At 38.6% G+C, this 112,998-nt stretch carries 113 protein-coding genes, 1 tRNA gene, 1 pseudogene and 2 other annotated features (1 of these 117 cut by a window edge); of the genes and pseudogenes, 39 read left to right on the top strand and 76 right to left on the bottom strand.

Going from position 1 to position 112,998, the window contains the following annotated elements:
* A partial coding sequence (locus tag ACO1D1_RS12570) for an acyltransferase family protein (RefSeq protein WP_423336099.1) occupies positions 1 to 207 on the bottom strand: 207 nt, incomplete at its 3' end.
* Positions 208 to 480: 273 nt separating this feature from the next.
* Positions 481 to 1,731: a DHH family phosphoesterase gene (locus ACO1D1_RS12565; RefSeq protein ID WP_149870566.1), complete on the bottom strand. Its 1,251-nt coding sequence runs from the start codon at positions 1,729 to 1,731 to the stop codon at positions 481 to 483.
* A 251-nt stretch (positions 1,732 to 1,982) separates the two neighbouring features.
* Between ACO1D1_RS12565 and ACO1D1_RS12560 the strand changes: the two genes are divergently transcribed.
* On the top strand, positions 1,983 to 2,987 hold the full coding sequence (locus ACO1D1_RS12560; RefSeq protein ID WP_423336098.1) for an NAD(P)H-dependent flavin oxidoreductase: 1,005 nt from the start codon (positions 1,983 to 1,985) through the stop codon (positions 2,985 to 2,987).
* Between the two features lie 42 nt (positions 2,988 to 3,029).
* Here ACO1D1_RS12560 and ACO1D1_RS12555 read toward each other — a convergent pair whose 3' ends face one another.
* From ACO1D1_RS12555 to ACO1D1_RS12545, 3 genes are all read right to left on the bottom strand, one after another.
* The gene (locus ACO1D1_RS12555; protein ID WP_190284658.1) at positions 3,030 to 3,428 is read right to left on the bottom strand and encodes a hypothetical protein; all 399 of its coding nucleotides are present in this window, start codon (positions 3,426 to 3,428) and stop codon (positions 3,030 to 3,032) included.
* Positions 3,429 to 3,494: 66 nt separating this feature from the next.
* Entirely contained in the window at positions 3,495 to 4,880 is a 1,386-nt protein-coding gene (locus ACO1D1_RS12550) for a HAMP domain-containing sensor histidine kinase (RefSeq protein ID WP_317845664.1), read from the bottom strand.
* Between the two features lie 2 nt (positions 4,881 to 4,882).
* Positions 4,883 to 5,554, bottom strand: coding sequence for a response regulator transcription factor (locus ACO1D1_RS12545; RefSeq protein ID WP_149870568.1), 672 nt, complete (start codon positions 5,552 to 5,554; stop codon positions 4,883 to 4,885).
* A gap of 165 nt (positions 5,555 to 5,719) precedes the next feature.
* Between ACO1D1_RS12545 and ACO1D1_RS12540 the strand changes: the two genes are divergently transcribed.
* Positions 5,720 to 6,844 carry an ABC transporter ATP-binding protein gene (locus tag ACO1D1_RS12540; protein ID WP_149870569.1) on the top strand — a complete coding sequence of 375 codons (1,125 nt, stop codon included), beginning with the start codon at positions 5,720 to 5,722 and terminating at the stop codon, positions 6,842 to 6,844.
* Entirely contained in the window at positions 6,844 to 8,400 is a 1,557-nt protein-coding gene (locus ACO1D1_RS12535; RefSeq protein ID WP_149870570.1) for a glycine betaine ABC transporter substrate-binding protein, read from the top strand. Before ACO1D1_RS12540 ends, ACO1D1_RS12535 begins: the two co-directional genes overlap by 1 nt.
* Before the next feature lie 42 nt (positions 8,401 to 8,442).
* Here the strand turns inward: ACO1D1_RS12535 and ACO1D1_RS12530 are convergent, their stop codons facing one another.
* Positions 8,443 to 9,060: a GntR family transcriptional regulator gene (locus ACO1D1_RS12530; RefSeq protein WP_149870571.1), complete on the bottom strand. Its 618-nt coding sequence runs from the start codon at positions 9,058 to 9,060 to the stop codon at positions 8,443 to 8,445.
* A gap of 151 nt (positions 9,061 to 9,211) precedes the next feature.
* Between ACO1D1_RS12530 and ACO1D1_RS12525 the strand changes: the two genes are divergently transcribed.
* Both ACO1D1_RS12525 and ACO1D1_RS12520 read left to right on the top strand, forming a co-directional pair.
* Complete coding sequence (locus ACO1D1_RS12525) at positions 9,212 to 9,778, top strand: membrane-spanning protein (protein ID WP_423336097.1); 567 nt, start codon at positions 9,212 to 9,214, stop codon at positions 9,776 to 9,778.
* 14 nt (positions 9,779 to 9,792) lie between these two features.
* Positions 9,793 to 10,371: a hypothetical protein gene (locus ACO1D1_RS12520; RefSeq protein ID WP_423336096.1), complete on the top strand. Its 579-nt coding sequence runs from the start codon at positions 9,793 to 9,795 to the stop codon at positions 10,369 to 10,371.
* A gap of 115 nt (positions 10,372 to 10,486) precedes the next feature.
* On the opposite strand, the gene ACO1D1_RS12515 is transcribed toward ACO1D1_RS12520, so the two are convergent.
* The 9 genes from ACO1D1_RS12515 to ACO1D1_RS12475 all read right to left on the bottom strand — a co-directional run bounded on the left by ACO1D1_RS12515 (position 10,487) and on the right by ACO1D1_RS12475 (position 19,486).
* Positions 10,487 to 11,848, bottom strand: a complete 1,362-nt coding sequence (locus tag ACO1D1_RS12515) for an aspartate kinase (RefSeq protein WP_423336095.1) — start codon at positions 11,846 to 11,848, stop codon at positions 10,487 to 10,489.
* A gap of 142 nt (positions 11,849 to 11,990) precedes the next feature.
* The gene (locus tag ACO1D1_RS12510; protein WP_149870575.1) at positions 11,991 to 12,605 is read right to left on the bottom strand and encodes an NUDIX hydrolase; all 615 of its coding nucleotides are present in this window, start codon (positions 12,603 to 12,605) and stop codon (positions 11,991 to 11,993) included.
* Positions 12,606 to 12,717: 112 nt separating this feature from the next.
* The gene (locus tag ACO1D1_RS12505; RefSeq protein ID WP_423336103.1) at positions 12,718 to 13,881 is read right to left on the bottom strand and encodes a homogentisate 1,2-dioxygenase; all 1,164 of its coding nucleotides are present in this window, start codon (positions 13,879 to 13,881) and stop codon (positions 12,718 to 12,720) included.
* On the bottom strand, positions 13,881 to 14,816 hold the full coding sequence (locus ACO1D1_RS12500) for a fumarylacetoacetate hydrolase family protein (protein ID WP_149870577.1): 936 nt from the start codon (positions 14,814 to 14,816) through the stop codon (positions 13,881 to 13,883). The genes ACO1D1_RS12505 and ACO1D1_RS12500 overlap by 1 nt, the downstream gene beginning before the upstream one ends.
* 52 nt (positions 14,817 to 14,868) lie before the next feature.
* Entirely contained in the window at positions 14,869 to 15,984 is a 1,116-nt protein-coding gene (hppD, locus tag ACO1D1_RS12495; RefSeq protein ID WP_149870578.1) for a 4-hydroxyphenylpyruvate dioxygenase, read from the bottom strand.
* Positions 15,985 to 16,222: 238 nt separating this feature from the next.
* The gene (locus ACO1D1_RS12490; RefSeq protein ID WP_423336094.1) at positions 16,223 to 17,020 is read right to left on the bottom strand and encodes an ABC transporter ATP-binding protein; all 798 of its coding nucleotides are present in this window, start codon (positions 17,018 to 17,020) and stop codon (positions 16,223 to 16,225) included.
* On the bottom strand, positions 16,995 to 18,026 hold the full coding sequence (locus ACO1D1_RS12485) for an ABC transporter permease (protein WP_149872727.1): 1,032 nt from the start codon (positions 18,024 to 18,026) through the stop codon (positions 16,995 to 16,997). The genes ACO1D1_RS12490 and ACO1D1_RS12485 overlap by 26 nt, the downstream gene beginning before the upstream one ends.
* 124 nt (positions 18,027 to 18,150) lie before the next feature.
* The gene (locus ACO1D1_RS12480; protein ID WP_149870580.1) at positions 18,151 to 19,149 is read right to left on the bottom strand and encodes an ABC transporter substrate-binding protein; all 999 of its coding nucleotides are present in this window, start codon (positions 19,147 to 19,149) and stop codon (positions 18,151 to 18,153) included.
* Between the two features lie 208 nt (positions 19,150 to 19,357).
* Positions 19,358 to 19,486: a hypothetical protein gene (locus tag ACO1D1_RS12475; RefSeq protein WP_263315200.1), complete on the bottom strand. Its 129-nt coding sequence runs from the start codon at positions 19,484 to 19,486 to the stop codon at positions 19,358 to 19,360.
* Between the two features lie 213 nt (positions 19,487 to 19,699).
* Here ACO1D1_RS12475 and ACO1D1_RS12470 point away from each other — a divergent pair, with 213 nt between their 5' ends.
* Complete coding sequence (locus ACO1D1_RS12470) at positions 19,700 to 20,236, top strand: cytochrome c oxidase subunit II (protein ID WP_149870581.1); 537 nt, start codon at positions 19,700 to 19,702, stop codon at positions 20,234 to 20,236.
* 1 nt (position 20,237) lies between these two features.
* Positions 20,238 to 21,704 carry a cbb3-type cytochrome c oxidase subunit I gene (locus tag ACO1D1_RS12465; RefSeq protein WP_149870582.1) on the top strand — a complete coding sequence of 489 codons (1,467 nt, stop codon included), beginning with the start codon at positions 20,238 to 20,240 and terminating at the stop codon, positions 21,702 to 21,704.
* Between the two features lie 47 nt (positions 21,705 to 21,751).
* Here ACO1D1_RS12465 and ACO1D1_RS12460 read toward each other — a convergent pair whose 3' ends face one another.
* Together ACO1D1_RS12460 and ACO1D1_RS12455 are read right to left on the bottom strand one after the other, a co-directional pair.
* Positions 21,752 to 22,912 (bottom strand): cation:proton antiporter, encoded by a 1,161-nt coding sequence (locus ACO1D1_RS12460; RefSeq protein WP_149870583.1) that lies wholly within the window; start codon positions 22,910 to 22,912, stop codon positions 21,752 to 21,754.
* Positions 22,913 to 23,145: 233 nt separating this feature from the next.
* Positions 23,146 to 26,553: a hypothetical protein gene (locus ACO1D1_RS12455; protein ID WP_423336093.1), complete on the bottom strand. Its 3,408-nt coding sequence runs from the start codon at positions 26,551 to 26,553 to the stop codon at positions 23,146 to 23,148.
* Positions 26,554 to 26,750: 197 nt separating this feature from the next.
* Between ACO1D1_RS12455 and ACO1D1_RS12450 the strand changes: the two genes are divergently transcribed.
* The gene (locus ACO1D1_RS12450; RefSeq protein WP_423336092.1) at positions 26,751 to 27,227 is read left to right on the top strand and encodes a hypothetical protein; all 477 of its coding nucleotides are present in this window, start codon (positions 26,751 to 26,753) and stop codon (positions 27,225 to 27,227) included.
* A gap of 36 nt (positions 27,228 to 27,263) precedes the next feature.
* Here ACO1D1_RS12450 and ACO1D1_RS12445 read toward each other — a convergent pair whose 3' ends face one another.
* Both ACO1D1_RS12445 and ACO1D1_RS12440 read right to left on the bottom strand, forming a co-directional pair.
* Positions 27,264 to 27,779: an HD domain-containing protein gene (locus tag ACO1D1_RS12445; protein ID WP_149870585.1), complete on the bottom strand. Its 516-nt coding sequence runs from the start codon at positions 27,777 to 27,779 to the stop codon at positions 27,264 to 27,266.
* Positions 27,780 to 27,901: 122 nt separating this feature from the next.
* Positions 27,902 to 29,857, bottom strand: a complete 1,956-nt coding sequence (locus ACO1D1_RS12440; protein WP_423336091.1) for an LTA synthase family protein — start codon at positions 29,855 to 29,857, stop codon at positions 27,902 to 27,904.
* Between the two features lie 393 nt (positions 29,858 to 30,250).
* Here ACO1D1_RS12440 and ACO1D1_RS12435 point away from each other — a divergent pair, with 393 nt between their 5' ends.
* Positions 30,251 to 30,439 (top strand): hypothetical protein, encoded by a 189-nt coding sequence (locus tag ACO1D1_RS12435; RefSeq protein WP_423336090.1) that lies wholly within the window; start codon positions 30,251 to 30,253, stop codon positions 30,437 to 30,439.
* Between the two features lie 118 nt (positions 30,440 to 30,557).
* A complete protein-coding gene (locus ACO1D1_RS12430; RefSeq protein ID WP_149870588.1) occupies positions 30,558 to 30,737 on the top strand; it encodes an H-type small acid-soluble spore protein in 180 nt (59 codons plus the stop codon).
* Between the two features lie 59 nt (positions 30,738 to 30,796).
* Here the strand turns inward: ACO1D1_RS12430 and ACO1D1_RS12425 are convergent, their stop codons facing one another.
* Complete coding sequence (locus ACO1D1_RS12425; RefSeq protein WP_149870589.1) at positions 30,797 to 32,098, bottom strand: NarK family nitrate/nitrite MFS transporter; 1,302 nt, start codon at positions 32,096 to 32,098, stop codon at positions 30,797 to 30,799.
* A gap of 219 nt (positions 32,099 to 32,317) precedes the next feature.
* Positions 32,318 to 33,823, bottom strand: a complete 1,506-nt coding sequence (locus tag ACO1D1_RS12420; RefSeq protein WP_149870590.1) for a NarK/NasA family nitrate transporter — start codon at positions 33,821 to 33,823, stop codon at positions 32,318 to 32,320.
* A 271-nt stretch (positions 33,824 to 34,094) separates the two neighbouring features.
* On the opposite strand from ACO1D1_RS12420, the gene ACO1D1_RS12415 reads away from it, so the two are divergent.
* Positions 34,095 to 35,432, top strand: coding sequence for a TrkH family potassium uptake protein (locus tag ACO1D1_RS12415; protein WP_149870591.1), 1,338 nt, complete (start codon positions 34,095 to 34,097; stop codon positions 35,430 to 35,432).
* Between the two features lie 28 nt (positions 35,433 to 35,460).
* Positions 35,461 to 36,114 (top strand): potassium channel family protein, encoded by a 654-nt coding sequence (locus tag ACO1D1_RS12410; protein WP_149870592.1) that lies wholly within the window; start codon positions 35,461 to 35,463, stop codon positions 36,112 to 36,114.
* A 52-nt stretch (positions 36,115 to 36,166) separates the two neighbouring features.
* On the opposite strand, the gene ACO1D1_RS12405 is transcribed toward ACO1D1_RS12410, so the two are convergent.
* The 3 genes from ACO1D1_RS12405 to ACO1D1_RS12395 all read right to left on the bottom strand — a co-directional run bounded on the left by ACO1D1_RS12405 (position 36,167) and on the right by ACO1D1_RS12395 (position 41,557).
* Positions 36,167 to 36,988, bottom strand: coding sequence for a LysM peptidoglycan-binding and 3D domain-containing protein (locus tag ACO1D1_RS12405; RefSeq protein ID WP_149870593.1), 822 nt, complete (start codon positions 36,986 to 36,988; stop codon positions 36,167 to 36,169).
* A 218-nt stretch (positions 36,989 to 37,206) separates the two neighbouring features.
* The gene (gene fdhF / locus ACO1D1_RS12400) at positions 37,207 to 39,264 is read right to left on the bottom strand and encodes a formate dehydrogenase subunit alpha (protein WP_223820788.1); all 2,058 of its coding nucleotides are present in this window, start codon (positions 39,262 to 39,264) and stop codon (positions 37,207 to 37,209) included.
* A gap of 142 nt (positions 39,265 to 39,406) precedes the next feature.
* Positions 39,407 to 41,557: a PAS domain S-box protein gene (locus ACO1D1_RS12395; protein WP_149870596.1), complete on the bottom strand. Its 2,151-nt coding sequence runs from the start codon at positions 41,555 to 41,557 to the stop codon at positions 39,407 to 39,409.
* A gap of 245 nt (positions 41,558 to 41,802) precedes the next feature.
* Between ACO1D1_RS12395 and yhfH the strand changes: the two genes are divergently transcribed.
* Together yhfH and ACO1D1_RS12385 are read left to right on the top strand one after the other, a co-directional pair.
* Entirely contained in the window at positions 41,803 to 41,937 is a 135-nt protein-coding gene (gene yhfH / locus ACO1D1_RS12390; protein WP_149870597.1) for a protein YhfH, read from the top strand.
* 86 nt (positions 41,938 to 42,023) lie between these two features.
* Positions 42,024 to 42,209, top strand: coding sequence for a hypothetical protein (locus ACO1D1_RS12385; RefSeq protein WP_149870598.1), 186 nt, complete (start codon positions 42,024 to 42,026; stop codon positions 42,207 to 42,209).
* Positions 42,210 to 42,281: 72 nt separating this feature from the next.
* Here ACO1D1_RS12385 and ACO1D1_RS12380 read toward each other — a convergent pair whose 3' ends face one another.
* Positions 42,282 to 42,434, bottom strand: coding sequence for a cold-shock protein (locus ACO1D1_RS12380; RefSeq protein ID WP_263315362.1), 153 nt, complete (start codon positions 42,432 to 42,434; stop codon positions 42,282 to 42,284).
* A gap of 122 nt (positions 42,435 to 42,556) precedes the next feature.
* Between ACO1D1_RS12380 and ACO1D1_RS12375 the strand changes: the two genes are divergently transcribed.
* Positions 42,557 to 42,691, top strand: a complete 135-nt coding sequence (locus tag ACO1D1_RS12375; RefSeq protein ID WP_263315368.1) for a hypothetical protein — start codon at positions 42,557 to 42,559, stop codon at positions 42,689 to 42,691.
* Between the two features lie 34 nt (positions 42,692 to 42,725).
* Here the strand turns inward: ACO1D1_RS12375 and narI are convergent, their stop codons facing one another.
* The 4 genes from narI to ACO1D1_RS12355 are packed head-to-tail and all read right to left on the bottom strand — an operon-like array spanning position 42,726 to position 49,196.
* Entirely contained in the window at positions 42,726 to 43,454 is a 729-nt protein-coding gene (gene narI / locus ACO1D1_RS12370) for a respiratory nitrate reductase subunit gamma (protein WP_423336089.1), read from the bottom strand.
* Between the two features lie 13 nt (positions 43,455 to 43,467).
* On the bottom strand, positions 43,468 to 43,998 hold the full coding sequence (gene narJ, locus ACO1D1_RS12365) for a nitrate reductase molybdenum cofactor assembly chaperone (protein WP_149870601.1): 531 nt from the start codon (positions 43,996 to 43,998) through the stop codon (positions 43,468 to 43,470).
* On the bottom strand, positions 43,991 to 45,517 hold the full coding sequence (gene narH, locus ACO1D1_RS12360) for a nitrate reductase subunit beta (protein ID WP_149870602.1): 1,527 nt from the start codon (positions 45,515 to 45,517) through the stop codon (positions 43,991 to 43,993). Before narH ends, narJ begins: the two co-directional genes overlap by 8 nt.
* A complete protein-coding gene (locus ACO1D1_RS12355; RefSeq protein WP_423336088.1) occupies positions 45,507 to 49,196 on the bottom strand; it encodes a nitrate reductase subunit alpha in 3,690 nt (1,229 codons plus the stop codon). The genes narH and ACO1D1_RS12355 overlap by 11 nt, the downstream gene beginning before the upstream one ends.
* A gap of 143 nt (positions 49,197 to 49,339) precedes the next feature.
* On the opposite strand from ACO1D1_RS12355, the gene ACO1D1_RS12350 reads away from it, so the two are divergent.
* Positions 49,340 to 49,759 carry a hemerythrin domain-containing protein gene (locus ACO1D1_RS12350; RefSeq protein WP_423336087.1) on the top strand — a complete coding sequence of 140 codons (420 nt, stop codon included), beginning with the start codon at positions 49,340 to 49,342 and terminating at the stop codon, positions 49,757 to 49,759.
* 49 nt (positions 49,760 to 49,808) lie between these two features.
* Here the strand turns inward: ACO1D1_RS12350 and ACO1D1_RS12345 are convergent, their stop codons facing one another.
* The 3 genes from ACO1D1_RS12345 to ACO1D1_RS12335 all read right to left on the bottom strand — a co-directional run bounded on the left by ACO1D1_RS12345 (position 49,809) and on the right by ACO1D1_RS12335 (position 53,163).
* Positions 49,809 to 51,734, bottom strand: coding sequence for an endonuclease MutS2 (locus ACO1D1_RS12345; RefSeq protein WP_423336086.1), 1,926 nt, complete (start codon positions 51,732 to 51,734; stop codon positions 49,809 to 49,811).
* 372 nt (positions 51,735 to 52,106) lie between these two features.
* A complete protein-coding gene (locus ACO1D1_RS12340; protein ID WP_149870606.1) occupies positions 52,107 to 52,784 on the bottom strand; it encodes an LrgB family protein in 678 nt (225 codons plus the stop codon).
* Positions 52,768 to 53,163 carry a CidA/LrgA family protein gene (locus tag ACO1D1_RS12335; protein WP_423336085.1) on the bottom strand — a complete coding sequence of 132 codons (396 nt, stop codon included), beginning with the start codon at positions 53,161 to 53,163 and terminating at the stop codon, positions 52,768 to 52,770. The genes ACO1D1_RS12340 and ACO1D1_RS12335 overlap by 17 nt, the downstream gene beginning before the upstream one ends.
* A gap of 162 nt (positions 53,164 to 53,325) precedes the next feature.
* Here ACO1D1_RS12335 and ACO1D1_RS12330 point away from each other — a divergent pair, with 162 nt between their 5' ends.
* Positions 53,326 to 53,928, top strand: a complete 603-nt coding sequence (locus tag ACO1D1_RS12330) for an SCO family protein (RefSeq protein WP_149870608.1) — start codon at positions 53,326 to 53,328, stop codon at positions 53,926 to 53,928.
* A 56-nt stretch (positions 53,929 to 53,984) separates the two neighbouring features.
* Here the strand turns inward: ACO1D1_RS12330 and ACO1D1_RS12325 are convergent, their stop codons facing one another.
* Positions 53,985 to 54,119 (bottom strand): hypothetical protein, encoded by a 135-nt coding sequence (locus ACO1D1_RS12325; protein ID WP_263315201.1) that lies wholly within the window; start codon positions 54,117 to 54,119, stop codon positions 53,985 to 53,987.
* A gap of 185 nt (positions 54,120 to 54,304) precedes the next feature.
* On the opposite strand from ACO1D1_RS12325, the gene ACO1D1_RS12320 reads away from it, so the two are divergent.
* Positions 54,305 to 55,924: an ABC-F family ATP-binding cassette domain-containing protein gene (locus tag ACO1D1_RS12320; protein ID WP_149870609.1), complete on the top strand. Its 1,620-nt coding sequence runs from the start codon at positions 54,305 to 54,307 to the stop codon at positions 55,922 to 55,924.
* A 59-nt stretch (positions 55,925 to 55,983) separates the two neighbouring features.
* Here ACO1D1_RS12320 and ACO1D1_RS12315 read toward each other — a convergent pair whose 3' ends face one another.
* Positions 55,984 to 56,124: a YuzL family protein gene (locus tag ACO1D1_RS12315; RefSeq protein ID WP_149870610.1), complete on the bottom strand. Its 141-nt coding sequence runs from the start codon at positions 56,122 to 56,124 to the stop codon at positions 55,984 to 55,986.
* Between the two features lie 101 nt (positions 56,125 to 56,225).
* Here ACO1D1_RS12315 and ACO1D1_RS12310 point away from each other — a divergent pair, with 101 nt between their 5' ends.
* A complete protein-coding gene (locus ACO1D1_RS12310) occupies positions 56,226 to 56,468 on the top strand; it encodes a YkuS family protein (RefSeq protein WP_149870611.1) in 243 nt (80 codons plus the stop codon).
* A gap of 38 nt (positions 56,469 to 56,506) precedes the next feature.
* Here ACO1D1_RS12310 and ACO1D1_RS12305 read toward each other — a convergent pair whose 3' ends face one another.
* Both ACO1D1_RS12305 and ACO1D1_RS12300 read right to left on the bottom strand, forming a co-directional pair.
* A complete protein-coding gene (locus ACO1D1_RS12305) occupies positions 56,507 to 56,914 on the bottom strand; it encodes a hypothetical protein (RefSeq protein ID WP_149870612.1) in 408 nt (135 codons plus the stop codon).
* A 123-nt stretch (positions 56,915 to 57,037) separates the two neighbouring features.
* Positions 57,038 to 57,526, bottom strand: coding sequence for an Hsp20/alpha crystallin family protein (locus tag ACO1D1_RS12300; RefSeq protein ID WP_149870613.1), 489 nt, complete (start codon positions 57,524 to 57,526; stop codon positions 57,038 to 57,040).
* A 173-nt stretch (positions 57,527 to 57,699) separates the two neighbouring features.
* Here ACO1D1_RS12300 and ACO1D1_RS12295 point away from each other — a divergent pair, with 173 nt between their 5' ends.
* A complete protein-coding gene (locus ACO1D1_RS12295) occupies positions 57,700 to 57,954 on the top strand; it encodes a hypothetical protein (protein ID WP_149870614.1) in 255 nt (84 codons plus the stop codon).
* A gap of 55 nt (positions 57,955 to 58,009) precedes the next feature.
* Here the strand turns inward: ACO1D1_RS12295 and ACO1D1_RS12290 are convergent, their stop codons facing one another.
* A complete protein-coding gene (locus tag ACO1D1_RS12290; protein ID WP_423336084.1) occupies positions 58,010 to 59,182 on the bottom strand; it encodes a D-alanyl-D-alanine carboxypeptidase family protein in 1,173 nt (390 codons plus the stop codon).
* 114 nt (positions 59,183 to 59,296) lie between these two features.
* The gene (mprF, locus tag ACO1D1_RS12285) at positions 59,297 to 61,825 is read right to left on the bottom strand and encodes a bifunctional lysylphosphatidylglycerol flippase/synthetase MprF (protein WP_423336083.1); all 2,529 of its coding nucleotides are present in this window, start codon (positions 61,823 to 61,825) and stop codon (positions 59,297 to 59,299) included.
* 264 nt (positions 61,826 to 62,089) lie between these two features.
* Between mprF and ACO1D1_RS12280 the strand changes: the two genes are divergently transcribed.
* From ACO1D1_RS12280 to yidC, 5 genes are all read left to right on the top strand, one after another.
* Positions 62,090 to 62,542: a cupredoxin domain-containing protein gene (locus ACO1D1_RS12280; protein WP_149870617.1), complete on the top strand. Its 453-nt coding sequence runs from the start codon at positions 62,090 to 62,092 to the stop codon at positions 62,540 to 62,542.
* A gap of 336 nt (positions 62,543 to 62,878) precedes the next feature.
* Positions 62,879 to 65,104 (top strand): formate C-acetyltransferase, encoded by a 2,226-nt coding sequence (gene pflB / locus ACO1D1_RS12275; RefSeq protein ID WP_423336082.1) that lies wholly within the window; start codon positions 62,879 to 62,881, stop codon positions 65,102 to 65,104.
* A 67-nt stretch (positions 65,105 to 65,171) separates the two neighbouring features.
* Positions 65,172 to 65,918 (top strand): pyruvate formate-lyase-activating protein, encoded by a 747-nt coding sequence (gene pflA / locus ACO1D1_RS12270; RefSeq protein WP_149870619.1) that lies wholly within the window; start codon positions 65,172 to 65,174, stop codon positions 65,916 to 65,918.
* 158 nt (positions 65,919 to 66,076) lie between these two features.
* Entirely contained in the window at positions 66,077 to 66,367 is a 291-nt protein-coding gene (locus ACO1D1_RS12265; RefSeq protein ID WP_149870620.1) for a hypothetical protein, read from the top strand.
* A gap of 29 nt (positions 66,368 to 66,396) precedes the next feature.
* On the top strand, positions 66,397 to 67,191 hold the full coding sequence (yidC, locus tag ACO1D1_RS12260) for a membrane protein insertase YidC (RefSeq protein WP_149870621.1): 795 nt from the start codon (positions 66,397 to 66,399) through the stop codon (positions 67,189 to 67,191).
* 42 nt (positions 67,192 to 67,233) lie between these two features.
* Here yidC and ACO1D1_RS12255 read toward each other — a convergent pair whose 3' ends face one another.
* Together ACO1D1_RS12255 and crcB are read right to left on the bottom strand one after the other, a co-directional pair.
* Positions 67,234 to 67,596 (bottom strand): fluoride efflux transporter FluC, encoded by a 363-nt coding sequence (locus ACO1D1_RS12255; protein WP_149870622.1) that lies wholly within the window; start codon positions 67,594 to 67,596, stop codon positions 67,234 to 67,236.
* Positions 67,597 to 67,600: 4 nt separating this feature from the next.
* Complete coding sequence (crcB, locus tag ACO1D1_RS12250) at positions 67,601 to 67,987, bottom strand: fluoride efflux transporter CrcB (RefSeq protein WP_423336081.1); 387 nt, start codon at positions 67,985 to 67,987, stop codon at positions 67,601 to 67,603.
* A gap of 143 nt (positions 67,988 to 68,130) precedes the next feature.
* Between crcB and ACO1D1_RS12245 the strand changes: the two genes are divergently transcribed.
* A complete protein-coding gene (locus ACO1D1_RS12245; RefSeq protein ID WP_149870624.1) occupies positions 68,131 to 68,724 on the top strand; it encodes a YhcN/YlaJ family sporulation lipoprotein in 594 nt (197 codons plus the stop codon).
* Between the two features lie 58 nt (positions 68,725 to 68,782).
* On the opposite strand, the gene ACO1D1_RS12240 is transcribed toward ACO1D1_RS12245, so the two are convergent.
* Together ACO1D1_RS12240 and ACO1D1_RS12235 are read right to left on the bottom strand one after the other, a co-directional pair.
* Complete coding sequence (locus ACO1D1_RS12240; protein WP_149872728.1) at positions 68,783 to 68,986, bottom strand: DUF6501 family protein; 204 nt, start codon at positions 68,984 to 68,986, stop codon at positions 68,783 to 68,785.
* A 96-nt stretch (positions 68,987 to 69,082) separates the two neighbouring features.
* The gene (locus ACO1D1_RS12235) at positions 69,083 to 70,720 is read right to left on the bottom strand and encodes an AMP-binding protein (protein WP_423336102.1); all 1,638 of its coding nucleotides are present in this window, start codon (positions 70,718 to 70,720) and stop codon (positions 69,083 to 69,085) included.
* 239 nt (positions 70,721 to 70,959) lie between these two features.
* On the opposite strand from ACO1D1_RS12235, the gene sda reads away from it, so the two are divergent.
* The gene (sda, locus tag ACO1D1_RS12230; protein ID WP_411675496.1) at positions 70,960 to 71,088 is read left to right on the top strand and encodes a sporulation histidine kinase inhibitor Sda; all 129 of its coding nucleotides are present in this window, start codon (positions 70,960 to 70,962) and stop codon (positions 71,086 to 71,088) included.
* A gap of 62 nt (positions 71,089 to 71,150) precedes the next feature.
* On the opposite strand, the gene odhB is transcribed toward sda, so the two are convergent.
* The 10 genes and pseudogenes from odhB to trpE form a co-directional block, all read right to left on the bottom strand.
* On the bottom strand, positions 71,151 to 72,401 hold the full coding sequence (odhB, locus tag ACO1D1_RS12225; RefSeq protein WP_423336080.1) for a 2-oxoglutarate dehydrogenase complex dihydrolipoyllysine-residue succinyltransferase: 1,251 nt from the start codon (positions 72,399 to 72,401) through the stop codon (positions 71,151 to 71,153).
* A complete protein-coding gene (locus tag ACO1D1_RS12220) occupies positions 72,401 to 75,241 on the bottom strand; it encodes a 2-oxoglutarate dehydrogenase E1 component (protein ID WP_423336079.1) in 2,841 nt (946 codons plus the stop codon). Before ACO1D1_RS12220 ends, odhB begins: the two co-directional genes overlap by 1 nt.
* Positions 75,242 to 75,397: 156 nt before the next feature.
* Complete coding sequence (mnmH, locus tag ACO1D1_RS12215; RefSeq protein ID WP_149870629.1) at positions 75,398 to 76,468, bottom strand: tRNA 2-selenouridine(34) synthase MnmH; 1,071 nt, start codon at positions 76,466 to 76,468, stop codon at positions 75,398 to 75,400.
* Positions 76,469 to 76,784: 316 nt separating this feature from the next.
* A pseudogene (trpA, locus tag ACO1D1_RS12210) lies at positions 76,785 to 77,572 on the bottom strand (tryptophan synthase subunit alpha).
* Position 77,573: 1 nt separating this feature from the next.
* A complete protein-coding gene (trpB, locus tag ACO1D1_RS12205) occupies positions 77,574 to 78,773 on the bottom strand; it encodes a tryptophan synthase subunit beta (protein WP_149870631.1) in 1,200 nt (399 codons plus the stop codon).
* Complete coding sequence (locus tag ACO1D1_RS12200) at positions 78,748 to 79,389, bottom strand: phosphoribosylanthranilate isomerase (RefSeq protein ID WP_149870632.1); 642 nt, start codon at positions 79,387 to 79,389, stop codon at positions 78,748 to 78,750. The genes trpB and ACO1D1_RS12200 overlap by 26 nt, the downstream gene beginning before the upstream one ends.
* Positions 79,386 to 80,177: an indole-3-glycerol phosphate synthase TrpC gene (gene trpC / locus ACO1D1_RS12195; protein ID WP_149870633.1), complete on the bottom strand. Its 792-nt coding sequence runs from the start codon at positions 80,175 to 80,177 to the stop codon at positions 79,386 to 79,388. The genes ACO1D1_RS12200 and trpC overlap by 4 nt, the downstream gene beginning before the upstream one ends.
* Positions 80,178 to 81,203, bottom strand: coding sequence for an anthranilate phosphoribosyltransferase (trpD, locus tag ACO1D1_RS12190; RefSeq protein WP_149870634.1), 1,026 nt, complete (start codon positions 81,201 to 81,203; stop codon positions 80,178 to 80,180). It lies immediately after the preceding gene.
* The gene (locus ACO1D1_RS12185; protein ID WP_149870635.1) at positions 81,175 to 81,786 is read right to left on the bottom strand and encodes an anthranilate synthase component II; all 612 of its coding nucleotides are present in this window, start codon (positions 81,784 to 81,786) and stop codon (positions 81,175 to 81,177) included. Before ACO1D1_RS12185 ends, trpD begins: the two co-directional genes overlap by 29 nt.
* Positions 81,783 to 83,171 (bottom strand): anthranilate synthase component I, encoded by a 1,389-nt coding sequence (trpE, locus tag ACO1D1_RS12180; RefSeq protein WP_423336078.1) that lies wholly within the window; start codon positions 83,169 to 83,171, stop codon positions 81,783 to 81,785. Before trpE ends, ACO1D1_RS12185 begins: the two co-directional genes overlap by 4 nt.
* Before the next feature lie 62 nt (positions 83,172 to 83,233).
* Positions 83,234 to 83,487 (bottom strand) — a binding site (T-box leader).
* 38 nt (positions 83,488 to 83,525) lie between these two features.
* Positions 83,526 to 83,778: a binding site (T-box leader), on the bottom strand.
* 243 nt (positions 83,779 to 84,021) lie between these two features.
* On the opposite strand from trpE, the gene ACO1D1_RS12175 reads away from it, so the two are divergent.
* Positions 84,022 to 85,299, top strand: coding sequence for an MFS transporter (locus tag ACO1D1_RS12175; protein ID WP_149870637.1), 1,278 nt, complete (start codon positions 84,022 to 84,024; stop codon positions 85,297 to 85,299).
* Positions 85,300 to 85,342: 43 nt separating this feature from the next.
* On the opposite strand, the gene ACO1D1_RS12170 is transcribed toward ACO1D1_RS12175, so the two are convergent.
* The 3 genes from ACO1D1_RS12170 to ACO1D1_RS12160 are packed head-to-tail and all read right to left on the bottom strand — an operon-like array spanning position 85,343 to position 88,957.
* On the bottom strand, positions 85,343 to 87,214 hold the full coding sequence (locus ACO1D1_RS12170) for a PTS fructose transporter subunit IIABC (protein ID WP_149870638.1): 1,872 nt from the start codon (positions 87,212 to 87,214) through the stop codon (positions 85,343 to 85,345).
* Between the two features lie 13 nt (positions 87,215 to 87,227).
* Positions 87,228 to 88,142 carry a 1-phosphofructokinase gene (pfkB, locus tag ACO1D1_RS12165; protein WP_423336077.1) on the bottom strand — a complete coding sequence of 305 codons (915 nt, stop codon included), beginning with the start codon at positions 88,140 to 88,142 and terminating at the stop codon, positions 87,228 to 87,230.
* The gene (locus tag ACO1D1_RS12160; RefSeq protein ID WP_190284662.1) at positions 88,139 to 88,957 is read right to left on the bottom strand and encodes a DeoR/GlpR family DNA-binding transcription regulator; all 819 of its coding nucleotides are present in this window, start codon (positions 88,955 to 88,957) and stop codon (positions 88,139 to 88,141) included. Before ACO1D1_RS12160 ends, pfkB begins: the two co-directional genes overlap by 4 nt.
* A 117-nt stretch (positions 88,958 to 89,074) precedes the next feature.
* On the opposite strand from ACO1D1_RS12160, the gene ACO1D1_RS12155 reads away from it, so the two are divergent.
* A tRNA-Ser gene (locus ACO1D1_RS12155) sits at positions 89,075 to 89,166 on the top strand.
* A 104-nt stretch (positions 89,167 to 89,270) separates the two neighbouring features.
* Here the strand turns inward: ACO1D1_RS12155 and ACO1D1_RS12150 are convergent.
* From ACO1D1_RS12150 to ACO1D1_RS12140, 3 genes are read right to left on the bottom strand one after another with little or no spacing between them, the layout of a single operon-like run.
* On the bottom strand, positions 89,271 to 89,849 hold the full coding sequence (locus ACO1D1_RS12150) for a DMSO/selenate family reductase complex B subunit (protein WP_149870641.1): 579 nt from the start codon (positions 89,847 to 89,849) through the stop codon (positions 89,271 to 89,273).
* Positions 89,850 to 89,862: 13 nt separating this feature from the next.
* Positions 89,863 to 90,219: a molybdopterin dinucleotide binding domain-containing protein gene (locus ACO1D1_RS12145; RefSeq protein ID WP_423336076.1), complete on the bottom strand. Its 357-nt coding sequence runs from the start codon at positions 90,217 to 90,219 to the stop codon at positions 89,863 to 89,865.
* Positions 90,212 to 92,257, bottom strand: a complete 2,046-nt coding sequence (locus ACO1D1_RS12140) for a DMSO/selenate family reductase complex A subunit (protein ID WP_423336075.1) — start codon at positions 92,255 to 92,257, stop codon at positions 90,212 to 90,214. The genes ACO1D1_RS12145 and ACO1D1_RS12140 overlap by 8 nt, the downstream gene beginning before the upstream one ends.
* A gap of 259 nt (positions 92,258 to 92,516) precedes the next feature.
* Between ACO1D1_RS12140 and ACO1D1_RS12135 the strand changes: the two genes are divergently transcribed.
* Entirely contained in the window at positions 92,517 to 92,804 is a 288-nt protein-coding gene (locus ACO1D1_RS12135) for a DUF6509 family protein (protein WP_149870642.1), read from the top strand.
* A gap of 39 nt (positions 92,805 to 92,843) precedes the next feature.
* Here ACO1D1_RS12135 and ACO1D1_RS12130 read toward each other — a convergent pair whose 3' ends face one another.
* The 4 genes from ACO1D1_RS12130 to ACO1D1_RS12115 form a co-directional block, all read right to left on the bottom strand.
* Positions 92,844 to 93,047 (bottom strand): cold-shock protein, encoded by a 204-nt coding sequence (locus ACO1D1_RS12130; RefSeq protein WP_190284663.1) that lies wholly within the window; start codon positions 93,045 to 93,047, stop codon positions 92,844 to 92,846.
* Between the two features lie 138 nt (positions 93,048 to 93,185).
* The gene (locus ACO1D1_RS12125) at positions 93,186 to 93,386 is read right to left on the bottom strand and encodes a cold-shock protein (RefSeq protein WP_149870643.1); all 201 of its coding nucleotides are present in this window, start codon (positions 93,384 to 93,386) and stop codon (positions 93,186 to 93,188) included.
* 246 nt (positions 93,387 to 93,632) lie between these two features.
* On the bottom strand, positions 93,633 to 94,583 hold the full coding sequence (locus tag ACO1D1_RS12120) for a nucleoside hydrolase (protein ID WP_423336074.1): 951 nt from the start codon (positions 94,581 to 94,583) through the stop codon (positions 93,633 to 93,635).
* A 113-nt stretch (positions 94,584 to 94,696) separates the two neighbouring features.
* The gene (locus ACO1D1_RS12115) at positions 94,697 to 95,527 is read right to left on the bottom strand and encodes a Ku protein (protein WP_423336073.1); all 831 of its coding nucleotides are present in this window, start codon (positions 95,525 to 95,527) and stop codon (positions 94,697 to 94,699) included.
* Between the two features lie 128 nt (positions 95,528 to 95,655).
* On the opposite strand from ACO1D1_RS12115, the gene ACO1D1_RS12110 reads away from it, so the two are divergent.
* Positions 95,656 to 97,485 carry a DNA ligase D gene (locus ACO1D1_RS12110; protein WP_149870646.1) on the top strand — a complete coding sequence of 610 codons (1,830 nt, stop codon included), beginning with the start codon at positions 95,656 to 95,658 and terminating at the stop codon, positions 97,483 to 97,485.
* Between the two features lie 16 nt (positions 97,486 to 97,501).
* Here the strand turns inward: ACO1D1_RS12110 and dapF are convergent, their stop codons facing one another.
* From dapF to ACO1D1_RS12080, 6 genes are all read right to left on the bottom strand, one after another.
* Complete coding sequence (gene dapF, locus ACO1D1_RS12105) at positions 97,502 to 98,479, bottom strand: diaminopimelate epimerase (protein WP_423336072.1); 978 nt, start codon at positions 98,477 to 98,479, stop codon at positions 97,502 to 97,504.
* A gap of 72 nt (positions 98,480 to 98,551) precedes the next feature.
* Entirely contained in the window at positions 98,552 to 99,337 is a 786-nt protein-coding gene (locus ACO1D1_RS12100; protein WP_423336071.1) for a hypothetical protein, read from the bottom strand.
* A gap of 95 nt (positions 99,338 to 99,432) precedes the next feature.
* Positions 99,433 to 100,212 (bottom strand): ABC transporter permease, encoded by a 780-nt coding sequence (locus ACO1D1_RS12095; protein WP_423336070.1) that lies wholly within the window; start codon positions 100,210 to 100,212, stop codon positions 99,433 to 99,435.
* Positions 100,209 to 101,117 carry an ABC transporter ATP-binding protein gene (locus tag ACO1D1_RS12090; protein ID WP_149870650.1) on the bottom strand — a complete coding sequence of 303 codons (909 nt, stop codon included), beginning with the start codon at positions 101,115 to 101,117 and terminating at the stop codon, positions 100,209 to 100,211. Before ACO1D1_RS12090 ends, ACO1D1_RS12095 begins: the two co-directional genes overlap by 4 nt.
* Positions 101,117 to 101,314: a PLD nuclease N-terminal domain-containing protein gene (locus tag ACO1D1_RS12085; RefSeq protein WP_149870651.1), complete on the bottom strand. Its 198-nt coding sequence runs from the start codon at positions 101,312 to 101,314 to the stop codon at positions 101,117 to 101,119. Before ACO1D1_RS12085 ends, ACO1D1_RS12090 begins: the two co-directional genes overlap by 1 nt.
* A 104-nt stretch (positions 101,315 to 101,418) precedes the next feature.
* Positions 101,419 to 101,742 carry a DUF4870 domain-containing protein gene (locus ACO1D1_RS12080; RefSeq protein ID WP_149870652.1) on the bottom strand — a complete coding sequence of 108 codons (324 nt, stop codon included), beginning with the start codon at positions 101,740 to 101,742 and terminating at the stop codon, positions 101,419 to 101,421.
* A 187-nt stretch (positions 101,743 to 101,929) separates the two neighbouring features.
* Here ACO1D1_RS12080 and ACO1D1_RS12075 point away from each other — a divergent pair, with 187 nt between their 5' ends.
* Entirely contained in the window at positions 101,930 to 103,057 is a 1,128-nt protein-coding gene (locus ACO1D1_RS12075) for an amidohydrolase (protein WP_149870653.1), read from the top strand.
* A gap of 308 nt (positions 103,058 to 103,365) precedes the next feature.
* Positions 103,366 to 103,926, top strand: a complete 561-nt coding sequence (locus ACO1D1_RS12070; RefSeq protein ID WP_423336069.1) for a GNAT family N-acetyltransferase — start codon at positions 103,366 to 103,368, stop codon at positions 103,924 to 103,926.
* 55 nt (positions 103,927 to 103,981) lie between these two features.
* Here the strand turns inward: ACO1D1_RS12070 and ACO1D1_RS12065 are convergent, their stop codons facing one another.
* Together ACO1D1_RS12065 and ACO1D1_RS12060 are read right to left on the bottom strand one after the other, a co-directional pair.
* The gene (locus tag ACO1D1_RS12065; RefSeq protein ID WP_190284664.1) at positions 103,982 to 104,140 is read right to left on the bottom strand and encodes a hypothetical protein; all 159 of its coding nucleotides are present in this window, start codon (positions 104,138 to 104,140) and stop codon (positions 103,982 to 103,984) included.
* A gap of 121 nt (positions 104,141 to 104,261) precedes the next feature.
* Entirely contained in the window at positions 104,262 to 105,035 is a 774-nt protein-coding gene (locus ACO1D1_RS12060; protein WP_149870655.1) for an SDR family oxidoreductase, read from the bottom strand.
* 184 nt (positions 105,036 to 105,219) lie between these two features.
* On the opposite strand from ACO1D1_RS12060, the gene ACO1D1_RS12055 reads away from it, so the two are divergent.
* The 5 genes from ACO1D1_RS12055 to ACO1D1_RS12035 all read left to right on the top strand — a co-directional run bounded on the left by ACO1D1_RS12055 (position 105,220) and on the right by ACO1D1_RS12035 (position 107,167).
* The gene (locus ACO1D1_RS12055; RefSeq protein ID WP_149870656.1) at positions 105,220 to 105,462 is read left to right on the top strand and encodes a spore germination protein; all 243 of its coding nucleotides are present in this window, start codon (positions 105,220 to 105,222) and stop codon (positions 105,460 to 105,462) included.
* Positions 105,463 to 105,475: 13 nt separating this feature from the next.
* Entirely contained in the window at positions 105,476 to 105,718 is a 243-nt protein-coding gene (locus ACO1D1_RS12050) for a spore germination protein (protein ID WP_149870657.1), read from the top strand.
* 21 nt (positions 105,719 to 105,739) lie between these two features.
* Positions 105,740 to 106,213 carry an Hsp20/alpha crystallin family protein gene (locus ACO1D1_RS12045; RefSeq protein WP_149870658.1) on the top strand — a complete coding sequence of 158 codons (474 nt, stop codon included), beginning with the start codon at positions 105,740 to 105,742 and terminating at the stop codon, positions 106,211 to 106,213.
* 75 nt (positions 106,214 to 106,288) lie between these two features.
* Positions 106,289 to 106,765 (top strand): Hsp20/alpha crystallin family protein, encoded by a 477-nt coding sequence (locus ACO1D1_RS12040; RefSeq protein WP_149870659.1) that lies wholly within the window; start codon positions 106,289 to 106,291, stop codon positions 106,763 to 106,765.
* A gap of 9 nt (positions 106,766 to 106,774) precedes the next feature.
* Positions 106,775 to 107,167: a hypothetical protein gene (locus ACO1D1_RS12035; RefSeq protein WP_149870660.1), complete on the top strand. Its 393-nt coding sequence runs from the start codon at positions 106,775 to 106,777 to the stop codon at positions 107,165 to 107,167.
* A 39-nt stretch (positions 107,168 to 107,206) separates the two neighbouring features.
* Here ACO1D1_RS12035 and ACO1D1_RS12030 read toward each other — a convergent pair whose 3' ends face one another.
* Together ACO1D1_RS12030 and ACO1D1_RS12025 are read right to left on the bottom strand one after the other, a co-directional pair.
* Entirely contained in the window at positions 107,207 to 107,683 is a 477-nt protein-coding gene (locus ACO1D1_RS12030; RefSeq protein WP_149870661.1) for a FixH family protein, read from the bottom strand.
* Between the two features lie 11 nt (positions 107,684 to 107,694).
* Entirely contained in the window at positions 107,695 to 107,973 is a 279-nt protein-coding gene (locus ACO1D1_RS12025) for a hypothetical protein (RefSeq protein ID WP_223820790.1), read from the bottom strand.
* 96 nt (positions 107,974 to 108,069) lie between these two features.
* Between ACO1D1_RS12025 and ACO1D1_RS12020 the strand changes: the two genes are divergently transcribed.
* Entirely contained in the window at positions 108,070 to 108,312 is a 243-nt protein-coding gene (locus ACO1D1_RS12020) for a DNA alkylation repair protein (protein WP_149870662.1), read from the top strand.
* A gap of 55 nt (positions 108,313 to 108,367) precedes the next feature.
* Here the strand turns inward: ACO1D1_RS12020 and ACO1D1_RS12015 are convergent, their stop codons facing one another.
* The 4 genes from ACO1D1_RS12015 to ACO1D1_RS12000 all read right to left on the bottom strand — a co-directional run.
* Complete coding sequence (locus ACO1D1_RS12015; RefSeq protein ID WP_149870663.1) at positions 108,368 to 109,189, bottom strand: hypothetical protein; 822 nt, start codon at positions 109,187 to 109,189, stop codon at positions 108,368 to 108,370.
* 85 nt (positions 109,190 to 109,274) lie between these two features.
* Positions 109,275 to 110,177 (bottom strand): CobW family GTP-binding protein, encoded by a 903-nt coding sequence (locus ACO1D1_RS12010; protein ID WP_149870664.1) that lies wholly within the window; start codon positions 110,175 to 110,177, stop codon positions 109,275 to 109,277.
* A 66-nt stretch (positions 110,178 to 110,243) separates the two neighbouring features.
* Positions 110,244 to 111,755: a S41 family peptidase gene (locus ACO1D1_RS12005; RefSeq protein ID WP_149870665.1), complete on the bottom strand. Its 1,512-nt coding sequence runs from the start codon at positions 111,753 to 111,755 to the stop codon at positions 110,244 to 110,246.
* A 244-nt stretch (positions 111,756 to 111,999) separates the two neighbouring features.
* Positions 112,000 to 112,998, bottom strand: the end of a protein-coding gene (locus ACO1D1_RS12000) for a heavy metal translocating P-type ATPase (RefSeq protein WP_423336068.1). 1,230 nt of this gene lie beyond the right edge of the window; the window shows 999 of its 2,229 coding nt (coding positions 1,231–2,229); its start codon lies off the right edge, out of view — the gene reads right to left on this strand; its stop codon occupies positions 112,000 to 112,002.

Genomic DNA, 112,998 nt, shown 5'->3' with positions numbered 1-112,998 from the left:
ATACCCTTTCTTTCTAAACCCTTTCGCAAAATATCCAGAGATGAAGATAAAGGCAGGCATATGGAATAAAAAAATTACCGTATATAATGTGAAAAGTATTCGATCCCGTTCTTTTAACGGACTTATTAAATGCCCGAACACAACGAGAAAAATCAAAATGAATTTTGCATTATCGAAATATTTACTCCTTTTTGAAGTAACAGCCATTCTATCACCCCGCTGATTATTTTTCTTAAAAAGATATTTAAATATATTTTTAAGACTAACAATAATTGATGAGATAAATATCTGTATTATTATTTTAACCTAAAAACATTACATCCTTATGTATTTAAAATTACTTTCTATTGCATTAAAATTACAATTCCACAATAGCAATACCATTTACCTATGAAAAATTTACCACCCCAAATTTTTGGAATGAATGGTCTTGTTGAAGAAAATAAATAAAGAGCCTGGAATCCTCCAAGCCCTTATTGTTTATATTGTCACTATATCAACGAAGTGATTACTAATGATTTCATCATAATTTTCCTTCAATTCCTCTAGTGAAATCTTTAATCCAACTGAAATCTTTTGTAAAAATTCCTGATCCTGCCGTAGCCAAGAACCATAATTTCTTTTTAGGAAACGTTCTGCTTCTGAGTAGGAAGGAAATCGTTGTTCAAATCTTTCCCCATTATGGATAAGATCATATCCGCCATTTCCTGCAGGCAGTACGAACGAACTTTCTCCCATATGGTTTTGATAGCTTGTACCAAATGCCATTTCTTTCACATTAAATTCATTCCGGTCTGTATCCGGTTTAAGCGGATTCAGTTCAAAAACATCGGCAATAAAGGTGTCAAACGCCTCTTTTGACATATCCGCGCCAGATGCTTTAGGATGCCCCCCGCCCCCATACCTTTGCGCAAATTCCGCTACATTCACTTCATCATGAATCGTACGAAAACCCATTTTCTTTCCACTTACATTCAATAGAACAATCATATCCAGATGGGGATAAATATTATTTAGTGCGTTGCCAAGTTCAGATAAATACTGTTCAGCGTGGACAACCCCAACGCAATAATGATCCACAAAAGTTTGTACTGTCTGTCTGCTTTTTGAATGGATATAGCGGTTAATTTTTTGATCTTCAATATCAAGAATCATATTTTCTGTTTCCGTTAATTGAAACGAATCCGGATTTTCCGTCAACCTTTTCAGCATTTCTTCTTCGAATTGTTCTCTATTCATTATGTAAAATAAATCGTTTAATCGCTTGGCTGTTACATTATTATTTTCATCCCATTCCCATGTATCATATTGACGGACTAAATCAATAAATTCCTCAAGCGCTATATTTCGCTCCATTTTACCTTGCTCAATGAGAAAATCATAAAATAATGAAGTTGCACATGTTTTTTTACCATTTGGGTACTCCGGTGTTACCCTGCCCCATTGATAATCATTAAAATGCATTGCCGTTACATGATGATCAATCATCTGAATATGTTTCCCCTGCTTAAACCGATCCTGCAGTTTTTTTTCAACTAATTCATTTACTGCTAGGTCGGTAATATAGACTTCTTCTTTATTATTCGCCGGATTTTTAATATACGATTCAACCCTTTGATTTAAATTTCGATAAGAACAATAGAAGACATTGGCCTTTTCCCCGAAGGCCATTTTTGCAATCAAACCGCATCCAAGACCATCTAAATCCATGTCTGTAAAAAGTTTTACCATACCTCACACCATCCAATCATATTCCTAACGTATAGTTTGGTTTTGAATAATATTCTTATACAGTGTATAAAGAAGACTAAGTAACCCGTTAGTATCTATTCACTAAATATATATTATATGAAAGATTAAATCGACTTTTTCGACTAGAAATTATACAAGTTGCTAAAACCTGCCATTATGACCTGGTAACAAAAATCACATACAGATGATTAACTATATGGTAAGATTCATGAGAAGTTTCTAGAATTCAATTGAAAAGAGGTTATATTTTGAACTTTCCACAATTAAAAATTGGCCATATGATCCCAAAAGTTCCAATTATGCAAGGCGGGATGGGCGTTGGCATCTCATTAAGTAAACTTGCTTCAGCAGTAGCAAACGCCGGGGGAATCGGGATTATTTCTGGAACGGGTATTTCAGTTGAAGATATGCGATTTCATATTAGACAGGCAAAGGCTCGAATCAAAAACGCAGGATATATTGGTGTAAATGTTTTATTTGCGATGAATGATTTTGCTGAAAAAATGAAGGCTGCCATCGAAGAAAAGGTTGATTTCATCATATCTGGTGCCGGAATCTCAAGAGATATGTACTCATGGGGGAAACAAGCTGGAATTCCCGTCATCTCTATCGTTTCGTCTGCTAAATTAGCAAGGATTTCCGAACGGCTTGGTGCTGCAGCAGTTGTAGTGGAAGGCTTTGAAGCCGGCGGGCATCTTGGTACAGACCGGCCGATGTTCGCAATTCTTCCAGAAGTTGTCGAGGCGGTTTCGATTCCTGTTATTGCAGCCGGAGGAATATTGACAGGAGACGATATTGCTAAAGCCATTGCGATGGGGGCATCCGGAGTTCAAATGGGGACACGTTTTGTTGCTAGTGAGGAGTGTGATGCACCATTCGCATTTAAACAAAAATACGTTGATGCCCAAAAAGAAGATTTAGTACTGGTTAAAACGACCGTTGGCTTAAATGGGAGGGCGATTAAGAATAACTTTACTAGGTTAATTAGCGGCCCCGATAAATTGAAAATTGCTAAATGCCATGATTGCTTAAAAAATTGTTCTTACCGTTTTTGTACCCTTGACTCACTGGTAACCTCAGTTAATGGAGATGTTGAAAATGGGCTGGTTTTCGCTGGTGCCAGAGTCGGTGAAATAAAAGAAATACTCCCTGTAAAACAAATAATTAACAATCTTACTTTGGAATATCATGAAGCGATGAAGGACCATTCATTAAAGCAGCCACTTTCTCTATAATAAATTGAATAGATAAGCCAACCGGAAGGGCGGTTGGCTTATCTATTCATCTTTTTTCCCTTGGATAAATGTTAATAGGCAGAAAAAAACAAAGCTTAGTAGAAGAATCGCCCCTCCGCCTATGTAAAATGGGGTCTCAACTGATTCTGGAAGAAAATCTGGTTTTAAGTTATATAACGCCATTCCCCCGGTCAAACCAATAGAACCAATGATGGCCGAATAAACATGAAGCCCCGCCAAAATTCGACTTTTCGGTTGAAAAACCCGATAATAAACGGCCCATGCAAATAATGTCAGCCAGCCGACAACTAAAATATGTGCATGAATTGGGCGGAGTGTATAGGAACCGGAACCGGCCATATGTCCTCCAAGTCCTGCTCCAATTAAGCCGAAGATTGCTGCTGTTTTTAATAATACATTACTATATTTAACCACTGACATACATCCTCCTTGTTTCATTTCGTAAATAGAATACGCTGCGAATATGAACGGAAGATGAACAGCACTTTACGTTTTAGGGAGATTTACGATAATAGTAGTACCTTTTCCTTTTTGACTTGTTAAATTAATTTCCCCATGATGCATATCAATAATTGATTTGACAATAGATAACCCAAGCCCTGTGCCTTCAACTGAACGCGCCCTTGAAGAATCCGCTCGGTAAAAACGGTCAAAGATTCTTTCCTTTTCGTTTTCAGTTAATCCAATCCCAGTATCCTTTATTATTACCTCTACTTGTGATTCAGTATCAAATACTTCAATATCAATCGTTCCATTTTCACTATTATATTTAATTGCATTCGTCAACAGGTTTTCCCAAACAGAATAGAGCAAAGAGGCATCCCCTTTAACCGAAGCATCTGGAAGAGAATAACTCATCATAATTCCTTTATCTATGACCCTCCATTGGTATTGGTGGATTACACTTTTTAATTGCCCTGCTACATCTATAGTGCTCACTTCCATTAAATCCTTTTTACTTTCTATGGAGGAGAGCAGCAACAACTGTTTCGTCATATTGGATAAGCGATTAACCTCAGCGTGTACAACATCAATATACTGCTGCTTTTCCTGATCACTTTTTCCATTGCTTTCAAGCAAATTTAAATACCCTTTAATATTGGTTAGCGGTGATTGAATATCGTGGGTAATATTGGAGATTAATTCTTTGCGCAGTATATCGACTTTCGCTAATTTTTGTGCCATCGTCATAAAGTTGGCCGCTAAATGACCGAGTTCATCATTCCGATCAATATCCAGCATAATTGAAAAATTACCATCTGCAATTTCCTTGGTTGCCAGGTTCAACTCTCTAATTGGCTGTACCAAGTATTTTGTACCGATTAGAACCAAGAGAATACTTAACAAAATAGAAATAATAAGCAGCCAGCCGAAAAGAACATGCATCTCATTAAACATAAGCTTAATATCGGGTCTGATGAATAAGGCGTAGTTTTTATCCTGATAGGATAAGGGAACCCCGACAGAGTTTTTTAATTCATTAGCAAAAAAGCCGGTAACAAATGTTTTATGCGGAAACTGCCTGACACCGTGGTACACTTCACCATGCAAAACATTATTGGAAATGATTATGGGCAAATCTTTTACCCTGAAGGAAGAGCCAAAATACTGCTTGTCCCCTTCTTGGCTGATCAATAGAATTTGATAACCAATTGCACCTATATGATCAAGATAGTCCTCTAAGCTTATTAGGGGATGTTTACTGGCAAAGTCGGCGATTTCAAAAGCAAAATTAGTTATTTTCTCATCATTTTGCTCTTTTAATTTCACCTGATAATAAGAGTTAGAGAGAATAAATGAAATAAGACCGCTAAAGACCATAATCATAATAGTTATGAAAGCGAATTTGCTGTATAGAGATTTCATTTTCATTATTAAATAACCTCCAAGGAATAGCCCACTCCTCTAATTGTTTTAATCGTGAAATCCTCTGCAATACTTGCAAACCGTTCGCGCAACCGTTTAATATGAACATCCACCGTCCGTTCATCCCCTTCAAAATCATGGCCCCAGATTTTTTCAATAAGATGTCCGCGGCTGAATACTTGGTTAGGATGTGCTGCCAGAAAAGATAAAAGTTCAAATTCTTTTAAAGGCAGCATAAAGGTTTTGCTGTTTATTTTCACCTCGTAGCCTTTTTTGTTTATGTACAGCGACCCTAAATTGATATTGGCACCGCCAGCGTTTCCATATCTTCTTAACAGAGCATTTACGCGAAAAATTAATTCCTTAGGCTCGAAAGGTTTGATTAAATAATCATCCGTCCCTGATTCAAACCCCTTTTCTTTATCTTCAATCTGGCTTTTAGCCGTTAATAAAATAATTGGCAGATCGTACAATTTACGAATTTCAGCTGTTAACTGATAGCCGTCCATAAAAGGCATCATAATATCCACGATTGCTAAATCACATAACTCCGTTTGTAACATATCAAGAGCTTCTTTCCCGTGTTCCGCAGCAGTAACCCTATAGCCTTCCTTCATTAATAAACCTTTCACAAGACTGCGAATATATTCATCATCATCCACAATTAAGATCGTTTTCACACCAACACCCTCTTACATTTTTCTCACCTTATTTTACTTAAAGTATTAAAGTTTGGAAAGTTTTGTACAGCGGCGATTTTCTAAATAAATTCGACAAACCAACAACTTATATGTTACCATAAAGTTGTTACTAACAAGATTAAACTTTAGTCAGGGGGAATGACATTGATAGAATTTAAAGACATTGTTAAAAAATATCGAACAAAGGCCATCATAAATCCGTTCTCGTTAAATATAGATGCTGGTCAGTTAGTTGTTTTTATCGGGCCTAGCGGCTGCGGAAAAACAACTTTGCTTAAGATGATTAATAAACTAATACAACCAACATCGGGAAAAATATTTGTCGATGGAACAGATATCTCCACTATGAACCCGATTGAGCTGCGGAGAAATATTGGCTACGTGATTCAAAACACTGGATTGTTTCCACATATGTCAATTAAAGAAAACTTAGAATTAATTCCAAAACTTAAGGGAGAAGAACCAGCACTAATTGAGAAAAAGACAAAAGAATTGCTTGAATTGGTTGGGTTAGACCCTAAAGAATATTTACACCGATTTCCAAAAGAATTAAGCGGCGGACAGCAGCAGCGAGTGGGTGTTGCAAGAGCTTTTTCCACGGACTCCGATATTATCTTAATGGATGAACCCTTCAGTGCACTAGACCCTGTAACAAGAAGTTCACTTCAAGATGAGTTATTCCAAATGCAAAAGGAATTAAATAAGACGATTATTTTTGTCACTCATGACATGGACGAAGCTATTAAAATAGCAGACAAGATTTGTATTTTAAAAGATGGTGATATTCTCCAATATGACACACCTGAAAATATACTCAAAAATCCGGCGAATGATTTTGTCGAAGGCTTTATAGGGAAAAGAAGGGTTTGGAACAACCCTGAATTATTACTGGCTGAGGATATCATGATTCCGAATCCCGTAAAGATTACGGCAATGCGGAATGTCTTGCAGGCAATTGAGATCATGAAGGATCATAAGGTTGACAGTTTGATGGTTACGGATAAACAGAATGTCCTTAAAGGGCTGGTCACGTTAAAAAGCATTCAATTGCTGAATCGGAATACTTCTATCGAAATGATCATGGAACAAAATGTTTTATCTGTTCCACAGGATGCCAATTTAATCTCCGTGTTAGCCATGATGAATGAGCATAAAATTGGTTATCTTCCTGTTGTCAATAATGCAAAGCAGTTGACAGGACTTATTACACGAAGCAGTATTTTATCGGCATTAAGCAGCCAACTAATTGACTTGGAGGTGGCGTTTTAATGGGTGCTTTTTGGAACTATCTCACAGCAAATTACCAGCAAATCGTAAATTTATTAGGTGAACATCTTTATTTAAGTATCGTTTCTGTATTGATTGCGATTGTCATCGGGATTCCGCTTGGCATCTTGATTTCAAATGAACCAAAGCTGTCAAAACCGATTATCGGAACAACGAACGTTATTCAGGCGGTACCAAGCTTGGCTTTACTTGGATTCCTCATTCCATTCATTGGAATTGGCAGTTCACCTGCAATTGTTATGGTCGTCCTTTATTCCCTGCTTCCTATCGTGAAGAATACCTATACTGGCTTGACAAATATTGATGGAGACATTCTGGAAGCCGCCAAAGGCATCGGTCTAACTAAGAGTCAAACGATGAGAAAGGTTCAGCTCCCATTAGCCTTTCCGATGATTATGGCGGGTATCAGAATTTCAGCGGTTACCGCTGTTGGTTTAATGACCATTGCTGCTTTCGTCGGTGCAGGCGGACTTGGATACCTCGTATTCTCAGGTGTACAAACGGTCGATAACCATATGATTTTGGCAGGGGCGATTCCAGCTTGTATTTTAGCTCTATTAATTGACTTTGTGGTTGGCAAACTTGAAACTTCCCTTTCCTATACAAGCAAGCGAAAAACTCCCTCGAAATCAGGAAAAAAAGTAAAACGATGGATGATTGCCTTTGCTTCAATCATTATCATTGCCGCAGGAAGTTTAAAGATGTATTCAATCGCCAATGCCGAAGATAAAATTGTCATTGGTTCAAAGAATTTTAGTGAATCGATGATTTTAGGAAACATGCTTGCCGATTTAATAGAAAACAAAACGGATCTTCAAGTAGAAAGAAAACTCAACCTTGGTGGTACCCAAGTCGCTTTTAGCGCTATAAATAACGGCGACATTGACCTCTATGTAGAATATACCGGAACAGGGTTGGTTAATATCTTAAAGCAGCCTCCCGAAAGTGACCCAGATAAGGTTTATGATTATGTGCAAAAGGAATTTAAGCAAAAATATGGGATTGAATTATTAAAACCAATTGGATTTAATAACACCTATGCTCTCGCTATACGTCAGGATACAGCAAAAGAATATGGGTTGAGTACCGTCTCAGATCTAGCTAAAGTGAGTGGAAATTTAATAGTGGGGCCGACAATTGAATTCTCCAACCGAGAAGATGGTTTAAGCGGACTTGAAAAAACTTATAACATGGCTTTTAAGGATGTGAAAGCGGTGGATGGCGGCTTGCGCTATACTGCACTTAAAAATCATAAAAGTGATGTCATCGATGCCTTTTCTACAGATGGTTTGCTGGAAGCTTTTCAATTAAAGGTGTTAAAGGATGATCAAAATTTCTTCCCGCCATACTATGCCGTTCCTATTATTAAAGAAGAAACTTTACAAGCTCATCCTGAATTGGAAAAAGCAATAAATTCCCTGGCTGGTAAGCTCAGCGATGAAAAAATGCGCCAGCTTAACTATAAAGTTGACAGCCTGAAGCAGTCCCCTGCAAAGGTTGCAAAAGAATTTTTAAAAAAAGAAGGATTATTAGATTAAATGGGAAGAAGCCGGATTTGTTAAAGCCGGCTTCTTTGTGTTTTACTCTTCTAAAAAATGGAGAACCCTGTCATTGGTTTTATCATCACCAATAATCAATAAAACATCGCCTTCTAATATTAAGGCGTATGGGCCCGGTGAAATAATTAATTCACCTTTCCTCTTCATACCGATCACTGTCCCTCCGGTATTTTGCCAGAACTTCGTTTCCGAGATGGTTTTGCCAATATGTATACAGCCAGGAAATATTTCAACTTCAATAGGCGCTAATGGATTTGTGTGACGCAGCTTCCCTGAGTAGTCCATGATTTTTCTAACCGTATCAAAAAGCTGTTCGTCAAGCTTGTCCCGCTCGGAAATGAGTGTATTTATCTGCTTCTCTAATTCCTTTATACTTGCCAAATTTGAAAAACGATGAATATATTTATAGGCATTTTCACGGGAAGAGATGACAATCCCGCTGCCTTTTGTTGAATGAACAATCTCGACATCTTCCAAAATCTTGATCGCACGTCGAACAGTTTCAGGGGATACTTTGTATTCACTTGCCAAAGTAGATCTTCCATGAATCTTTTCTCCAATTTTAAACTTCCCATCGTAAATTCTATTTGCCAAATCGATGGCAATTCGCTCGTAAGTTGGTATTTGTGCCTTTTGCATTGGAACCCTCCACTAAACTTAAAAATGGATGCCTATACTATTCACTATACCGCTTTTAGCACAAGTTTGCGAGCTCAAGGTGTGACACCATTATATTTGGACAGTTTTGGACATAATTGTAATTGAGTCCGTTGAAATGAGGTGAAAAGTAATGAAACGAAAAGTAATCATTATATTAAGCGGAATTTTTATATTGTTTATGGCCGTTTTAGTCATTTATTATCTAATTAAAGGGGATGCTTCCCGATGGCAGGTAGCGTTGGGTGGTATCCTTGCAAGTGGTTTACCACTTGTCCTGCTCCGGATGAAACAGAATCCATTTAACATTCCCATTATTTTAGGGTATTATCTTTTTTTATTCTGTTCGTTATATTTAGGTTCCATCGCAAGCTTTTATTTGCACCACAAGTGGTGGGACTCTACCCTTCACTTTTATAAAGGAATATTCATCGGAATTGTCGGTATAAGCCTTTATAAACAAATGATCCCTTTAAAAGTACGCCGCAATGTCTCAGCTTGGATTCTTTTCCTATTCACTCTCTCACTCGCCGTCTTGGCTAGTGTATTATGGGAAATATATGAATTTGTCGGGGATCTAACTTTTACCCGTACGATGCAAAGAGGAGGAAATACCGATACCATGTATGATTTACTATGTGGTGTTGCCGGCGGGCTTATTATCGCAGTTTATTCCCTAATTCGAAAACAGAAGGTATAAGGGAGGTGAAAGGTATGAATCGTAAGCTTGTAATCCTATTTAGTGCATTATATGTCATCTTCATGGCAATTTTAGCAGCCTATTACTTTAAAAATGGTGTTTCCTTTAAAGCAACAGTGGCTCTTGGTGGGATCGTATGTGGTGCCATCCCGCTTCTGTTGGCACTTTTTACGAAGCTGCAATTTAATTTGCCCATTGTCATTTCATATTTAATTTTTTTAGTCGGTTCACAGTATCTCGGTTCGATACGAGGCTGGTATGGGCTTGGCTGGTGGGATACCTTTATGCATCTCGTCAGCGGGGCCATTCTTGCCTTTTCAGGAATTGCTTTATATGAAAGGTTGATTCATAGAAATGCCGGAGATGCGATTTCGCCATGGTTTGTTTTCTGGTTCACCCTTTCGTTCACAGCACTTGGAGGCGTTCTTTGGGAGGTCTATGAATTCAGCTGTGACCAATTTTTGGGCATGACCTTACAAGGCGGAGGGAATACAGACACTATGACAGATTTAGTTGCTGATACCGTCGGGGGTCTTGTGATTGCTGTTTGGTCAGGAATTCGCACGAAGATAAAATTAAATAAGGGGAAATAAGGGAAGGTACGCCATAGTTGACGTACCTTTTTAAGAATATATAAATAAATAAGTTTCGACTTTGAGAAATGTCCAGCTCCAGCGCCCTAGCAGCAGTGTACTTCGCTTTTCTTAGTTAAACTGTTACTGCTGCAAAAAACTCATCGTAGATTGCTTGAACCGCTCTTTTTTCGTCCACTTCTTTTACGCCGAACATCATACTGACCTCGGAGGATCCTTGGTTGATCATTTCGATATTCACACGAGCCTTTGCCAATGCCTTTGATGCTCTAGCCATTGTACCAACATTATGACGCATGCCTTCTCCGACCACCATAATAAGGGCCAAACTTTGTTCGATTTTCACCTCATCAGCATGCAATTCTGTCTTAATCCGCTGAGTAATTTCTGCCTCTATTTTCTCATCAAGCTGATTTTCTCTTAATATCACCGACACATCATCAATTCCTGATGGGGTATGTTCATAAGAGAGGCCAAAATCTTCTAAGATCCCTAACAGCTTGCGTCCAAAGCCGATTTCCCTATTCATGAGGTACTTGCTGACGTATATACTGCAAAATCCTTCATCGCTGGCTATCCCAATTACTGGGCCATTGGTATTGTCCCGCTCGTACACAATCCTTGTCCCTGGAGCAGCAGGGTTGTTAGTATTCTTAATTTGGACAGGAATTCCCGCCCTAAATGCCGGTACAAGCGCTTCGTCATGTAACACGCTAAATCCCGCATACGAAAGCTCCCGCATTTCACGGTAGGTTAATTCCTTAATTTCCTTTGGCTTTTTCACAATAGAAGGATTGACGGAATATACTGCATCCACATCCGTAAAATTTTCATAAAGATTCACCCTAAGTGCATTAGCAAGTATGGAACCGGTTATATCGGAACCGCTTCGTGAAAATGTGTACACCTCGCCCTCTTCGCTATAGCCAAAAAATCCCGGGAATATTATAATCCCTGAGCGCTCGCGCAATGAAAATAGACGGTCATATGCTTCCGGTAATGCTTGAGCATTTCCCGGCTCAGCACTGACGAGTAGTCCAGCCTCTTTAGGATCAACATATGTTGCTTCGACCCCCCGCTCGCGGAAATACGCAGCGACTAATTTTGCGTTATTATCTTCACCGCTTGCCTTAAGTAAATCAATAAATCGATCCGGTTTACTTTTATCACTTGCCAATCTTCCTGCTAAATCATTATAAATTTCCTCTATCACTCCATCCGGAAGATGACATTCCTCTGCAATTGCTGCATATCTTTCCAAGACAGCCTCAAGCGTTTCTTTAGGATCTTGATTTTGCAAACATTGTTCAGCACATTCAATCAATAAATCTGTTACCTTGATATCTTCTTGAAACCTCTTCCCCGGAGCTGATACGACGACAACTTTTCTTTCAGGATCAGATACAACGATCTGAAATACCTTCTCAAGCTGTTTTCCGGATGCTAAAGAGGATCCGCCAAATTTTGCGACCTTCATCCCTACATCCCCTACTCTTTTAAAAATATAACCCTAATTTTATTACAATTTCGAAAATATTCAAGAGTTTTTTTCCATCCTGTATGTACATTTGTTTTTTTTACGAGGACATTTAGTGGTATAGGGTATTATTTTGAAAACATTAACGAATGATTTCAATAAAATGCGCTAGAATCCTTGCTGTCAACCCCCAAATGGATCGGTTGTCGTAGCGGTAAAAATATTCCTCCACACCTCTAGCCCGCCAATTGTAGTTTTCACCACCGGGGATTAAATCAAACGGAAACCCCCTCTCCGGCTCTGCTTTAAAGTGAACACGATAGATCTCAGGATCATGGTTTATGAAAAAAGACAATGGAACTGTAAAAACCTCTCCCACTTCCGTAGGATTTGGCTGTATTTCTTCTGCTTTGTCAATGTATCCCACATATGGATAAAGAATCATTCCAAAGGGGGAAATCATATAATCTAAAGGATAAACATTTGTAACTTGGTCTTTGTTTATTCCTAATTCCTCTGCCGTCTCACGGATGGCTGTATCCATCTCATCCAAATCCTGTGGATCCATTCTTCCTCCTGGAAAACAAATCTCTCCCGGCTGCCTTCTTAATTCAAGGGAACGAACCTCAAACAAGATATGAATCCCATCCTCCTTTTGCAGCAAAGGCACCATCACTGCATACTTTGAAAACTTTTCACTACCCAGAATTGTTGGTGTATGACTTTTAACTTTTATCAGCACCTGTTCCAGCTCCATGTGTACACCCCATTCCGTTTCTTACTATTTCTACTTTTACAATACCACTTTTTATGTCTTAGTTGAAAAAAAACAACCCAACGATGTCGTTGGATTGTTCTTTTACATTTTATCATTCCTTCTTCTCAAACCAAGAATACATATAGGCGGGATCTTCAAAATCCTGCGAAGATTTTACTATTTTCAAAGGGTGAAAGGTGTCAATCATCACGGCCAGTTCAAGTGTTTCTTTTTTCCCAATACTTGCTTCTGTTTTTCCTGGATGCGGCCCGTGTGGTATTCCGCCCGGATGAAGTGTAATTGAGCCCTTCCGCACCCCTTTACGGCTCATAAAATTACCTGCCACATAATATAGCAGTTCATCACTATTTACGTTGCTGTGATAGTAAGGCGCAGGGATGGACTCTGGATGATAATCATATAATCTTGGAACAAAGGAGCAAACAACGAAATGATTTCCTTCGAAGGTTTGATGGACTGGCGGCGGCTGATGCACCCTTCCGGTAATCGGTTCGAAATCCTCGATGTTAAAGGCCCACGGATACAAATATCCATCCCAGCCAACCACATCAAACGGATGGTGACCAAGAATATGTGAGGAAATCTTGCCTCTTGATTTCGTCAATACCTCAAATTCTCCTTTAACGTCGAACGTCACCAGGGTTTCTGGTCCGCGAATATCACGCTCACAAAATGGACTGTGCTCTAAGAGCTGCCCATATTCGTTACGGTAGCGCCTTGGGGTCGTAATTTGGCTAAAGGATTCAACAAAAAGCATTTTCGTCGTTTCATTTTCATTCGGAAGCACCCGAAATATGGTTCCAATCGGGATAATCAAGTAATCACCCGGACGGTAGGAAATCGTGCCAAACATGGTCTCAAGCTGCCCCGTTCCATGATGAATAAAAAGCATTTCATCCCCATCGCCATTCCGGTAAAAGCTTTCCATTGGTGCCGTCACATATGCTGTTCCAATGAGTAAATCCTGATTTCCAACTAAATAAGTTCGAGCCTTCAGCGCGTTACCTTGCTTTACCACTTTACTGGTTAAAAAATGCCGGTGCTTTAACGACTGTTCCACTTCGTATTCAGGCAAATAATTGCCTGCCCCTTCCGATTTCACAACCTCTGTTGGCATATAATGATGATACAAGATGGATTGTGTTCCGGAAAACCCGCGCGTTCCCATTACCTGCTCCCGAAAAAGGCTGCCATCGTCTTTTTTAAACATCGTATGTCGCTTATGTGGAACCTCACCCATTTGGCGGTAATACATCACTTCACCTCTATTCCATCAATAATGGTATTCTTCAATCTGCCTAAATGATCGATCTCCAATTCTACCTGATCTCCCGGTTCAAGCCAGCGATGAACGTGCTCACCCAGCTCAAGAATGCATCCCGTGCCGACAGTTCCAGAACCGATGATTTCACCCGGATAAAGTGTAACGCTTTTTGATGCCCTTGCAATCATTTCTCCAAATGAAAAATATATGTCCTTTAGATTCCCTTCTGATAGCAGTTTCCCATTCACCCAGGCTTTCATGGATAGATCAAAGCCATTTCCTTCTTTTAATGATTCTAGTTCATCTTTTGTTACTATCCACGGCCCAATGGAGGTTGAAAAATCCTTTCCCTTAGCAGGCCCTAGACCCACCTTCATTTCTTCCTTTTGTAGGTCTCTTGCGCTCCAGTCGTTTAATATGCAAAAGCCAAATATATAGTCATCTGCCGCTTCCTCAGGGATATCCCGGCCTTCTTTCCCAATAACGCAGGCAATTTCCAACTCATAATCAAGCCACAGACACTCTTTTGGTTTAACAATAGCTTCACCGGGCCCCTTTATGGCCAGGTGATTCGAAAAATAAAAAACAGGGATTTCATACCACTCCGGAATCATTTCGAGTCCGCGGTTTTCCCTTGCCGTTTTCACATGTTGCTCGAAGGCATAAAAATCACGGAAGCTTCTAGGTACGGGGAGCGGTGCTTTTAATTGAATTTCACTTAAACGGTAAATTCCTCTTTGCCCGCTTGTTAATGGAAAAAGACTAGCAGCTTTCTGTCTATTTTCTTCAGACTTTTCGAGAAAATCTAGTAGGTTATTAGGGAGGCTCCCATCAGATGCATCGTGCATATCCACTACATGCTCATCATCTACTAACCATCCTGCACTGATTGATCCATCTTTTTTCTCAAAGGTAACAAATTTCAACAACCTCACCCTTTTTCCGTATTGTGAGCCCCTTTAATTATTTGTTTATATTCTATAGGTTTCCGCGTCTTTCCTGCTCTCGTTCTATAGATTCAAATAATGCCTTAAAGTTCCCTTCACCAAACCCACGGGCACCTTTACGCTGAATGATCTCGATAAATAATGTTGGACGGTCAACGATTGGTTTTGTGAAAATTTGCAATAAATATCCTTCATCATCACGGTCTACCAAAATATCCAATTCGCGCAGCTTTTCAATTTCTTCATCTATTTTACCGATCCGTTCACCTAATGACTCATAGTAAGTACCTGGCGTTTTAAGAAACTCCACCCCATTCTTCTTCAAAGTGGCTACAGTAGACACAATGTCCTCTGTTAAAATCGCTAAATGCTGTACACCAGGGCCATTGTAAAATTCCAGATATTCTTGGATTTGTGACTTCCGCTTACCTTCAGCGGGTTCATTGATTGGGAACTTAATCCGGCCGCCATTATGCATCACCTTTGACATAAGAGCAGAATATTCAGTCGTGATATCTTTATCAGAGAAATGTTTCATTTCCTTAAATCCCATGACCTTAGAGTAATATTCAACCCACTCCTCCATCCGCTCGACATTGCCAACGACGTGGTCAATTCCAATTAGTCCTGCATCCTCAAAAGGCAATGTTGATGTATAGGATTCATATCCGGGCAAAAACGCTCCTTGATAATTTTTCCGTTCAATTAACGTATGGATGGTATCGCCGTATGTACCAAGAACGGCTTTCTTGACAACACCGTTATCATCCTCCATGTCAAATGGAGCTGTAAGGGCAATTGCTCCCCTGTTTACCGCTTCTTCAAAAGCTTTCTCCACATCATCAACCAAGAGGGCAACGTCTTTGACACCATCACCGTGTTTTTTAACAAACTGAGCAACCCTGCCGTCTTCTGTATATGAACCAGTTAGAACCAGACGGATATTTCGTTGCTGCAAGCAATAGGAAGCGGTTTCGCGATTACCAGTTTCGAGGCCCGAGTAGGCGACAGGTTGAAACCCATAAGCCGTACAAAAGAAGTGACATGCCTGCTTGGCATTGCCTGTGTAAATCTCAATATAATCTACATCCCGCACCGGAAAAAAGTCATCTGCAAGCTGCTCTGCTCTTACCCTATTTTCTTTCATCTAGAAACCCCCATTAAAGTAAAAGTAATAATATTCAGAATTAATTCTAGATGAGAAGGTGTTGTCTTCTCAAGGGCGGGATGTAAAGCAATAACGCTTTTTGGTGTTAAAGATTGTCTTGGATTGCCTGAAGAAAAAAAGAGAAACATGCCTATACGATGCATGTTTCCACTAATTATATGTTATTAAAGTTTTTATTGATTACGAACAATGTCTTATTTTGTAAAAAAATTTTTTCCTACTGCGAAAGAATGGCTCGGTCGCTCGCCATTTGAACACCACGAATTCTTTTAAATTCACTCAACAGGCTTTCAATTGTGAGGTTTCTCTTTTCATTCTCATTCACCTCGAAAATTATTTGCCCTTTATCCATCATGATTAATCGATTTCCAAGGTCAATAGCTTGCTGCATATTATGGGTAACCATTAATGTCGTAAGATTGTATTTATCCACTATTTCCTTTGTTAGGTTTGTAATTAACTCAGCCCGGGAAGGATCAAGTGCTGCCGTATGTTCATCAAGAAGCAGGATGGATGGTTCCGTGAAAGTAGCCATTAACAATGAAAGGGCTTGACGCTCCCCACCCGAGAGCAAGCCGACTTTTGCACTTAAGCGGTTTTCTAAACCCAAGTGCAGCGATTCCAATACCTCCCTGAAATATTCCCGCCTCTTTTTCGTCACTCCCCTTCTTAATGTTCTCGTTTTATTTCTTGAGTAGGCCATCGCTAGATTTTCTTCAATCGTCATACTAGGAGCCGTTCCAGCCATTGGATCTTGAAAGACACGTCCAATCATTTTTGAACGGTTAAACTCCGTCATATTGGTAATGTTCTTTCCCCCGATTTGAACTTCCCCTACATCAGGAATTAATACACCGGAAATGATATTCATTAAGGTTGATTTCCCCGCACCGTTACTTCCAATTACTGTAACAAAATCCCCTGGCTTAAGCGACAGGTTCACATGATTGATAGCGATTTTTTCATCCGGCGTTCCCTCATTAAAAATCTTATGAATCTGATTTAATTGCAGCATGCTGATCCCCCTTCGCCCCAGCGGAAGCATTGATGATATTCATTCTTTCAGATTTTCTGCGCGCCTTCCGCTTTTTCTCTCTAGAACTGTCAATTATCTTAGGAGCTGTAAGTGCGATAATAACAATTAGAGCAGTAATAAGTTTCATGTCACCTGGGTCCAAGAAATCAACACGCAGTGCTAAAGTAATAACAATTCTGTATATTATCGCACCACCAACAACTGCAAGTGTCGTTCTGGCAATCGTTTTAGTGCCAAATAAAGCTTCACCAATAATGACAGAAGCTAACCCAATGACAATCATTCCAATTCCCATGCCAACATCGGCAAATCCGCCTTGTTGAGCAATCAGTGCACCTGAGAAAGCTACCAACGCATTGGATAAACCAAGGCCAAGGACGACTAGAAGGTTGGTATTGGCAGATAGGCTGCGAATCATTCGCTTATTATCACCTGTTGCTCTTACAGCAAGACCAAGTTCTGTTTGTAAAAACCAATCAGTAAGAAATTTAATCATAAAGGTAACAATAATCATAAAAATAAGAATGCCCCATGTTTCCGGCAGGCTGTCGCCTAGACCAACCACCGCCAGAAAGTTATTGAAAAATGAGTCAATTCCCGTTTTTTCAAAGAAATCACTAATTTTTGTAAAGGCTGTATCTGTATTTAATAAAGGAATATTTGCGCGTCCCATGATTCTTAGATTAATTGAATAAAGCGCAATCATCATTAAAATTCCTGAAAGTAAGTTATTAATTTTTCCAAAAGTATGCAAAAGCCCTGTGATACATCCCGCTGCAAAGCCGGCAAATAAAGCTGCAATCGTAGCGATAAATGGGTTAACACCATTCACAATCAATACCGCAGAAAGAGCAGCTCCAGTTACAAAACTCCCATCCACCGTTAAATCTGGGAAATCCAGAATACGAAAGGAGAGATAGACGCCCAGTGCCATAATCGCATAGATGATGCCTGCCTCAAAAGATCCAAATATGGCTGTAAACATTGAGTTCATCCTTTCTCTAATTCTTTAGACCTAAGAAAAACATGCACTTAGCCCTAATATATTCATATGAACGAATCAAGGAGTTAACCTTCGAAAAGGCTTCCTCCTTGAGAAATTTCAACTATTATTTTCCATCATAAAACTCACCGAGTTTACTCCATTCCTCTTTCACTTGAAGGCCTTGTGCTTCAGCAGCCGCTTTATTTATTACTAGTTTCAGACTGCTTGGAAGCTCAACTGGAATCTCAGAAGGCTTTTTCTTTCCTGTTAAAATGTCAACTGCCATTAAGCCAGATTGGTAGCCAAGGTCGTAATAACTGAAGCCGCTAGCCGCCACTGCGCCTTTTTTCATGGAATCAAGCTCGCCTACAAAAAGAGGAATTTTTTTGCTGTTGGCTACTGCAATCACGGAATCTAGTGCAGTTACCACCGTGTTATCTGTCGGAATGTAGATGGCATCGACACGGCCGACTAAGGATTCAGCAGCCTGTTTCACTTCAGAAGTATTGGCAACAGAAACCTCGACGAGTTTTGCGCCCTTCTCTTCAACTAACTTCTTTACTTCTTTTACTTGTACTTCTGAATTCGGTTCACCGGAGTTATAAATCACTCCGATATTTTTTGCTTTTACTTCATCGGTAATAAAATGGATGGTTGTTTTCGTTGCTTCTGGATGATTGTCAGTTGTTCCAGTTATATTTTTCCCCGGCTTATCTAAAGCTTCAACCAATTCAGCTACCACAGGGTCTGTAACAGATGTAAAGACAATTGGAATATCCTTTGTCGCATTTAGCGCAGCTGTTGCACTTGGTGTAGCATTAGCGAAAATCAAATCTACCTTATCACCGACAAAATTCTTAGCGATGGTTTGAACATTGTTCTGGTCTGCCTGAGCATTTTGCTCATCGAATGAAACCTTAACCCCTTTATCCTTTAAAGCCTTTTTAAATCCTTCTGTTGCAGCGTCTAAAGAAGGATGAGGCGCAAACTGACTAATACCTATCTTGAACTCCTTATCCGCTTCCCCTTTTTCCGGGTCTCCAGCAGATTCTTTACTGCCGCAGCCGGCTAGCAACAGCATTCCCGCCAATGCAATGGACAGTGCCTTAACTTTTTTCCTCATTCGTTTACATCCCCCTAAATATTTTCTAAAAATTTAATATATTAGAAATTATTCTAGTATTTTTTTCGACCAAAAGCAATAGAAATCGCAAAAATATTTTTTTGCTTTAAAGCGACATAATATGTCAAAAAAAAATGCCATCTACTTTGAGTAGAAGGCATTTAGGGCTGTATGTAAACTTAGGAATGAAGGTATAACGTGATCTGCATCACCAATCCCGGGTTTTCTCTAGTAATTGATCAATTTCAACAAGGTTCATTTTATGACTGTTTTTCTCAGATGTTAGCTCTGAGGTACTTTCGAGTAATTTGTCAATATCAATTAATATGGTTCCCATCGTCTAACCTCCATAGAATTTTTGTTTGGTTACAAAATGATTCGAACTTCCCTTACAAATCATGGGGGTCTTTTTCTTTTTTAACAGATTACTAGCAAAAGTATGATATAATTCACTATTTTTTCACAAAAAGCAGTTTACAATGAGAAATGAAATCAGATAAGTGGTTGGGGGACCGCTTGTGCTGAGATTCATATAATGGGAGGGGAAAATATGTACCAATCTATCGCGTGGTACGCTACCTTGTTTTTCGTTTTCCTCATTGCACTTGCTTTTTCATTCGTGTATGGGGAATCACGGAAATTAAGAGAGTATGGACCGATTCAAGAAAAGGGTTACAAAATTCGCAAGTTTTATTTCCTTGGCTTACTTGCTATCATGGGGTTTGCTTCAGCCATTTCATTAAGTAAACTTCCATATCATAACCAGCATGCACTTGCTAAAGAGGATGGCAAAATTGTTGATGTTACGGGAATTCAGTTTTCTTGGCAATTAAGTAATGAAAACTTTACGGTTGGGGAGCCGGTTCAGTTTCGCGTCACAAGTAAAGATGTAACCCATGGATTTGGTCTTTATGACACTAAAATGGAGCTCATCGCTCAGACACAGGCAATGCCCGATTATACAAACACAGTTACGATCACATTTGACAAACCAGGCACATATAAAATTCTTTGTTTGGAATATTGCAGCGCTGGTCACCATGTGATGATCAAAGACATTGTTGTTAAACCAAAAGGAGGTAAATAATATGGAAAGTAAAGCTCGGAACTCGATCAAAAAAGGCGTTGCTTTATCATTAATGGTTACCTCCGTTGTTTTGGTATTAATGATGATTTTCGGGGTAATTATGCTTTTGAATCAAGGGAATATCGTTAAAATTCCTGCACAGATGTTTTATAAGGTGATGACGATTCATGGAACCGGAATGATTGGGATTGCAGCTCTCGGTGGAAGTGCCATCATGTGGTACTACCTATCAAAGTATATCCATTTGAATCATAAGATTTTTTTTACTAACCTTGCATTGTCCTTGATTGGTGTAGTAATGATTTTAACTGCCATTTTTGGCTTTAATTTTTCGGACGGCTGGACATTCCTGTACCCGCTGCCATCGTTCTCAGCAAAAATTTATGGTACAACTGGTGCATTATTGTTTTTATTTGGCCTGCTCATTTTAGGTGTTGGTTATCTTGTTATGTATTTTTACATAGCTGCCCGACTGATTAAAGAATATGGCGGGTTAGGAAAATCACTTGGCTGGGATTATATTTTTAGAGGTAAAAAAGGATATGGGCCTCCTGCCGCAGTGGTTGCAACCACAATGGTCATCATCGCCAATTCAACTGGTGTTCTTGCTGGTGCAACTGCATTGGTTCAATCGATTTTAAATATTATGAATCCTAATCTTACTTTTGATCCAATGCTGGCAAAACATTTAACCTATGCTTTTGGCCATATTTTTGCAAACTGTACGATTTATATGGCCGTAATTGCCGTCTATGAAATATTATCTGAGTATACAGGGCGTCCATGGAAATCAAATAAAGCCTTTTTGATTGCCTGGAACTTTTCAACCCTTTTTACATTGATGATTTATACACACCATTTACTCATGGATTTTGCCGTGCCTAGATGGATGTTGATTATCGGACAAGTTTTTTCCTACGCAAACGGACTCCCGGTAATGGTGGTTACCGCATATGGTGCGTTAATGATTGTCTTCCGCTCAGCTGTAAAGTGGGATTTCGCTTCCAGTATGATGTTTTTAGCGATGTTCGGCTGGGTAGCAGGTGCGGTCCCGGCCATTATAGATGCGACCATTGTCGTGAACCACGTGATGCACAATACGAAATGGGTACCAGGACATTTCCATACCTATATGGGAATGGGTGTGGTCGCAATGATTTTTGGTTTTATGTATTATTTCAATAAAAAAGAAGGCACCCAAAAGCAAACTGGACTTGATAAAATTGCCATTTCCATCTATTTCTTTTTCTTCGCCGGTATTGCTGGTTCGTTTTTATACGCCGGGAAGATAAGTGCTCCACGGCGGTGGGCTGAACATTTACCCGAATGGACAGGTTCTGACCAAGTGGGAGCGATTTGCGGGATTTTTGTTATTGCTGCCTCGATTATTTTTACTACTAGATTTTTCATTGGTTTAAAAAATGTTGGAAAGCAGCCTGAACAAAAATCGCTAAAATCTGTATCATAATACGGAAACAATCCAGTCCTTTGAAGGGCTGGATTGTTTCGTTTTTATTATGCAGTAATTTTCATTTGTTTTTGTTTATCGCTTTGTTTAAAAAAGACTTTCATCATTGGGGGTGTCACAATGGTAGTAACTAGAACGACAATGACTAAAATAGAAAATAGCTCTTGGCTGATTAATTTCGTTTCTAAGCCGATGGTAGCAATAATTAATGCTACCTCACCCCTGGATACCATTGCCGCCCCAATTCCCAATGAGCTTCCCCATGAAAAACTCGCTAATTTAGCACCGGCTGCGGCACCAATTAATTTTGTTAAGATGGCAATGATACTAAGTCCAATAATCATTCCAAAATGTTGTGCAATCCCATCGAAACTTGCCTTCACACCAATTGACGTAAAGAAAACAGGTACGAATATGGAGTAGCCGATTGTTTCTACCTTTTCAAATATTTCATGCTTAAATTTCGTTTGACTTATTGCAACCCCAGCAATGTATGCTCCAATAATGGCCGCTACGCCAGTTAATTCTGCCACATATGCAAACATAAAGCAGATGATTAATGCTGCCGAAAGAAGCGATTCTGTGACTTTTAATCCAGCAAACTTATTTAACACCCAAGGAACGACCTTCCATGCTGCTAAAATCGCTCCACCGAAAAAGAGGACCTTTTTCACAATCACCATGGTTAAATTGACATCCCCACCGGCCATACTCATTAAAAACGCTAAGGCAATGATGACAACGACATCGTCAATAACAGCTGCACCTAAAATCGTTGTACCTTCTTTTGTCTGCATTTTATTCAGCTCTTTTAGGGCTTGAACCGAGATACTGACACTTGTTGCTGACAGCAATAACCCTAAAAAAATGGCCTCAAATGTGGTCATATTCATGATAATTCCCGCAAGGTAACCAACAAACAACGGTACAATTATCCCGCTGAATCCTACAAATGTAGAAGCCTTCCCTGACCGTTTAAATTCATCTAAATCCGTTTCCATTCCGGCAATAAACATTAACAAGATGACACCAATTTGACTTAATTCTTCCAATGTTTTCGTTTCTACAATAATACCTAAAATAGCCGGCCCTAAAAGGATTCCAACTAGCAATTTCCCCAAAACGGAGGGCTGACCGAGTTTTACACTTATGTCTCCCGCAATTTTGGAGGCAAGTAAAATAACTGCTAATTCAAAAATTAATTCCATCCAATCACCCTTCTTTTTGAAAATTAAAAAGAGTCTGCTTTTTACCAACAGACTCTTTTCGAGAGAAAACAAAAGAGCCTATCAACCAATGGACATAGCAATCCCTTGGTGACAGGCTCCTCCAATTACATAAATTATTTAATTAATATTATTATAACAGACTTTATATTAGTAATCAAGAAAAAGATGACCAGATAGATCTGTTATACACAATCCGGTTTTTTCTTTTCAGTTTAATCCCATCTTTTCATTTCATTAATGACCTTTTCTTTAAACAAACTAATAAAGGTTAATTCTCCCTTTTGCATTTTTTGCTTATGCCATTCATTAAAGCTTGCAACAGTAATTAGGATAAGCCCAGCAATTAATAAATAGACCCACCACGGCATGACCCCCCAATATGGTCTTGTTTGGAGGAAAACATTTAAAAGTAAAATCCCTGTACCTACAAAAAAGTAAGATTTTATATGCAGGAACATCCCCGCTATCATCGAAAACAGCGAGAGTGACCCTAATATAATCGCATCGTAAATTGTATTACTCGCCAAACCATCCTGGATTAAGATAAGCGACACAATTATGAGTACTCCCCATTGAATAGCCTTTGTAATCTCTGCATATTGTCCCCTTAAACATTGGCGTATGAAAATTACGAGCACAACATACGGAAGAACGAGCACCTCCCTCTCCCATAAGGACGGTATATTTAACTGTTTGATTACTGTATAGTATGGTTCTAATAAATACACTCCTGCAAGGATCGGCATAAAGGCTGAGATATTTGCAGGGACCCTTTTTCTTTGGAACAAGAGTACGGCAGCAATTAAGATACCTGGCAGTGCCTGGCTCCATAAATGCTGTTCTGCAAAAAAGTACATTAACCATAAATATAAGAACGAAACTAATGTAAATCCGTCTATTTTTGTTTCCTGAAGCTTTTTTCCAGCTTCAAACAGCTTCTGGTACATTTTTTGGCCAATGATTGCCATTAGAATCCCCAAGGTGCCGGACAGCAGCAGTTTCTCCAAACTAGTCATTTCACTTAAGAATGCAAATTCAACCGTTGCGATAAACAGGAAAAATAATGGAACAATGTTAATTACATCCCACTTGATCTTATGCAAATAGAACAAGATTCCGAAGGAATAAGCACCGGTCACTAGGTAAGCAATTATACTGTACGGATAGGTAAGAAGCATGCACCCCATCCCAATAATTGAAAATGGTACAAAATAATAGGTTGTTCGTTTTTGAAATTCTCCTTTGACGAGAAGTGCAAAAATTAAGATTAGACCACTGGAGATTGGAAATTCGTAACGTCCAATAGTTTGAACAGGGATTTTATCTATTCCGGTTAAAATGATTATAAACAATACTGTAAAACAGCCATAAAGAAACACTTTGATTTTCCATTCCTTTACAGCTAGTCTAGTGCTGACAAAATAGATAAGCAGGGCAAGGACGAAGCTGTAAAATGCGTCTGAATGAAAAGCAAACCAAGTAAGGACAAGTGCGATGGGATAGATGATGTGACCTGTCCAGGAAAAGGCATTCGATATCATTGAATCCCTTTTTCGGAAAAGGAAGGCAATCAAAAGCAAAATAACCGCACTTGTAGAGGCAATTAACGAATTTAGTATGAAACTAAATGTGTATACACGTGTAATTGAATGAATAATTGAAAGATAAGACAGCAATAAAGCGATACTAATTGGATATGGCACCCACTTCTCTCCTATCTTTTTATACAAGCTGGAATACATCCCAATGCCGCCTATCAATACAAGCGGCTGAACCCACAGTTGAATAATTGGGCTAATCAATGAAAGAATCATAGAAATTGTGTATAATGCTTGTGAAACATACATAGAGATTTGGGCTAATTTTTTTTCGCCGGTTTTTATCCAGCCAAGACTTGAAAATAAAACGAGCCCCGCTGCGAATGCAAAATTAACGGCAATGCCATACTCACGTTGATAGACAGGAAAATTAACATTTACTTCCTCACCAAAGGCAACAAAGGAAAGACCAAGTGATACCGGCAATAACCAAATGGCTATATCCTTAAGTAACTCTCTTTCCTCAAACTGGCGGAGTAAAAAAGCAGCGATTGAAAAAAGGATGAACATGACACCCAGTTCCCACCACAAAAGAAATCCAAAAGCTGTAATCCCGGACAACGCCATAATCGCTAATCCCAGATCCCTTGATGCTGTTCGAATTATTTTTACGTATTTTGCATGATGAACAATCCCAAAAACACTAAATAAGATAAACCCTGTTATGGATAACGTCAGGGAAAAATCCATCATATTAAAAGGTTGATCAAGTAAGACAATTGCTTCGTATATGCCTGACGCTAGAAACACCGCACTTAAATAAGGAAATAGCCATCTTGGATTGGTATGTGTTAAATAAATGAAATTGGCTGAAATAATAAAATAGGCAATCATTAGCACAAGGGAAGGACTCCCTGCACGAAGCAAGATCCCCTCTAAACTAATATAGATAAAGGCAAACCCCGAAATAATCGCACTCGTATATTGAAATACTTTACTTAATGAAAATTTATCATCTAACAACTTCGGGACAAATACGATTCCAAAGCCTATTAAGGCGTAAACGATCTCCCCAAAATAATCAAGGAAACTATGCTCAGTCAATTGATAGGCTCCGTATACGACCATGACAGTAAAAATAAAGTGGTATTCTTTTTTCCCGCTGACGTACATCATTGATAAATAAATGATGGCAGTCAAAAGAAGGTTTACACTATATATAACCTCATTCTCAAACAAAAAAAGCATAAAAAGAGTGGATAGGACAAGGCTAACTTGTGCATATAGCACAAATTCTTTGGTAAACAATTTCATCGAGTCTCGCAACTTAGCTTTATGATAGATAAATATTAGAATGGCATTAAATGCCATCATTCCAAGATAAAAAAAATCAACCTGTAGTTTACAAGCTGCCAATAAAAAGGCCACTCCAGAAGTCAGTGAAATATAACTAAACCAAACAAATAGTCTTGAATGCAGGTTCTTAGCAAATAATAGATAGACAATTAGAGATAAAAAGCTTCCCAGCATACCAAGAAGATATCGACCCTCACCAAATATCGATAAATACGATCCTAATAAACCAAACCATCCTAACGAAAGAATAAAGATGGGCAGAAATAAACTTCCCAAGACAGTAAATGCAAATGCTGTTTTATCGATATGCAAAACCTTTTTCGTTAATAAAGCGATTCCATAAAAAAGTAGCGATACAATGGCAATAGAACCACTTTTCATAAAGCTTGTCATTGATTCCCAGTTACTTGTTGCTACAAACAAACCGCCAATTAATAAAAAAATGACGCCGATATTTAATAACCAAGTAATATTCCTTTCACGAATCTCTTCAGGAGTAAGTGTCTTTTTCACCTTTTGCGGTTTTGGGGAAGCTGGTTCGGTTTTTGCCACTTTCACTACAGCCGGATCTGGAATGGTCGCTGTTTTTAATAAATTCAGGTGGTATTGATGATGCGCTTTTGCTACGGTATCAACAATCGCATCGGATAAATACCCTTCTTCTCTTAAAGTGAAAAGTTCTTGCCTAAAATTCCGTCTTTTCTCTTCTCTGATATTTAAATCCATAAAAGTCACACCCCTTTATACATAACCTTTCTTATAAAGGCTTCATGATTTTTTGATGTCTGCAATATATCCCTTTGGTGTAATTTTACACTATATTTGATATTTTTCAATACTTTTTCTATTGCAAAATTTGAATTATTTTAACTTAGGTTAAAATAACTGTATGATATTAATGACTTAAACAAATGGAGGAATTTATGATTACATTTAATGAAAAACTTGCAATTATCGAATCTTTTAGCGAATTGGAAAGAAAAAACGTTTCTTTAGGACGTGTCAATTTCCAGTTTCCAAACAGTATTTCCGATAAGAAAAATATTGTTTATCATTTACATCCAAATGGTAATGGCTTTGTTTATGCTGGCCATTTGGAGAATTACGAAACAGACGAAAAGGGAATGGTCAATATACGTGATTTTAGCGCGGAAAAGCTGGAACAATTGCTAAAGGAATCCATCCACGCACTTTCACCTATTGTGAAAACAGCATCAGAGGAAGCGATTACAGGAGATTCAGATGGGGAACGTTGGGTGGATGACGAAAAGCATCATCTCATTGTGGTCAATGAAAATGATGCATGGAATATATATTTTGGATTAAACCTGGATGCAAGCTTTGATACTTATGAAGAAGCAGTGGAGTTTTTACGTGAAGAAGGATTTACACGGAGTTAAAGTGAAAGACTGTGCCCACTTGAGCACAGTCTTTTTTTAATTATCGTAGGTAATGTCAATTAATTGATCTAGGCGGATTATACTTTGCCTCGCCCGGTCATAGTCAATGGTTCGATAGTGATGCATCCCGCCCACTTCCTCATCATTTTCATCAGCCCATTTTACAATTTGCTGTAACGGAGTCCTTACAATATCATTTGAAGGTAAAAAGGAATCTGTATGGAATAGAATAGCAAGTGCAATTGTTTTAGCTTTAATTGGATTCTCTCCAAGACGAATCAACAGCTTGTGTGCTCTTTCTGCCCCTTTGATTGGATGGATATCATTTTGCTTATACAAGTCATAATCCCATTTTCCGTTTTTATACCACGTATAGTGACCCATATCATGTAGAAGTCCAGCTTTAGCGGCAATATCAATATCAACATGATGTTCTTTTCCAAGATGAAAGGCATGATAGGCAACTGCAATCGCATGGGAAAGTCCAGACCGGTTCAAATATTTTTGGGCAATATGATGTTCAAATATATTTAATAAGGTGACATCTCTCATGCGAATTCTCTCCTGACTTTTTCAATATATGTATTTCATTTATTATATGCCAACCTGTCCAATATGGCTAATCCAGTTTTAAAAATATAAAAAAGAGAGAAGAAAATTCCCTTCTCTCTTGATTAATGATTTTCAGATGTTTTTGTCGCTCTTCCTTTAGGACCCAAATATTCATAATCATTTGGATTAATTGGGGTATAGCCGTCAGGTTTATAGAAACGTAGTAGATCTTTATAGACAATTTCATCGGACATCTGAAGTTCAGTATTAACTTTTTCTGAAGTATCCTTACATGCTTCAGGATCCTCCATTAATTCTCCATTAGCATCTGAGTAGCACTTATCCTTTACTTGAATAACATCTGACGACACAAAGTCACCATTTCTAAATAAGGCCCAATTACGATGCTGCGGTGATAATAAATCAGAGCCAAACTCCATGTAATCCTTTGTATCAATTCCTAATAAGTGAAGGACTGTTGGCCGAACATCTACTTCCCCGCCAACTTGATGCTGCACGCCGCCTTTAACGCCGGGTACATGGATAAACAACGGCACACGCTGCAACTTAGCATTAATAGCTGGAGTTATTTCATCAACTCCTAAAACTTTAGCCATTGCTTCATTATGGTTTTCCGAAATACCATAATGATCACCATACATAACAATCACTGTATTATCATACATACCATTTGCTTTTAGGTCATTAAAGAACTGTTCAAAAGCCTGATCCATATAGTGTGCAGATTGAAAATATTGGTTAACAACCGTGTCGCCATAATCACCTGCAGGGAAATCCGTATCCTCTGTATCCATCTCAAATGGGAAATGGTTTGACAATGAAATAAACTTTGTATAGAACGGCTGCTTTAGGCTTTCAAGCAAAGGAATGGATTCCTTAAAGAATGGTTTATCCTTCATGCCATAGTTTTTCGTATTTTCATCAGTCATGTTATAGTATTCTGCATCAAAAAATTGATCATATCCAAATGCTTTATAAATAACATTTCGATTCCAAAACGTTTTATAGTTCCCATGTAATACAGCCGAGGTGTATCCCTGACCTTTTAAAATGGAAGGCATGGCTTGATACGTATTTTGTGCTTTATTAACAAATACAGCACCTTGTGCCATTGGATACAATGAATTTTCCATTAAAAATTCAGCATCTGATGTTTTACCCTGACCTGTTTGATGATAGAAATTATCAAAATAAAAGGTGCTGCCATCGTGTGCCAAAGAATTTAAGAATGGTGTTACTTCTTGCCCATCTGGCATTTTATAATCAATCATAAAGGTTTGGAATGATTCCATTGAGATATAAACGACATTCATTCCTTTTGCTTTACCAAAATAAACAGGGTTTGGGGAAGCATAATTTGCCTTCCGGTAGTTCTTGACATCAGTAATATCACTACTATCAGCTAATGCACGCTGACTTGATGATTTTACGTTTTGAATGACATCATAAATCGTAAAGTTATAAGCACCTAAATACTTTACTAAATAATTTCTGTCAAAAGAACGAGAAAGCAGCTGCGGACGATCTTTTTCCGCTAAGCCTAAGTTAAATAAAAAAGTAGTTATAGCAAACAACAGAACAATTTTAAATGACTTTCTGTTCGTTACCGTAACATTCTTGAAAACTGTTAATGCAAGTGCGATTAAGATAAACATATCTGTAAAATATAAAATATCAAATGGTGACATTAAAGAAAGTGCACTATCACCTAACTGCCCTGCATTTGTCTTTGTCTGCATTAAAACAGGAACGGTAATAAAGTCATTAAAAAACCGATAATAGGCAATATTAGCGTATAATAAAAAAGATAGTAGGAAATTTGTGATAATCATGACAAGCTTTGTACGCTTCTTAAAAAGCAATGCTATTCCAAAGAAGAACAGCGCTGAACTCAGTGGGTTGATCAATAACAAAAATTCCTGCAGATTATTATCAATTCCAAGGTTAAATTCAATTTGATATGCCGCATACGTTTTAATCCAAAATAAGACAACGGCAATTGCGAAAAATGTAATATGACTATTGTTTATTTTTTTAGGAAGTCTAAATGTACTCATTTCAAAATTCTCCTCTCACTTACCAATTAAGCTCCGGTAAACGAACCTGCAATTACTATATCACATTTTCTTTCAAAATAAAAATATAAAAACAGTTACATTCCCTTTAATGTTATGTACCCCATTTGTGGGACATGACTGTTTTCATTCCTCATTTATATAAGACGGATTAGCAGAAAAATAGTTTCATATTTTTTATTTACCATAACAGTATTTAACTTCCAGCAAAACCCAAATCAAAAATACATTTCTACATATCATAAACTTGAAACATCCGGTATGCAATATGAAATTTGACTTATCTTTTTACAGCATAAAATTTGAATAATTTTATACTGATTGGAAAGCATAACCGCGAGCGACAAAAGTAAAGATGGAAAAGAGGAATCCCCTATGCCCAGAATTAGGCCTGATTTTACCAAAAGTCCTTATTTTGTTGATGAACCCGGAAATTGGCATTTAAAGCCGGGTGCTCCAAAAGAACTGGAAGTGGAGTTAGCAAATTACCTGTCCAGCCTTGAACATATAGACGAACCTGGTACATTAAATGGTGTCCAAATTCAATATCCTTATGATCATTAAAAAAGAACCTATATAATAGAAGAAAGCGGTTACAAAAACCCTTGACAGTAGAAAAATTTGTATGAAAATGAAGTTCATGACAAACTCTATAATGACTATTTTCTTAGGAGTGAAAAAAATGAATGTTAATCGAGTGAAGCAGATATTGTCTTCTTCAGCAGATATTGAAGTAAAATATAATGGGACTTCTGTATGGATTGACCAATTAAATGAAGATGGAAAAACAGCAACCGTTCATTTACGAGGTCCACTTGAAGAACGAACGATCGTTGAAATTGGTGAACTAATCGAAGATTAAGTACTAAAATGCCCACGTCATTTCATAATGGAAATGACGTGGGCATTGTTTTGCGTATTTTACCCAACCTGCTTGGCTAAAGATTTGGCAACGGTCGCTTTTCTTTGATAGAAGAACCAGTTAAGTCCAAAGGAAATGACATAGAATCCTATAAAGAAGTAGAAAGCAGTCACTGGTGTTCCGGTCGCATTAACAGACCATCCGAATAGCTTTGGAATAAAGAATGAACCATATGCTGCGAAAGCTGCGGAAAAGCCGATAACAGGTGCTGCTTCTTTTGGAATAAAGATAGCTGGGATCATCTGGAATGTTGAACCAGAACCAATACCCGATGCTAAGAATAGCACTAAGAAAGAGATTAAAAATCCTGCAAATTGCTTACCATTTAAAAAATAAATAACTCCTGCTGCACCAATTCCCATGATGACCAAAACATAGGCAGTCACTTTTGCGCCCCCTAGTTTGTCAGCCATCCAGCCGCCGACTGGTCTGGCTGCTGCAGCTACTAAGGCACCAAGGAAAGCAAGGGAGATATACTCCGGAAACTGAGATCTTAACAATAGCGGGAATGCCGCAGAATAGCCGATAAAGGAACCAAATGTTGCTACATAAAGAGCAGTCATGATCCAAGTATGTTTCCTTTTTACAATTACAAATTGATCTGCAACTGATTGTTTTGCCCCAGGTACATTATCCATTTTAAAGAAAGCAAGTAATGTCATAATTACAATTGGGATTACCCAGATAAATGCTGCGTTTTGTAGCCATACTTCCTGTCCGTTTGCTAAAACCTGTTTATTGCCAACAAGTGCAAAAGTTCCAGATGTAATAATTAATGGTGTGACGAATTGTACAACTGAGACACCCATGTTACCTAAACCGCCATTGATGCCAAGCGCCGTACCCTTTTCTTTTTTTGGAAAGAAGAAGCTAATATTTGCTGATGATGATGAAAAGTTTCCGCCGCCAAGACCGCAAAGTGCTGCAAGCAAAAGCATGATGGAGAATGGAGTATCGGGATTTTGAACTGCAAATCCAATACCGATCGCTGGGATGGCTAGAACAGCTGTTGAAATTACTGTCCAGTTCTTCCCTCCAATAGAACCAACCGCAAACGTATAAACAAAGCGGAGCGTTGCACCGACAAGACCTGGAATAGCAGCAAGTGTAAATAATTGTTCTTCCGTAAATTGGAAGCCTATATCGTTAAGACGAACAGCAACTACTGACCAAATTTGCCAAACAATAAAGGCGAGCATCAAAGATGGAACGGATATCCACAGGTTCCTTTTTGCATGTTTTTTTCCTTCTGCCTGCCAAAACTTTTCGTCTTCCGGATTCCAATAATTAATTCGAGCCATAATCATTTCCCCCTATATGGTTTTCTAATTTTTAATTGATTTAGTTGTTGTTGTTGATGAATTTAATATAAACCACATGGTAACATGATTTTTGTGACGTACGTCACAAAAATAGTGAAGGAAATGTGAACTCAAGCAGTTAGACAAAAAGTTGTAATAATTATCACTTTTTAAGGCAAAAAAAAAAGACCTTTGAAGTAAAAGGCCTCTTACTGGGATTTAGATTTCCTTAGAATTTTCTTTTTTCTCATTAAACATGCCTACATAATTTTTTGTTTCTCCTGCATCGTCTTTAATTGCTGTAATGGTTAACCACTCTTTATAAATCTCATTATTTTTACGTTTGTTCCAAATATAACCTTCCCATATTCCGTTTGTTTTTAAACTATCCCACATTTTTTTATAAAATTCATTATCATGTTCCCCAGATTGCAGGACACTTGGTGTTTTTCCAACAACTTCTTCCTGACTAAAACCAGTAATTTTTGAAAATGCCGGGTTAACGCTTTGAATAATTCCGTTAACATCCGTTACGCAAATTCCATCTAGTGCGTGATTGACTATCTTAGATGAAATATCAAGTTTATCTTGATAGTAAAGCCAAACAACAATGACTAAACTTGCTAAGGAGAATTCGGAAAGTGACATAAAACCAATTGCGTAATGTCCAGTCCAATTAAAGAGAATTGTTAAAATAATGGGTGGGAAAAAGCCGCCAAGACCACCCATTGCAGCAACAATTCCGTTGACTATCCCTGCTTGTTTGGAAAAATATAATGGGACTAACTTAAAGATTGCCCCATTTCCAATCCCTGCGAAGAAAGCCACTAATAAACAGCCAAACGAATAGATTGGCAGTGATGGCGTAAATGACAAAAGAAACCCTGCAAAGGTAAGGCTGAAAAATACGGCCATAAGGATTAGAAATGGATTTATTTTATCTCCAAGCCAGCCGCCTACAGGCCTAAAAAACGTGGCTAGTGCAATAAAACCGGCGGTTCGTAACCCTGCATCCACCTTATCCAATTCAAAGTGATTCACCAAAAAGGAAGGTAAATATATGGTGAATGCGACAAAAGATCCAAAGGTAATAAAATAAAATAAACTTAAAAACCACAGTTTAGGATTTTTATAAACTTCTTTAATTTGATCAGATAAGGAATTGTCGACCTTCCGTTCCTTTCTGTCGCCAAAAAGGAAATTTAGTAAAGCAAATATCAACATGATCACAAGGAATATTTTAACGGTATTTCTCCATCCATACGCATTTGCAAGTACAGGTGCAGAAAAAGAGGTAATTGCCGTACCAATATTACCAGCGCCATAAATACCGTTGATAAAACCATGCTTTGCTTTTACATAATATTTCGGCAGCGAGGTAACGCCTATTGAAAAAACTGCTCCTCCAATACCAAGTAATAATCCCCCCAAGATAAGCATCATTAGGGAATTCGCATAACTTATAAGGGCAATTGGTATAAGCAAAATAATAAAACTGATCGTAAATAAAAATCTTGCACCATATCGGTTGGTCCAAAAGCCGATGGGAACCCTGAGAAGTGATCCCAGAATAACCGGCACAGCTGTAGCCCAGGCAATTTCTGTTGATGATAAAGGAATATCAGCCTTTATAAAAGGCATAAGTGAAGAAATAAGTACCCAAACCATAAATCCCGCCACGAGACTTCCAGTTTGAATAAAAAGTTGTTTTGTACCTTGATTCATTTTCATCCCCCTCAAAATCCCTTTACTCTTACTATACCCTCAAAATAAAGTTATATATTTACTTGGTAAATCCATTCGTATGGAAAATTTTTCTTTTAGTATTATAGAACACTTTCAATATTAAAACTATGAGGTATGACACAAGAGAAAAGAATTATTTACATAAGTTATATCCAGTAGTATATTTTTCCTGTAATATGTATTTTATCATTATGGCAGTTTAAATATATAGTGGGTTTTTTTAAAATTTAATAGGATTGGAAGAAAATCAATGCAACAAAAAAAACGATTTCTTGATCCCCCTAAAATCCTTGTTTTGGGTTTTGCTTCTATTATTTTAATAGGAACTCTCTCCTTGATCCTTCCAGCAGCAACAACAAATGGCCAAGGGTTATCTTTTATTAACGCATTGTTTACAGCAACATCGGCCACTTGTGTAACAGGTCTTGTTGTTGTGGATACTGGAACTACGTTTACGTTATTTGGACAGCTAATCATTTTGTCTATGATTCAAGTCGGCGGTCTTGGATTTATGACCTTTGCTACCTTATTTGCTTTTTTATTAGGGAAACGAATTTCTTTAAAAGAAAGAATTTTGCTTCAAGAATCACTAAATAACCTTTCAATGGAAGGAATTGTACGGTTAGCTAAACGTATTTTAATATTTACTGCCGTTATTGAATTCACCGGTGCTGTGCTTTTATCTATACGGTTTTCTTTTGACATGCCAGTGGGAAGAGCGATCTATTTCGGGATTTTTCATTCTATCTCGAATTTTAATAATGCAGGGTTTGATATTTTAGGCAATTATCAAAGTCTAACAGCGTATGTAGCTGATCCCACTATTGTATTAACAATCTGTTCATTAATTACCGTTGGCGGGATTGGCTTTATCGTTATGAATGAACTTTTTGAATATAGCAGTTCCAAACGCTTATCATTGCATACGAAAATTGTTTTAGTTACAAGCTTCTTATTATTAATTGGCGGAACAATTGGAATTTTTATATTAGAATTTACCAATGAAAAAACCTTAAAGCCCCTATCCTTTTCTGGTAAAATTCTTGGCGCATTATTCCAGTCCGTTGCTGCGAGGACAGATGGTGCCAATACTTTAAATATTGCTGAAATGACCCAGTCATCTTTGTTGTTCATTATCTTCTTAATGTTTATTGGTGCTTCCCCTGGTTCAACAGGAGGTGGAATTAAGACAACTACATTTACAACATTATTAGGAGCAGTCTGGTCGCAAATTCGGGGCAAAGAGGATGTTATTTTTTATCGGCAGCGAGTTGGTTATGAAACAATCTATAAATCATTGACGGTTACATTATGTGCCTTGTTTCTTGTATTGACTGTCACAATGCTACTTACAATTACAGAACATGGAACAGATTTTTTAAAGCTTTTATTTGAGACAACATCTGCCTTTGGTACAGTCGGCTTATCAATGGACTTATCCCGTGACTTATCACCACTTGGTAAAGTGTTAATTACCTTAACGATGTTCGCAGGCAGACTTGGACCTTTAACCATTGCCTTTGCTGTAGCTATGCGGAGAAAACCTGATGCATTCCGATATCCAAAGGGAAAAATCATGATTGGGTAGTTTTTAACATCAAGGAGGATTTTGAACTATGGCTAATCAATACGCTGTAATTGGCTTAGGCAGATTTGGAGTTAGTATCGCCAATAAATTATATGAATCTGGCCAGGAAGTACTTGGAGTGGATATAAATGAGGAACGGGTTGAAGAATCACATCCATATGCAACCCATTCGGTTATTGCAGATTCTACAGATGCTGAGGCACTGAAATTAATCGGAATTCGTAATTTTGAAACTGTTATTGTAGCCATAGGAAGTGATATCCAGGCAAGTATTTTAACTGTCCTACTATTAAAGGAACTTGGAGTAAAACAGGTGATTGCTAAGGCAATTAACAAATTGCATGGTCAAGTACTGCAAAAAGTTGGTGCCGACTGGGTTGTTTTCCCTGAGCGGGATATGGGAATCCGGGTTGCTCATCAGTTGTTATCGCCAAATGTCTTAAATTTCATTGAAATCTCAAAGAATTACAGTGTGGAAGAAGTGAAGCCGCCAAATCGAATGGTAGAGAAAACCTTAAGAGAGGTGGATTTAAGGGCTAAATTCAATCTTAGCGTGATTGCCATTCGGCACGAAGACGAAATAAATATCTCCCCATCTCCGGATGAGAAAATAAATTTAGGTGATGTGTTAGTGGTGATTGGTGAAAATCGGGATTTAGATAAATTTGCAAATTTACGTTAATAGCAAGCCGCAATTAAAAAGCACACTTCATCCTAGATAAAGTGTGCTTTTCCTACTCATTTAAAATTTTTACTGTTACTTGTTTCCTCCCCCAATTAATCGCATCCTGCTTTGAAGGAATAAATACATCAATTCGATTTCCTTTAATCGCTCCGCCAGTATCCGCAGCGATCGCTTCACCATAGCCCTCAACATAAACTTTACTTCCTAAGGGAATGACAGAAGGATCAACTGCAATAACCTTTGCATCTGGATTTGCACTTAAATCAACCCCGGTGGCTGTTGTACCTGAACACCCTTCACAGGAAGCCGTGTAGGCAGTAGCATTTACGGTAAATTCCTTTGAGTTCTCTGCCTCATTATTTGTTGCTTCGCTTACATTGCCAGCATTATTTGTTGCTGAATTTGCACTTTCGTTTACCATTTTTTCGGGTTCAGAAGTGGCTTCAACTGAAGCTTTTTCGCTAGTATTGTTGCTGCTATTTATCGCATCTCCAGCTGACTCAGCATGGTTATTTAATTCATCATAAATGATAAGAGTTAAACCAGGATGAATAAGGTCTGTATTAAGTTTGTTCCACTCTTTAATTTGATTAACAGTAACCTGATATTTCATTGCTACAAACGATAAAGTATCGTCCTGTTGAACCGTGTATTGTATTTCAGTAGCAATTTGCAGCACATCCCCAGGATGAATCAGGTCTGTAGTAAGATGATTCCATTTTTCAATATTTTCTACCGTTGTATTATGTAACTGTGAAAGATCCCATAGATTGTCCCCTTCCTTCACAGTTAACTCTGCAGCATGTACATTAGCGCCTACAGTTCCTGAGAGTACAGCTACTGCTATAAATGCTTTTATTTTTTTTATCATTTTATTACCTCCCATGTTCTTTCGTGGCTAACTGTACCAATGATAACATGTATTTTTCTGATACAAAGAACAATGCGATGTTAATTCGTTTACAACGATGGCAATTATATTACAATAGCATTTCCCGATAACTGAATATTCAGTATTCACTTTTTTTACTTTCCACAAAAAAAAGAATAGTACAGCATATTTTACTGCACTATTCTTTATTAAAATTTTTATACTTTCGAAATTGCAACAGCACAGGCTTTATATTCAGCAGTACCAGAAATTGGATCATACTCATTTAATGTTAACACATTTGTCGGTGTTTCACTCCAATGGAAACTCATAAAGACAAGACCGGGAACAACCTGCTCTGTCACCTTCGCCTTCACCTCTAACTCCCCTCTCCGGGAGCGAACCTGGACTACTTCACCATCTGTTATTCCAAGAGCGTTTGCATCATCCGGATGGATGTCCACTGTCTCTTCTGTTTGTTTTACCTTGACCCCCAGCGCGTAGTGACGTGTCTGCGTATGGGTATTATAGGATTCATACCGTCTTCCTGTTGTTAACGTAAATGGATATTCCTTGTCGGGTAATTCTAAAGGCTCAGTATAATCTACCGGAACAAATGGTGATTTCTTAACGGCAGGCTGCTGATTATGGAACCGTTCATGCATGATAAATGTTCCCGGATGATTTTCATCAGGGCACGGGTAATGTAAACTATACTCCGTTTCTAGCCGATCGTAAGATATGCCGCCATACATCTCCCAGGCAAGTTTTCTTACTTCATTCCAGATTTCTTCGCTATTATTATAGTGCATCGGATAGCCCATTAATGTAGAAAGCTCGCAAAGAATTTCCCAGTCTTCTTTCGTATTCGAATGGGCATCTACAGCCTTCCGAACCCTTTGAATTCTCCGGTCTGTGTTTGTATACGTCCCTTCCACTTCACCCCATGAACGTGCAGGCAATACCACATCAGCCATTTTAGCTGTTTCGGTCATGAAAATATCTTGGACAATTAATAAATCAAGTTTTTCAAATAATGTTTTTGTATGATTCATGTGAACATCAGCAAGGAGCGGATTTTCACCAATTACATATAGTGCCTTTAACTCGCCCATTTCCAATCGATCGAACGTGCGGGTTTGCGTGTCTCCTGCTTGTGGATTTAGTTCCACCTTCCATTCCTTTTCATAACGAGCCCTGAACTCCTCATTGGCTAAGCTCATTGCTCCAGCTAACTGGTTAGGGAGACAACCCATATCCCCCGCACCTTGAACATTGTTCTGTCCTCGGAGAGGCATAATTCCAGTTCCTTCTTTTCCAATGTTTCCCGTTAACAATGCCAAGTTTGCAATATCAAAAACATTATTTACACCGCAATGGTGCTCGGTAATCCCTAGGGTATAGGCAATCATTGAGCAGTTGGATGTTGCGTACTCCCTAGCAGTATTGACAATATCATCCGCGTTTACGCCTGTAATCGATGCTGCATATTCAGGGGTATATGGCTCAACTTGTTTTGCTAGCCTATCAAAATCGACTGTAAACTGCTCGATAAAATCAGGATTATATAGACGCTCCTTCAGAATAACCCGTATAAAGGCATTAATTAAGGCAATATCAGAACCGACATTAATTTGTAAATGACGGTGGGCTGATTTCACCATATCAATTCTTCTTGGATCGATGACAATAATCTTTAGGCCTGATTTTGCCGCCTTTTTCATTCGATTCGCAATAATGGGATGTGCTTCAGTTGTATTTGATCCCATTAGCAGCAATACTTCTGCCTTATCGAAATCTTCAAGTGTATTGGTAGGGAAACCGCTTCCAAAAACAGTTGCCAGACCGGCAACGCTAGGAGCGTGTCACGTACGGTTACATCCATCAATATTGTTGCTTTGAATTACCGTCCTCATAAATTTTTGTGTAACAAAATTGGATTCATTGGTGCTCCGGGCACATGCAAACATACTAATGGCATTTGGACCCCATGTCGTTTTAATCTTCGATAAGTTGTCCGCAATGAATTGATAGGCCTCTTCCCATGTTGTTTCCACCAGCTGGCCGGCCTTTCTGATTAGCGGTGTTGTTAGTCTATTTTTGGCATGTACATATTCATAGGCAAAAGCACCCTTTACACATGTTTGCCCTTTATTTACCGGTGCTTCCTTATCCCCGCGGATTTTCATAATTTTGTTATCCTTGACTTCTAGGATCAGTCCGCATCCAGTACCGCAATATCCGCAGATTGTTTTTACAAAATTTGCTTCACTCACTATAAACCCTCCCCATAGAAAACAATAATATCTATATAACCATAATAATCTATTTATTCCGTTTGTAGGCTATTTTTTGATAAATTTTCTATTTTTTTAAAATTGCTGCAGCAAAATAAAAAACGAGAGTTTCCTCTCGTTTTTAAGCAATCTTTGCAGGTAATAAAATATTAAAGGTTGTTCCTTTATTCGGTTCGCTTTCAACAAATACTTTTCCGTTATGACTTTCAATAATTTTAAAACTAACCATTAATCCTAAACCATTTCCATTACTCTTCGTCGTGAAGAACGGCTCCCCAAGCTTTTTCAATTTGTCCTTTGGTATTCCAACACCGGTATCCTGAATGGAAATTTGCACATTATTATCATGGATCATCGTATTAACATGTATGTCTCCACCATTTGGCATTGCTTCAATGCCATTTTTAATAAAATTAAGGAAAACCTGCTTTAAGCGATTCTCATCACATTCAATTTGGATGATCTCTTGATTACAATTGAATGATAGGCGGACATTCTTCTTCCTCGCTTCAAACTCAAGCAGCGAGACGACATTTCTTATGACCGGAACAACATTCTTTTCCTCTAATTCAACTGCCTTCGGTTTAGCTAACACCATAAAATCCTCGACAATGGTATTTACCCGTTCAATCTCGTCCAGAATAATATTTAAAAACTCCAAGCGTTCTGGATCTTTTTCATCTAGCTGTAAGAATTCAGTGTATCCCTTCATGGATGTAAGAGGATTGCGAATTTCATGAGCAACTCCTGCAGCCAATTGTCCGACTGCAGCAAGCTTATCCTGGCGATGCAGCACCTCTTCTGTCTTCTTTCGTTCTGTAATATCATTACGAATGGCGAGGTATTGGTAAGGCTTCCCGTATTCATTTAAAAACGGAACAATCGTGGTATCCACCCAATAAAAGGTGCCGTCCTTGGCCCTATTCCTAATTTCCCCTTTCCATACATTTCCTTCTCCTATCGACTTCCAAAGATTTTTAAAGAAATCTTTAGAATGATAACCAGAATTAAGGATACGATGGTCTCTTCCGATAATTTCTTCGCGGCTATATTTTGAAATCTCACAGAATTTTTCGTTTACACTGGTGATAATTCCTTTTGCATCAGTAAAGGCAACAATGGAGGATTGATCTAAAGCAAATTTTATATCTATATTTTCTTTAAGGGTCTCTTCCAGGTGTTCTTCTGCCCTCTTGCGTTTTGTGATATCGGAGCGAATAGCGATATATTGAACAGGTTTCCCTTTTTTATTTAAAAATGGAACAATCGTAGTGTCCACCCAATAATACGATCCATCCTTTGCTTTATTCCGAATCTCCCCTCGCCATTTTTGTCCGGATTGAATCGTTTTCCATAAATCTTGAAAAAATTCTTTTGGATGAAACCCTGAATTTAAAATCCGGTGATTTTTTCCAATTATCTCTTCCTTCTTATATTTGGAAATCTCCTCAAATTTATCATTCACATATATAATGGTCCCCTGGGGATCTGTTATCGCAACAATGGCGGCAGCATCAAGTGCTGACTTAATGTCCTTTAAGTTTGTATCCGCTGCGGCTAATTGTTTACTAATTAAAGTACTCGAAATAATCAGTCCTCCGGTGATTAAAACAGAGACAAATAACACCAAATAAATAAAAAATGGACTATCTGTGTTTGAACCTGCTCCCATATCAGCTGTCACAATGGCAGCTCTTTTTAATAGAAAGTGTCCTTCTGCAATAGCTCCTGATATTATCAGCGCGCTGATTGGTTTTAGCCAAGTCTGATTTCCTTGTGAATAGCTTGAAGAGAAAAGAATCCACAGAGAAAATAAAAACGAACAAAAAATAACGATTCCTGAAAATAACAACAGAACGATATTGTACTTTATATTTACATTCATGGCATATAAACCGATTACTTGAATAGCAATAACTGCAAAAGTTAAAAAGAAACTGCCGATCAGTAAATGATAGAACTGAATGCTTTTTCCGAAAAATGCAAGGAAAGCCATGCCTGTAAAAGAAATCCCGATAAAAATAGATAATATTGTAAGCGGAATATGATAGCCTGCCAGCCGATTGGTATCTGCTGAAATAAGTGCCATAAAATTCATGACCCATATTCCAATCCCCATTGATAATGTCCCGCCAAGAAATAGAAGCCGTTTATTTTGGTTAGATGACCTGATTAAGGTAAACATATCTAAGCTTGTATATGATGCCATGATAGTTAAGCCAAGGGCAATAATAATGAAATAAGGATGAAAAGTTCCAAGCAGTTCATTCATTAACCAGCAGCCCTCCAATTTCTACATAGATTTTCTACTATGATTGTAATGTAAAGTTGTTGAGTATGGAAGCACTATTTATAAATCTAAGATCGCAAAAGCTGATTTCTGTGATAAAAGACTTATTTTTAATAAATTTGCAGATTTTTTTAAAAAAAGTCTACACAATTTTGATTTTTTTGTTTATACTGTACTATAACAAGAGGAAATAAAATAAACTGTATTAATAAAGGGGGAGATTTATTATGTTAATGAGTCCAGTTGAGTTTTTCCGTAACCTGCCAAAAAAGGAATGTCCAGAGTGTGGTCAGCATATGGAGGAACAAGCCGAGAGTTATCTAATGGAATGTGATCGTTGCCTATCTAAAAGAGAAGAATAAAGAAGAAAACTCTCCCAATTGCGGAGAGTTTTTTTTGTATATTCCCGTCTCCCTATGCAAATCCTTTACTCAAGGAGATGATGTACATGGCTAAAAAGGAAGATTATTTGACACCGGCGGCAAAAGAATCACAAATGACGATTGAAAATGGTTCTAACTTTCCAAATAAGAAGAATATATCGGGAAATTCAGTTGATGAGCATAAATATCTTGAAGAAGCCAACACCATTATTAGCGGGGATGAAATCCGCCAGCAAAATGAAAACCTGTAATAGAACAGGTAGCTTATGTATTATCAATAAAAGACTGTCCATTTTAGCGACAGTCTTTAGAAGCAGGTTTTTTTAGATTTTCGGAAGCTCTCTTATTTCCTGTACCATTTCATTGCCGCACATTGGACAGAGTAAGTCGTCAGCGACAAAATCCTTTCTCATCCAGCCAATACAGGCGTCATCCATACAAGAATAAACTTCGGTATCTTCAAGTATGATTTCAATTTCTTCATCTTTTGCCCTTTTACCGTAAAAAATGGGAACCGCCTCCTTTTAATCATAGTATGTCCAATACTTGCCCTTTTCATTTCCAGAAAATCTTAAATCCCCGGGAGTGTGAATAAACAATGATGACCAGTCAAAAACGTTACACAGTGGCCGGAACAGACATCGAGGAAGTAAAACGATTAAACAGCCAGGCCGGTTTAAGCTATAATGAGGTAAAAAAATTACTTGCACAAAAATACAAGCAAAAGAAATAAAGCAAAAACGGAACCGCCTGGTTCCGTTTTTGCTTTATTCTATTTTATTTTTCCGTTCTGCTGACATTGCTATATTTCTTCTGCCAAAGACAGCACGGTAAACGACAAATTTGCGGCTTAGGTATTCCAACGGCAAACTCCATACATGAACAAGCCTCGTAAATGGCCAAATACCAAATAGCAGCAGGGCGGAAACGACATGAATTTGAAAACCGACCGGGATGCCAATCATCAGACCAGGAGTTGGATTGAAGGAAAGGATGCCGCGAAACCATGGACTAATCGTTTCTCGATATTCGAAGGCTACTCCTCTTCCTGTAATCCAAACTGTATTTACGAAGCCAGAAATAATAATAACCGCAAGTAACACCAGAACCAAAATATCACGAAACGTACTGTGAATATAGATTCGTTTAACAGTAAATCGGCGAACCATCAACAACAAAACACCTATTATGGTCGCAACCCCTGCCAGCCCCCCTATCCAAACTGCACCAAAATGATACATGTGATCGGTAATTCCAACAGCATCATAAAAAGCTTTTGGGATAAGGATTCCAGCTACATGGCCAAAAAACACGAAGATAATCCCATAATGGAATAAAATACTTCCCCATTTTAATTGCTTTTTTTCAAGAAATTCACTTGATTTGGCGGACCAGCCGAATTGGTCGACATTATAGCGATAAATATGTCCAACTACAAACATCGTTAACATTATATATGGGAAAGATGCCCAGAAAAAATTTTGAAAAAATGTCATGCTTTGATCCCCCCTAAGAAGCCTTTTGTTTGCTTAGGATGTTGTCTATTGTTTGCACACAAGCCTGCAGAATCATTTGATATGGGCTATCTAGCAATGATAATTCTTTTAACAATTGATCAATTGACTTTCGATGAATCTGGAGCATTTTCTGAGCGGACTCTATGGGAGCAATCGAACAAAACTCAAGAATTAACGGTAAATAATCCGGAAGCTCGTCACTTTCTAATGGAAATCCCGCTTCAAAATACTCATTCTTTAATTTCACAAGTGCTTTTCCGCGATCAGGATTTTCTCCAAAAATTGGATACGTCAAATAAAGCGTAGTTTTATCACTAAAATCAAATGTTTGCGCATATTGCGAACATATCTCTAAATAAGAGGCTGATTGAAGATGGTGAAAAAATTGCCTAAACAGTAATTTCACTAATTGATTTTCAATGGCGGAAATTTCAGATTTTAATCCCTCATCTTCAAACCATGCTTCCTCAGGATGCTGCAGCAGTGTAGAAGACAGCCTGAAAATTTGTTGGTACTCATCCATTTAGCTCACCCCAATAATCGTCTCCAACTTTGTAGTCTCCAGGCATTCCAGGTGTAACGGAACATCCGGAGCACGCCTCCATAAAATCAAATCCACCCGTTCCTTGTCCTAGATACTGATTAGCTGCATCTTCCCGATGAGATTTCGGAATGACATATCGGTCATCATATTTGGCAATAGCAGCAAGCTGATACATTTCATGCATCGTTTTCTCTGTCATCCCTATCGCATCTAGAATTGTTTTTTCAGGCTTTTTCCCTAAATTTAAAGACCTCATATAACTGCGCATCGCCACCATTTTCTTTAACACCTTGCGAATAACTTCTGTATCACCAGCACTTAGCATATTTGCCAAGTATTCGACTGGAATCCTGAGCTGATCGATTTGTGGAAAGATCACATGTGGATTCACTCCATCTAATCCCCCATCAAAGGCACTCATTACCGGGCTGAGCGGTGGAATATACCATACCATCGGCAGTGTTCGGTATTCCGGATGAAGCGGCAGTGCAATCCGTTGTTCCACCGCCAATTTATAGACCGGTGACCTTTGGGCTGCTTCTATCCAATCTTCCTGATATCCAGCTTTTCGTGCCGCCTCGATTACCTCAGGATCATGTGGATCTAAAAATATACCTAAATGGGCTTCGTACAAATCTTTTTCATTTGTAACCGATGCAGCAGCTTCTACTTTGTCTAAATCATAAAAAACAATCCCTAAATAGCGGAGCCTGCCCACACAGGTCTCTGAACAAACCGTAGGCAGCCCTGCTTCAATTCTTGGAAAACAAAAGGTACATTTTTCCGCCTTATGTGTTTTCCAATTAAAATAGACTTTTTTATAGGGACAGCCTGTTGTACAGTAACGCCAGCTGCGGCATGCATCTTGGTCTACCAGAACAATTCCGTCCTCTTCCCTTTTATAAATGGCCCCGGATGGGCAGGAAGCAACACATGTGGGATTGACGCAATGCTCGCAAATTCTTGGTAAATACATCATAAAGGTTTGTTCATACTCGAATTTAACTCTTTCTTCAATCCCATTTATATTAGGGTCGTTTTTCCCTGTTTGATAAACGCCTGCAAGGTCGTCCTCCCAGTTCGGCCCCCATTTGATATCCATATACTCTCCAGTAACCTGTGACTTCGGGCGGGCCACTGGCTGATGTTCTTTTTCCGGACTATTGGTTAAGTGTTCATAATCATAGGTCCATGGTTCATAGTAATCATCTAATTGGGCTAAGTCAGGGTTATGAAAGATATTTAATAGTTTAGAAACTCTGCCTCCGGCCTTTAATTCAAGCTTACCGTTCTTCAATACCCAGCCGCCTTTATATTTCTCTTGATTCTCCCATTCCTTCGGATAACCGACACCGGGTTTCGTTTCAACATTGTTCCACCACATATATTCTGCACCGGGACGATTTGTCCAGGTATTGTTGCACGTAATGCTGCATGTATGGCAGCCGATACATTTATCGAGATTCATTACCATCCCAAATTGCGCCTTAATTCTCAAGCCAGTCCACCTCTTCCCGATCAAGTCTGCTTATGACAACTCTTTCATCCCGCTGGCTGCCGCACGGTCCATAATAGTTAAATCCAAAACTTAGCTGCGCATATCCGCCAATCACATGAGTTGGTTTCATCTGCAGCCTTGTTGGGCTGTTGAATGTACCGCCGCGTTCTTTGGTAATCGTTGAACCAGGAACGTTTATATGACGCTCTTGAACGTGGTACATGAATGCGACTCCCCTTGGAAGTCTGTGAGTAACAACTGCCCTTGCTACTACAACACCGTTGCGATTATACATTTGCAGCCAATCATTATCGGCAATGCCCACTTCTTTGGCATCATCCCGATTCATCCAAACGTGCGGTCCGCCTCTGAATAACGTTAACATCGGTAAAATATCACCATAGGTACTATGGAAGGACCACTTAAAATGCGGCGTTAAATAGCGCAAATTAATTTCCTTCCCCATATTAAGCGGTTTTCGATCCTTTGTTTGAAATGCCGCCTTTCGGAGCGGCGCCTTAAATGCAGGGAATTCCTCACCAAATTCAATCATCGTTTCATGATCTAAATAAAAGTGCTGTCTGCCTGTCAATGTGCGCCATGGGACTAAACGTTCAACATTCGTTGTAAATGGAGAGTATCTCCGTCCGCCCGTTTCAGTCCCGCTAAAGACAGGTGTTGAAATCACTTGACGCGGCTGTGCCGTAATGTCATTAAAGGACATATGTTCTTCCGCTCTTTCTTCTGCCAAATCCTTTAATTTCTGACCCGTTTTCTTTTCCAATGCATCCCATGCTTTCATTGCCAGTGAACCGTTTGTGGCACTAGATAATGAAAGGATTGCTTCCGAGGCATCCCTTGCAGTATATAGACTTGGGCAATCCTTATAAGCTGTTTTAGCTGCAGTTCCAAGGATTTTCTTTAATTTTTCATACTCTTCTTTGGCATCCCAGCTGATTCCCTTTGCACCAATTTGTTCCTTTACAATAGGACCAAGAGAAATAAATTTTTCAAATATTTTGGAATAATCGCGCTCGACTAAGTGCAGGCGCGGGAAATTTCGCCCTGGTACCGGCTCATATTCACCATTCTGCCAGTCTGGGATTTTTCCGAAAGTACAGGACTCGGATATTTCATCGCGGGAATCGTGAAGCATTGGTGTCGCAACGATGTCTTGCACCGGCCCGTTAAAATAACGTACAGCCATTGATGAAAATTTCTTCGCCAGCCCCCTAAATGTATCCCAATCCGATTTCGATTCCCATGGCGGAGCTATCGCAGGATTAAAGGGATGGATAAACGGGTGCATATCGGTACTGCTAATATCATATTTTTCGTACCATGTAGCTGCCGGAAGGATAATATCAGAATACAGACCTGTACCAGCCATTCGAAAATCAATATTAACCATTAAATCAAGCTTTCCCTCAACTGAAGGTTCGTCCCATTCAATGTCTTCCGTCTTTAATTCAGTATTTTGCTCACTTAAATTACTGTGGTGGGTTCCAAGCATATATTTTAGAAAGTACTCATGTCCTTTTGATGAGCTTCCAATCAAATTTCCTCTCCAGACAAACATGACTTTTGGGAATGAGTTTGGGTCCTCCGGATTTTGAATCGCAAACTTTGTTTTCCCTTGTTTCACTTCATCGACAATGGATTGGAAAATCTGCTCCTTCTCTGTCACTTTTGATTGATCAATAAAATCAATTGGATTTTTATCAAATTGTGGATAAGAGGGTGTCCAGCCAAGCCTTGTGCCCAAATAATAATAGTCTCCTGAATGTTTATACCTTGGTTCACTAACAAGTGGTGAAATCTGATCCTCGATTGATTGGTCATCGTATTTCCACTGTTCCGTGACAAAATAAAAGAATGGAGTTGCCGCATGAAGCCTTGGTGGACCTCCCCAATCTCTCGCCATCGCGAGTGTCTGCCAGCCTTCGAGCGGGCGAACCTTTTCCTGGCCCACATAATGAGCCCACCCGCCGCCATTAACACCCTGTGAACCTGTTAAGAGCACTAAGTTTAAAACAGTTCGGTATGTAGCATCCGCATGGTACCATTGGTTGATTCCTGATCCCATCACAATCATTGAACGGCCTTTGGAATCAATAGCATTTTGGGCAAACTCTCTGGCAATTTGTGCTGCGAGCTTCCCATCTACACCTGTCAATGCCTCCTGCCATGCTGGTGTATATGGTTTAGGATCGTCATAGTCTTTTGGAAAGTCCCCTTGGAGCCCTTGTCTTGATACGCCAAATTTTGAAAGCATTAAATCAAAGACAGTCGTTACATAAGTGGTTTCTCCATTTAATTGGATGGCTATCACTGGGACCTCCCTAGTAAAGGTTTCACGCTTTTCCACCTCAAAATGAGGAAATTCCACTCGGACTGCTTTGTCTTCTCTCCCTAGCAGTGTCAGAGATGGCTGCAGATTCGTAAGGTTTTGCTCCGTATCATTTAAATGAAGGTTCCACTGTCCATTATCTTCCCATCTGTGGCCAATTGTGCCATTCGGAAATGCCGGTTTGTTCGAATCTTGATCCCAGACTACCGTTTTCCACTCTCCATTTGTGATGGAGGAATCAAGCTCGCTAGCGCGTAAAAAAGTGCTGGATACATATTGATCCCCGTGGGCTTTTAATTTTACCAGATACGGGAGATCGGTAAATTTTTTCGCATAATCAAAGAAATATTCCGTTTCTTGGTCCACATAAAATTCTTTTAGGATTACGTGAGTCATCGCCATCCCTAGTGCCCCGTCCATACCGGCTTGGACATTTAACCAATTATCAGCAAACTTAACATACTCAGCATAATCCGGACTTACCGCTACAACCTTTGTCCCGCGGTATCTTGCTTCCACCATAAAATGGGCATCAGGTGTCCGTGTCTGAGGGATATTGGAGCCCCATATTAATAGATAGGAAGAATTAAACCAATCAGAGCTTTCCGGAACATCCGTTTGTTCACCCCATACCTGCGGAGATGCAGGCGGTAGGTCTGCATACCAGTCATAAAAGCTTAATAGAGAGCCCCCAAGAAGTGACAAAAACCTTCCGCCGCCTGCATAGCTGACCATGGACATCGCTGGGATTGGTGAAAATCCAAAAATTCGATCGGGACCAAATTCTTGAATAGAATAAATTAGAGCCGCGCAAATTAGCTCATTCACCTCATCCCATGATGAACGGACAAGTCCTCCTTTTCCTCTTGACTGTTTATATCTCTTTGATTTTTCAGGATTAGAGGCTATTTCCTTCCAAGCTGCAACCGGATCATCTGTACTAGCAAGTTCCTCCCGCCACATTTTTAATAGACTGCCGCGCACATATGGATAACGGACCCTTAGCGGACTATAAATATACCAAGAAAAACTCGCTCCCCTTGGGCAGCCCCGCGGCTCATACTCAGGCATATTAGGACCTGTAGAGGGGTAATCCGTTTGCTGTGTTTCCCAAGCGATAATGCCGTCCTTGACATGAACTTTCCAGCTGCATGAACCTGTGCAATTTACTCCATGCGTCGTACGAACAGTTTTATCATGCTGCCATCTCCTGCGATATATTTTTTCGGAATCTCGGTCCATTGGGGACAATACGGCATGTTCAGCCATATCTTTGGATTGCCCGAAAAATTTTAACTTTTTTATTAGCGGGGCTCGTTTGCGCTCCATTCTCTTCACCTTCCCATGACATTTTTATCTAATAAGGTCCCCAGTCAATTACATTGTATACAGACAATTTACCTTACATAGTTTTAAAAAATTTCTGTTTTGGACATGACTTGAATAATACAGTGTGATTAAGGAGAATTTTAATGTCTGGACCATCTTTAAGGAAAAAACATTCCCACCATTCGATTCATGATGGGATTTATACAGAAGCAAGGGATTTAACAAAAGTCCTGAAAGAACTAGCGCAAGGAAACAAACAAGAAAATATCAATGAAATTTGTGATGCACTAATCGAACATTGGGAGACACGGACACTTGCTCATGCCCAATCGGAAGAGGAAGGCTTTTTTGCGGAAAGGCTAAAGGAACAGCCGGACTTGTATGAAACCATCATTAAACTAAAGAGAGATCATCAAATCCTAGAATTAATTGTGAATTATATTAAAGAACATCGGGAGCGTGAGGGAGTAACTGATGTCATCCTTCCATATTTTGAGGCATTGCTCGTGGTGTTTGAACTCCATAATCATGAAGAGGAAAACTCATTATTTAATAAAGAATAGGAAGTTGAAAAAGCAAAGGGGATGATCCTCCTTTGCTTTTTACTATTCTTTATTCCTTGTAATCAATCGTAATCGTTTCATCATGTCTCTTTGAAAGAAGTTTACTCTTTTTTCTATTTTCTTTTGATTGGAAAATAATATCAAAGTCATAATCCTCTGGATAAAGCTCATGAGCTGTTATATAAAGTGTGATTCTTTTATGATTAACCGAAACCTTTTCACCGTGTATTTGGACAATATAATTTCCTTGCTGATCGGGTCCTGTATAGATAATACCAAACTCATTTGCAGGTGATATTTTCACATTGTCACCTTGATGATACGTAGGTACTCTTAGTTCCGTATTTTGCGCTCTCTTTCGATGTTGATATTTATTGATAATGACCTGTTTCTCAAGGTCCCTGATCTTCCATACGTCAGTGATTTCGGTTGTATACTGTTTCTCTTCCTTGTATGTGATATGATGTGCTCTTTCGATGATTTTCGGATGAATCCCAAGCTTCAAGGCGATAGCAAAAGCTTGACTCTCTCCCCCGCTGCCAATAGTTAAACGGTATGTCGGACTCAGAGTTGTTAAGTCAAATTCCATTGAACCATTGATAAATCCTGGATGTGCTTCGGCAAAGTCCTTGATCTCACTATAATGTGTCGTAGCCAAGATGACTGCCCCTTTTTCATATAAGGTTTCTAATATAGCCGTCGCCAGTCCCATTCCTTCTCCTGGATCCGTTCCCGATCCAAGTTCGTCCAATAAAGTTAATGTTCGATGGTTCGTTTCTTTTAATATATCAATGATATTGACAATTCTTGAGCTAAAAGTGCTTAAATTTTCGGTTATACTTTGCCCATCTCCAATATCCACTAAAATACGCTCAAAAATACTCAAACAGCTTTCTTCAGATGCAGGAATATGAAGACCGCATTGAACCATTAAAATGAGGAGACCAACGGTTTTTATGGTAACTGTTTTTCCCCCGGTATTTGGCCCAGTAATCACTAACGCACGGTGACCTTCTTCCATTTTGAATGTGAGCGGTATCGCCTTTTCGCCTAAAAGGGGATGCCGCGCCTGGATTAATTCTAATTCCCCTGATTCATTTAGCCTAACCTTGGAGCCGTTAATGGACCTGCTATATTTAGCTTTTGCAAATAAAAAATCATAATGAACCATGGTTTCAATTGCTAAGCTAATTTGCTGCTCCTTATCTTCAACCAGTCCTGTTAGATAGCCCAAAACCTTTTGCACTTCGGCCTCCTCATCCGCGAGCAGCCATGTAACTTGATCTTGGTATTGAGCAATTTCTTCTGGCTCGATAAAAAAAGTTGAACCTGAAGCTGATGTATCTAACACCGTTCCCTTTATTTTATTCCGATATTCCTTCTTTATAGGAATGACATATCTGCCATTCCTCTGACTGACGACCTGCTCTTGTAAATAGGCTTTATATTTATTTGACCGAATCAACTGTAATGTTTTATCTTTTAACCGCTCCTCTTGGATCCCAATTTGTTTCCTAATTTTTAATAACTCCTTACTGGCATAATCATCTACACGGCTATTCCGAATACAACGTATTATTTCAGCTGCAAGCTCAGGCAATTCATCAATCGCATCAACATAAGAGGATACACGTGGAGCGAAATATGTTTTATCCTTCATATACCTCCGCATTTTTCCGCAGCAATCGAGAAAGTCAGAAAGCTTTGCCAGCTGATCAGCCCTTAGTACCACGCCCTTATTCATGTTATTTAGCAGAGATTCCATCCCATCTAAACCATGTACAGGGACACTTGCGCTTTTTTTCAATATTGTTGCTGCCTCGGTAACCTCATCAAGCCAGGCTTCAATTTGTTTTTTATTCGTTGATGGCGTAAGACTCTCGATCTTTTCTTTTCCTTCTTTCGTTAATGTAAAAGTCGCGATTATATCTTTAATTTTCTGAAATTCCAAAGTGGTAAAAGTATGTTGATTCACGTTTTTTGCCTCCTAAAATAAAAATAGCCGCAATGAACAATGTCATTGCGGCCAAAAGTAACGAGCGGGATCTCCGCTCATTTTCATACCAAAATTAACCCAAAATAAAAACTGTCTACACGAGTGTACACAGCTACATTGGATAAAGATGTATGCTTATGCCTAGCCTCATTGTTCTTAACTTCATTCCATGACTAAATAAGCCCTCCACCCTTTTTAAAAAGAACGGATGAGTACTGGAATGAACGATCCAATTAGTTGGATTAGTTAAGAACGACACCTAACATAAAAACATACTCCCCTTTTATAAAAGAATTTTTCTACTAAATAATACTGAAAATAGAAACATATGTCAATCAGTAATTAGCCCATTTACAGAATGTAGTCAATTATGAGCGGGATGATAAACGAGGTTAACACAGCCGCAATCCCCATTGCAGCACCTGCGACAGCACCTTGTATCTCCCCTTCCTTTACTGCCTCAGCAGTACCGATACCATGTGAAATCGTTCCCACGGCTAATCCTCTGGCAAATGGATGGTTGATTTTACACAAGTTCATCAGCTTAGCCCCAAACATTGCTCCAATCATCCCCGTAATAATCACATATGCGGCAATAAGCGGGATATTCCCATGAATGATTTCACCTATTTCCGTTGCTACCGGTACGGTTACAGATTTAACGGTTAGTGGAAGGATGAACAATTTCGACAGATTCAACCACCTGGCTAATAGAATAGCTGAAATAATGGTGGTCACACTTCCGAATGTCAATCCGATAAAGGCTGCACTGAAATATTTTTTAAATAAGTCTCGATTTTTATAGATAGGAACAGCTAGGGCAACCGTTGCAGGACCAAGTAAGTATGTCATAATCGATTTTGCAGGTACGTATTCATTAAAAGAAATATTAGATAAAACTAAAAGGCAAATAATGATAATCGTACTAAAGAAAACGGGACTTGTTAATGGAGTAGAATATTTCTTCGCTAAAAATCGAGTAAATAGATAGGCTGAAACGGTAAGAACAATACTATAGAGCGTGATCATGAGAGGTTACTTTTTCCTTTTCATTTTTCATAATAACAGCTTGGGTTATTTTCCCTGCAAAGAATAAGCCAACAAAGGCACTGACTGTAAGGATAAAAAGCAGTGATAAACCCTTTGCAAACATCGTTCTTCCTAATGTCATAAGACCAACAGATATAGGAATAAAAAAGAACCCAAGGTGTTTCAGCAACCAGCCTGCTGCCAATTCAATTTGCTCAAGTTTAATGACACCCAGCCAAAGCAAAGTGAACAAAAGAACAATGCCGATGACATTTCCGGGAACCGGCAAATGAAAAAAACGGGATATTCCATTGCCGATCTGATAGATTACGATAAGAATAAGCATTTGCAAAGTAAACTTCCAAGTTCTCTTTACCATATTACCCACCTAACTTCCTGCTTGAAAAATCTGAGTTTTCTAATATACGTAATAATATTACAGTATAAAGGATTACTGTTCCTGACGCATCCTCTTTTGTTCACAAAATATCCATATCTTTTTTCGGAAAACTTCTTTATCTTAATTGTAGGAGGGATCGTCATGAAAAAAGTCTATCTGATATGCAGTCTTGCTATTTTCATTGGGATAGCAGGAGGAATTTCTTTTTTCCTTATTCGAGATGCAAATGCGGCAATTCCAGGAGATGTCACTTTAATTAAGCAAAATGGGGATACCTATAATTTTGGCAAGGATAAAACCAAATTAAAGTTAATTGAATTTATTTATACCCATTGTCCTGATGTCTGTCCAACCACCACGAAAAAGATGGTTGAATTGAAAACTGATTTAGTTAAAAATGGGATTTACGGCAAGGACATTGAATTTGTCACAATCACAATCGATCCCTATCGCGACACCCCTGAAATTCTCCAAGGATATAGACAAGGATTTGGAATATCAAATGACAATGATTGGATATTCTTAACCGGAGAAAAGCAAAATAGTAAAAATGCGCAAAAGGAAATTAGAAAAGTTGCGGATACATTGCAGTTTCAATACAAAGACCCAGGTAATGGTCAATTTGTCCATTCAACCTTCACCTATTTAGTTGATGAAAACAACAAATTTGTTGCGAAGTTCCCAATGGGGAAGGATTTTAATAAACAAGAGGTTTATGATCAAATCATCGATGAGATGGAGTAATAAAAAAAGCGGTTAGTCCCTTGGATTAATCGCTTTTTAATGCCAATTTTTCTTATTTAATTCACGGAAGAAGGATATTTTTGAATTTGCTGTAATAATAAAAGGTAATTGGACTTTGGTTTGGTCAGACTTGCTTTTATACCAGCCTTTTTTAACTTATTAACGAGTTCAGTAAGCTGTTTTTTTGCCATACTTCTCACCCTCTTTAAAACTTCTTACACTAATTCTACAACAAAAATATGAATAAAGTGTGAATATGGAAAAATTTTTTTAGAAAATTTTTCTTTTCTATTTTTACCCTGCTTGAAAAAATTCGCTCTTCGCTTATATTAATGGTATAATTTAAAGCAATATGTTTTTTGGAGGATGTTTTTAGATGATTACTGTAAGTAATGTAAGTTTAAGATATGGTGACCGTAAATTATTTGAGGATGTGAATATTAAATTTACACCTGGTAATTGCTACGGGCTAATCGGCGCAAATGGCGCCGGAAAATCCACTTTTTTAAAAATTTTATCTGGTGAGATTGAAGCACAAACTGGAACGGTTCAACTTGGGCCAAATGAACGAATGGCTGTCTTAAAACAGAACCATTTTGAATATGAGGAATTTGATGTCTTAAAAACTGTTATTATGGGGCATTCAAGACTGTATGAAGTCATGCAGGAAAAGGATGCTATTTATATGAAAGAAAATTTCACTGATGAAGATGGCATGAAGGCTGCCGAACTTGAAGGTGAATTTGCTGAATTAAACGGTTGGGAAGCAGAACCAGAGGCAGCGATTCTATTAAAGGGACTGGGCATTGGCGAGGACCTGCATGATAAAAAAATGGCAGAATTAACCGGATCCGAAAAGGTAAAGGTATTGCTGGCGCAGGCATTGTTTGGCAGACCGGATGTATTACTGCTGGACGAACCGACAAACCACTTAGACATTAAAGCGATTCAATGGCTTGAAGATTTCTTAATTAATTTCGAAAACACTGTTATTGTTGTTTCCCACGACCGTCACTTCTTAAATAAAGTATGTACCCATATCGCTGATTTGGATTTCAGTAAAATTCAAATCTATGTCGGGAATTATGATTTTTGGTATGAATCAAGCCAATTAGCATCTAGAATGGCATCGGACGCAAACAAAAAGAAAGAGGAAAAAATTAAAGAACTACAAAGTTTTATTGCCCGCTTTAGCGCGAATGCCTCAAAATCCAAACAGGCAACCTCACGGAAAAAGCTTTTAGATAAAATCACCCTTGATGACATTAAGCCATCATCACGACGCTATCCGTTTGTGGGGTTCACACCTGAACGTGAAATCGGCAATGACTTGTTACGTGTGGAAGGTTTAACGAAAACAATTGATGGGGTAAAAGTTCTTGATAATATCAGCTTCTTTATGAATAAAGGCGACAAGATAGCATTAGTTGGTACAAACGAAGTCGCAAAAACAACGCTTTTTAAAATATTAATGGGTGAAATGGAAGCGGACAGCGGAACATTTAAATGGGGTATCACTACATCTCAAGCCTATTTTCCTAAGGATAACTCCGAGTATTTTGAAAACAGTGATTTAAGCCTCGTGGATTGGCTTCGTCAATTCTCTCCAAAGGATGATAGTGAAAGCTTCTTGCGCGGATTTTTGGGAAGAATGTTATTTTCCGGAGAAGAAGTGTTAAAGAAAGCGAGTGTTCTTTCCGGTGGAGAAAAGGTTCGCTGTATGCTCTCTAAAATGATGCTAAACGGCGCAAACGTTCTACTCCTTGATGAACCAACAAACCATTTAGACTTAGAATCCATCACAGCGCTTAATAACGGATTAATCAATTTCAAAGGTTCTATGCTTTTTGCTTCACATGACCATCAGTTCATTCAAACGATTGCCAATCGAATATTTGAATTTACGCCAAATGGCTTAGTGGATAAGCAAATGACTTATGATGAATACCTTGAAAATGATGAAATTCAGAAGCAAGTTGCGGAAATGTACCAATAAATTAGGTTGAGGATGTATTAGATAGGGGAGCCCTTACCTAGACATCCTCTTTTTTTGTTTTAGTATCGCTTTTGCTTTCGTCTTGAAGACGGTTCTTCTCTAGAACCCGTTTCTGTTGTTGTTGTTCCTTGACCCTCTACTTGTGGCGAGCTAAGCCCGATGGTGGATGGATCAGCTTTTCGTTTGCTTCGTTTTCCCATTTGACACACCTCCCCTATTATCTTTTGGACAATTATTGCTGGATATACAGAATATTTACCGTGAATTTCGGCAAGATAATTTACAGGAGGAGGTGTTTTGTATGGCAACAGTTGGAGTAGAACAATCTCTTACAAATATTCAACAAGCACTTAGGGAAAAAGGGTACGACGTGGTAGAACTAAAGCAGGAATCAGACGCACAAAATTGTGACTGTTGTGTTGTTACTGGTCTTGATTCAAACGTGATGGGTATGCAGGATACTTTTACAAAAGGCTCAGTAATCGATGCAAACGGGATGTCAGCAGATGAAGTATGCCAGCAGGTAGAGAGCAGGCTGCAATAGGTGTTTTGAAAGACTAAAGGATTCCAACTTTAGTCTTTTTATTTCTCTTTTTTCGAATAAATGTTAACCTTCGGACCGCTATCTGGTGATGGCTTTTTCACTTTTTCATTTTGCTTTTTCTCAACCATCTCTTCCCCATCTTTCTTCGGTATAAACTCACTTCCATAGGTGGCTCCAATATTTAATTTACCCTTTAATTCTTTAATTCCAAGCTGACCAAAATTATTATTTAATTCATATTTATCTAAAATGATTTTTTCGATATTAATTTTTTCAATGATGATGGGAGGATCCGATGTTTGCGTATCCTTTTCCTTTTGTTCCTTGTACTCTTGCAGCGCTTTTTTCAGCTCTTCCATATTCATTTCTAAGGAAAGTAATTTTTTTTGTAGTTCCTTTTCAACATCATGATTCCTGAAGATAAGGAATAAATTTTTAAGTGACATGCTCACAAACTCCCTTATTTTATACCTTACATCATTTATATGGAGAAAACAGCTTAACATGTCCAATCGTAAAAAAGAACGAACAAAGAATGTTCGATTCACAAATAAAAGCTGTTAACCGGATTAGTCGATAGGAATAATTTCTCCTTTCTCAACGGCTCGTTGGTAACTTACGAATAAAATCCCATTCCAAAATTTAGCACTTAATTGAGCGGGACTTATAGAATCCGGTAAAGTAATTTGACGCTGAAATTCACCATAAAATCTTTCAGAATAGGTTATTTTCAATTGTGGGTGGATTGGTAAGGCTTTGCCTTTAATGGTTAGAATATTGCCATTCAGTCCTAATTCTAGGTTTTCTTTCATCACCCCTGGGAGCTCTATCATCACAATAACTTCTTGATCACTCTCTAATAAATCAATTGCGGGAAAGGTTCGAGAATTATTTTCAGCCCGATTGGATTTTCCTTCAGGGCTCGTGAATGGCTGGGTAAATTGTTGGTCGTTCATAAATTGCTTGGCGAAATCCTGATCAAAAATATTGTTCCAGAAATCTCCCCCATGCATATTCTTTGCGATGTCCATCCATTGTTTTAATTTATCCATATCCATCGGTTCACCCCCCCCTTCATTTTCTCGTAAAATAACCACGTTCTACGTTAGCATATTAAACATCCCTACTTCCATCTTACTAATCTGCCTTGTAATTTAAACCAACTATTACTCCTGCTTCATAATTGAATAGGAATCGCATATATTTAATAGCAAGGATAAGGAGGGATCAGATGCCAGCACCGGCTCCATATATTAATATTAATATATTTATGATTAAAATTAATTCCTTTGAAAATGCTTCAGCCGTAAATATCGGTCAAAACCTATTGGCCGAATGGCATAATTCAGATAAAAAAAACCAGGGCTATGGTCAAAATTTTGGCGATAAAAGTGACTTTGTTGGTACACGAAGTTTTGTCGACGATAAAGATCAAATCGACTCTCCCTCCTCTTTCGATTCTCGTCCCATCACAATTGACAAGTAAATTTGGTATGAAAAAAAGCCATGGAATCGGTCTAACCTTTCCATGGCTTTTTCCCTTATGCATTTTTAGAAGCTTTTGTCCTTTTTCGACCGAAACCAATCACCGCAGCTGCAAATGCAATAATAGCCATTCCAACAAGTGCATTCACTTGGATTAGCTGTTGGTTATTTTCTTCTTTAGCCTTTTTGGTTTTAACAGGTGCAATCTTGGGCATCGGTAATTCCTTATATTTTAATTGGATTGTATGAATCACCTTTCCATTTTGGTCTTCAATTGAAAGAACGCCATCAGGATTTATCTTTTTTACACAGCCCTCTACATTCTCAGTAATAACAGTATCCTGTTCAGGATAAAATTCTTTGTCCTCGCTTTTATAAATTTCTCCTTGTTTAAGGACCGCGTGCTGATAGCCTTTAAAACCATAATCAAATAGCAAAGCGGTATCTTGATACTTATCATTTTTGAGATCAGATTTTAACACAACAGCTGTCAGCTTGATTTTTCCGTTATCGGCAGTTGTAGCTAAAGTTTGTTTCGTTTGGCTGGTATAGCCCGTTTTTCCTCCTGTGACTTCCGGGTAGGGAAGCTCCCCTTTTAGCATCCGGTGATGTGTAAGCAGAGTGGTCTCCCAGGACTGCCCCTTCCACCCAAGCACTTTTGTGCCGAAGATTTCAGCAAATACAGGGTTTTTAATAGCATAATTAGTTATTAGGGCTAAATCCATAGCAGTTGTATAATGATTCTCATCAAACAACCCACTCGGATTTGTAAAATGGGTATCATTAACCCCAATCTTTGTTTGTAAGTAGCTATTTAGATTTTCAGCAAATTTCTCAACCGACCCATCGAGATATTCAGCAATTGCGACTGCAGCATCATTACCTGAATTAATCAGCATACCCTGAATCAGCTGTTTTAATGGCATCTGTTCTCCTTCTACTAAATAAACACGTGTTCCGTCTTGCCGAACGGCATTTGCGCTTACCGTTGCCATACCATCTAAGTTGCCCTTTTCAATCGCATAAATAGCTGTCGCAATTTTTGTCACACTGGCAGGGTACATTTTTTCATTAGCATTTTTTTCATAGAGTACTGCTCCAGTGTCGGAATCTAATAAAACAGCACTCTCACTTTTCAGATCCAACTGTTCTATTCCCTGTGCAAAGATATTCATTTGATAAGTAAGGAAAAATAATACAATGATAATAACAGAAATAATTTTTTTCACACGTTTACACCCTTACCTTTTACATTTAATCCCTATTTGATTTTAACAGATTCTTCAAAAAAAGAAAGATGTCGTAAAAAAAAACCGGTAAGGATTATCCTAACCGATCACAAGCTATGTTCTTTTTTTCGAAATTAACAAAGTGATTTGTGCCATAATAAATGGCAAGGAAGTTTTTCTTCTATATGCCAGATATTTAGGCTCCCAAATATCCGTATACTTTTGCTTAAATTTCCTTAACCCCTGAAAATGGTAAATAAAATGGCCGTGGAGAAAGATTTGGGCGGCTATTTTTTCACTCAAAAAGGAAAATCTCGACAGCCCAACATTGGCAAGCGGTGCCATTCCCATATTAAAACGCAGGTACCCTTGTTCCTTTGCCCAGTCAATTAACGAAAGAAACAGAAAATCAATCGTACCTGCTGGTGCATCAGGCGTTACTCTCATCAAATCAACTGAAACGGTCTGATTGTTGTCGTATACATACATAATACTCATAAAACCTAGAATTCGTTTATGCTCATCTCTTACTATGGCAAGGGGAGCCATATTCAAATATGGTTCATCAAAGAAGCCAAGTGAAAAACCCTTTTCTTTTCTGCCCTGAAGCCACTCATTTGAAATACCCCTTAATTCATCGAGCAGAACTGGAGAAAATGGCGGCTTTACTAAATCAAAATAAAAGCGTTCACGATTAAATTTATTTTTTAAGGCCCTTAGCCCTTTCATTTTAGTTCCTGTAAGTGAAAAACTTTTTAAATCAACAAAGGCTTCCTCACCTAATTTAAAAAAGGCAAATCCATGTCCGTGTAGATATGGAAGCATTTCATCACTAACCTGATAAAAAACAGGCGTGAAACCATAGAGGTCAGCAATTTCTTGGAATTCCTCAATTGCGTTTGATAATTCCGCTTTTTCACCAATCGGGTCTCCCAAGATGACTAATTTATCCGCATACTTCTGGAACGAGATCAGAACATTTTTTTGGCTATTCCAAAAAATATATTTATCATGCAAAAATATTAAATGTGATAATACCTTTCCATTATACTTTGTTAAATGGTCCATTATTTCCTTTTCATGTCCAAGTGATTTCTCTAATTTCCATTTTTTCGACAAGCTGATTAAATAACCGGTAAACAAGATTAGCAATGCAATCACAAGACCAATAGCAGCACTCTTAAACAAGTCATAATAATCATCAATGACATAAGGTAAAAATTTTGCCGGAATGGTTAATTTTGCAATAGGTAAATTCAAATATCCGATCAAAATGTACATGGAAGTAATAATTAAAATAACGGTAACATCAAAAATTGTTTTCCCCCATGTAAGAACATAACTTTCGCGATAAAATTGTCCTTTTGACATTCGAAGTAAAAGTGCCACAATAATTAAAAATATCGCCTCTTCATAATCGATTCCTTTGAAAATAGAGAATAATGCAGCAAGAATCAACGCAAGCATCGTCAAATCATATGTTCTTTTCACACTATATTCAATCCCGCGTGATAATCCTAACAGTAAAAAGCCGGCAGCGACCGAAAGCTGATGTGATACATTAATAATAGGAAACGAAAGCAGTTCTTGGGCAATCTTTAACCTTGACATGATGCCTGGGACACTAGCAGATAAAAGCAGGATGAGCCCCGATAAAAAAACGAGCATGGTTAAAATGACATGGCTTAATCCTTGGACAATCGCTTTAGGAAGATAATTCCAGGATTGGTTCCATCGTTCCCAATAAAGCTTGACAAAAAAAACAAGGCTGATCAAAAAAGGGATGAAGTAATACCCAATTCGGTAAAATAAAAGAAGAACAAGGACTTTCTCTTCAGGTATTTGTAAATCCTGCATTCCCCAAATAAATACTAAATCAAATGAACCAAGCCCGCCGGGAATCATACTGATAATTCCGGCACAGGCAGCAACGATATAAACAGGAAAAAGATTCTCAAAAGAGATCGAGATTCCCAGTATCTTGCTTAATACGAATATAGCTGCAAAAACAGCAAACCATTCGATAACAGAAACTACAATCAGCTTGATACTTACGTTAGCACTAATTAATGATTGATTATCTTTTTTAGACTTAATCATATGGATCAATAAAAAAATGGGTAAATACAATCCCACAGCTAAAACAGCGAAATAAAGCCACTTTGTATCAACAAACAGCGGGAAATGCCGGTACCTTGTCGTTACAATCCAGGTTAGAAGAGAAATCCCGGTTAGATAATAAAGTGAAACAGATGCAATGACTCCTAAAAGCTTCCGCTTGTCCTGCTCCAGCTTATGAAAAAAGTAAGTTCTCAGCATGGCCCCAATTAAACCGCCAAAACCAATTAAATTAGAAAAAGAATTAGCAATAAAGGATTGTTCGAACAGTTCTCTCTTAGACACATTTAACTTTAAAACCTTCACTAAGATGACATCATAATACAGCATCGGTAAAACAGCTGCAAAGGTAATCGCCAAGATGAATAATAACCTCCAGAAATTTAGCTGAGCTATTTCATTCTTGAGTAATTGAACATTCAAATTACCGGTGAATTTTTTAATTTCGAGAATGGCAAAAATTAATAAAAACATTGGAAAAATAAATTTCAACGCTTTTAATATTGTTTCTTTTCTAATCCCCAACAAGATTACCACCTATTTTTTCATTCCTGATTTTACTATAAACTGTTCAACAGCAAAAACAAAGAAAAATATACCATAATAGATCATTGGTTAGTTTTTATTCTAGACAGATTTTATATAGTTCAACCGTTGTGAAACGAATACTCGAAGCTAGTGTAAATTTTTATAGGGGTAGATTAAGAAATAAAAGTTAATAAAATAGACAAGTTTACTACCATCCCATGCATAAGTATTAATTAGGACAAATTGTGGGAGGTTAGTCGGATGAAATTTTTAGTCTTTAAAAAGGAAACACTGCTTTTCGTTTTAGCAGTTGGTGTTGTACTTGCCAGCATTTCCTCGTGGTTTATGCTAAAAGCTGGAGATAGCACTGTCTTTAATCAACAATCAGAAACAGAAATTCGCGAAATTCATATGGTTACAGCGGAATTTAAGACGAAAACGAAAGATGGGAAAGAACTAGAAGCCTACCGTTGGGATCCCGGCACAATAATTCTTGAAAAAGGAGAAAAAGTTAAGCTGCTTATTAGTGGGATTAATGGGGATAAGCACCCTTTCTATATTGAAGGGACCAATATTAAAGGAACTGTAAAAAAAGGAGAAGAAACAGTTGTTTCACTTCAATTTGCCAAAGAGGGGACCTATCGTTTAATCTGTGAAGTTCATTCTGACAGATCTCATAACGGCCCAATGATTGCCTATATTGTTGTCGATTAAAAGCAGGATTCTTTCTCCTGCTTTTTTTAGTTCATAAAATCCTCTGTTCTACCCCATTTTCACTGTTCACACGTTGCTAACATTGATTTTTTCTTATATAACAGTTTATCAATACACCTACATTTTTATAGTACAGTTTGAAATTGAATTTACTCTACGTTCACATAGTTTTCATATTTACCCCCTAAAAACCCCATTATAACAACACTTCACAATATCTTAACAATTTCACCCTTTTTGTGTGACACTTTTCACATTTCGCCTGTTATACTTATATTAAGATTTAAATAGAAAATCTGTTATATATTTTCTTAAAAATTTAAGAGGTGAAAAATCATGGAACAATGGCAAGGATTTAGGAAGGGAACATGGACAAAAGAAGTAAACGTACGTGACTTTATTTTAAATAACTACAACCCTTACGAGGGCGATGACGCCTTTTTATCCGGTGCCACCAATGCAACCAACAAACTATGGGCACAAGTAATGGAGCTAACTAGGCAAGAACGTGAAAATGGCGGGGTCCTGGACATGGACACCGAAACTGTTTCTACTATCACTTCCCATGGACCTGGCTTTCTTGATGAAGAACTTGAGAAAGTTGTCGGTGTACAAACAGATAAACCTTTTAATCGTTCCATGCAGCCTTTCGGCGGGATTCGAATGGCGAAAGCAGCTTGTGAAGCATACGGTTACGAGTTAAACCCTGAAATTGAAAGAATTTTTACCGATTTCCGTAAAACACATAATCAAGGTGTATTCGATGCCTATACAGAAGAAATGCTGAAGGCTCGAAAGGCTGGAATTATTACCGGACTTCCAGATGCCTATGGACGTGGACGGATTATCGGTGATTATCGCCGGGTCGCTTTATATGGTGTTGATTTCCTAATGAAAGAAAAGCAAAAAGATTTCAAACATACGTCCAGCGTGATGTCCGAAGAAAACATTCGCTTACGAGAGGAACTTTCCGAACAATACCGTGCACTGAAAGAATTGAAAGAACTTGCCAATAGTTATGGTTTTGATATATCTGGCCCTGCAGAGTCTGCAAAAGAAGCATTCCAATGGTTATATTTGGGCTACTTGGCAGCCATTAAGGAGCAAAACGGGGCAGCAATGAGCCTTGGCCGCGTGTCAACTTTCCTTGATATTTATATTGAAAGAGATTTACAGAATGGCTTAATAACAGAAATAGAAGCTCAGGAACTTGTTGACCATTTTGTCATGAAGCTCCGTCTCGTAAAATTCGCCCGTACACCTGATTATAATGAATTGTTTAGCGGTGATCCAACCTGGGTAACAGAATCTATCGGGGGCATGGCGCTTGACGGCCGTTCATTGGTAACAAAGAACTCGTTCCGTTTCCTTCATACTCTAGATAATTTAGGACCAGCTCCAGAGCCAAACCTAACCGTGTTATGGTCTCCAATGCTGCCAGAAAACTTTAAGAAATATTGTGCCAAAATGTCAATCAAAACTAGTTCCATTCAATACGAAAATGATGATATTATGCGTCCTGAATATGGTGATGACTATGGAATTGCCTGCTGTGTATCAGCGATGGAAATCGGCAAGCAAATGCAATTCTTTGGTGCCCGGGCAAACCTTGCAAAAGCCTTATTGTACGCAATCAATGGCGGGGTCGATGAAAAATTAAAAATTCAAGTTGGTCCAGAATATCAGCCAATTACCGGAGAAGTATTAACATACGAAGAAGTTATGCAAAAATTTGACAACATGATGGAATGGCTTGCAGGACTTTATATTAACACCTTGAACATTATTCACTACATGCATGACAAATACAGCTACGAACGCATTGAAATGGCTTTACACGATACACAAATTCTACGTACAATGGCAACAGGTATTGCCGGCTTGAGTGTTGTCGCTGACTCACTAAGTGCGATTAAATATGGTGAGGTCAGAGTAATTCGTGATGAAAACGGGATTGCAATCGATTTTGAAGTTACCGGCGATTTTCCTAAATACGGAAATAATGATGACCGCGTGGACAGCATCGCTGTTGAAATTGTCCAAACTTTTATGAAAAAGCTGCGCAAGCATCACACATATCGAGATTCTGTCCATACTTTATCTATTCTTACGATTACCTCTAACGTGGTATATGGTAAAAAGACAGGAAATACACCTGATGGACGCCGTGCGGGGGAACCATTTGCACCTGGTGCTAACCCGATGCATGGCCGCGATACGAAAGGAACATTAGCTTCTCTATCCTCTGTTGCCAAACTTCCATATAAGGATGCTATGGACGGGATTTCCAATACATTTTCAATTGTTCCGAAAGCACTTGGCAAAGAAGAAGAAAGCCAAATTCGTAATTTAGTTTCTATCTTAGATGGCTATGCAATAAAAACAGGACATCATTTGAATGTAAACGTCTTTAATCGTGAGACACTGATTGATGCGATGGAACATCCAGAGTTGTATCCGCAATTAACAATTCGAGTATCAGGTTATGCGGTAAACTTTATTAAACTTTCAAAAGAACAACAACTAGACGTCATTAACCGTACCTTCCATGAATCACTATAACCTGAATTTCTGGGGGCTCCCCTCCTTTGAGGAGCTCCTGCCTTATTAATGAAAGGGGAATATCATCATGAACGGAAATATTCATTCTATTGAAACATTAGGAACAGTGGACGGCCCTGGGATTCGTTATGTTATTTTTACTCAAGGATGCCTTTTGCGCTGCCAATTTTGCCATAATGCAGATACATGGGAAATCGGCTCAGGCAAACAAATAACCGTTTCCGAAATCATGGATGATCTAATGAGCTACCTCCCTTTCATTCAGGCTTCAGGAGGCGGGATTACTGTTAGTGGCGGTGAGCCGTTATTGCAAATCCCTTTTCTGATAGAATTATTTAAGGAATGTAAACGCCAAGGAATCCATACGACAATTGATTCATCCGGGGGCTGTTTCTCACATTCCAAGCTATTTATTGAACAGTTAGAAGAGCTTTTGAAGTATACTGATTTAGTCCTATTGGATTTAAAACATATCAATAGAAAAAAACATATTCAGCTGACAGGCATGGCAAATGATCATATCCTTGAATTTGCTAAATTTTTATCAGATCGAAGAATTCCAATCTGGGTACGGCATGTGTTAGTCCCGACTGTCTCTGACGATCCCGAAGACCTGCAAAAGCTTGGTGAATTCATTGGCACGCTAGAAAATGTTGAGAAAATTGAAATTCTTCCCTATCATAAGCTTGGGGTATATAAATGGGAAGCACTTGGACACGAATATCCGCTAAAACATATTGAGCCGCCAACTGAAGAAAAGGTAGAATTTGCCTTGCAACTTCTTACAGCACATTGGAATAAAGTACAAAAATAACACTTAAAACACCAGTTCTGCAGGAATTGGTGTTTTTTCATCAACATCTAGCTGTTAGGAAGTCTTTCCATTCAAGTAATATCCCTTAGTTTAAATTGATTATTTTGCTATTCTACTATATACTCATATCATTGGCTAAACAGGTGAGGTGATAATTTTTGTTTCAATTGCTTATTGATATTTCAGATATAAATGCCTTAAATGCGCTTTATATTAGCATTTACTTCGGTATTACCTTAAAGCTTTTATGGGCATGGGGTGTGGAATATTCATTTATTGGCTCCATTTCTGATCCTGCAAACACAAAAATTATTCATCCGTTGGGTTTTTACCAAAAAAGAAATGGATTAACCGGAAACTTTATTCTGAAAAGAATTGTTAAATATATTCGTAGAAAAGAATGCTCACAGGATGATTCAGAAGATCATATTTCCTTCCTTTTTACCTAACAAATTCAGACAACAATTTAGGAGGAAATATGAAAACGAAACGATCTTCAATCCTACTGGCAGCTCTTTTAGTCTTGCCAACATTACTTTTATCAGCTTGCTCATCAAATGCACAAAACGGAAATAGTGGTGGATTCTTTCAAACTTATTTTGTCCATCCTTTTTCAACGATTATTCATGCAACCGCTGAACTCTTCAATGGAAACTACGGGTTAGCGATCATTATCGTTACCTTGATGATCAGACTTGTCCTCATGCCATTAATGTTAAAGCAATATAAAAATCAAATGGCCATGAAGGAAAAAATGGATGTTTTAAAACCTGAAATGGATGTCATTCAAAAGAAATTAAAAACAGAAACAGATCCTAAGAAAAAGCAAGAGCTTCAAGCAGAAATGATGGGACTATATCAAAAACATGGTGTCAATCCTTTGAATATGGGATGTTTGCCAATTTTGATTCAGATGCCTATTTTAACAGCATTTTATTATGCCATCCGCGGCTCAAAGGAAATTGCAACTCATAAATTTTTATGGTTTAATTTAGGGCATCCTGACATCATCATCACAATTATTGCCGGGCTTGTGTATTACTTCCAATTTAAGGTTTCACAATCCAATATGCCTGCAGCCCAGCAGCAGCAAATGAAAATTATGGGATTAATGTCACCGTTAATGATTGTGATGTTTTCCTTTAGTGCCCCTGCTGCATTGCCCCTTTATTGGGTCGTTGGCGGAATATTCCTAACCGTTCAAACTATGATCAGCCGTAAACTGTATCAATCGCAAAAACCAGCAGCAGCTGTCCCCGTGAAACAAAAGTAATCACGCCTATTAAAAAGAAGCATTCCATGATGAATGCTTCTTTTATTTAATCATTTTTCCGATCATAATGCCGCAAAAAGCCAGCACTATTCCGATTAGGTAACTATAAATGATATAGCTGTTAAATAGCTTATTTTTTTTGGCACTTTTTAGCTGCTCGGCTTCCAGCATCATCGTGGAAAAAGTCGTAAAAGCTCCCATAAATCCAATTCCAAATAAAGAATAAATTCCGCCTTTTATCTGCATCCCAATTAACAAACCTAATAGAAAGGATCCAATAAAATTGACTGTTAATGTTCCTACTGGGAAGCCTGTTTTATACCGTTTTTGAACTTGTTGACTGACTGCAAACCTGCTGATTGCCCCGATAAATCCCCCCGCTGAAACCAATAGGATGTCGCTCATGGAACTACCTCTCTTCCTTTATTCCAAATTCACTTATTTTCAATCCTGCCCTAACAAAAAAAAGCCCGCCAACCAAGCTGATGCATATGTAAAGGACTCCAAAGGCATATTCCCTTCCTTCAAATAAATGGACTGTTTCATAGCAAAAGGTGGAAAATGTCGTATAAGAACCAACAAGCCCCGTTGTTAGGGCTGTCAATATATAGGGAGGCAGCTTTTTCCGGTTCACCCATCTGCTTGTTATCCAGCCAAGAAAAAACGCCCCAGATAAGTTAATGAAAAGAGTGCCGGTTGGAAAATGACTCCCCCAAAAATGTTCTCCTAAAATTGATAAAAAATAGCGGAGCAAACTCCCTGCAATGCCACCCAATCCAACAAAAAAGTAAACCAATCAAAACACCTCGATAATGATTTCAAATCAAGTTCATTTTATCACATTTATTTTAGTATTAACCAAAATGTAGGCGGGATAGATTTTGGTTAATTAGACAAGCTAATTTATGTACAACTTAGATTAAAGGAGTGTAAAATGACATGAAAAAAAGTGTATTGGTAATTGGAACCCTTATCTTTAGTTTATATTTATCAGGTTGTGCACGGAACAATGTCAATGATGATGTAGCCTACCGCAATCGAAACGTAACAGACCCAACCAGAGTAAATTATAATACCCCAAATAACGGAGGACCTGCCATCACAGGTGTTGATACAAGCAATCGCGGACTTGACCGAAATCGAACCAATATTACAGATGTCCGCAATGACAATATGAATAATATTGGAAACAATCAATCAAAAATAAGAATTGCTGACAAAGCGGCCGGTAAAGTAACAGACCTGCCTGAGGTTGATCATGCAAACATTCTCGTAACCGATAATAACGCCTATGTTGCCGTAAAGCTTGACTCTAAATCGCGAAATGAATTGACCTCAGATATTGAGAATAAAATTTCGCGAGCAGTAAAATCAGTCGATTCTGATATCGATAATGTATATGTATCGGTAAACCCGGATTTTTATCAACGGATGAATAGCTATGCCGGTGATATTCGAAATGGCCGACCGTTTTCCGGTTTCATAGACGAGTTTTCTGATACGATCCGAAGAGTATTCCCCGACGCCCGGTAAATAGAAATAACAAAGGGTCAGATTCCTTTACAGGTTCTGACCCTTTGTCCTTGTTAAATTATAGATTTTGAAAATATTCCTTGTAAAACCCGCCAACTTTTCCGGTATTATCAATGATGTAATAAAACTCTTCCGTTTCGTTTTTTACATCATAAATGTTACCGACTGTTAAGGCATTATTCACAAGGTATTTTTTTGCATCAGTATGAATGCATTTTACTTTTTTTCCTGTTTCCCGATCTCGCCAAGTCAAATGAATCATTCTTGCCATCGTTCCTTTCGGTATTGTCCATGTACTAGTATAATCAATTTTACAGGCAATGTGCAACAAGATAGAGTTTTCTTTCCTAACGGCAAGTTAATTTTTTACAATCTCTATTGCTGTTTCTCTTAGACGGAATTTTTGAATCTTTCCTGAAGCTGTCATCGGATAGGCATTCGTAAATTCAATATAACGGGGGATCTTATGTTTGGAAATCTTCCCATTGCAAAACTCCCTTATCTCTTCGGCATTAGCCGTTTCTCCCTCTTTTAAGATAATCCAAGCCATAACTTCCTCACCATATACTTGATCCGGAATCCCAATTACCTGTATATCAAGTACTTTCGGATGGGAGTAGAGAAACTCTTCAATTTCCCGTGGATAAATATTTTCCCCACCTCGAATAATCATATCTTTTAAGCGGCCGGTGATTTTACAATAACCATTTTCATCCATTATGGCTAAATCACCTGTATGGAGCCACCCCTCTTTATCAATGGCCTCATGTGTAGCCGTCGTGTTCTTATAATATCCTTTCATGACATGATATCCTCGTGTACAAAGCTCTCCCTGCACACCCCGGCCAACTTCTCTATTTGTGCCGGGCTCGACAATTTTCACTTCCACGTTAGGTAAGGCCTTTCCTACTGTTTCAACCCGCAGCTCGATTGGGTCATCTGTTCTTGTTTGCGTAATCACTGGGGATGATTCTGTTTGACCATAAGCAATAGTAATTTCCGCAGCTCCCATTTTTTCAATGACTGCCTTCATTACTTCAATCGGACAATTTGACCCTGCCATTATTCCTGTTCGTAAGGTTGAAAGGTCGTACGTTTCAAAATCGGGATCATTTAATTCGGCAATAAACATTGTTGGGACACCATGAAGCCCTGTACACTTTTCGTCTTGCACGGTTTGTAAGACTCTTTTCGGATTGAATTCCTGAACCGGCACCATTGTAGCGCCTACGGACACACAAGCCATCGTTCCCAGAACACAGCCAAAGCAATGAAAAAAGGGCACAGGAATACAAAGTCGATCTTCAGCTGTCAACTTCATACAATTAGCGATATTAAAGCCATTATTCACAATATTGTAATGGGTAAGCATGACCCCTTTAGGGAACCCCGTTGTCCCAGAAGTATACTGCATATTAATGACCTCATCCGGATGAAGGGAATTCATCCTCTCATTTAAGTTCTCATCTGATACTGTTTCGCCAAGCATGACAATATCGTCCCAGGTAAAAGTGCCAGGATATCTTTTATTACCAAGGACAATGACATTTTTTAGAAAAGGCAGCCGGGTGCTAGTTAGCCTCCCTGGTTCCGATGTCATTAATTCTGGGACAATTTCATAAACCATCTCTATATAGGAGGAATCCTTCCAATGATCTATTAAAAGGATTGTTGTAGCATCAGATTGTTTTAAAAGATATTCAAGTTCTGAAGTACGATAGTTTGTGTTAACCGTTACGAGAACTGCGCCCATTTTAGCTGTAGCAAATTGAGTAACAAGCCATTCAGGAGTGTTAGTCGACCATGCGGCAAGATGCTCGCCTTTATCAATTCCAAGCTTCATAAAACCCTTTGCTGCTTTTCGGCAAATATCATCAAATTCGCGATAGGTCCATCTTAAGTTCCGATCTGAATAAATCACTGCTTCATTGTTAGGTTGTATTTCCGCTTTTTTCTCCAATAGCTTTCCAATTGTCACATTTAATAATGATGTCATCATTCATCCCCCCTAAGATACAAGTATAACAACGCTTCCAAGTAGAGCGCTTTCAAAATCATGTTATCACATTTATAAGAATATTCAATAAAATTAAAAAGCAACTTTTTAGAACCTAATTGTGAACCTTTTTTAAATTTTGCTAAATAGGGGTTCTCAAAATCTATGAAAACCATTACAATAATAAAAACTGAATATTTAATCCATTTTCCAAGGAGGGCATTCTCAAATTGAAAATTATGAGTAACGAGCAGTTGGTTGTTTCGTATCGGGATGCATTAAAAACTGGAAAGGAAAAGGAATGGATTAAGATTTTAAAAGATGAAATCCAACGTCGTGGACTAAGGCCATTTAAGAAACGTACCTAGAACATGCCACATGTAAAAAAACCGCTGAAAATATTTTCAGCGGTTTTATATTTTTTCGAGGGTTAACCTTCCAATAGTAAATTTTCCGGGTCTTCAAGTAATTCTTTAATTTTACTAAGAAAGCTTACCGCCTCCTTTCCGTCCACAATCCGATGATCATAGGAAAGGGCAACATACATCATTGGCCGGTTCTCCATTCTATCTTTGTCGATGGCGACCGGTCTAAGTTGGATTTTGTGCATTCCTAGAATACCAACCTGCGGACCATTTAGGATTGGGGTTGAAAGCAAGGATCCGAAGACACCACCATTTGTGATGGTGAAGGTTCCTCCATGTAAATCCTTTAAGGCCAATTTATTTGTTTTTGCTTTGTCCGCTAACTCCATAATGTCCTGCTCAATTTCTGCGAAGGATTTTCGGTCTGCGTCCCTGACAACGGGTACCACTAGTCCATCTTCGACGGCAACGGCTATTCCGATATCATAGAATTTTTTTATTAGCAGTTGATCACCCTGGATTTCGGCATTTAAATAAGGAAACTTTTTCAATGCCGCCACTGATGCTTTTGTAAAAAAGGACATAAACCCAAGACGAACATCGTGCTCTTCGAAGAATTTGTCCTTCCGCCGTTTTCTAAGATCCATCACAGCGGTTAAATCAATTTCATTAAAGGTTGTCAGCATTGCAGCTGTTTGCTGGACTTCAACAAGTCGTTTAGCAATCGTTTGCCTCCGCCTTGACATCCGTTCATAGATAATTGGCTTTGACTCTTCGCGCTTAGTAGGTTCAAATTCCTTTTTAGGCGCTGACTTCAAATTATTATTACTTTCTTGCTGATAGGAAGTTACATCCTGCTTACGAATTCTTCCGAGCGGGTCAATTGTAGGGATTTCATTTAGGTTTACCCCTTTCTCCCGTGCAAGTCTTCTGGCCGCCGGTGATGCAATAGGTCTTTGATTACTGCTATCTGCACTTTGATTGGTTCCTTTTTCTTGCTGAGCTACTTTTCGTTCTAGTTTTGTTGTATCTGTTATTGGTTCTGCTTGTTCACTTTCGGGTGCAGGTACCGGTCCTTCGCCACTTTCATCGATAATGGCAATCGTTTCACCAACCGTTACAATATCTCCTTCCGAAGCTTTCTGTTCGGCGGTTATCCCGGAAAAATCCGATATAATTTCAATATTCACCTTGTCCGTTTCTAATTCGACCAGGTATTCGCCCTTCTCCACATGATCTCCGATATTTTTAAGCCATTTCGCAATTGTCCCCTCTGAAATGGACTCCGCTAATTCTGGTACCTTAATCTCAGCCATTACAGTTTGCCTCCTTTTTCTTCCCTTGTCAGTGCGGAATTAATAATTTTTGATTGACCTAGTTTATGAACATTTGGTTCGCCTTCTGCTGGGCTGGAACGGCGGCGCCGGCCAACATATTCAACCCGGATTCCATTTGGAGCTATTCCATTGATTCGAGGCTCAACAAAATTCCATGCACCCATATTTTTCGGCTCTTCCTGCACCCAGAAGATTTCCTTTAGATTTTTATATCGTATAAACATATCTTTTAGAATGCTTGAAGGAAACGGATAAATTTCCTCTAACCTTAACACTTGAAGCCATTCAAATTGATTGTCATCTTTTATTTCATTAGCAAGATCAATGGCCATTTTCCCTGAACAAAGGACGATTCGGGTAACTTTTTCATGATCCCTTTCCGATATGAATTGTTCTAATACAGGTTTAAATTCGCCTTCACACAGGTCAGTCCCTGACGAAGATACAAGAGGATTTCTTAACAAGCTTTTCGGTGCCATGATGATTAACGGCCTTACTTCCTCTTTCATCAACATCGCAGCCTGACGCCTTAAAATGTGAAAATATTGCGCCGCACTTGATAGGTTGGCAATTGTCCAGTTTTTTTCTGCAGCTGATTGTAAGAATCTTTCCAGTCTTCCACTTGAATGCTCCGGTCCTTGGCCCTCATAACCATGGGGAAGTAATAAAACCAGCCCTGATTTTTGTCCCCATTTCGCCGTGCCAGCTGCGATAAACTGATCAAAAATAACTTGCGCCGCATTTGCAAAGTCTCCGTATTGGGCCTCCCAAATGACCAATGTTTCAGGTGAAAACACTGTATATCCGTATTCAAAACCAACTACCGCCGCTTCTGTTAATGGGCTGTTATATACGGCAAATGAAGCCTTTGCGTCTGAGATTCTGTGAAGTGGTGAAAATGTTGCTCCTGTTTTGTAATCATGGAGCACCAAATTCCGTTGCGCAAAAGTGCCGCGTTCTGAGTCCTGTCCCGATAATCGAATCGGCGTCCCATCTGCTAAAATAGTAGCAAATGCAAGCGTTTCCGCTAATGCCCAATCCACTCTTCCTTTGTCACTCAGCGCTTCAGCTCGTCTATTTAAGATTTTCTCCAATTTAGGAAACACATTAAAATCTTTTGGCCATGCTAGTAACTCTTTATTTATTTTTTGAAGAACTGCTAAGGGAACCTTCGTAATAATCGATGCCTCTTCCTTTTTAAAAACAGGTGGTTCCGGTACCTTTATTTCTGATTCCTTTGGGATCATCGAAACTTTCTGAAAGGCAGCTTCTAATTTTTCCTGGACTTCCTTTTCCATCTTGGTTAACTCACTATCACTGACAATCCCCTCGTTTTTAAGGGTTTTCGCATAAATTTCCTTAACCGTTGAATGATTCTGAATGATGGAGTACATTTGCGGGCTCGTTGTCATCGGCTCATCCATCTCATTGTGGCCAAACCTCCGATAACCCACCAGATCAATAAGAAAATCCTTTTGAAAAACTGCACGATATTCTGCTGCTAAATTAGCTGCTTGCAAACATGCATCTGGGTCATCTGCGTTTACGTGGATAATGGGAATTTCAAAACCTTTTGCTAAGTCACTTGCATAACGAGTTGATCTCGAATCTTCAGATTCAGTTGTAAACCCAATCGTATTATTTGCAATAATATGAATGGTGCCGCCGGTACGGTAACCTTTCAAGCGGCTTAAATTTAAGGTTTCTGCCACAATCCCTTCACCTGGAAATGCTGCGTCACCATGAATTAATATAGCGAGTGCTGTCTTATTATTTTCAATGGGATAACCTACTTTTGCACGATCATCTTGCCCGGCCCTTGTAAAACCTTCAACAACAGCTCCCACATATTCCAAATGGCTCGGATTATTTGCAAGCGACACCTTTGCTTTAACCGAATTTTCACTTGAGAGCTGCCTATTTAATCCTAGATGATATTTAACATCGCCGGTCCAGCCAAAATTAATTCCAATCGAACCCTCTGAAGGAACAAGTTCTTTATTAGGTGCATGCTGAAATTCAGCAAAAATCATTTCGTATGGTTTTCCAAGTACATGTGCGAGAACATTTAACCTTCCCCTATGGGCCATCCCTATATTTAGATAGCAAGCACCATTGTGAATAGCATCTGAAATAATTTCATCAATAATTGGCACCATTACGTCAAGCCCTTCAATGGAAAATCGTTTTTGCCCGACAAACGTTTTGTGGAGGAATTTTTCAAATTCTTCAACTTCATAAAGGCGTTTTAACGCTTTCACTCGCTGATTTTTTACATAAGACATATTTCTGGCAGATTCAATTTTTTCAATCAGCCAATTTCTCTCTTCCACCGCATGAACGTGGTCAAACTCGTAGGCAATCGTTTTAGTATAAGCTTCTTTTATAAATAGATAGGCTTCATAGGCATTTTCCAATACTAAAGATTTATTAGAACTAAGAATTTCCGCCGGTAAAGATAATAAATCCTCCTCAGTAAGTCCATAATTGCCTAATTCAAAATGTGTTTGATCCGGTTTATGTGTTCCCAGTGGATAAATATTAGCTGCGAGATGCCCATAGGTTCGGATATTTTCAGCAAGTTTTACTGCTGCAATTATTTTTCTCTGCTCACTTGGATTAGACTCCAATCCGGTTGGAACGTTTGGTAAGAATACTGGAAAATCAGCCTCATTTATTTTCCCGAAAAGTTCTCTCCATTCTTCTTCCACTGACAGCGGATCTTGTTTATACCTTTCAAATTGGTCAATTAAATAGCCAAAATTTGGACCAGATAAATTATTTAGAAAGGCTATTTTTTCTATATTTTCTTTGTCCATTCATCGAACCTCCTTAAACCGTTGTATCTGGTGACCATCTTTATTACTATTATCATTTCATAAATAAACGAACCGGAAATTGATGTAAATCAAAAAAAAAAGATGTCAATAGAGTGTATACCCTTCTGACATCTTTTTTCACTTAAATTTGAATGGCTATTTTTGAGCTGATAATTGTGGCAGAAAAGATAGCTCGTCAAGTTGGGCGGCAATCTTTGTTGCAGCGTCAAGAGGATTTTCAGCAACAATGTCAAAAAATTCTCCTTCATACTCCTGCCTTGCATGGTCATAACGCGGGTCATAATAGTGTTCAAGTAAAATCAGAATCATTTCTCGATAATCTTTTTCATGAAGTGATTCCATGAGCCTATTTCTTATTGCTGCATCTTTCACTCGTTTTAACACCTTTTCAATTCCTAAAGCGATCTTTTCAAAATACCAAGGCTCCTGTTCATAGGGAAGCACATATTCAGAAACAAGCTGTTTAACCCTTTGTTCAGGCGATGAATGAATATAAATATTGATTCCTTTAAATTTAACATCCATTAATTCTTCCGGTTGGACTGCTTTCCCAATTCGTTTGCTTTCTGCCTCAACAAGAAAATAATCGCTTCCTGCAATTTCTTGCAGTCCCTTAAATAAAAGGGAATCAAAGATTTTTTGATTATGGCCCTCACCAAGACCAATTGTTCCAAATATTGATCCTCGATGCCCTGCCATTTCCTCCAAGTCAAGGACTGGATACCCCTCTTTAGCCAATATCTTTAATACCTCTGTTTTACCAACACCTGTCATTCCATGAATAACAACGGCTTGATTCGGTATAATCGATGGAATTTGTTCAAGAATATGATGCCGATATGCTTTATATCCGCCGACTAAACGCCATGCATAGATACCGGCAAATTCCAAAAAGGTAACTACGGCTTTACTCCGCATTCCTCCACGCCAACAATGGATGACTAACTCACCACCCGTTTGATAGGAATGAATGGCTTTTAGAAGGTCGGGAATTTTTGGCGAAACAAATTCCATTGCTTTCCACTTTGCTGCTGCCTGGCCTTCATGTTTATAAATAGTTCCAACTTCTTGTCGTTCATCATTTGAAAATAGAGGGACATTGATGGCCCCGGGAATCGCCCCGTCCTTAAACTCAATTGGTGAGCGGATGTCAATGATTACAGGTTCCTTTAATTTTAGCAGGTCTTCCACAGTTATTTCCTTCATATACATTACGCCCCTAGGAAAAAAATAAATTCCGTACACATTAACTATCAAAAAAAACAAAACTTCCACGAATGGAAGTTTTATACGAAGTTTTCAGCCGATGGGAAAGTATAACTTTCCCATCAGACATAAGTGCAACTACGCCTCTGTCTACGCCCTTAGGAGCTTGCCAGTCGGCGAGTTTTTTTTAAAAATGGCAAACAATTTTTAAGTACTTTAAAAATTTTTCACATTAAGAGTATATACATATTATAAAGAAGATAATCGTTGCTATCAAGAATTTGAGCACGCTTGTAAGCAATTAACACTTTTTCCACTATTGCATTAGTGATACTTGTTTGAAATCAGACATTAATTCTTTAATTTCACTATAACGGCCCTTTTCCAATAGATCCACAATTCTACTGCCAACAATGACACCATCACAATTTTTCGTTAATTCTGCTATTTGCTCTCTAGTCGATATGCCAAACCCCGCCATTACGGGAATCGGGCTAACCTCTTTAACCATTTTCAAAAATTGATATACTGCTTCGTCGTATTCATTTCTCTCTCCTGTGATCCCCTTAACGGTTACTGTATATAAAAATCCTTCTTCCTTTACCTGCTATTGTTCGTATTCGCTCAAGAGGTGTTGTAAGTGTGACAAGGCGAATCAGTTCCACTTGTGCTTCCTCAAGCAGACTTGAAATGATCTCCTCTTCCCTCAATTGGGAGGTCGGGAATGATACAACCATCAATTCCGGCAGCTCGAATATCTTGAACAAATTCAACTATTCCATAGGCATATATTGGATTTATATAAGTCATGAGAATGATTGGAATAGAAATGATCTCTCTGGCTTTTTCCAGTTCTCCAATTATCCCACTTAATGTCGTACCATTCTTAAGTGCTCTTAAACCTGCACGTTGAATGGTTGGCCCATCTGCGACGGGATCAGAAAATGGAACACCCACCTCAATTGCTGTTGCACCAAAACTTTCAAGTAACACTAACCGGTCTGCCAAACTCTCAATTCCTCCATCCCCCGCCATGATGTAAGGAATGAAGGCTTTCCTGCTATCTTCTATAATTCCTCTAAATGCTTTCTCAAAACGATTCATTTTACTTCCTCCCTTCAAGATATGCTCTAACCGCATCGACATCTTTATCACCACGACCGGATAGACAAACAACAATGTTTTCTGTTACTTTCATTTCTGCAGCAAGTTTAATAGCATAGGCAACCGCATGAGCGCTCTCAAGCGCCGGAATGATTCCTTCAAGCCTTGATAATAGTTGGAAAGCTTCCAATGCTTCATCATCCGTAATAGAATGATAGATAGCTCTTCCACTGTCTTTTAAATAGCTGTGTTCCGGACCGACGCCGGGATAATCCAAGCCGGCAGAAATAGAGTGGGCTTCTTGAATTTGACCATCGTCTGTTTGCAATAAATACATTAACGCTCCATGTAAAACACCTGGTTTTCCTTTTGTAAACGAGGCTGCATGAAATTCAGTTTCAACCCCCGTACCAGCCGCCTCAATTCCAAACAACCTAACATCCTTATCCTCAATAAATGGATAAAACATCCCCATTGCATTGCTTCCACCACCGATACAAGCAACAACAGCTTCTGGAAGACACCCTTCCCTTTGAAAAAATTGTTCCTTTGTTTCTTTGCCGATAACACTTTGGAAGTCCCGTACCATTGCAGGAAAAGGATGAGGACCTACAACAGATCCTATTAGATAGTGAGTATCTTCCACATTGGTCACCCAATATCTTAGGGCTTCATTTACGGCATCTTTTAGTGTCGCACTCCCAGAGCTAACACCTACCACCTTAGCACCTAGTAATTCCATTCGAAAGACATTAAGGGCTTGCCGTTTGATATCTTCCTCGCCCATAAAAACAGTGCACTCTAGGTTTAACAGGGCGCACACAGTAGCCGTTGCTACACCATGCTGGCCTGCGCCAGTCTCGGCCACAATTCTCCTTTTTCCCATCCTAACTGCAAGCAGTGCCTGACCAATGGCATTATTGATTTTATGGGCGCCCGTATGATTCAAGTCCTCTCTCTTGAGAAAAATGTTGGCACCGCCGGCATGGTTCGTCAGATTTTCTGCAAAATATAATGGGGTCCTCCTGCCAACATACTCTTTTAACAATCTTGAAATCTCAGTATGAAAGCCAGGGTCCTTTTTTGCTGCTTCGTATGCTTCGTTTAACTCATTGACCGCCTTCATTAAAGTTTCCGGTACAAACCTTCCTCCAAAAATGCCAAAACGGCCTTTCTCATTCGGTAATGTATACGTGCTCATTCTCTTTTCCTCCTAAGCATTTTACTTTTTCAATAAATTCTCGTATTTTTACTAGATCTTTTATCCCATCGGTTTCTACTCCGGAACTTACATCAACCATATTAGGTTTAATGACTTGTATTGCCTGTTCTACATTGTTTGCATGCAAGCCGCCGGCAAGAATCACTTTTCTTCCTTTTAAAAGTGAAGGTTCAACCTCATTCCAATCAAATACGGTGCCATTACCACCACGGTATTTTCCTTTTGGACTATCGAGTAAAATATATTCCGCTGGATAATGAGAACACTCGGCTAAATTTTCATTATTATAAAAGCTCTTTGCCTTTATAACGGGCAGAGAAATCGATTCACTAAAGGAAGCGGATTCGTCTCCATGTAATTGAATATGGGTTAATCCGGCAACCTTTGCGATCCTTTCGACTTCCTCCCTTGATTCATTTACGAACACCCCAACCTTAAATACATCTTGTGGCAATGCTGAAATAATTTCTTTTGCTTGTTCTACGGTAACTTTGCGTTTACTCTCAGCAAATACAAACCCAATGGCATCAGCACCATATTGGACGGCCGCAAGTGCTGTATTCACATCCGTTATACCACAAATTTTCACTTTCATTTTCCCGCCTCCTTTTGAAGCGGCAGACGCAAGTCTCTGAATGCTTTTTTTACATCGTTGCTTGTCATGAATGCTTCACCAACTAAAATGCCATTCGCCCCGGCATTTCTTACTCGTTCTGCATCCTTTTTCTGATGGATCCCGCTCTCACTAATTAGATATGCGCCAGATTTTATTACTTCAGCAGCCAATGCTTCGGTAACGTCTAGTGAAACTTGAAAGGTTTTTAAATCCCGATTATTCACCCCAATTAACCTTGCACTCGTCTTCAGTGCCTTATTTAATTCTTCCTGATTATGAACTTCTAGCAAAACCTCCAAGCCTTTGCTTTCGGCATATTGAAATAACTCGCTTAACCGGGGTTCTTCAAGTGCTGCTGCAATCAAGAGAATCACATCGGCGCCGCTTGCCGATGCTGCATCAATTTGCAATGGATCGATAATAAAGTCCTTGCAAAGGATAGGCAGATCAACAGTCTTCCGGATTTTTTGTAAATCGGCAAATGATCCTTTAAAGAAGCTTTGATCTGTTAACACAGAAATGGCTGATGCGCCGGATTCTTCATATATTGCAGCTTGCACGGCCGGTTCCAGACAATCATTGATGATTCCTTTTGATGGCGAAGCCCTTTTAAACTCGGTAATTATTGCAAGATCGTCCGCTTCTTGAAGCTTCTTAATAAAAGATCTTTTTCGATATTCCGTTGATTGCAACCGTTGCTTATTTTCCTTTAGAAGGATAACCTCTTTTTTCTTCTGTTCAATTATACGATCAAGGACGGTTTCCATTTAGATCGCCTCTTTTCTGGATGCTTTTGATTTTTCTATAAGGGATGTTAATTTTTCGTACGCCGCTCCTGTTTGAATCATTTCTCTTGCAAGTTCAATCCCGTCTTTAATCGTGTCTGTTTTCCCGGCTGTAAATATACCGATTCCTGCATTGAGTACAACAGTATCCAGATGCGCTCCATGTTCCCCTTTTAATACTTTGACTAAAATTTCAGCATTTTCTTTTGAATCTCCGCCTTTTATACAGCTATTATCATACCGGGAAAGGTTCATTTCTTCTGGAAAAAAGGAATGATTGGTTATCCTGCCATTTTCCAAAAGGGTAAAATGGTTCTCTCCTTGAAGGGAAGCTTCATCCAAATATCCGGCGCCATTTATCACAACAGCTCGTTTCCGGCCAAGTTTATGCAGCACTTCTGTAAATACATTCAGCAGGTCCCTACGATAGACGCCCAGTAACTGATAGTCCAACTCTAAAGGATTAGTTAATGGGCCGATGAAATTAAAAATAGTAGGAATTTTTAATTGTTTGCGAACCATCGTAATTTTTTTCAATTTTGGATGAACATGCGGTGCGAATAGAAACGCAATCCCAATATCCTCAAGGATCTCTTCTGTTTTTTCTGCAGAAATATTTAAATTGATTCCCAAATGTTCTAATACATCAGCACTGCCTGTTTTACTGGAGATACTTCTGTTTCCATGCTTGGCAACAGGGACCCCTGCTGCCGCAATTACAAACGCAGATGTGGTGCTGACATTAAAGCTTGATGAACCATCACCACCGGTTCCGCAATTATCAAGAACATTGGGAAACTTTCGCTTAAAGGTCAATGTATGATTTTTTAATGATTTTACTATCCCAGTAATTTCTTCTACCGTCTCACCTTTTGATTTTAACCCCATCATAAATGCGGCAATTTCGGATTCAGATACTTCTTCGCCTAAAATAAAATCAAATACTTCTTTCATTTGGTTCTCAGAAAAGGATTGTTTTTCAGCTAACTGGAGTAAATAATTCTTCATTTGTCTTCTTCCTTTCTATTTCAAGTAAAAAGTTTTTTAGAATTTGTTTCCCTGATGGGGTTCCAATTGATTCCGGATGAAATTGCACACCATAAATCGGGTATTGTTTATGTTTAATTGCCATCACTTCATGGTCATCATTTGAATAAGCAGAGATCTCTAACTGATGATTAACAGTGTTTTTTTCAATTGACAAGGAATGGTAACGCATCACTTCAAGTGGAGATGCTATATTGGAGAATAATCCCTTTTTTTGATGTGTAATCAATGATGTCTTTCCATGCTTGATCTCACGGGCTCTTCTTATTTCACTGCCGAATGCAGCCCCAATGGCTTGGTGCCCAAGACAAATGCCTAAAATCGGAATCGACTTATAAAGGGTTTGAATCAATTCAATACAAATTCCGGCATCCTCTGGCCGTCCCGGTCCAGGTGAGAGGATAATGCCTTTCGGGTTTAAATTTTGAATTTCTTCAATCGTCAGTTGATTGTTTCGATAGACAATTATTTCTTCTCCTAATTCACCTAAATATTGATACAGATTAAAGGTAAATGAGTCGAAGTTATCGATAAGTAAAATCATCGCCCACCCTCCAAAAAGGATTTTAATTTATTCGATGTTTCTTCAAACTCAGATTCCGGGTTGGAATCGTGAACAATCCCAGCTCCTGCTTGAATACTTGCTATTCCATCCTTAATAATCATCGTTCGAATCGCAAGGGCGAAATCCATATTGCCGCTAGCCGACAAGTAACCAACCGCCCCCGAATATAGTCCGCGTTTTGACTTTTCAAGGGAATTGATGATTTCCATTGCCCTCACCTTTGGTGCCCCTGAAACCGTCCCGGCTGGCAGACAGGAAGCAAGGGCATCTGCAGCCGTATATTTTGAATGCAGCTTTCCGCTAACTTCTGATACCAGATGCATGACATGACGGAATTTTTCTACTGCCATATATTTCTCGACTTGCACAGAACCAAATTCGCAGACCTTACCAAGATCATTTCGTCCAAGATCTACGAGCATTCGATGTTCCGCTAGTTCCTTTTCATCATTTACTAACTCTTTTTCAAGCAATTGATCCTCCTCTATTGTGGCTCCCCGCCGTTTCGTACCGGCAATTGGATTTGAAATAACTGTTGTTCCCCTTGATTTTATTAAGCTTTCCGGCGAAGAACCGATAACGGTATAACCGTCGAATTCCAGATAAAACATGTATGGAGTTGGATTATGACTTCGATGGTTTCGATAAAGCGATAATGGTGATCCTTCAAATTTGGATTTCATTCGCCTTGAGAGAACCACTTGAAATATATCTCCATGGAGGATATGCTCCTTGGCAACTTCTACATTTTCTATAAAAGTATCTTTTGTGATTTCTGATTCAAACCCAGAAAAATGGAAAGGCTCTTCTTCAAGGTAAAAATCAGGTTGCTTAAGTTCCTCGATTCTCTGGATTACCCGCTTTTCAATCGCTTCCGACGTGCTTGTTTTTGAAAGCGGCAAACCGCAAATCATTACCTTTTCTTTTAGATGGTCAAACACAATGACCTCTTCATAGAACATTAGATGCACATCAGGCATATCTAACCCGTTCGAAAAGTCTTCGCCAATGACTTCATATTGTCTAACAATGTCATATCCAACATAGCCGACTGCACCGCCTATAAAGGGAAAAATCTCATCTTCAATGTTGTCTGCGGGCAAAAGATTTTTCAATACCTCCAGAGGGTTTCCTTGCAAAACCTCCCTTTTACCCTCACGATCAATAATTTCATTGCAATTTCCTCTTGAAATAAGCTCAAAAGCAGGATCTGTACCGATAAAAGAATAACGGCCTGAGTCATTGTATTTATGCGAGCTTTCTAATAAAAATTTTTTGTTGCCGCTAATTTTTTGCAAAATTGAAATGGGTGTTAATGTATCACCTTTTATCTCCTGTGAGAAATAACCATGTAATGTCTTCATGTCACAGCTCCCTTCGAAAAATAAAAAAATCGTCCTCTATATGCGCAAAAATTCTTACGCATATAGAGGACGATTTTGTATATCGTGGTACCACCTCCGTTTGAAGCAGAAAATATCTACTTCCTCTTTCAGGTACAGAAATATAATCACTTCGATACCCTATCCTTTTAACGGTGGAATTCCGTGCACCCCTACTTACAGTTCAAGATGCCTCTCGCAAGTCCATTCCACAAATCCATTCTTATCGGGCTCTCAGCTCCCCCGACTCTCTGGAAAGAATCAAATTTTGTGTACTCCTCTTGCTCAACGAGTTGCAATATTTTATTTAAAAAAAACAAAAAGAGCCCTCCATCCAAAAAGGACGGAAGACCCGTGGTGCCACCTTCATTAGCTAAATTTCAGCTCACTTTACCGATATCGCAGCTAATCGCCTTAAATATCTGTCTCTTATAACGATGAGATGTTCGCCAAAGCCTACTGGTCCATTTAGGAAGGTTCGGTTTGGAGGCTCAGAAGTCCATTCACTAATACGTCTACACTGATTCACACCTACCATCAGCTCTCTTTAGAATCCGTAAAAGATACTACTCTTCGTCAATGCCTGATACAATTTATTTATTGATTATTATCCTATCCAACTTTACTGTTTATGTCAAGCGATTATTTTTCAAAAATTCAAAATTGATTATCCACTCAGGATATTTTAGTTTTTTACACACTTCCATATAAAGGATACCTTATCCTTTGTTATTTTCAAGCGAACAAGCGAATATTAACAGTAGCGAAATTGGAAAGCAAATAGTCACGAACTCTTTGCTTGACAACATAGTGAAGGCGGGATAAAAGATTCATGGAACATATTGAAAATTTAAGCCAAAAATCAAAGACTGCAAAAAAGAAAAAATCTGCAGCAGGCGAAAAGGGAGCCAATGGGTTATTAAATCAAAAATGGGCAATTATTTCATTGTCTTCCATTCCCTTAGTCATGACCTTAGGAAATTCGATGTTAATTCCAGTGTTACCTTCCATGGAAAAAAAATTATCCATTTCTTCCTTTCAAACAAGCATGATTATTACTGTGTACTCCATTGTAGCGATTTTTTTAATCCCAGTGGCTGGTTATTTATCCGATCATATCGGCAGAAAAAAGGTCATTATCCCGAGCCTTATAATTGCCGGAATCGGCGGCCTTGTTTCGGGATGGGCTGCATGGAAGCTTGATGATGCCTATTGGCTCATTTTAACAGGCCGTGCACTTCAAGGGGTCGGTGCGGCCGGTGCGGCACCTATTGTCATGCCCCTGGTTGGCGACATGTTTAAAAATGATGATGACGTAAGCAGCTGCTTAGGTCTAATTGAAACATCCAATACCTTCGGAAAGGTCTTGAGTCCAATATTAGGTGCCTTATTGGCCGGGTTCATCTGGTTTTTACCTTTTTTTGCCTTTCCATTATTTTGTGCTATTTCCGTTATCATGATGGCACTACTCGTAAAGTGCCCCAAATCTGATGAAAAAATAATACCATTTAAGGAGTTTTTCAGGAATATAAAAAAAACCTTTACGGAAAAAGGTCGTTGGCTATATGCCATTTTTTTTATAGGCGGGATTCTTATGCTAATCCTTTTTGGAATCTTGTTTTACCTCTCAGAAATATTTGAAAAAGAATACGGCATTAAGGACCTCAAAAAGGGATTCTTTTTAGCCTTACCATTAGGTGCACTTTGTTTATCGTCCTTTATAAGCGGTAAGGTCATTAAGAAAAATAAAGTGCTGATGAAATGGTTAACTTTCGGGGGAATTGTTGCAGCAGCTCTTTCCATTGCAGCCTTATGGTTTTCCATAAAACTCTGGTATATGATTACCATGTTTCTCATCAGCGGCATAGGGATCGGTTTAGGCCTCCCATGTTTAGATGCCTTAATTACCGAAGGAATTGATAAAAAAGAACGGGGCACGGTTACATCGATTTATAATTCCATGAGATTCATCGGAGTCGCAGCAGGTCCTCCGATAATTGCTGTGTTAATGGGCCATTCCAACCATTGGATTTTTATCCTGCTAAGCAGCCTCAGTATCCTTGCGGCTTTTGTCGCTTTATTGTCAATCAAACCAAAAGTAGAGGGATAAAAAAGAGCTGAAGGAAATAAAACTCCCTCAGCTTTTTTCAGTTTTATGCAGTTTTTATAGGTTTTTTTAGGAAACCAATTAATAAGGCTGATACAATCGAGCCAATGACAATCGCTAAAGCATACATTAATGCTCCGCCTTCAACTAATGGAACAACAAAGATTCCGCCATGCGGGGCACGGAGGCCAATGCCAAATGCCATTGACAGCGCTCCTGCAATTGCTGACCCAGCCATTACCGATGGAATAACACGAAGCGGGTCTGCCGCTGCAAACGGAATTGCCCCTTCTGTAATGAAGGACAAGCCCATCACATAACAAGCTTTTCCCGCGTCCTTGTCTTGCTCATTAAACTTGTTTTTGAACATTGTAGTCGCAAGCGCAATTGCAAGCGGCGGCACCATGCCAGCTGCCATAATTGCTGCCATCGGTCCATATACACCGCTGGCTAACAACCCTGTTCCAAATACATATGCTGCTTTATTAACGGGACCACCCATATCAAACGACATCATAAGTCCAAGTACAACCCCTAATAGAACCGCATTGCCCGTTCCAAGTCCAGTCAGCCAATTAGCAATTTCCTTATTAATCCAGGCAACAGGATTGTTAACAACGTAATGCATTAAGAATCCCGTAATGGCAATCCCTAATAGCGGATAAATTAAAATACTTTTAATTCCTTCAAGCGAGCGAGGAAGGCCAGCAAAAGCTTTCTTTAACAATAGAACAATATAACCTGCAAGGAAACCCGCAATCAATCCGCCTAGAAAGCCTGCTCCTCCATGTGCGGCCATCAACCCGCCTACCATACCTGGTGCGAATCCCGGACGGTCAGCAATGCTGAGGGCGATAAATCCGGCAAGAACAGGGACGATAAGGGCAAATGCGTTATCTCCGCCGATGGCATTAATAACAGCAGCAATTGGATTATAAGATGGGTCCTCCGGATTTGCCGAGTTATAACCGAACATAAAACTAATGGCAATTAATATCCCGCCGCCGACGACAAACGGCAGCATATTTGATACACCATTCATTAAATGTTTATAAAATCCTTTTCGAGATTCTTTTTGATTTGATTCTTTGACGCCATTACTTCCATTTCCCTTATAAACCGGTGCATCCTGTTTTAATGCCTTGTCAATTAATTGATCAGGGCGTCGGATTCCCTCAGCAACAGCCGCTTGAATCACATGCTTACCTTTGAATCGTTCCATTTCAACATTGATATCGGCAGCAACGATAACTGCAGTAGCATTTTCAATTTCAGCTTTTGTCAGAACATTTTTTGCACCGCCAGAGCCATTGGTTTCAACCTTTATTTCTACACCCATTTCTTTTGCTTTGGCCTTTAATGAATCGGCCGCCATATAAGTATGAGCAATACCTGTAGGGCAGCCCGTAACAGCAACAACAGTATGTTTCTTACTTTCTGTTACTAGTGCTTCCTTTTCTTCTTCCTTATCATACCGATTGATGGTTTTCATCACTTCATCAGGAGTGGTTGCCATTAAAAGCTCATATCGTACTTCCACTTTCATCAATAATCCTGATAGACGGGCTAAAGCTTCTAAATGGGTATTATTTGCACCATCCGGAGCAGCAATCATAAAGAATAAATGTGCTGGTTTACCGTCTAATGAGTCATAATCAACACCGTTTGCGGATTTTCCAAAGACAATTGCAGCCTCCTTGACTGCCTTCGTTTTAGCATGTGGAATCGCAATCCCGTCACCAATCCCTGTTGTACTTTGTTCTTCCCTTTTTAATATCGCTGCTTTGAAATTGTCACGATCTGAAATTTTATCAGCCTTAAACAAGACGTCAACAAGCTGGTCAATCGCACTTGCTTTTTCAGTGCCTTTTATATCAAGTAAAATGGTATGTTCGGATAACAATTCAGTGATTTTCATTGTTGTGTCTCCCCTATATTAATTCCTTAATGGTAACCTGAGCCAAAAGAGCTTCTACATTTTCCTTTGTACATAGACCTAATGAAAAAGCAGTTGCACTGCCCGAAGCCACGCTGTAACGAAATGCTTCTTCGATATTTTTTTTTCTCTCAATAGCTGCCAAAAATCCCGCGACCATCGAGTCTCCCGCACCAACAGAGTTTTTCACCTTCCCCTTTGGAACAGCTGCAATTAGCACCTTGTTTTCGTTTATAAATACGGCTCCTTTGTCCGCGAGCGAAACAATTATATTTTGGGCACCTAATGTTATTAGCTTTTTACCATATGGAATCACATCCTCAACACTTGTTAGTGCTGTGTCAAATAAATGCCCAAGTTCATGATGATTTGGTTTAATTAAAAATGGCTTGTACGGGAGAACTTTCTTAAGCAGCTCCCCCTCTGCATCAACAACAAAATGAACGCCATTCTTTTGACAGATTAAAACAAGTTCCTCATAGGTTGTTACTGGCAGTGATGAAGGTATGCTGCCGGCAAGTACGAGTAAGTCATTTGAATTTAACTGTTTTATTTTTTCTTTTAATTGCGTAAAATCTATATCCGAAATATTAGGACCATTTGCATTTATTTCGGATTCCTGACCAGATTTAAGCTTTATATTAATCCGTGAATCTTCTTTAACTTCAACAAAATCTGTTTCAATCCGTTCTTTTTGAAGAAATTCCTCAATATAGGCTCCTGTAAAACCTCCGATAAATCCAAGTGCTTGACTAGGTGTTCCAAATTGGCTTAAAACTCGTGAAACATTAATACCTTTACCGCCTGGAAACTTCGCTTCACTTACTGTCCGATTTAACGTACCTAATTGAAAACTATCCAATTTAACAATATAGTCAACGGAAGGATTTAACGTTAATGTGTAAATCATGCTGTCACAACCTTTATTGTAGTTCTGTTTTCATAAAGCTTTTCTGCCTCATGCTCTAATTCATTTGTAATAATGGATGCTTCATGGATATCAGCAATTTTCGCAAAAGAAATTTCAGCAAATTTCGTATGATCCGCTAATACATATGCCTCCCGCGCAAGCGAAACGGCCTTTTGTTTAACTAAAGCCTCCTCCTGGTCAGGAGTAGTGAACCCAAACTGTGGATGAATCCCATTGACCCCGATAAAGCATTTATCAAATCGATATAGGTCAAGACTCGCTAATGCCCCGCGTCCAATGAGGGCATTTGTTCTTTGCTTTATCATGCCTCCAATGATATATGTCGAGATTCCTTTAGTCAGTAACGACGACACATGCATAAGGCCGTTTGTAACGACCACTATATCCTTATTTGGAAGGAATTCAATCATTTCAATCACTGTTGATCCTGCATCAAGATATATACAATCGCCCTCTTCCACTAAACTGGCGGCATATTGAGCAACAAGTCGTTTTTCTTGAAGGTTTTTGGATGCTTTCTCCATCATACTTGGTTCTTGCAATTTCCCTTGCAGTCTTTGAGCACCGCCATGAATCCTTTTTAAAAACTTTTGTTCTTCTAATTGTGATAAATCGCGTCTGATTGTTGATTCTGAGCTGTTTGTCAGTTCCATAATTTCTTGTATTTTTACAATATTTTTATCTTTTAATAATTGGAGAATCATTCGATGACGTTCTAGTGTTAACAAGTCATCACCACCTGAAATTTTATTCTTGATTAAATTATACTGAAACCGATTGCAAAAATCAATCATTTTCTTTCAAAAGCACCCAAAACTTGACCGTTTTTGAATGTTTCTCAACATTTTTCAGGAAAGTAAATAAAAAAATACTCAAATCATTAATATTATGCTATAATATTTTTGTTAAACGGAGAAGTACCCAAGTGGTTATAAGGGGGCGCACTCGAAATGCGTTAGGACGGGCAACCGTTGCGTGAGTTCGAATCTCATCTTCTCCTCCATACTTATTTTTCAAATAAAAGGGTAAAAGAACATACAAAAAAACGCCAATTTTGGCGTTTTTTTTTGTCTTTCATTCTGCTGCCCAGGATTCTAATTACTTACCCTACAATTTCGCATCCTTATGTGGCGTGATTACAATGTTAGGCTTGGTAATCGAATTACTCGGCATTCCTATGATTTGGCTGACATCCCCATACTTTTTCCGCAGCTTCCTTACATCTCCAAATTCAATTGCGTTCATCGGACACGTAGAAACACATACAGGATCCTCACCATCTTCTTGAAGGTCAAGACAAAAATCACATTTATCAGACTTAAATACCTTTTTATTATACTGTGGTGCACCATAGGGACATGCCTTAACACATAATTGTGTACCTCTGCATGCTTCTTGATCAATGGTTACTACACCATTTTCTTTATTTTTACTTATAGCACCTACAGGACAGCTTGGCACACATTTTGGTTCTCTGCAATGATTGCATGCGATTGAAAAGTAGAAAGCTTTTACATTACCGACAATCCCTTTTGTCGGCTGCTGAATGAAACTGCCCTCCTCATACGTATATACTCTGCGGAAATTAATTCCGACATCCAGATTATTCTTATCCTTACACGCAACAGTGCATGCCTTGCAGCCGATACAAAGACTTTGATTAATATAAAATCCTAACTGGGCCAAAATCCCTCACTCCTTAGGCTTTTTTAACTTCAACAAGGTTTGTTAATTGCGGATTCGCTTTGGCAAGGGGAGTTGGCCGCCCCGATGTAAGAACATTTACTGAACCGCGCTTGTCCACCCCTTCATGATTCGGTGAATACCATGCACCTTGAGGGATCGCGACAACACCTGGAATAATGCGCGCTGTTGCCTTCACAGGAATCAATAATGACCCGCGATCATTATATACGTGGACACGGTCGCCGTCCTTAATTCCACGTTTTTCTGCATCCTTTGGATTCATCCACATCTCTTGCTTTGCTGCCTCCTCAAGCAAAGGCTGATTATCAAAGGTAGAATGACATCTCCTCTTATAATGCCAACTAATCATTTGTAAGGGGAACTTGTCTTTTAACGGATCGTTCGGGCCTTCCCAGGGAAGGAATATACTTAGCAATAGCGGGAATTTCATCAGGATTATCCATATCCCATAATACCTTGGAAAATAATTCAATTTTGCCGGAAGGGGTTTTAAATGGATGATTTTCAGGGTCATCTATTTGCTCTTTAAACCCGATCAGTTGTGAATCATATTTAAAATGATGAACACCCTTCTCCCGGAATTCCTCAAAGGTTGGAAATGTTGGGTCAATTTCTTCCCTAGTCCTTACAACACTTTCTTTAACCAAGTCAAGAGTTGTTCTACCTTCCGTATATTGTTCCTTAATTCCAAGTTTATCTGCGACATCAGCAAACACATCATATTCATCACGGCATTCATATAAAGGATCAACCGATTTATCACCAAAAACTACATAATCACCAGAACCCCAAGGGAAACCGATATCATAGCGTTCAAAAAATGTTGTTCCTGGCAATAATATATCCGCAAATTTGGCACTTGGCGTCATAAAGATATCACTGGCAACAATAAACTCCACTTTACTTTCATCCTCAAGGAGCTTTCGTGTTTTATTAATATCTGAATGCTGATTAATCAGCATGTTTCCAGCCAAATTAAAAATTAGTTTAATGTTTGTATCTAAACGATCCGTGCCTTGTAATCCATCGGCCGAAGTCATTTCGGTCCCTTTTTCAACTGCCATTGTCCATAAAAAACAAGGAATGGATGCTTTCACAGGATTCTCGTAACTTAGTGGCTTTACCATATTTGACCGACTCCAAACACCAGTTCCGGCAGCCCACGTACCTAACTTGCCAATATTTCCGGTCAAGCATGCCAGCTGCGGGCCTCCGCGCATGAATTGCTCTCCATAGGCCTGCCGTTGAGCTGACCAGCCTTGAATTAAAGCAGCAGGCTTACTTGTTGCATACTCTCTGGCAATTTCCCTAATTTTATCCGCGGGAACGCGGCAAATCTTTTCTGCCCACTCCGGCGTTTTAGGAATTCCATCCTTTTTTCCCAGTAAGTAATCTTTCAAAGACTCGTTCTTAGGCACGCCGTCTGGCATATGATCTCCATCAAAACCTACGCAATATTTATCTAAGAAAGCTTGATCTTGCAGATTTTCAGAAATGATAACATGACACATTGCATCCATCAAAGCATTGTCCGTAGTAGGAAGAATTGGAATCCAATCATCTGCAAAAGCGATAGCTGTATCAGTATAACGGGGATCAATGACAATAATTTTCGCTCCATTCTTCTTGGCTTGAATTAAAAATTCACGATACGGAGTAGAAAAAATCATCTCTGCAGGATTTTGCCCCCATAAAATAATATATTTTGATTCTATTAGGGAATCAAAGCTGCTTCCTGTATTATTTGTTCCATATGTATAAGGGGTTGCCACACTCCCTGCTCCTACACTATAGTCCCCCCGATAATTCAAAAATCCACCAGTCAGGGACAGTAATTTTCTTACCGAATTTCTCCCGCCGTGAATACCGCTGCTCTGACCAGTTGCATAGTTAACATATCTGGATTCGGGCCCATATGTTTCGCCAATGCGCGTCACTTCTGACGCTATCGTCTCAATTGCTTCATCCCAAGAAATTCTTTTAAATCTCCCTTCACCGCGCTTCCCGGTGCGTTTCATTGGGTACTTCAGCCGGTCGGGATGATAGAGCATGTTTCGATAATTTCGTCCCCTTACACATGCCCTGAGTGGGGGCACAGACAGATCGCCACTACTTTGTGTGTCAGTACTTATCCGCATCACTACTCCATCCTTCACATGTGCCTTGATGACACAGCGTCCACCGCAATTCGTTATGCTGCATGTTGAAATGATTTTTTCAGAATCAATAGCATTTACTATTTTAGTACCCTCTTTGCGTTCCACAAGCATTTTTGTACCAATTCCTCCGGCTATCGCCGGAATCCCAATGGCCCCTGACCATTTTAAGAAGGTGCGCCGCTCCATTTTATTTGTAAACAGGTTCCTTAAATGATTATTCTTAGACATCGCACAAAGCCCCCCTGACTTCAATTAATGATAATTAATCATAGTTTAAAAAATATTGTTAAGTATTTCACATTTTTACTTAGAAAATTTCTATCTAGTTTTATCTTATCCTAATCTGCTAAAGTTGGAATTACTTTGTGTATTTATTCACATTAATTTCATAATCCTCTTGGTTAAGAACGTGTTGAGAAAATTTAACCATCATAAAGAAAATGTGTATAATAAGAAAGTTAACTAAACTGCAAAGGATGATTTCTGCTTGAATATTATTGGCCATGATGTGGAAAAACTAGAAGACCCATTTGGATTACTAACAGGTGACCGTTATGAATATTTCCTCGAACTTGAAGTTGACACCGAGGATGAACTTTATTCCGAGATGGGTATTGGGATAAAAGTAATTTACGTGAGTGATGTGGAAGGTGACAAAATTTCCAGCTACTATTTTTATGAACGTGGAAGCGAAAAGGTTCTTGACTTTGCCCTTGAAGAGGACGAAGAAGAACTAGTTCTTTCATACTGCCGGCAGCATCGAGAAGAGGTTTAAAAAAGCAGGGAGCATGGAGCTCCCTGCCAATCTAATTAATCACATGAAATTCTTACTATGGTTATGAATAACTTGAAGTTCTTTTGTAGTTTGACTCATTTCACTTTTGCAAATCGGGCAAAGTGGTGTTTCACTGCTTTTAAAATTATCACGAACCCAGCATTTACATTTCTCTGAAGTACAAACCCAAATTATCGTTTCTTCTAATTTAATTTCTTCATCATTTTTTCTACCAAACGCCAAAACGATCACTCCTTATAATTAGTTATGACTGTTTTTGAACACTTTGTTTGTATACTCTAAGTCTACTTATCTAGTAAAAATTATATAGATAAAAAGGTGATGCTTTCATCTATGCATCACCCTTTTATTTTAAGAGAATTAAACTGTTTGTACGTTAGCAGCTTGTGGTCCACGAGCGCCTTCTACGATTTCAAAAGATACAGATTGACCTTCTTCTAATGTCTTGAAGCCTTCTGTTTGAATAGCTGAAAAGTGAACGAATACGTCTTGACCACCATCAGCTTCAATAAAGCCAAAACCTTTTTCTGCATTAAACCATTTTACTTTACCGTTTTTCATGGATTTTACCCCCAACAATTTGTTCACTTTAAGTTTATCGTACATTTAAAATAATAAAAAAGACGTAATTACACGTTCGGGCAATAGACATCACCCACATGTTCGTGCAGTTACGACTACTTAATCCTAAAAATATTAACGAACACTAAAGCGTAACTTTATTTTATCAAAATTTCATCCTTTCGTCAATCCAATTTCAAAAACTAGGAAATACTGAAAATATCTAGTATTTAATGCCATTTAAATTTACCTATTAGCCAAAAAAATTTCCATAAAATTTCCGGCAAATTTTTGCAAGTCTATTTCCATGCCAATGTAATCTAAGGATACTTGCGGATCTTTATCCGGTTTTGGCCGAAAGTCAGCGATACTTTTTCCTTTCGCATTACCAAATTCCTCAACCCTGACACGCCGCGGTATATATTTAACAAGATCCGGATTTACTAATGCCATTAGCGGGACTACATCATGAAGTGGTGCACCTTGAATTCCTGGTACATTTTTTTGATAGGCTTTAAAATAATAATCAAATGCCGGCTTTAATAAAGGTCTAAAGGGGGTGAGACTTTTTTCACTGAGGTAGGTAATTATTTCCGGTGTGATAATGGCTTTATTCGTGATATTTAACGGAAATAAATAATTATTATGTGCTTTTTCCATTACGGTATTCGCGGCAATTGGGTCGACATAAAAGTTTGCCTCCGCTTCGGCCGTTATATTCCCAGGTACTAAAAATGCCCCACCCATTATATAAAATGCTGTGACATCTCTTAAAGCATTATTTCCATATAAAATAAACATCAATGCCAGCTCCGTTAATCTCCCAACAGAAACGATAATTAGATTTCCTTTATATTGTTTAACAATTTCAATAACCTTATTTATATCATGAACATGTACATTTTTTATCGTATCTGGCGGCTTGATAGGACCTAATCCCTCTTTACCATGTATTTCAGGATAATACTGGATAAGTTCACCTGAGAGTGGTCCAGCTGCACCTGCAATAATGGGTATATCTTCTCTATTACCTAAAGTTAATAAATAGGCTGTATTTTTTATCGATTTCTCTTTGGGCGTATTTCCATAGCCGCTGATAATTCCAACTATATTTATTTTCGGATTAAGTAAGGCATACATAATAGCAAACGAATCATCGATACCAGGGTCTGCACTCAGGAGTACATTATAAGCCATTTCTTATCCTCCGCTTTCTTGATATGTCATTAATTACATTATGATAAAATCAGGATAGAAATTACAGAGTGGTAAGGAAAAACCGATTCCAAAATTAGAATCGGCCATTGTCTTTATGCTTCTTTTTTGATTTTGGATGCAGCCTTTTTCCTAGGAGCTGCCGCTTTTTTCGGTTTTGTCCGATCAATCGATGCCTGCAAGGCTGCCATTAAGTCCGTTACATTAGAAGGAGCTTCTTTCGTTGCGGCTGTCACCGTCTCTTTACCGGAACGTTTGGATTCAATTAGTTCAAGAAGTGCGGTTCTGTATTCATCTGTATATTTTTCAGGCTCAAATTCGGTTGTTAATTGATCAATCAATAAGATTGCTGTATCTAATTCTCTTTTCGTTACTTTATCCTCTGAAGGAACATTTGGAACATCCCCCGTTTTGCGAACTTCATCAGGATAATGAATGGTTTCCATGACCAATGTATTTTCATATACACGGATGACGGCCATCTGCTCCTTTGAACGGATAATAATTTTAGCAAGCCCTACCTTTTGTGATTCCTGCAGCGCCTTGCGTAATAACGAATAAGCCTTTCCTCCGCCTTCGTTTGGGGACATATAATAGCTTCGATCAAAGTAAATCGGATCAATCTCTTCTATTTTGACAAAATCAATAATTTCCACTGCCTTTTCTTCATTTTCCTTTCGCAGCTTTTCCAGATCTTCATGATCAAGTACGACAAATTTTCCTTTTGTATATTCATATGCCTTTACAATATCTTCAGGCTTCACTTCTTCTTCACAGACAGAGCAAATTTTTTCATACTTAATTGGCGCATGGCATTTGTTATGCAGGGTCCTGAGCTTAATATCTTTATCTTCTGTTGCTGTGTGAAGCTTGATGGGGATATTGACAAGCCCAAAACTGATACTCCCTTTCCACATCGTATGCATAGAAATTCTCCATTCTTTTTATTTTTTATTGTGTAACTCTTGAATCAAACCATTCCTAAAAACATTTGGAAAAGGATGAAGTCACCGGCAATGAAGCAAAATAAGAAAAAAGGAAGGACTTAAGCTAAATGAAACCAATGCTTCCAAGTTTAACCTTTGATTTGCCAGTCCGGCCCGATTGGCTGTATGAGGTAAAATATGATGGATTTAGGGCCCTATTGGAATGGAATGCAAAAGGAATCTCGTTAACAAGCAGAAACGGCAAGGACCTTTTCCCGCAATTTCCAGAAATAAGGGGGTTTTTATTACAGCATGAAAAACAATTGAAACCATTTTTGCCGCTGCTGTTGGACGGGGAGCTTGTATCCCTTGAGAACACACATAAAGCCAACTTCTCCGCCATTCAAGTTAGAGGAAGGTTAAAGTCTGAAAAGAAAATTACTGAACAGTCAACTCGTTTTCCCTGCCGCCTCATGATTTTTGATTTACTAAAGCTAAAAGGAAAACCGCTTTATTCTTGGGATTTTTTTAAACGAAAAGCAGAACTGGCTAAATTATTTCAATCAATAGGGTTAAATTTAGAACCTGACCCATATAATGACCAACTGCTTCAATATGTAGAGGCATATACAGATTTTAATGATCTGTGGGAAAAAGTGGTTTTATATGATGGGGAAGGTATTATTGCAAAATCCAAAAACAGTCCATGGGAAGAGGGAAAGCGTTCATTACAATGGCTTAAATATAAGAACTGGAAATATGTAAACTGCTTTATCACTTCCTTCGAGAAGACGAACGGCTATTTTTATGTTGGAGTGTACAAGGATGGCAATATTTTTCCAATCGGCCAAGTACTTTTCGGCTTTAAACCTGAAGAAAAGGATGCACTCAAACAAACGATTAAACAAAATATGGTGAGTGAGGATGGGCAATTTATTTATGTTGAACCAGCGATTTGCCTCAAGGTAAAATATTTAGAACTCTATGATAATCAGCTGCGTGAACCACACTTTGATCGATTCCGGTTTGATTTGAAGCCTATTGAATGCTCATATGACCGCTTTATCTTTGCACAGAAAAACCTACCCTCTGACTTGGATATTACCCACCCTGATAAACCATTATGGGAAGAGCATGCAATCCAGAAAGCGGATTATATCTTGTACTTACAAAAAATTTCACCGTACATGCTTCCGTTTTTAACGAATCGTTTGTTAACCGTCATTCGTTATCCTCATGGAATGTTTGGGGAAGCTTTTTACCAAAAAAATTGCCCCGATTATGCACCAGAATTTGTTCAAACATTTTTGGCTGATGGGATTGACTATATCGTATGCAATGATTTAAAAACCCTGATTTGGCTGGGGAATCAACTGGCGATTGAATTTCATGTCCCTTTTCAAACCATTAACAGTAAAGGACCGAGCGAAATTGTTTTTGACTTAGACCCTCCCTCAAAGGACGCGTTTCCATTGGCAATAAAAGCGGCAATTTATATAAAGGAAGTGCTTGATCAATTGAATTTAATCGGGTTCATCAAAACCTCAGGCAATAAAGGGTTGCAAATTTACCTTCCTCTCCAGGAAAATATTTATTCATATGAAGAAACAAGACTATTTACAAGCTTTATTGCCGAATACTTAATCTCAAAGGATCCCGATTCATTTACGATTGAACGCTTGAAGAAAAATCGCGGAAATAGATTATATGTTGATTACGTGCAGCACAGTGAAGGAAAAACGATTGTCGCACCCTACTCCATGAGAGGGAACGAACATGCCGGCGTGGCCACTCCGCTTTATTGGGAAGAAGTGCATGACAAGTTAGAACTCGTTTCCTTTAATATGGAAAATGCCCTTAACCGAATTCGCATTCAAGGGGATCCATTTAGCGATTATTTCCAAACAAAACAAGTCCAGCCGTTTGGACCGGTTCTAGATATACTAAAAAAAGGATAAGGGCTAGACCTTATCCTTACAACATCTTTTCTAAAAACTGCCCCGCTTCGGATTCGAGCAGCTTGTATGTCTCCTGTTCAGAAAACTCTTCTCGAGATATTAGTGAAAATGTTGCATCCTCAAGATTAATCATGACAGAAGCCTTGTAGAGGTAGGTAGCATTCCCAATCAAATCAATTGAATATTTTCCTTCAAATTCATGAACCACACATTGTACCCTGCCGCCATTATTATAAACATCAATAACTTTCTCATTTTCATTTAATCCACTTAAACAAGATACAACCGAGGACGCCGACATCGCGGTACCACAAGCATTTGTAAACCCTACACCACGTTCAAATGTTCTGACATAGATAGAGCCTTTTTGTAATGGCTTTACAAAGCTGACATTTACACCGTCCGGAAACAACGCATTCGGCCCATTTACTTTTTCACTTAACTGTCTTTGGATGTTAATTTGCAGTTGATCCGTTTCGACAATCGTAATTAAATGCGGATTCGGTACGGCAAGTGCTGTAAACCTTAACTCTTCGGACAGTTCTGCAATTCTTTCATTGAATAAAGTAGGCTTATTTAAATTTAGAGGCAGTGCCTTTAATTCAAACAACACTGGAGAAATTTCCACTTGGTACGTTTGAACATCGTGAATGAGATCTTCTTGTTTACTTACCTTAAGATTCGCTTTCATTGTTTCAATTATCGCTTCAGTTAGGCCAAACTGTTCACAAACGACTCTAGCCACAAGGCGAAGACCATTTCCACACATGGAAGCCTCAGAACCGTCTGCGTTAAACACACGCATTCTTGCTCTTGCACGATCACTCTTCATCACAAAAAGAATCCCATCTGCTCCCAAATCAGACTGTCGATTACACAATAATCTAGCGAGATTCGCACGTTCGCTTTCAGAAAATGAATATCCATTTGTTAGTTCATCGATAATAAGAAAATCATTACCTGAACCATGTCCTTTAATTAATTCAATTTGCACAGTAAAACCCCCACAATTCATTATTTCATCTATCATATCAAACAATGAAAATGAGGGAAACTCTATAAACCGTTATCTTTCGATAAAATATTCGTTAATGAGAAAGGACATGCGAAGAAGCTTGTCATTTTCTGCAAGAGCCTCTTTGAATGACAATACAGGAGTATTTGGTTCAGGAAACAGCAGACTCCATTCTAACGGCATCCAGCCTCTGCGAAGCCTCCCAACCTGCCGATGCTGAGTGTCCAGCACTTGCTCATCCATAAAAACAGAAGATCCTTCGATTCCACCGACATATCCCCCGCAACCATCGAACAATTCCTTTTGGGATTTCTTCCAGCCCAAAACCTTTTTTTCTAAGCTGCCCAAAAGACGACTCTGCCGATCGTATACTTCAATCTTAATCGATTTTTCACCTTTTACTTTAAAGAATCCAAGCACTTCTTCATCATAATTGTAAAGGGCAAATGTTTTTGATGTCCTTAATCGCTTCCAGCCGTTTTTTGGGGTTTTTTTTATTATCCCTGCCAAATTGCCATTTGGAAAATAGAGGTGGACCTGTGATGATTGGGTATTCATGTAAAATACCAAGAGATGCTCTGCTTGTAATATTGATTGATTGATATTTTCCGATTCAAGGATATTTTTGCTGATTTCTATTGATTGCCGCATTCGATGTAGGTAGATTTGAAAACTAATCAGGCTATAGAATAGAAATGGAATGGTCATAAGCATAAGTTCACTATGCTTAATAATGGAAAGATTGATTGCAACAATCAAAATCGTTGGAACCAATGCTGCAATACTACCATTTAAGTTCAAATTAGCTGTATCCCGGTAATATTCATTTATTCTCATTCTTTAAACTCCTTATCAATTCCTCTATTGACAGTTTATTTACTAGTAATCAAAAAGATGATAGAAGTTTTATAGTGTGGAACGAAAAGATTTTCCTAGGACGCTAATTCTTTTTTCTTAAAAATAATCACACTAAAAGATAACAATAATAAGATGCTGCCTCCTGCAATTAAACTAACTGGAACGAGATCATCCGGAATACTATTATTTATCAGTATTTGATTCGCATAATTCGTAAGCTGTGCGGGACTCCAATCAAGCAGATTTGAAAGGGTACTGCTCACCAAATTTACAACAATGACAGTCGCTAATGAGCAAAATCCGGCAATTCCAGGTGACAAGAGTGAAGCACTGAAAAACAGCGTTATGGTTAAAATCAACGAAAACCATAGACCATAAAAAAAGTACGATTGGAAAAAGTCTGCAATTGGAATCCACTCAAATAATATACCAGTGTAATACCATGTGCTAAGGTAACCGATCAAAAAGGAAAACCACAATAACAATAGCGCCCCCGCCCATTTGGCGGTGACAAAGGAACGATAGGAAACAGGTTTTACTAAAATCATTGCCGCCACTCCACTTTTTCTTTCTGCGGCGATAATCCCCATCGTTGAAAGGACTATAATCAATACACCTAGTGTCGTATATTGTCCAAGCCCCTGAACTAACACTTCTCCGGCAGATGGCGTGGGAATCTTGATCACCGCACCTTCCGGCAAATTTCCGACTGAATCGAGAATTTGCGGCATGTAATACGTGGTAATTGGCTGTTGAACCCCCAGTAAAATAAAGGTAATCGGCACCCAAATCCATTTGAAATTTCTCCACATTTCTACTATCTCTTTTTGCAGCAATGTCAGCCATTGGTTCATTTCCCCACCACCTTCATAAACACGTCTTCAAGGGTCATACTGCTTATTTCAAATTTCTCAAGCGGCAAATTTTGTTCCGAAATCCGCTTTAAAAATGACTGCCTTGCCAGGGCAATATTTTCCACAAAAATGCTGACCCGATTTCCTTCGTTCCTAAGAGATTGTGTTAATTCATCCGATGTGAAGATTGAACTATAATCTTCGGCTTTTCCTCTGAAGTATAAGTCAATTTTTGCTTGCTGATGTCGCTCTCGAAGCTCTGCCATGGTTCCTGATTCAACAATTTCTCCGTTATGTAGAAACAGAATTTTGTCACAAACCTCTTCAGCATCGCTTAAAATATGAGTTGAAAATAATATGGTTGTTTCTTTTTTTAATCCCTCGAGCAGATCTAGAACTTCCCTCCTGCCTATTGGATCCAGGGCAGAGACAGGTTCATCCAGCATGATTAGCTGTGGTCGATGAATTAAGGCTTGGGCAATACCTAACCGTTGCTTCATCCCTCCGGAATATTTACCAACCTTACGATTTTTCGCATCTAAAATGCCTACAAGCTGCAGTAGTTCCAGGGATCGCTCTTTCGCTTCTTTGCCGGTTAAGCCCGCTAATTTACCTACATATACTAAAAATTCAAGACCGGACATCCACTCGTAAAACACTGGAAACTGTGGAAGATATCCAATTAAATCACGGATATCCTCGTTTTTTTTCGATTTGGTAAAGTTAATTCTTCCACTCGTCGGATTCATTAGTCCCGAAAGCATTCTTAGAGTGGTTGTTTTTCCCGCACCATTAGGGCCTAATAAAGCAATACATTTTCCTTTTTCTAATGTAAAATCAAGCCCTTTTATCACCTCTATCCCTTGAAAGCTCTTTTTTAAACCTGTAATTTGAATAAGAGGCATTAGTTACTTCTCCTTCCAATCACAAAATAAAGGATGGGGCCAATGATATTGATGAATAAAATAATTAGTGCCCATAACCACTTTGGCCCATTTGTTTTTTCAATTTTAACAAGATCAATAATGGCAATAATCAGTAATATAAGTTGGATAATAACGATTGGCGCGATAATCGGCAAATAACTTCCTAGAGATTCCATGTTCTTTCCCCCTAATTTTTCTTCTCTTTCATTCATATGACGTTCGAACTAGAAAAACGTTCAAAAACCCGGCAAAAATTTTTGCCGGGTTTCAAAATATGTTTTTATTTAATTAGCCTGAAAATAAACGGAAATTGATATTCTTTCCCTTCGTATGCTCTAACGGCTGCGATAATACTAAAAATAAGTGCTGCAACTCCAAGTGCCCATAGAAGAAAAATACCGATAATGACCAGAGTTAAGATTCCTGCTACCACTGAATAAACCAAATAGGAAATAAAGAAATTAAAATACTCTTTCCCATGATAGTCAATAAATGTTGACTCATCCTTTTTTATTAACCAAATAATCAGCGGAGCTAAAATGGGGAAAAATAAGCTCAGCACATACAAACCGGCAGCCATTAACCTTTCTTCACTTTTAATCATGATCATTTCCTCCATTGGAAATATTTTTCCTTACCTTATTATTTACGCAACGTTTCATTAAAGGTTTCATCAATTACAAAAAATTCCGCCAAAATATTTAAAAGCAACCTATTCCCGTCTTTTCCTTAGGCACATATGTTGCTAAAATAGATAAAATATAGTTAACAACATAAGGAAAGGTTTTATTATGACAAAAATACTTTTAAAAAATGCCAATGTTTATCCGGTTACATCCAAACCGCTTAAAAATATCGATGTCCTGATTGAAACTGGAAAAATAAAAAAAATCGGTCGAAATCTTACGTCTGATTTATCTGTAACGATTATAGACTGCCGTGGTTATTATCTTTTTCCGGGATTTATTGATGTTCATACACATTTAGGACTTTATGATGAGGGTACTGGGTGGGCCGGAAATGATGCAAACGAAACAGCAGAAGCCCTCACACCACATATCCGAGCCATTGATGGGGTCTATCCATTGGATCCCGCGTTTACTGATACAGTTAAAAGCGGAATTACTACCGTTCACGTTATGCCTGGAAGTGCTAATGTAATTGGGGGAACCACTTCTGTAATCAAAACTACTGGAAAAAATATAAAAAAAATGCTCGTCCAGGAAATTGCCGGATTAAAAATTGCTTTAGGTGAAAACCCAAAAAGAATTCACAGTAACGGCAATAGTCATTCCATCACTAGAATGGGAATTATGGGGATGCTTAGAGAAGCATTCTACCAAGCCATCCATGCTGATGACCCTGAAGAACTGAGAATTGCACCGATTGTTATGGCACTAAAAAGGGAAATACCGGTAAGAATCCATGCACACCGAGCAGATGATATTATCACTGCATTAAGGTTCGCCGAAGAATTTAATCTGGATTTACGAATTGAGCATTGCACCGAAGGACATTTAATTGCCGGTGAATTAGCTGAAATCGATTTAAAGGTTTCCGTTGGGCCCACACTGACTAGAAGATCAAAAGTCGAATTAAAAAATAAAACCTGGAAGACATATCAGGAATTGACCGATCACGGTGTCGAAGTGTCGATTACGACAGATCATCCATACACACCAATCCAATACTTAAATATTTGTGCAAGCTTAGCTGTCCGAGAAGGATTAGCAGAGCAAAAAGCACTTGAGGGCATTACCATTCTACCGGCAAGAAATTTAAAAATTGACGATAAGGTTGGCAGTATCGAGGAAGGGAAAGATGCGGATTTAGTCCTCTGGAGCCATCATCCTTTCCATTATCTCTCAAAGCCAAAATGGACGATGATTGGCGGCGAATTTGTTTATATCGAAACGTAGAAATTTGTTGAAAATTGGTAAAAAATATTATCGAAAAACTGACAAAAAAACTATTTATTTTTTTCTCATTTTCTTGTATTATACTCTAAGTGAAACTGTTTTAGATCTGAAAATCTATGGGGGTTTACGAACAAAATTCTGTTAACAAAAAAAATGAAATAGGGAAGGCAAATGGTGCGCCACCAGTTATTCTGGTTCTAGTGGGTTCGATTCCCACCCCGAAATTTTTTACGTAACTTTATAAAAAATTTCGAGGGTGGGCCGCTACTTCTAACGTGGGATCGGTATGCCCTAATGGAGGGATTCTCATGTTGAAGAAACGTGATCTTCATGACAGCCATACATTGTACGAATTAATGACGCACCCTGATGTCTTCCCTTTTGTACGTCAAAAAGCTGATTCCTATGAAGAATTCATTTTTATAACAAAGCAAACAATTGAAGCTGAAGAGCGCGGTGAATGTATTTCACGGACGATTCTCGATGAATGGGGTTCACCAATTGGTACAATTAACTTATATGATATTGAAAATCAAGCTGGTTTTTTAGGAACATGGCTAGGGAAGCCTTTTCATGGCAAAGGGTATAACAGCCCTGCCAAAGATGCCTTTTTTCAAGAACTATTTTACGAAGCAGGGATCGAGACAGTTTTTATGCGAATCCGAAAAGTAAATATCCGCTCCATTAAGGCCGCGGAAAAACTACCATATGTTGTGAAAGCGAATGAAACAAGAAGTTCCATTTATCAGCAATTGAACGCTAACGGTGAAGTGTATGATTTATACGAAATTCCAAAAGATTTGTATACCTTTCATCTGTTACGAACCGGCTCCCAACAAACGGATTCTTCTCATTTGTTAGAAGCATAAAAAGCAATCGGCCAATGCCGATTGCTTTTATTTATACTTAAAAAATGATTTCCTATTATTCCAATACATTTTGTTCAATGGTTTCATTTACATCACTAAGACCCATTTGGAGCAAAAAATCTTCTAATTCCTCATTTGTCAATGTTTCAAAGCGGCCATCATGAAAAAACACTTGGGTTTGATTTGGATTGATTCTATTCATGTTAAAACTCATTTTTCTTTGCTCCTTTCATAGATGATTACTCTCTATTATCCACAAAAGCAACAGATTTCATTCCTGAAAATCGAATAGTTAGAAAAATGATAAAATCATGCCTTGTTTACTGCTCTTTAAGCTATATTTTTAACGCTTTCCCTAGCACATCCACCCCGCCTGTTACCGGAATAATGCTCCCTGTAATAAAATCCGATTTTTCGTCTGTTAGAAAGGCAATCACCCTGGATATGTCCTCGCCTGTACCTTGCCTTCCTAATGGTTGATTACCTTTGCACGCTGTGATTGCGTCACTGATACCTTTTTCTTTCCAGTCACTTGTTATATCACCCGGGCAGACCATATTTGCGGTAATTCCGTTTTCTGCCTCCTCAATTGCAATCGAACGGGTTAAGGAGGCAAGTCCTGTCTTGGCTGCGGCAAAGGCCGAACGATAAATCCACCCAGGTGCAGTTTCTACCCTGTCATATCCGAGTGTGATGATTCTGCCCCATTTTTGTTTTCGCATAACAGGTATAATCAACTTTGACAAATAGAAAACAGCCGACAAATTCCCTTGAATTAAGTAATTCCATTCTTCAAAGGTGTAATCTGTTGTTTTTTTTCTTTCATGTATGTATGGGCCGGCATTATGCACTATAACATCTACGGTCGAATACGCCTTTAGGGTCTCATTTACAATCCGCGTACAATCCTCTTGATTTGCGACATCCCCTTTAATGGTGATATTTTTCGTACCGAAACATCCAGTTAAATGCTTGGCTAAGAAAACCGCTTCTGATTCACTATGTCGATAGTTGATCACAAGCTGATACCCATTTTCTGCAAGCTGAATGGCGGTTTTTCTCCCGATACCAGAAGCTCCTCCTGTAATCAAAGCCGTTTTCTTATTCACAACACATTACCTCTCTAATTTAAATTCTCTCTTTACTATATGTTAAAAAGAATTGTTTATATTTGCAAATTTTAATTATGTCCAAATTGATAAGTTTTATCCAGAAGCAGTTTCCTGAAGTTTTAATAACGGATGGGCAAGAGTTTGCATATGATGGGGTATCAATAAAAAAGGATGTGACAGGATGCAGACTGTAATTAACATCTTCAGCCTAAAAATTAACAGTGTATCAAACAACGGGTCTGTCAACATCGGAGAAGCCCTCCATAATGCCCATACGGCAAATTCTAAATCCCAAGGTCAGAATTCTTCATTTGGAGATTTTGCACCGCCAACAGCCGCAATGGAAAATGTCTTTATTGATCCTGATGTCAACGATATGGGAGATATCGCAAATCCTTCTAACGCCTTTAGCAATTCAATTTAAAGGACTGAAAAAAATGCCTTTTCAAATAAATATTTTTAATATTAAAACCAACTCCATTAATAATAATGCAAATATTTCATTAGGACCTGCCGTCCAAAATAGCCATACAGCCAACCAAAAATGGATAGGAATCAATTTTGCTTTAGGTGACATATCCCCTGCAAGCTCATTTTCATTAAATAGCAACGTTGATCCAGATATTACTGATCAAGATCAGATTGCGAACCCTTCTTTACCAGTTTCGAATCAATTTTAGTCATAGAGAGGTTGAAATCAAATGTTTCCTTGGAATATGTTCCCTTTCACAAAAGACATGAAGGACTCGATGCAAAAAATGAAACCAGAGGAAATAAACAATTATGTCCAAGACCTGGTAGAAAAAATGATGCCAAACATGCGAGGTATGATGAATCACCAAGATTTATTCAACGGCTTCCAGTCATCAGCCGAAAAGCAGCATGCAGCCAATGGCCCATTAAATTCCTCTGCATTTGAAACACATGATTATGTATTTGTAAGAATCCCCATTCCAAATGAAGATTGGCTAAAGCAGCTCCGCCTTTATCATACATCAAATCAGTTAATCGTTGAGCATATCCCGCAGCAAGAGGATTCAAACACCATCACCCTTCCAGCCATTGTTAAAAAGAAGGGGGCAGCAGCGAACTATAAAGATAGGGTCCTTGAAATAAGAATCCCTAAAAATATTGATATGCAGTATTCACAAATCGACGTGACGGAAATTATGTAAACGTCGTTTTTTTTTGCATGTTTCTAATAATAAAAAATATGATGAAAATAGGGATTCACATAAGGGGTGGATTTAATGGAAGTGGATAAGCTAAAAAAATGGCTGGATGTTGCCAAGCAATTTCAATCAGATCAATTTTGGAATCAAATTTTTGAAGAGAATAATAAAAAAAGCTCCAGGAATCATTTGTCCCGAAATCCCCAAACAACTGTAAATGAACTTTTTCCAAAATGTGATTTGTATGAATCTGACCAAGAATTAGTTGTTGAAGCGGAAATTCCCGGCTTAACAAAGGAAGATCTTCAAATTTCTATCCAGCAGCAGTTATTAACCATTGCAGGAGAATTTAAAGCCCTGCATCAAAATCGCCAATATTATTTAAAGGAACGCGCCAATCGTCAATTTAAAAAGGAATTAACCCTGCCTTACCCGATCTTGATGAATAAAGTTAAATCGGAAATCCGTAATGGTGTATTAACTATTGTGATGCCCTTTTATCGAGATGAAATAGAAAATATCCCCATTGCCTTTGACCAAACCAATTCTGAATAGAGGGTATTTATGCGATTTTTCATTCGCTTGTTCTCTTCAACTAAGAGCTTAACGAAGAAAATATCAGATTTGGAGATGAAAGTTTTAGTTTTGGAATCAGCTATTAAAGAGGTGAAAGCGGGTAAGAACCCAGCACAAAGCCTACCTCCTCAGGCAACGGAAAAGGAGAAGGAAAGTGCTCCGACCATTCAAATTGAACACCTTCAGGTAGATAGCATCGTAATAGAACATTTAGATTACGCCAATAATTTTGGCCAACTAGGAATAAAGGAATTATCCGGAAAACTAAATATTGGCTCAACCTATGAGGGGGATATTTCTGATAAAATCAATGAGATAGTGAAAGAAAAACTTGGAAAAGAAGCAGCAAAAGTCAACCTTAGAGCAAAAAAAGAATCTTAAAACTTGAAAAGACAACCTCTGGCTGTCTTTTCATTTAATTTAGTGTCCTTCGGTTGAGTGATCTTCCATGTCCTTTTCCATTTCATCCATCGACTGTTTTGCTTTTGGATCTTCAGGATCACTTGGCGTCCCGACGATAAATTCCTTTTTCGGCATATTATGCATATCCCTTGCTGTTACATGTGAAATAATATAATACGTCCCATCTTGCTCGAATGATTTCTCAAGACGATAAACCCCATTTTTTGTATGTTTAATTTCTATTTTTTCGTGTTTTTCATCTTTTGCACGCCAAATTTCAAAAATAACGTCAGCATCAGTTATCTCTTCATTCCCCTGGGTTACCTTTGCTTCAAATGTTATTGGTTTTTGTAATTCTCCTGTTTCAGGGTTTATGGACAATTTAACATCTAACATTTCAGGCAGTTTCCCGACATTTTCATTTTCCTGCTTAGCACAGGAAACTGTGATGCTAAGAGAAATAACGGTTAATAAAATTACTAACATTTTCTTCATGATCTTCTCTCCTAACCCATTTCTTCCATCATTTCAATATACAATTTTATTAATTGACACTTAGTCTCACTAGAGATCGAGGAATCCATTGTTCGCTTGACCGCTGAATAATATTTTTCATACTTATTTTTTCTGATTCTTGGATGGGAGTTTTCATCTAGAAGCTCCCGCTTCATCGCCTCAAATAACGTCTCTTTACATGTTCTAGTCTCTGTAGCTAATACTCGATTGTTCCAAATCGAGCGATATGCCATTAAAACAAGTTCATAATCAACGATTTCGTTTGCCAAAAAACATCTCCCCTTTCCCCTTCACATGCATTGTTACATATTTACTTCCATTAATGCAAAAAATAGATTTTAACAATGCTTAGAAAGGAGAAATATATGTCAACTCCCTATAAATGCCCAAATTGTAAAACCAATCGCAGCCGCTTCAATATCATTCAACAAATTTCTCACTCTGTGAAACTGGACCCGCAATCAGGAGCAGTGGTACGGGAATATGGTGAAAACGAGTTAGAACCCTTTCATCTTCCCTACAACGGGCCGGCAGCCCGAGTTCAATGTGGTGCCTGCGGCCTAATAGAAGACGAGCGAACGTTTATCAAGTTCGGGGAACAAGCATAACCCACAGTAAAAAACACCTTTAATCATGAGAGGATTCTCATAAAGGTGTTTTTTTTTACGGAAGATGACTTTCCTTTAAAAAATTCACTGAATCCACTTTCCAACCATCAACTTGTGAAAATCTGACTAAATGAATTTCTCCTCTAAATGTTTGCCTGCCTCTGTCCTCTATAAACCAATCAACTACAGCTGGGACATCCAAGCTGAGTTCTTCAGTTAAATCCTCAGGAGGCAGTAGCTCTATTCTTGATAGTGTTACGTTCTCGATTTTCCCTAAAATCGGCTTCCAAGAAATTTTTTGTAAAGAGGCCAATGATGTAATTCGTTCATCCTGCTGCTTAAAACCTGCTATATAGGCGTTAATGACCTCATATGGATTTGCTTTACTAAGGTAATCATTTAATTTCCCCGACGCCTTCAATACCATAAGCATATGGGAAAGGTCCATTGAATTGGTACGATGGGTTGTACTCCCAAAAAAATGAATGCAAAAATGACCGGGAAAATTATTCTTAAGTGCTCCAGCACCATGAGGCATTCCATGCATCGATGCTGCAATCCAACGATCTTTGTGAATTACAATAATAGCTCGTCGTTTCCAACTCCACTCTCCACTGTAGATCCTTTTCATTACTTTTGTATCTTTTGTGGTTAACGGCTGTACATCGGCATGATGACTTCCCGCACGTCTTTGTACCTTGAAACGTTTTCCTGTTTCTACATCCAAAACCGTGAATTTTGTGTATTTAGGTAATAAATGATTCACTTCTTTCCAGTTCATCATGTCAATTTTATAACTAATATCAGATGCTGCCTGGACCCCTTGTCCATTTAGGAGGTTATAAACTAACAGGATTAAACATGCTGCTTTCTTCATAAAAGACCCCCTTTTAATGGATTTTTGCTTCATTAAAAGAGTTACCTTAACAAGAAATTATCATGCATCTATGACTGATTTTCTTTTATTTTTCAAGACTGACAAGCTTTTCTTGAATCACATTCCAATCGATCTTCTCGCCGATAAAAACAAGATTTAGCGGCAAATTCATTTCTTCCTTTATGTATAATGGCATACCATAGGAAAATTGAAATAGAAACGGCTGCTGTGAATATTGAAACTTAACATATCCTTTTATTCGATAAATCGTATCAGGCAGATCTTTTAAAAAATCCTCAAATCTAGTATGGTTAATCGATTCCTTAAATTGATACACAAAAGTTGTTAAATTCAACTCAATCCTTTGGGAATCTTTCTCAAAGGATACCGATAAGTTTCTAAGTGGATCGATTGAAACCTGAGAATAATTTGTCAGCAGACATGTGGCATTGGGATTGAGTCCCTGAATTTCAAAAGTAATACTTACTTGCTCCATCTCTGTTAATTCGTTCAATTTATTAATAATGATAAAGTCAGCATGTCTTACCTGCTCGAGGATTAGTTGCTGCAACTGCGGACTTAATGTCTTTCGTTCTTTCCATCTCCTGCCATCAACGGTTGTAATTATGCCCTTAATGACTAATTTATCTGCAAACAATGGGGAGAGGATCGAATCCAATACTTCTACAGGATGGGCCGCTCCTGTTGTTTCAATATAAATAACATCTGGCTGTTCAACTAATAATAAACCTTGGAGCTGGGCTTCAAGCTTATCCTGCATCGAACAACAAATACAACCGCCTAACAGCTCTTTCAGCTCAACATCATCTGTAATCGCATCTGAATCAATCGATACCTTTCCTAATTCATTCATCATGACTGCGACTCTTCGTCCTGCCTTTTGTTCATCCTCTAACAGTCGTTTTAATAATGTAGTTTTCCCACTACCTAAAAATCCCGATAAAATATAAACTTCTGCTTTTTTCATTCTAATCCCTTCTATCGTTTTTTAATCAAAAAGATGACCCGATTCCATTAGGAATCGGGTTAACTTTTATTTTATTTTTCCTTTTAATACATCAACAGCTTTTTGTAATTGGGTATCACTTGTTTTAATTTTTTCTCGCAATAGTTCCATGAGTTTCATTGTTGAATCACCTTTTAATATTCCATCAGCAGGTAGACCTTGTGCGGTTTGGAAAGCGATGACTGCTTCTTTCATTTTTTCATCAAAGAATCCATCTTCACGTCCCGGGTCATAACCTACAGCTTTTAACATTTTCTGAGCTGTTTGGATTTCTGTAGAAGAGGTGGATTCGGTTAGTTCTTTATCTGGATTAATAATGGGTAATGTTGCATATTCAGGAAGAGCCACTTCTACATCGGGTACAATTCCTTTTTTATGAATCCAATTTCCATTTGGTGTCAACCATTTTGCAATGGTATATTTTAGGTTTGAGCCATCCTTGAAATCTGCTGCCGTTTGCACGGTGCCTTTTCCAAATGACTTTTCACCAACAAGTGGAACACCCGCCGATTCCTTTACGGCTGCGGCAAAAATTTCGGATGCACTAGCACTGCCCTTATCAATTAAGACAACTAAAGGAAGATTAGGATTTCCATCATTTTGTGAAGCGATTTCCTTTATTTTTCCGTTACGATCTTCTTCTTTGACAATAATTTTCCCTTTCGGTACGAACATGCTTGTAATACTTACTGCTTGATCTAATAATCCCCCCGGATTTTGTCGCAAGTCTAACACGAGACCCTTCATGCCTTTTTTCTGTAAATCATTTAACGTAGCGACAAGCTCTTTGGAAGTATTTGTGGAAAAGCTTGTTATTTGGACTTTTGCAATCGTGTCATCGACCATTTCACCATAAACGGTCTCAATCGGAATTGTATCACGGACAATTGGCACAGTCATTGGTGCATCCATACCAGGTCTAGATATCGTTAATTCAACCTTCGTTCCTTTTTTTCCTCTAATTAACGTCACGGCTTGTGTTGAATTCATTCCCTGAAGGCTTTTTCCATCCACCTGGGTTATCATATCATTTGGTTTTAAGCCGGCTTTTTCAGCTGGAGATCCTTTAATTGGAGAAACAATAATTATATGCCCATCTTTTTCCTGTATTTCAGCACCAATTCCTTCAAAGGAGGAAGAAATACTACTATGAAAGCTCTTAGCTTCTTCATTGCTCATATAGTCAGAATATGGGTCATCAAGCGATGCTACCATTCCATCAATTGCTCCATTGATGAGCTTTTGTTGGTTCACATCCTTGTAGTATCCTTTTTTCAATGTATCGAATGCTTCATAAAGTTTATTGAATTCTGTTCTTTCCGGTGCTACCGTTACTACTTTTTCTTTTCCAAATGCAAGTGCAAATGTAGTTATCCCTGCCGATAGGAAAACAAGTAAAAATAACAGCATAATGAAGTGAAACTTTTTCAAGCGAATATAACCAGGTTTGTTTTCTACGGTATGGTCATGTTCTACCTTGAACTCTTCCATTTTCTTTTGTTCCTCATTTTTTTCATCCAAAGCCTTCACCACTTTCATTCACGATAAAAATATGAATTACCCAATCGCTGCAGAAATCCCAACAGCCAGGTTGTTTTCATAATTTTCAAAAGCTATTTTTAGATACTTTTTATAAAAGTAAACCCTTAGTGATTAGAATAACATCTTTTTTATAAAATTAACAAAGAAAAGTTAATGAAAATAATAAAGACCCTTCTAAAATGTAAATAAAGATAAACAGCACCACCATTAATTAGGTCGTGCTGTTACGTTTTACTTTTATTCATTCAATCTTAACGCGTTTCAAACGCAGTGAGTTTGTAACAACGAATACCGAACTAAAGGCCATAGCTGCGCCCGCTACCCATGGGGCTAATAATCCGAAGGCAGCAATCGGAATCCCGCCAGCATTGTAGACAAGAGCCCAAAAAAGGTTTTGGCGGATGTTCTTCATTGTTTTTTTACTTAAGGCGAGTGCCTTAGGAATCAAAGTCAGATTACCGCCAAGTATCGTAATGTCTGCCGCTTCTATGGCAACATCTGTCCCGGTACCAATGGCAATTCCAATATCTGCAACAGCGAGTGCCGGTGCATCATTAATCCCATCCCCAACCATCGCGACGACCATGCCTTTCAGCTGGAGTTCCTTCACTTGTTTAGCCTTTTCTTCCGGTAAGACTTCTGCGATGACTTTTTTAATCCCTACCTGTGAGGCAATCGCTTTGGCGGTACGTTTATTATCCCCTGTGAGCATATACACATCGATCCCTAATTCGGTTAGTTGTGTAACCGCAAGCTTTGCGTTTTCTTTTACGGTATCGGCCACCGCCACCAAGCCCATGATGGCAGAATTAATAGCAATATACATTGCCGTCTTACCTTCCGTTTCAAAGCGCAGTAGATCTTCTTCAACCTTGTCGCAGGCAATACCCTTTAATTCCATTAATTTCCTTGTCCCGATATACGTTTCGTCTTCCCCTATCTTTGCTTCAATTCCATACCCTGGGATGGCCTTAAACCGTTTAACCGGAAGGGTACTCGATCGTCTTTCCATTCCATATTTTATAATGGCATCCGCTAAAGGATGTTCCGATGATTTTTCGGCAGACACTAAATATTGCAAGACCTTTTTCTCATCCTGATAGGCAATAAAATCTGTAACGATGGGATGCCCCTCTGTAATCGTCCCCGTTTTATCAAGGACAATCGCATTAATTTTGTGTGCAGTTTCTAAATGCTCTCCACCTTTAAAAAGAATCCCCATTTCAGCTCCTTTTCCTGT

This window comes from Neobacillus sp. 19 (assembly GCF_049463095.1).
Classification (GTDB): domain Bacteria; phylum Bacillota; class Bacilli; order Bacillales; family Cytobacillaceae; genus Neobacillus.
Note: the sequence above shows the minus strand (reverse complement) of the source record. Positions and strands in the feature narration are given on the sequence as shown.

Excerpts from the sequence above, each read along its gene's own strand:
- ACO1D1_RS12080 (WP_149870652.1), bottom strand. The coding sequence starts at position 101,742 with ATGATTAAAAGTGAAGAAAGGTTAATGGCTGCCGGTTTGTATGTGCTG.
- hppD (WP_149870578.1), bottom strand. The coding sequence starts at position 15,984 with ATGAAAGAAAATAGGGTAAGAGCAGAGCAGCTTGCAGATGACTTTTTT.
- ACO1D1_RS12415 (WP_149870591.1), top strand. The coding sequence starts at position 34,095 with ATGCAACAAAAAAAACGATTTCTTGATCCCCCTAAAATCCTTGTTTTG.
- sda (WP_411675496.1), top strand. The coding sequence starts at position 70,960 with ATGAGTAACGAGCAGTTGGTTGTTTCGTATCGGGATGCATTAAAAACT.
- ACO1D1_RS12435 (WP_423336090.1), top strand. The coding sequence starts at position 30,251 with ATGCCCAGAATTAGGCCTGATTTTACCAAAAGTCCTTATTTTGTTGAT.
- yhfH (WP_149870597.1), top strand. The coding sequence starts at position 41,803 with ATGTTAATGAGTCCAGTTGAGTTTTTCCGTAACCTGCCAAAAAAGGAA.
- ACO1D1_RS12330 (WP_149870608.1), top strand. The coding sequence starts at position 53,326 with ATGAAAAAAGTCTATCTGATATGCAGTCTTGCTATTTTCATTGGGATA.
- ACO1D1_RS12045 (WP_149870658.1), top strand. The coding sequence starts at position 105,740 with ATGTTTCCTTGGAATATGTTCCCTTTCACAAAAGACATGAAGGACTCG.
- ACO1D1_RS12235 (WP_423336102.1), bottom strand. The coding sequence starts at position 70,720 with ATGACATCATTATTAAATGTGACAATTGGAAAGCTATTGGAGAAAAAA.
- ACO1D1_RS12070 (WP_423336069.1), top strand. The coding sequence starts at position 103,366 with ATGTTGAAGAAACGTGATCTTCATGACAGCCATACATTGTACGAATTA.
- ACO1D1_RS12430 (WP_149870588.1), top strand. The coding sequence starts at position 30,558 with ATGAATGTTAATCGAGTGAAGCAGATATTGTCTTCTTCAGCAGATATT.
- ACO1D1_RS12300 (WP_149870613.1), bottom strand. The coding sequence starts at position 57,526 with ATGGATATGGATAAATTAAAACAATGGATGGACATCGCAAAGAATATG.
- ACO1D1_RS12450 (WP_423336092.1), top strand. The coding sequence starts at position 26,751 with ATGATTACATTTAATGAAAAACTTGCAATTATCGAATCTTTTAGCGAA.
- ACO1D1_RS12010 (WP_149870664.1), bottom strand. The coding sequence starts at position 110,177 with ATGAAAAAAGCAGAAGTTTATATTTTATCGGGATTTTTAGGTAGTGGG.
- ACO1D1_RS12050 (WP_149870657.1), top strand. The coding sequence starts at position 105,476 with ATGCCTTTTCAAATAAATATTTTTAATATTAAAACCAACTCCATTAAT.
- trpE (WP_423336078.1), bottom strand. The coding sequence starts at position 83,171 with ATGAAGACATTACATGGTTATTTCTCACAGGAGATAAAAGGTGATACA.
- ACO1D1_RS12395 (WP_149870596.1), bottom strand. The coding sequence starts at position 41,557 with ATGAATGAACTGCTTGGAACTTTTCATCCTTATTTCATTATTATTGCC.
- ACO1D1_RS12505 (WP_423336103.1), bottom strand. The coding sequence starts at position 13,881 with ATGTATTACCGCCAAATGGGTGAGGTTCCACATAAGCGACATACGATG.
- pflB (WP_423336082.1), top strand. The coding sequence starts at position 62,879 with ATGGAACAATGGCAAGGATTTAGGAAGGGAACATGGACAAAAGAAGTA.
- ACO1D1_RS12170 (WP_149870638.1), bottom strand. The coding sequence starts at position 87,214 with ATGAAAATCACTGAATTGTTATCCGAACATACCATTTTACTTGATATA.
- ACO1D1_RS12055 (WP_149870656.1), top strand. The coding sequence starts at position 105,220 with ATGCAGACTGTAATTAACATCTTCAGCCTAAAAATTAACAGTGTATCA.
- ACO1D1_RS12455 (WP_423336093.1), bottom strand. The coding sequence starts at position 26,553 with ATGGATTTAAATATCAGAGAAGAGAAAAGACGGAATTTTAGGCAAGAA.
- ACO1D1_RS12550 (WP_317845664.1), bottom strand. The coding sequence starts at position 4,880 with ATGAAAATGAAATCTCTATACAGCAAATTCGCTTTCATAACTATTATG.
- ACO1D1_RS12100 (WP_423336071.1), bottom strand. The coding sequence starts at position 99,337 with ATGAGAATAAATGAATATTACCGGGATACAGCTAATTTGAACTTAAAT.
- ACO1D1_RS12460 (WP_149870583.1), bottom strand. The coding sequence starts at position 22,912 with ATGGAATTAATTTTTGAATTAGCAGTTATTTTACTTGCCTCCAAAATT.
- ACO1D1_RS12425 (WP_149870589.1), bottom strand. The coding sequence starts at position 32,098 with ATGGCTCGAATTAATTATTGGAATCCGGAAGACGAAAAGTTTTGGCAG.
- ACO1D1_RS12220 (WP_423336079.1), bottom strand. The coding sequence starts at position 75,241 with ATGGACAAAGAAAATATAGAAAAAATAGCCTTTCTAAATAATTTATCT.
- ACO1D1_RS12335 (WP_423336085.1), bottom strand. The coding sequence starts at position 53,163 with ATGGTAAAGAGAACTTGGAAGTTTACTTTGCAAATGCTTATTCTTATC.
- ACO1D1_RS12515 (WP_423336095.1), bottom strand. The coding sequence starts at position 11,848 with ATGAAGGTCGCAAAATTTGGCGGATCCTCTTTAGCATCCGGAAAACAG.
- ACO1D1_RS12120 (WP_423336074.1), bottom strand. The coding sequence starts at position 94,583 with ATGGCTTATAATGTACTCCTGAGTGCAGACCCTGGTATCGATGATTCG.
- ACO1D1_RS12535 (WP_149870570.1), top strand. The coding sequence starts at position 6,844 with ATGGGTGCTTTTTGGAACTATCTCACAGCAAATTACCAGCAAATCGTA.
- ACO1D1_RS12325 (WP_263315201.1), bottom strand. The coding sequence starts at position 54,119 with ATGGCAAAAAAACAGCTTACTGAACTCGTTAATAAGTTAAAAAAGGCT.
- ACO1D1_RS12385 (WP_149870598.1), top strand. The coding sequence starts at position 42,024 with ATGGCTAAAAAGGAAGATTATTTGACACCGGCGGCAAAAGAATCACAA.
- ACO1D1_RS12160 (WP_190284662.1), bottom strand. The coding sequence starts at position 88,957 with ATGATTGATTTTTGCAATCGGTTTCAGTATAATTTAATCAAGAATAAA.
- ACO1D1_RS12490 (WP_423336094.1), bottom strand. The coding sequence starts at position 17,020 with ATGCTGCAATTAAATCAGATTCATAAGATTTTTAATGAGGGAACGCCG.
- ACO1D1_RS12175 (WP_149870637.1), top strand. The coding sequence starts at position 84,022 with ATGGAACATATTGAAAATTTAAGCCAAAAATCAAAGACTGCAAAAAAG.
- ACO1D1_RS12245 (WP_149870624.1), top strand. The coding sequence starts at position 68,131 with ATGAAAAAAAGTGTATTGGTAATTGGAACCCTTATCTTTAGTTTATAT.
- ACO1D1_RS12280 (WP_149870617.1), top strand. The coding sequence starts at position 62,090 with ATGAAATTTTTAGTCTTTAAAAAGGAAACACTGCTTTTCGTTTTAGCA.
- ACO1D1_RS12005 (WP_149870665.1), bottom strand. The coding sequence starts at position 111,755 with ATGAAAGTGGTGAAGGCTTTGGATGAAAAAAATGAGGAACAAAAGAAA.
- ACO1D1_RS12410 (WP_149870592.1), top strand. The coding sequence starts at position 35,461 with ATGGCTAATCAATACGCTGTAATTGGCTTAGGCAGATTTGGAGTTAGT.
- ACO1D1_RS12355 (WP_423336088.1), bottom strand. The coding sequence starts at position 49,196 with ATGGAGCGCAAACGAGCCCCGCTAATAAAAAAGTTAAAATTTTTCGGG.
- ACO1D1_RS12295 (WP_149870614.1), top strand. The coding sequence starts at position 57,700 with ATGCCAGCACCGGCTCCATATATTAATATTAATATATTTATGATTAAA.
- ACO1D1_RS12310 (WP_149870611.1), top strand. The coding sequence starts at position 56,226 with ATGGCAACAGTTGGAGTAGAACAATCTCTTACAAATATTCAACAAGCA.
- ACO1D1_RS12565 (WP_149870566.1), bottom strand. The coding sequence starts at position 1,731 with ATGGTAAAACTTTTTACAGACATGGATTTAGATGGTCTTGGATGCGGT.
- ACO1D1_RS12185 (WP_149870635.1), bottom strand. The coding sequence starts at position 81,786 with ATGATTTTACTTATCGATAACTTCGACTCATTTACCTTTAATCTGTAT.
- ACO1D1_RS12030 (WP_149870661.1), bottom strand. The coding sequence starts at position 107,683 with ATGAAGAAAATGTTAGTAATTTTATTAACCGTTATTTCTCTTAGCATC.
- ACO1D1_RS12095 (WP_423336070.1), bottom strand. The coding sequence starts at position 100,212 with ATGAACCAATGGCTGACATTGCTGCAAAAAGAGATAGTAGAAATGTGG.
- ACO1D1_RS12520 (WP_423336096.1), top strand. The coding sequence starts at position 9,793 with ATGAATCGTAAGCTTGTAATCCTATTTAGTGCATTATATGTCATCTTC.
- ACO1D1_RS12115 (WP_423336073.1), bottom strand. The coding sequence starts at position 95,527 with ATGCATACGATGTGGAAAGGGAGTATCAGTTTTGGGCTTGTCAATATC.
- ACO1D1_RS12475 (WP_263315200.1), bottom strand. The coding sequence starts at position 19,486 with ATGGGAACCATATTAATTGATATTGACAAATTACTCGAAAGTACCTCA.
- ACO1D1_RS12090 (WP_149870650.1), bottom strand. The coding sequence starts at position 101,117 with ATGCCTCTTATTCAAATTACAGGTTTAAAAAAGAGCTTTCAAGGGATA.
- ACO1D1_RS12145 (WP_423336076.1), bottom strand. The coding sequence starts at position 90,219 with ATGATTAGTTGGCATTATAAGAGGAGATGTCATTCTACCTTTGATAAT.
- ACO1D1_RS12350 (WP_423336087.1), top strand. The coding sequence starts at position 49,340 with ATGTCTGGACCATCTTTAAGGAAAAAACATTCCCACCATTCGATTCAT.
- narJ (WP_149870601.1), bottom strand. The coding sequence starts at position 43,998 with ATGGATGAGTACCAACAAATTTTCAGGCTGTCTTCTACACTGCTGCAG.
- ACO1D1_RS12440 (WP_423336091.1), bottom strand. The coding sequence starts at position 29,857 with ATGAGTACATTTAGACTTCCTAAAAAAATAAACAATAGTCATATTACA.
- ACO1D1_RS12255 (WP_149870622.1), bottom strand. The coding sequence starts at position 67,596 with ATGAGCGACATCCTATTGGTTTCAGCGGGGGGATTTATCGGGGCAATC.
- ACO1D1_RS12470 (WP_149870581.1), top strand. The coding sequence starts at position 19,700 with ATGTACCAATCTATCGCGTGGTACGCTACCTTGTTTTTCGTTTTCCTC.
- ACO1D1_RS12375 (WP_263315368.1), top strand. The coding sequence starts at position 42,557 with ATGATGACCAGTCAAAAACGTTACACAGTGGCCGGAACAGACATCGAG.
- ACO1D1_RS12085 (WP_149870651.1), bottom strand. The coding sequence starts at position 101,314 with ATGGAATCTCTAGGAAGTTATTTGCCGATTATCGCGCCAATCGTTATT.
- yidC (WP_149870621.1), top strand. The coding sequence starts at position 66,397 with ATGAAAACGAAACGATCTTCAATCCTACTGGCAGCTCTTTTAGTCTTG.
- trpD (WP_149870634.1), bottom strand. The coding sequence starts at position 81,203 with ATGAAGAATTATTTACTCCAGTTAGCTGAAAAACAATCCTTTTCTGAG.
- ACO1D1_RS12480 (WP_149870580.1), bottom strand. The coding sequence starts at position 19,149 with ATGAGGAAAAAAGTTAAGGCACTGTCCATTGCATTGGCGGGAATGCTG.
- ACO1D1_RS12555 (WP_190284658.1), bottom strand. The coding sequence starts at position 3,428 with ATGTCAGTGGTTAAATATAGTAATGTATTATTAAAAACAGCAGCAATC.
- ACO1D1_RS12525 (WP_423336097.1), top strand. The coding sequence starts at position 9,212 with ATGAAACGAAAAGTAATCATTATATTAAGCGGAATTTTTATATTGTTT.
- ACO1D1_RS12015 (WP_149870663.1), bottom strand. The coding sequence starts at position 109,189 with ATGAAGAAAGCAGCATGTTTAATCCTGTTAGTTTATAACCTCCTAAAT.
- trpC (WP_149870633.1), bottom strand. The coding sequence starts at position 80,177 with ATGGAAACCGTCCTTGATCGTATAATTGAACAGAAGAAAAAAGAGGTT.
- ACO1D1_RS12075 (WP_149870653.1), top strand. The coding sequence starts at position 101,930 with ATGACAAAAATACTTTTAAAAAATGCCAATGTTTATCCGGTTACATCC.
- ACO1D1_RS12065 (WP_190284664.1), bottom strand. The coding sequence starts at position 104,140 with ATGAGTTTTAACATGAATAGAATCAATCCAAATCAAACCCAAGTGTTT.
- narI (WP_423336089.1), bottom strand. The coding sequence starts at position 43,454 with ATGACATTTTTTCAAAATTTTTTCTGGGCATCTTTCCCATATATAATG.
- trpB (WP_149870631.1), bottom strand. The coding sequence starts at position 78,773 with ATGAGCACGTATACATTACCGAATGAGAAAGGCCGTTTTGGCATTTTT.
- ACO1D1_RS12405 (WP_149870593.1), bottom strand. The coding sequence starts at position 36,988 with ATGATAAAAAAAATAAAAGCATTTATAGCAGTAGCTGTACTCTCAGGA.
- ACO1D1_RS12035 (WP_149870660.1), top strand. The coding sequence starts at position 106,775 with ATGCGATTTTTCATTCGCTTGTTCTCTTCAACTAAGAGCTTAACGAAG.
- mnmH (WP_149870629.1), bottom strand. The coding sequence starts at position 76,468 with ATGAAGGAAATAACTGTGGAAGACCTGCTAAAATTAAAGGAACCTGTA.
- ACO1D1_RS12305 (WP_149870612.1), bottom strand. The coding sequence starts at position 56,914 with ATGTCACTTAAAAATTTATTCCTTATCTTCAGGAATCATGATGTTGAA.
- pflA (WP_149870619.1), top strand. The coding sequence starts at position 65,172 with ATGAACGGAAATATTCATTCTATTGAAACATTAGGAACAGTGGACGGC.
- pfkB (WP_423336077.1), bottom strand. The coding sequence starts at position 88,142 with ATGATTTACACATTAACGTTAAATCCTTCCGTTGACTATATTGTTAAA.
- ACO1D1_RS12340 (WP_149870606.1), bottom strand. The coding sequence starts at position 52,784 with ATGATCACGCTCTATAGTATTGTTCTTACCGTTTCAGCCTATCTATTT.
- ACO1D1_RS12465 (WP_149870582.1), top strand. The coding sequence starts at position 20,238 with ATGGAAAGTAAAGCTCGGAACTCGATCAAAAAAGGCGTTGCTTTATCA.
- ACO1D1_RS12125 (WP_149870643.1), bottom strand. The coding sequence starts at position 93,386 with ATGAAAAACGGTAAAGTAAAATGGTTTAATGCAGAAAAAGGTTTTGGC.
- ACO1D1_RS12420 (WP_149870590.1), bottom strand. The coding sequence starts at position 33,823 with ATGAATCAAGGTACAAAACAACTTTTTATTCAAACTGGAAGTCTCGTG.
- ACO1D1_RS12240 (WP_149872728.1), bottom strand. The coding sequence starts at position 68,986 with ATGATTCATTTGACTTGGCGAGATCGGGAAACAGGAAAAAAAGTAAAA.
- ACO1D1_RS12200 (WP_149870632.1), bottom strand. The coding sequence starts at position 79,389 with ATGAAAGTGAAAATTTGTGGTATAACGGATGTGAATACAGCACTTGCG.
- ACO1D1_RS12485 (WP_149872727.1), bottom strand. The coding sequence starts at position 18,026 with ATGTTTACAGCCATATTTGGATCTTTTGAGGCAGGCATCATCTATGCG.
- ACO1D1_RS12530 (WP_149870571.1), bottom strand. The coding sequence starts at position 9,060 with ATGCAAAAGGCACAAATACCAACTTACGAGCGAATTGCCATCGATTTG.
- ACO1D1_RS12110 (WP_149870646.1), top strand. The coding sequence starts at position 95,656 with ATGAAACCAATGCTTCCAAGTTTAACCTTTGATTTGCCAGTCCGGCCC.
- ACO1D1_RS12020 (WP_149870662.1), top strand. The coding sequence starts at position 108,070 with ATGTCAACTCCCTATAAATGCCCAAATTGTAAAACCAATCGCAGCCGC.
- ACO1D1_RS12040 (WP_149870659.1), top strand. The coding sequence starts at position 106,289 with ATGGAAGTGGATAAGCTAAAAAAATGGCTGGATGTTGCCAAGCAATTT.
- ACO1D1_RS12320 (WP_149870609.1), top strand. The coding sequence starts at position 54,305 with ATGATTACTGTAAGTAATGTAAGTTTAAGATATGGTGACCGTAAATTA.
- ACO1D1_RS12315 (WP_149870610.1), bottom strand. The coding sequence starts at position 56,124 with ATGGGAAAACGAAGCAAACGAAAAGCTGATCCATCCACCATCGGGCTT.
- ACO1D1_RS12445 (WP_149870585.1), bottom strand. The coding sequence starts at position 27,779 with ATGAGAGATGTCACCTTATTAAATATATTTGAACATCATATTGCCCAA.
- ACO1D1_RS12140 (WP_423336075.1), bottom strand. The coding sequence starts at position 92,257 with ATGTCTAAGAATAATCATTTAAGGAACCTGTTTACAAATAAAATGGAG.
- ACO1D1_RS12510 (WP_149870575.1), bottom strand. The coding sequence starts at position 12,605 with ATGGAGCTGGAACAGGTGCTGATAAAAGTTAAAAGTCATACACCAACA.
- odhB (WP_423336080.1), bottom strand. The coding sequence starts at position 72,401 with ATGGCTGAGATTAAGGTACCAGAATTAGCGGAGTCCATTTCAGAGGGG.